Annotated in this window: 99 protein-coding genes (1 of these 99 only partly in view); 56 read left to right on the top strand and 43 right to left on the bottom strand. The window is 69.3% G+C overall.

The window, feature by feature from the left end; all coding sequences use genetic code 11:
- The 4 genes in view from ACI3KS_RS01545 to ACI3KS_RS01530 are tightly spaced (at most 13 nt apart) and all read left to right on the top strand, a layout consistent with a single transcriptional unit that may run on beyond the window.
- A protein-coding gene (locus tag ACI3KS_RS01545) for an ABC transporter ATP-binding protein (RefSeq protein WP_404914488.1) crosses the window boundary here: on the top strand, nt 1–1405 show its 3' portion. The gene continues 269 nt to the left of window position 1, outside the view; 1405 of the gene's 1674 nt are visible here — the last part of the coding sequence; the start codon falls outside the window, past its left edge; it ends in the stop codon at nt 1403–1405.
- Nucleotides 1402–2217 carry an energy-coupling factor transporter transmembrane component T gene (locus ACI3KS_RS01540; protein ID WP_404914486.1) on the top strand — a complete coding sequence of 272 codons (816 nt, stop codon included), beginning with the start codon at nt 1402–1404 and terminating at the stop codon, nt 2215–2217. The genes ACI3KS_RS01545 and ACI3KS_RS01540 overlap by 4 nt, the downstream gene beginning before the upstream one ends.
- Nucleotides 2218–2230: 13 nt before the next feature.
- Nucleotides 2231–3106, top strand: coding sequence for a siderophore-interacting protein (locus ACI3KS_RS01535; RefSeq protein WP_404914484.1), 876 nt, complete (start codon nt 2231–2233; stop codon nt 3104–3106).
- Nucleotides 3103–3735: an ECF transporter S component gene (locus ACI3KS_RS01530; RefSeq protein WP_404914482.1), complete on the top strand. Its 633-nt coding sequence runs from the start codon at nt 3103–3105 to the stop codon at nt 3733–3735. Before ACI3KS_RS01535 ends, ACI3KS_RS01530 begins: the two co-directional genes overlap by 4 nt.
- Before the next feature lie 169 nt (nt 3736–3904).
- Here ACI3KS_RS01530 and ACI3KS_RS01525 read toward each other — a convergent pair whose 3' ends face one another.
- Both ACI3KS_RS01525 and ACI3KS_RS01520 read right to left on the bottom strand, forming a co-directional pair.
- The gene (locus tag ACI3KS_RS01525) at nt 3905–5068 is read right to left on the bottom strand and encodes an acyl-CoA dehydrogenase family protein (protein ID WP_404914480.1); all 1164 of its coding nucleotides are present in this window, start codon (nt 5066–5068) and stop codon (nt 3905–3907) included.
- Nucleotides 5069–5289: 221 nt separating this feature from the next.
- On the bottom strand, nt 5290–6222 hold the full coding sequence (locus ACI3KS_RS01520; RefSeq protein WP_404914478.1) for a M15 family metallopeptidase: 933 nt from the start codon (nt 6220–6222) through the stop codon (nt 5290–5292).
- Nucleotides 6223–6301: 79 nt separating this feature from the next.
- Between ACI3KS_RS01520 and ACI3KS_RS01515 the strand changes: the two genes are divergently transcribed.
- Together ACI3KS_RS01515 and ACI3KS_RS01510 are read left to right on the top strand one after the other, a co-directional pair.
- A complete protein-coding gene (locus ACI3KS_RS01515; protein ID WP_404914476.1) occupies nt 6302–8407 on the top strand; it encodes an intein-containing Rv2578c family radical SAM protein in 2106 nt (701 codons plus the stop codon).
- Between the two features lie 41 nt (nt 8408–8448).
- Nucleotides 8449–8988, top strand: coding sequence for a YaeQ family protein (locus tag ACI3KS_RS01510; protein WP_404914474.1), 540 nt, complete (start codon nt 8449–8451; stop codon nt 8986–8988).
- A gap of 191 nt (nt 8989–9179) precedes the next feature.
- On the opposite strand, the gene ACI3KS_RS01505 is transcribed toward ACI3KS_RS01510, so the two are convergent.
- Entirely contained in the window at nt 9180–11507 is a 2328-nt protein-coding gene (locus tag ACI3KS_RS01505) for a DEAD/DEAH box helicase (RefSeq protein WP_404914472.1), read from the bottom strand.
- 262 nt (nt 11508–11769) lie between these two features.
- On the opposite strand from ACI3KS_RS01505, the gene ACI3KS_RS01500 reads away from it, so the two are divergent.
- Nucleotides 11770–12669: an aldose 1-epimerase family protein gene (locus ACI3KS_RS01500; protein WP_404914470.1), complete on the top strand. Its 900-nt coding sequence runs from the start codon at nt 11770–11772 to the stop codon at nt 12667–12669.
- A gap of 190 nt (nt 12670–12859) precedes the next feature.
- Here ACI3KS_RS01500 and ACI3KS_RS01495 read toward each other — a convergent pair whose 3' ends face one another.
- Together ACI3KS_RS01495 and ACI3KS_RS01490 are read right to left on the bottom strand one after the other, a co-directional pair.
- Nucleotides 12860–16096, bottom strand: coding sequence for an efflux RND transporter permease subunit (locus ACI3KS_RS01495; RefSeq protein WP_404914468.1), 3237 nt, complete (start codon nt 16094–16096; stop codon nt 12860–12862).
- A 23-nt stretch (nt 16097–16119) separates the two neighbouring features.
- Nucleotides 16120–16725 carry a TetR/AcrR family transcriptional regulator gene (locus ACI3KS_RS01490; RefSeq protein WP_404914466.1) on the bottom strand — a complete coding sequence of 202 codons (606 nt, stop codon included), beginning with the start codon at nt 16723–16725 and terminating at the stop codon, nt 16120–16122.
- A 151-nt stretch (nt 16726–16876) separates the two neighbouring features.
- Here ACI3KS_RS01490 and ACI3KS_RS01485 point away from each other — a divergent pair, with 151 nt between their 5' ends.
- A complete protein-coding gene (locus tag ACI3KS_RS01485; RefSeq protein WP_404914465.1) occupies nt 16877–17974 on the top strand; it encodes a hypothetical protein in 1098 nt (365 codons plus the stop codon).
- A gap of 234 nt (nt 17975–18208) precedes the next feature.
- On the opposite strand, the gene ACI3KS_RS01480 is transcribed toward ACI3KS_RS01485, so the two are convergent.
- Both ACI3KS_RS01480 and ACI3KS_RS01475 read right to left on the bottom strand, forming a co-directional pair.
- On the bottom strand, nt 18209–18571 hold the full coding sequence (locus tag ACI3KS_RS01480; protein ID WP_404914463.1) for a fluoride efflux transporter FluC: 363 nt from the start codon (nt 18569–18571) through the stop codon (nt 18209–18211).
- Nucleotides 18568–18963: a fluoride efflux transporter FluC gene (locus tag ACI3KS_RS01475; protein WP_404914461.1), complete on the bottom strand. Its 396-nt coding sequence runs from the start codon at nt 18961–18963 to the stop codon at nt 18568–18570. The genes ACI3KS_RS01480 and ACI3KS_RS01475 overlap by 4 nt, the downstream gene beginning before the upstream one ends.
- An 87-nt stretch (nt 18964–19050) precedes the next feature.
- Here ACI3KS_RS01475 and ACI3KS_RS01470 point away from each other — a divergent pair, with 87 nt between their 5' ends.
- The gene (locus tag ACI3KS_RS01470; RefSeq protein WP_404914459.1) at nt 19051–20580 is read left to right on the top strand and encodes an FAD-dependent oxidoreductase; all 1530 of its coding nucleotides are present in this window, start codon (nt 19051–19053) and stop codon (nt 20578–20580) included.
- A gap of 3 nt (nt 20581–20583) precedes the next feature.
- Here the strand turns inward: ACI3KS_RS01470 and ACI3KS_RS01465 are convergent, their stop codons facing one another.
- The 3 genes from ACI3KS_RS01465 to ACI3KS_RS01455 form a co-directional block, all read right to left on the bottom strand.
- Nucleotides 20584–21399, bottom strand: a complete 816-nt coding sequence (locus ACI3KS_RS01465; protein WP_404914458.1) for a nitroreductase family protein — start codon at nt 21397–21399, stop codon at nt 20584–20586.
- A 4-nt stretch (nt 21400–21403) separates the two neighbouring features.
- Nucleotides 21404–21772: a hypothetical protein gene (locus ACI3KS_RS01460; RefSeq protein ID WP_404914456.1), complete on the bottom strand. Its 369-nt coding sequence runs from the start codon at nt 21770–21772 to the stop codon at nt 21404–21406.
- Between the two features lie 231 nt (nt 21773–22003).
- Nucleotides 22004–22819 carry a MerR family transcriptional regulator gene (locus tag ACI3KS_RS01455; RefSeq protein WP_404914454.1) on the bottom strand — a complete coding sequence of 272 codons (816 nt, stop codon included), beginning with the start codon at nt 22817–22819 and terminating at the stop codon, nt 22004–22006.
- Between the two features lie 136 nt (nt 22820–22955).
- Here ACI3KS_RS01455 and ACI3KS_RS01450 point away from each other — a divergent pair, with 136 nt between their 5' ends.
- The 3 genes from ACI3KS_RS01450 to ACI3KS_RS01440 all read left to right on the top strand — a co-directional run bounded on the left by ACI3KS_RS01450 (nt 22956) and on the right by ACI3KS_RS01440 (nt 27098).
- Nucleotides 22956–25400 carry a glycogen/starch/alpha-glucan phosphorylase gene (locus tag ACI3KS_RS01450; protein ID WP_404914452.1) on the top strand — a complete coding sequence of 815 codons (2445 nt, stop codon included), beginning with the start codon at nt 22956–22958 and terminating at the stop codon, nt 25398–25400.
- 232 nt (nt 25401–25632) lie between these two features.
- Nucleotides 25633–26472, top strand: coding sequence for a DUF4097 family beta strand repeat-containing protein (locus tag ACI3KS_RS01445; protein WP_404914450.1), 840 nt, complete (start codon nt 25633–25635; stop codon nt 26470–26472).
- Nucleotides 26469–27098 carry a PadR family transcriptional regulator gene (locus ACI3KS_RS01440; RefSeq protein WP_404914448.1) on the top strand — a complete coding sequence of 210 codons (630 nt, stop codon included), beginning with the start codon at nt 26469–26471 and terminating at the stop codon, nt 27096–27098. The genes ACI3KS_RS01445 and ACI3KS_RS01440 overlap by 4 nt, the downstream gene beginning before the upstream one ends.
- Nucleotides 27099–27223: 125 nt before the next feature.
- Here the strand turns inward: ACI3KS_RS01440 and ACI3KS_RS01435 are convergent, their stop codons facing one another.
- Complete coding sequence (locus ACI3KS_RS01435) at nt 27224–27766, bottom strand: universal stress protein (RefSeq protein ID WP_404914446.1); 543 nt, start codon at nt 27764–27766, stop codon at nt 27224–27226.
- A gap of 150 nt (nt 27767–27916) precedes the next feature.
- On the opposite strand from ACI3KS_RS01435, the gene ACI3KS_RS01430 reads away from it, so the two are divergent.
- On the top strand, nt 27917–28108 hold the full coding sequence (locus ACI3KS_RS01430; RefSeq protein WP_404914444.1) for a DUF3073 domain-containing protein: 192 nt from the start codon (nt 27917–27919) through the stop codon (nt 28106–28108).
- A 135-nt stretch (nt 28109–28243) separates the two neighbouring features.
- Here the strand turns inward: ACI3KS_RS01430 and ACI3KS_RS01425 are convergent, their stop codons facing one another.
- From ACI3KS_RS01425 to purM, 3 genes are read right to left on the bottom strand one after another with little or no spacing between them, the layout of a single operon-like run.
- The gene (locus tag ACI3KS_RS01425; protein WP_404914442.1) at nt 28244–29548 is read right to left on the bottom strand and encodes a CynX/NimT family MFS transporter; all 1305 of its coding nucleotides are present in this window, start codon (nt 29546–29548) and stop codon (nt 28244–28246) included.
- Between the two features lie 37 nt (nt 29549–29585).
- Nucleotides 29586–31058 carry an amidophosphoribosyltransferase gene (purF, locus tag ACI3KS_RS01420; protein WP_404914440.1) on the bottom strand — a complete coding sequence of 491 codons (1473 nt, stop codon included), beginning with the start codon at nt 31056–31058 and terminating at the stop codon, nt 29586–29588.
- A gap of 36 nt (nt 31059–31094) precedes the next feature.
- A complete protein-coding gene (gene purM / locus ACI3KS_RS01415) occupies nt 31095–32204 on the bottom strand; it encodes a phosphoribosylformylglycinamidine cyclo-ligase (protein ID WP_404914438.1) in 1110 nt (369 codons plus the stop codon).
- Nucleotides 32205–32288: 84 nt separating this feature from the next.
- On the opposite strand from purM, the gene ACI3KS_RS01410 reads away from it, so the two are divergent.
- On the top strand, nt 32289–32894 hold the full coding sequence (locus ACI3KS_RS01410) for a zinc-binding alcohol dehydrogenase (RefSeq protein WP_404914436.1): 606 nt from the start codon (nt 32289–32291) through the stop codon (nt 32892–32894).
- A 37-nt stretch (nt 32895–32931) separates the two neighbouring features.
- Here ACI3KS_RS01410 and ACI3KS_RS01405 read toward each other — a convergent pair whose 3' ends face one another.
- The 3 genes from ACI3KS_RS01405 to ACI3KS_RS01395 form a co-directional block, all read right to left on the bottom strand.
- Entirely contained in the window at nt 32932–33246 is a 315-nt protein-coding gene (locus tag ACI3KS_RS01405) for a potassium transporter Trk (protein ID WP_404914434.1), read from the bottom strand.
- Between the two features lie 79 nt (nt 33247–33325).
- Nucleotides 33326–33853 carry an inner membrane protein YiaA gene (gene yiaA / locus ACI3KS_RS01400; protein ID WP_404914432.1) on the bottom strand — a complete coding sequence of 176 codons (528 nt, stop codon included), beginning with the start codon at nt 33851–33853 and terminating at the stop codon, nt 33326–33328.
- A 153-nt stretch (nt 33854–34006) separates the two neighbouring features.
- Nucleotides 34007–38932, bottom strand: a complete 4926-nt coding sequence (locus tag ACI3KS_RS01395; protein ID WP_404914430.1) for an HtaA domain-containing protein — start codon at nt 38930–38932, stop codon at nt 34007–34009.
- A gap of 161 nt (nt 38933–39093) precedes the next feature.
- Here ACI3KS_RS01395 and ACI3KS_RS01390 point away from each other — a divergent pair, with 161 nt between their 5' ends.
- The 3 genes from ACI3KS_RS01390 to ACI3KS_RS01380 are packed head-to-tail and all read left to right on the top strand — an operon-like array spanning nt 39094 to nt 42040.
- A complete protein-coding gene (locus ACI3KS_RS01390) occupies nt 39094–40200 on the top strand; it encodes a hemin ABC transporter substrate-binding protein (protein ID WP_404914428.1) in 1107 nt (368 codons plus the stop codon).
- Nucleotides 40197–41270, top strand: coding sequence for a FecCD family ABC transporter permease (locus ACI3KS_RS01385; protein WP_404914426.1), 1074 nt, complete (start codon nt 40197–40199; stop codon nt 41268–41270). Before ACI3KS_RS01390 ends, ACI3KS_RS01385 begins: the two co-directional genes overlap by 4 nt.
- Nucleotides 41267–42040, top strand: a complete 774-nt coding sequence (locus tag ACI3KS_RS01380) for a heme ABC transporter ATP-binding protein (protein ID WP_404914424.1) — start codon at nt 41267–41269, stop codon at nt 42038–42040. Before ACI3KS_RS01385 ends, ACI3KS_RS01380 begins: the two co-directional genes overlap by 4 nt.
- 9 nt (nt 42041–42049) lie before the next feature.
- On the opposite strand, the gene ACI3KS_RS01375 is transcribed toward ACI3KS_RS01380, so the two are convergent.
- The gene (locus ACI3KS_RS01375; RefSeq protein ID WP_404914422.1) at nt 42050–42415 is read right to left on the bottom strand and encodes a hypothetical protein; all 366 of its coding nucleotides are present in this window, start codon (nt 42413–42415) and stop codon (nt 42050–42052) included.
- Nucleotides 42416–42434: 19 nt separating this feature from the next.
- Entirely contained in the window at nt 42435–42806 is a 372-nt protein-coding gene (locus ACI3KS_RS01370) for a sterol carrier family protein (RefSeq protein WP_404914420.1), read from the bottom strand.
- Between the two features lie 50 nt (nt 42807–42856).
- Here ACI3KS_RS01370 and ACI3KS_RS01365 point away from each other — a divergent pair, with 50 nt between their 5' ends.
- Together ACI3KS_RS01365 and purD are read left to right on the top strand one after the other, a co-directional pair.
- Nucleotides 42857–43537, top strand: coding sequence for an NUDIX hydrolase (locus tag ACI3KS_RS01365; RefSeq protein ID WP_404914418.1), 681 nt, complete (start codon nt 42857–42859; stop codon nt 43535–43537).
- Between the two features lie 91 nt (nt 43538–43628).
- Nucleotides 43629–44906, top strand: a complete 1278-nt coding sequence (gene purD / locus ACI3KS_RS01360) for a phosphoribosylamine--glycine ligase (protein ID WP_404914416.1) — start codon at nt 43629–43631, stop codon at nt 44904–44906.
- A gap of 135 nt (nt 44907–45041) precedes the next feature.
- Here the strand turns inward: purD and ACI3KS_RS01355 are convergent, their stop codons facing one another.
- From ACI3KS_RS01355 to ACI3KS_RS01345, 3 genes are all read right to left on the bottom strand, one after another.
- Nucleotides 45042–46220 carry an ROK family transcriptional regulator gene (locus ACI3KS_RS01355; protein ID WP_404914414.1) on the bottom strand — a complete coding sequence of 393 codons (1179 nt, stop codon included), beginning with the start codon at nt 46218–46220 and terminating at the stop codon, nt 45042–45044.
- Between the two features lie 82 nt (nt 46221–46302).
- Nucleotides 46303–47376: an ABC transporter permease gene (locus ACI3KS_RS01350; RefSeq protein WP_404914412.1), complete on the bottom strand. Its 1074-nt coding sequence runs from the start codon at nt 47374–47376 to the stop codon at nt 46303–46305.
- Nucleotides 47373–48857 carry a sugar ABC transporter ATP-binding protein gene (locus ACI3KS_RS01345; protein WP_404914597.1) on the bottom strand — a complete coding sequence of 495 codons (1485 nt, stop codon included), beginning with the start codon at nt 48855–48857 and terminating at the stop codon, nt 47373–47375. Before ACI3KS_RS01345 ends, ACI3KS_RS01350 begins: the two co-directional genes overlap by 4 nt.
- Before the next feature lie 317 nt (nt 48858–49174).
- Between ACI3KS_RS01345 and ACI3KS_RS01340 the strand changes: the two genes are divergently transcribed.
- From ACI3KS_RS01340 to ACI3KS_RS01320, 5 genes are all read left to right on the top strand, one after another.
- Nucleotides 49175–50218, top strand: coding sequence for a substrate-binding domain-containing protein (locus tag ACI3KS_RS01340; RefSeq protein WP_404914595.1), 1044 nt, complete (start codon nt 49175–49177; stop codon nt 50216–50218).
- A gap of 62 nt (nt 50219–50280) precedes the next feature.
- Nucleotides 50281–51444 (top strand): Gfo/Idh/MocA family protein, encoded by a 1164-nt coding sequence (locus ACI3KS_RS01335; protein WP_404914410.1) that lies wholly within the window; start codon nt 50281–50283, stop codon nt 51442–51444.
- Nucleotides 51445–51504: 60 nt separating this feature from the next.
- Nucleotides 51505–52509 carry a sugar phosphate isomerase/epimerase family protein gene (locus ACI3KS_RS01330; RefSeq protein ID WP_404914593.1) on the top strand — a complete coding sequence of 335 codons (1005 nt, stop codon included), beginning with the start codon at nt 51505–51507 and terminating at the stop codon, nt 52507–52509.
- 66 nt (nt 52510–52575) lie between these two features.
- Nucleotides 52576–53052, top strand: a complete 477-nt coding sequence (locus tag ACI3KS_RS01325; protein WP_404914408.1) for a winged helix-turn-helix transcriptional regulator — start codon at nt 52576–52578, stop codon at nt 53050–53052.
- Nucleotides 53049–54353 (top strand): MFS transporter, encoded by a 1305-nt coding sequence (locus ACI3KS_RS01320; RefSeq protein WP_404914406.1) that lies wholly within the window; start codon nt 53049–53051, stop codon nt 54351–54353. The genes ACI3KS_RS01325 and ACI3KS_RS01320 overlap by 4 nt, the downstream gene beginning before the upstream one ends.
- Before the next feature lie 50 nt (nt 54354–54403).
- Here ACI3KS_RS01320 and ACI3KS_RS01315 read toward each other — a convergent pair whose 3' ends face one another.
- From ACI3KS_RS01315 to ACI3KS_RS01295, 5 genes are all read right to left on the bottom strand, one after another.
- Entirely contained in the window at nt 54404–54934 is a 531-nt protein-coding gene (locus ACI3KS_RS01315; protein WP_404914404.1) for a GNAT family N-acetyltransferase, read from the bottom strand.
- A 138-nt stretch (nt 54935–55072) separates the two neighbouring features.
- Entirely contained in the window at nt 55073–56620 is a 1548-nt protein-coding gene (locus ACI3KS_RS01310) for a DHA2 family efflux MFS transporter permease subunit (RefSeq protein WP_404914402.1), read from the bottom strand.
- Nucleotides 56617–57228 carry a PadR family transcriptional regulator gene (locus ACI3KS_RS01305; protein WP_404914400.1) on the bottom strand — a complete coding sequence of 204 codons (612 nt, stop codon included), beginning with the start codon at nt 57226–57228 and terminating at the stop codon, nt 56617–56619. The genes ACI3KS_RS01310 and ACI3KS_RS01305 overlap by 4 nt, the downstream gene beginning before the upstream one ends.
- Before the next feature lie 147 nt (nt 57229–57375).
- Nucleotides 57376–58059: a response regulator gene (locus ACI3KS_RS01300; protein WP_404914398.1), complete on the bottom strand. Its 684-nt coding sequence runs from the start codon at nt 58057–58059 to the stop codon at nt 57376–57378.
- Between the two features lie 29 nt (nt 58060–58088).
- A complete protein-coding gene (locus ACI3KS_RS01295) occupies nt 58089–59330 on the bottom strand; it encodes a sensor histidine kinase (RefSeq protein ID WP_404914396.1) in 1242 nt (413 codons plus the stop codon).
- 213 nt (nt 59331–59543) lie between these two features.
- Between ACI3KS_RS01295 and ACI3KS_RS01290 the strand changes: the two genes are divergently transcribed.
- The 3 genes from ACI3KS_RS01290 to ACI3KS_RS01280 all read left to right on the top strand — a co-directional run bounded on the left by ACI3KS_RS01290 (nt 59544) and on the right by ACI3KS_RS01280 (nt 63219).
- Nucleotides 59544–60416 carry a DUF4352 domain-containing protein gene (locus tag ACI3KS_RS01290; protein WP_404914394.1) on the top strand — a complete coding sequence of 291 codons (873 nt, stop codon included), beginning with the start codon at nt 59544–59546 and terminating at the stop codon, nt 60414–60416.
- A 169-nt stretch (nt 60417–60585) separates the two neighbouring features.
- Nucleotides 60586–61449, top strand: a complete 864-nt coding sequence (locus ACI3KS_RS01285; protein WP_404914392.1) for a phosphoribosylaminoimidazolesuccinocarboxamide synthase — start codon at nt 60586–60588, stop codon at nt 61447–61449.
- Nucleotides 61450–61863: 414 nt separating this feature from the next.
- Entirely contained in the window at nt 61864–63219 is a 1356-nt protein-coding gene (locus ACI3KS_RS01280) for a uracil-xanthine permease family protein (protein ID WP_404914390.1), read from the top strand.
- 211 nt (nt 63220–63430) lie between these two features.
- Here the strand turns inward: ACI3KS_RS01280 and ACI3KS_RS01275 are convergent, their stop codons facing one another.
- Nucleotides 63431–64087 (bottom strand): TetR/AcrR family transcriptional regulator, encoded by a 657-nt coding sequence (locus ACI3KS_RS01275; RefSeq protein WP_404914388.1) that lies wholly within the window; start codon nt 64085–64087, stop codon nt 63431–63433.
- Nucleotides 64088–64212: 125 nt separating this feature from the next.
- On the opposite strand from ACI3KS_RS01275, the gene ACI3KS_RS01270 reads away from it, so the two are divergent.
- The gene (locus ACI3KS_RS01270; protein WP_404914386.1) at nt 64213–65085 is read left to right on the top strand and encodes a DUF1266 domain-containing protein; all 873 of its coding nucleotides are present in this window, start codon (nt 64213–64215) and stop codon (nt 65083–65085) included.
- On the top strand, nt 65058–66125 hold the full coding sequence (locus ACI3KS_RS01265; protein ID WP_404914384.1) for a hypothetical protein: 1068 nt from the start codon (nt 65058–65060) through the stop codon (nt 66123–66125). Before ACI3KS_RS01270 ends, ACI3KS_RS01265 begins: the two co-directional genes overlap by 28 nt.
- 97 nt (nt 66126–66222) lie before the next feature.
- Here the strand turns inward: ACI3KS_RS01265 and ACI3KS_RS01260 are convergent, their stop codons facing one another.
- Nucleotides 66223–67221 carry a LacI family DNA-binding transcriptional regulator gene (locus ACI3KS_RS01260; RefSeq protein WP_404914382.1) on the bottom strand — a complete coding sequence of 333 codons (999 nt, stop codon included), beginning with the start codon at nt 67219–67221 and terminating at the stop codon, nt 66223–66225.
- 32 nt (nt 67222–67253) lie between these two features.
- A complete protein-coding gene (locus tag ACI3KS_RS01255) occupies nt 67254–68666 on the bottom strand; it encodes a GH1 family beta-glucosidase (RefSeq protein WP_404914380.1) in 1413 nt (470 codons plus the stop codon).
- 183 nt (nt 68667–68849) lie between these two features.
- Here ACI3KS_RS01255 and ACI3KS_RS01250 point away from each other — a divergent pair, with 183 nt between their 5' ends.
- From ACI3KS_RS01250 to ACI3KS_RS01235, 4 genes are all read left to right on the top strand, one after another.
- Nucleotides 68850–69383: an adenine phosphoribosyltransferase gene (locus tag ACI3KS_RS01250; RefSeq protein ID WP_404914378.1), complete on the top strand. Its 534-nt coding sequence runs from the start codon at nt 68850–68852 to the stop codon at nt 69381–69383.
- A 358-nt stretch (nt 69384–69741) separates the two neighbouring features.
- Nucleotides 69742–69990 (top strand): phosphoribosylformylglycinamidine synthase subunit PurS, encoded by a 249-nt coding sequence (purS, locus tag ACI3KS_RS01245; protein WP_217178708.1) that lies wholly within the window; start codon nt 69742–69744, stop codon nt 69988–69990.
- On the top strand, nt 69987–70694 hold the full coding sequence (gene purQ / locus ACI3KS_RS01240; RefSeq protein WP_404914376.1) for a phosphoribosylformylglycinamidine synthase subunit PurQ: 708 nt from the start codon (nt 69987–69989) through the stop codon (nt 70692–70694). The genes purS and purQ overlap by 4 nt, the downstream gene beginning before the upstream one ends.
- Before the next feature lie 148 nt (nt 70695–70842).
- Complete coding sequence (locus ACI3KS_RS01235) at nt 70843–71295, top strand: VOC family protein (RefSeq protein ID WP_404914374.1); 453 nt, start codon at nt 70843–70845, stop codon at nt 71293–71295.
- Nucleotides 71296–71379: 84 nt separating this feature from the next.
- Here ACI3KS_RS01235 and ACI3KS_RS01230 read toward each other — a convergent pair whose 3' ends face one another.
- Entirely contained in the window at nt 71380–71808 is a 429-nt protein-coding gene (locus ACI3KS_RS01230) for a DUF1761 domain-containing protein (RefSeq protein ID WP_404914372.1), read from the bottom strand.
- 247 nt (nt 71809–72055) lie between these two features.
- Between ACI3KS_RS01230 and ACI3KS_RS01225 the strand changes: the two genes are divergently transcribed.
- Both ACI3KS_RS01225 and ACI3KS_RS01220 read left to right on the top strand, forming a co-directional pair.
- Nucleotides 72056–73717, top strand: a complete 1662-nt coding sequence (locus ACI3KS_RS01225; protein WP_404914370.1) for a glycoside hydrolase family 13 protein — start codon at nt 72056–72058, stop codon at nt 73715–73717.
- Between the two features lie 140 nt (nt 73718–73857).
- Complete coding sequence (locus ACI3KS_RS01220; protein WP_404914369.1) at nt 73858–74862, top strand: LacI family DNA-binding transcriptional regulator; 1005 nt, start codon at nt 73858–73860, stop codon at nt 74860–74862.
- 263 nt (nt 74863–75125) lie between these two features.
- Here ACI3KS_RS01220 and ACI3KS_RS01215 read toward each other — a convergent pair whose 3' ends face one another.
- From ACI3KS_RS01215 to fdxA, 3 genes are read right to left on the bottom strand one after another with little or no spacing between them, the layout of a single operon-like run.
- Nucleotides 75126–75758 carry a superoxide dismutase gene (locus ACI3KS_RS01215; protein ID WP_404914367.1) on the bottom strand — a complete coding sequence of 211 codons (633 nt, stop codon included), beginning with the start codon at nt 75756–75758 and terminating at the stop codon, nt 75126–75128.
- 46 nt (nt 75759–75804) lie between these two features.
- Entirely contained in the window at nt 75805–76341 is a 537-nt protein-coding gene (locus ACI3KS_RS01210; protein ID WP_404914365.1) for a flavin reductase family protein, read from the bottom strand.
- Nucleotides 76334–76663, bottom strand: coding sequence for a ferredoxin (fdxA, locus tag ACI3KS_RS01205; RefSeq protein ID WP_404914363.1), 330 nt, complete (start codon nt 76661–76663; stop codon nt 76334–76336). Before fdxA ends, ACI3KS_RS01210 begins: the two co-directional genes overlap by 8 nt.
- Nucleotides 76664–76806: 143 nt before the next feature.
- Between fdxA and soxR the strand changes: the two genes are divergently transcribed.
- The 6 genes from soxR (at nt 76807) to ACI3KS_RS01175 (ending at nt 82074) form a co-directional block, all read left to right on the top strand.
- Nucleotides 76807–77244 (top strand): redox-sensitive transcriptional activator SoxR, encoded by a 438-nt coding sequence (gene soxR / locus ACI3KS_RS01200; protein ID WP_404914591.1) that lies wholly within the window; start codon nt 76807–76809, stop codon nt 77242–77244.
- A gap of 156 nt (nt 77245–77400) precedes the next feature.
- Entirely contained in the window at nt 77401–77745 is a 345-nt protein-coding gene (locus ACI3KS_RS01195; RefSeq protein ID WP_404914361.1) for a carboxymuconolactone decarboxylase family protein, read from the top strand.
- 14 nt (nt 77746–77759) lie between these two features.
- Complete coding sequence (locus ACI3KS_RS01190; RefSeq protein WP_404914359.1) at nt 77760–78857, top strand: nucleoside hydrolase; 1098 nt, start codon at nt 77760–77762, stop codon at nt 78855–78857.
- Nucleotides 78858–78860: 3 nt separating this feature from the next.
- Entirely contained in the window at nt 78861–80117 is a 1257-nt protein-coding gene (locus tag ACI3KS_RS01185; RefSeq protein ID WP_404914357.1) for a hypothetical protein, read from the top strand.
- Complete coding sequence (locus ACI3KS_RS01180; protein WP_404914355.1) at nt 80114–81382, top strand: LLM class flavin-dependent oxidoreductase; 1269 nt, start codon at nt 80114–80116, stop codon at nt 81380–81382. Before ACI3KS_RS01185 ends, ACI3KS_RS01180 begins: the two co-directional genes overlap by 4 nt.
- Nucleotides 81379–82074 carry a hypothetical protein gene (locus ACI3KS_RS01175; RefSeq protein WP_404914353.1) on the top strand — a complete coding sequence of 232 codons (696 nt, stop codon included), beginning with the start codon at nt 81379–81381 and terminating at the stop codon, nt 82072–82074. Before ACI3KS_RS01180 ends, ACI3KS_RS01175 begins: the two co-directional genes overlap by 4 nt.
- A gap of 189 nt (nt 82075–82263) precedes the next feature.
- Here ACI3KS_RS01175 and ACI3KS_RS01170 read toward each other — a convergent pair whose 3' ends face one another.
- Both ACI3KS_RS01170 and ACI3KS_RS01165 read right to left on the bottom strand, forming a co-directional pair.
- Nucleotides 82264–83517 carry an LLM class flavin-dependent oxidoreductase gene (locus ACI3KS_RS01170; RefSeq protein ID WP_404914351.1) on the bottom strand — a complete coding sequence of 418 codons (1254 nt, stop codon included), beginning with the start codon at nt 83515–83517 and terminating at the stop codon, nt 82264–82266.
- The gene (locus ACI3KS_RS01165) at nt 83514–85541 is read right to left on the bottom strand and encodes a hypothetical protein (protein WP_404914349.1); all 2028 of its coding nucleotides are present in this window, start codon (nt 85539–85541) and stop codon (nt 83514–83516) included. Before ACI3KS_RS01165 ends, ACI3KS_RS01170 begins: the two co-directional genes overlap by 4 nt.
- Before the next feature lie 122 nt (nt 85542–85663).
- On the opposite strand from ACI3KS_RS01165, the gene ACI3KS_RS01160 reads away from it, so the two are divergent.
- Nucleotides 85664–86101, top strand: coding sequence for a hypothetical protein (locus ACI3KS_RS01160; RefSeq protein ID WP_404914347.1), 438 nt, complete (start codon nt 85664–85666; stop codon nt 86099–86101).
- A 320-nt stretch (nt 86102–86421) separates the two neighbouring features.
- Entirely contained in the window at nt 86422–87498 is a 1077-nt protein-coding gene (gene mgrA / locus ACI3KS_RS01155) for an L-glyceraldehyde 3-phosphate reductase (RefSeq protein ID WP_404914345.1), read from the top strand.
- Between the two features lie 308 nt (nt 87499–87806).
- Here the strand turns inward: mgrA and ACI3KS_RS01150 are convergent, their stop codons facing one another.
- Complete coding sequence (locus ACI3KS_RS01150) at nt 87807–89015, bottom strand: acyl-CoA dehydrogenase family protein (RefSeq protein ID WP_404914343.1); 1209 nt, start codon at nt 89013–89015, stop codon at nt 87807–87809.
- Nucleotides 89012–90364 carry an O-acetylhomoserine aminocarboxypropyltransferase/cysteine synthase family protein gene (locus ACI3KS_RS01145; protein WP_404914341.1) on the bottom strand — a complete coding sequence of 451 codons (1353 nt, stop codon included), beginning with the start codon at nt 90362–90364 and terminating at the stop codon, nt 89012–89014. Before ACI3KS_RS01145 ends, ACI3KS_RS01150 begins: the two co-directional genes overlap by 4 nt.
- A 101-nt stretch (nt 90365–90465) precedes the next feature.
- Between ACI3KS_RS01145 and ACI3KS_RS01140 the strand changes: the two genes are divergently transcribed.
- From ACI3KS_RS01140 to ACI3KS_RS01110, 7 genes are all read left to right on the top strand, one after another.
- Nucleotides 90466–91290 carry a hypothetical protein gene (locus ACI3KS_RS01140; RefSeq protein ID WP_404914339.1) on the top strand — a complete coding sequence of 275 codons (825 nt, stop codon included), beginning with the start codon at nt 90466–90468 and terminating at the stop codon, nt 91288–91290.
- Complete coding sequence (locus ACI3KS_RS01135) at nt 91287–92576, top strand: adenosylhomocysteinase (RefSeq protein ID WP_404914337.1); 1290 nt, start codon at nt 91287–91289, stop codon at nt 92574–92576. Before ACI3KS_RS01140 ends, ACI3KS_RS01135 begins: the two co-directional genes overlap by 4 nt.
- Before the next feature lie 37 nt (nt 92577–92613).
- Nucleotides 92614–93912 carry an amidohydrolase family protein gene (locus ACI3KS_RS01130; protein WP_404914335.1) on the top strand — a complete coding sequence of 433 codons (1299 nt, stop codon included), beginning with the start codon at nt 92614–92616 and terminating at the stop codon, nt 93910–93912.
- Complete coding sequence (locus ACI3KS_RS01125; RefSeq protein WP_404914333.1) at nt 93909–95276, top strand: NtaA/DmoA family FMN-dependent monooxygenase; 1368 nt, start codon at nt 93909–93911, stop codon at nt 95274–95276. Before ACI3KS_RS01130 ends, ACI3KS_RS01125 begins: the two co-directional genes overlap by 4 nt.
- 328 nt (nt 95277–95604) lie before the next feature.
- Nucleotides 95605–96852, top strand: a complete 1248-nt coding sequence (locus tag ACI3KS_RS01120; protein ID WP_404914331.1) for an extracellular solute-binding protein — start codon at nt 95605–95607, stop codon at nt 96850–96852.
- Nucleotides 96852–97799, top strand: coding sequence for a carbohydrate ABC transporter permease (locus ACI3KS_RS01115; protein ID WP_404914329.1), 948 nt, complete (start codon nt 96852–96854; stop codon nt 97797–97799). Before ACI3KS_RS01120 ends, ACI3KS_RS01115 begins: the two co-directional genes overlap by 1 nt.
- Entirely contained in the window at nt 97796–98623 is an 828-nt protein-coding gene (locus tag ACI3KS_RS01110; protein WP_404914327.1) for a carbohydrate ABC transporter permease, read from the top strand. Before ACI3KS_RS01115 ends, ACI3KS_RS01110 begins: the two co-directional genes overlap by 4 nt.
- Before the next feature lie 234 nt (nt 98624–98857).
- On the opposite strand, the gene ACI3KS_RS01105 is transcribed toward ACI3KS_RS01110, so the two are convergent.
- On the bottom strand, nt 98858–99811 hold the full coding sequence (locus ACI3KS_RS01105; RefSeq protein ID WP_404914325.1) for a RimK family alpha-L-glutamate ligase: 954 nt from the start codon (nt 99809–99811) through the stop codon (nt 98858–98860).
- Between the two features lie 217 nt (nt 99812–100028).
- Between ACI3KS_RS01105 and ACI3KS_RS01100 the strand changes: the two genes are divergently transcribed.
- Complete coding sequence (locus ACI3KS_RS01100; protein ID WP_404914323.1) at nt 100029–101243, top strand: amidohydrolase; 1215 nt, start codon at nt 100029–100031, stop codon at nt 101241–101243.
- A 93-nt stretch (nt 101244–101336) separates the two neighbouring features.
- Here the strand turns inward: ACI3KS_RS01100 and ACI3KS_RS01095 are convergent, their stop codons facing one another.
- Entirely contained in the window at nt 101337–102029 is a 693-nt protein-coding gene (locus ACI3KS_RS01095; protein ID WP_404914321.1) for a GTP pyrophosphokinase family protein, read from the bottom strand.
- A 96-nt stretch (nt 102030–102125) separates the two neighbouring features.
- On the opposite strand from ACI3KS_RS01095, the gene ACI3KS_RS01090 reads away from it, so the two are divergent.
- Both ACI3KS_RS01090 and ACI3KS_RS01085 read left to right on the top strand, forming a co-directional pair.
- Nucleotides 102126–102494 carry a nuclear transport factor 2 family protein gene (locus tag ACI3KS_RS01090; RefSeq protein ID WP_404914319.1) on the top strand — a complete coding sequence of 123 codons (369 nt, stop codon included), beginning with the start codon at nt 102126–102128 and terminating at the stop codon, nt 102492–102494.
- 66 nt (nt 102495–102560) lie between these two features.
- The gene (locus ACI3KS_RS01085; RefSeq protein WP_404914317.1) at nt 102561–104666 is read left to right on the top strand and encodes an APC family permease; all 2106 of its coding nucleotides are present in this window, start codon (nt 102561–102563) and stop codon (nt 104664–104666) included.
- A 61-nt stretch (nt 104667–104727) separates the two neighbouring features.
- Here ACI3KS_RS01085 and ACI3KS_RS01080 read toward each other — a convergent pair whose 3' ends face one another.
- On the bottom strand, nt 104728–106134 hold the full coding sequence (locus tag ACI3KS_RS01080) for a PLP-dependent aminotransferase family protein (protein WP_404914315.1): 1407 nt from the start codon (nt 106132–106134) through the stop codon (nt 104728–104730).
- Here ACI3KS_RS01080 and ACI3KS_RS01075 point away from each other — a divergent pair.
- Nucleotides 106133–107044 carry a DMT family transporter gene (locus ACI3KS_RS01075; RefSeq protein ID WP_404914313.1) on the top strand — a complete coding sequence of 304 codons (912 nt, stop codon included), beginning with the start codon at nt 106133–106135 and terminating at the stop codon, nt 107042–107044. The genes ACI3KS_RS01080 and ACI3KS_RS01075 overlap by 2 nt on opposite strands.
- 62 nt (nt 107045–107106) lie before the next feature.
- Complete coding sequence (locus ACI3KS_RS01070) at nt 107107–107700, top strand: FMN-binding negative transcriptional regulator (RefSeq protein ID WP_404914311.1); 594 nt, start codon at nt 107107–107109, stop codon at nt 107698–107700.
- Between the two features lie 170 nt (nt 107701–107870).
- On the opposite strand, the gene ACI3KS_RS01065 is transcribed toward ACI3KS_RS01070, so the two are convergent.
- Nucleotides 107871–109409, bottom strand: coding sequence for a chitinase (locus ACI3KS_RS01065; protein WP_404914309.1), 1539 nt, complete (start codon nt 109407–109409; stop codon nt 107871–107873).
- 189 nt (nt 109410–109598) lie between these two features.
- Between ACI3KS_RS01065 and ACI3KS_RS01060 the strand changes: the two genes are divergently transcribed.
- Entirely contained in the window at nt 109599–111845 is a 2247-nt protein-coding gene (locus ACI3KS_RS01060; protein ID WP_404914589.1) for a glycosyltransferase family 2 protein, read from the top strand.
- 145 nt (nt 111846–111990) lie between these two features.
- Here ACI3KS_RS01060 and ACI3KS_RS01055 read toward each other — a convergent pair whose 3' ends face one another.
- The gene (locus tag ACI3KS_RS01055; protein ID WP_404914307.1) at nt 111991–112473 is read right to left on the bottom strand and encodes a hypothetical protein; all 483 of its coding nucleotides are present in this window, start codon (nt 112471–112473) and stop codon (nt 111991–111993) included.
- Nucleotides 112474–112875: the final 402 nt, after the last annotated feature.

The raw sequence follows: 112875 nt of genomic DNA, 5'->3' as shown, positions 1-112875 counted from the left end.
CGCGATGGTGTTCCAGGACCCGGATGCTCAGATCGTCACGGGAAGCGTCTACGACGAGGTCGCCTTCGGCCCCGAGAACCTGAGGCTGCCGCTCGACGAGGTGGCGGCACGCACCGACGACGCGCTGCGTCGCGTCGGCCTGTGGGATCGCCGCGCCGAGAACCCCGATCGACTCTCGGGCGGAGGGCGGCAGCGGCTCGCGATCGCCTGCGCACTGGCCATGGGGTCACCGCTGATCGTGCTCGACGAACCGACCGCCAACCTCGATCCGCAGGGCGTCGACGACGTGTACGCCGCGCTCGCCGATGTGGTCGCCTCGGGAGACAGGGCGATCCTGCTCGTCGAGCACAACCTCGACGCCGCGATGGGCTTCGTCACCCGCACGATCGTGCTCGATCGCGAGGGACGTCTGGCCTTCGACGGTCCTGCGGCCGACATCATCCGCGATCATGTCGATGAGCTCGTCGAGATGGGTGTGTGGCTGCCCGCGGCGACGCTCGAGGGTCTGCGGTTGCGTGCCGACGGCATCCGCCTCGATCCCCTGCCGCTCACTCCGGAGGAGCTCGCCGCGCAGCTCGACGGCATCCGTCTCGCTTCGCGGTTGACGAACGGCGCACCGACGAAGGGCGCCCCGCCGCAGGACACCCCGATCCTCCGAGCCCGTGGCCTCACCGTGCGCCGAGGACGCACCGAGATCCTGCACGGCGTCGATCTCGACCTCGCCCCCGGCAGCCTCACCGCGATCGTCGGCGCGAACGGCGCCGGCAAGACCACGCTGATCCAGGCGCTCGCGGGTGTCGTCCCGCCGCCGAAGCGCCAGGTCGAGGTCGACGGCATCGACCCCGGCTCGGCGTCGCCTCGCGACCTCGCCGCCCGGATCGGCTTCGTCTTCCAGAACCCCGAGCACCAGTTCATCGCGCACACCGTGTTCGACGAGCTCGCGCACGGTCTGCGGCTGCGCCGGCTTCCGGATGCCGAGATCACGGAGCGGGTGACCGGGATGCTCGACCGCTTCGGTCTCGCGCACAAGGCGGAGGTGCATCCGTTCCTCCTGTCGGGCGGGGAGAAGCGCCGCCTGTCGGTGGGCACCGCGCTGATCACCCGTCCACGCGTTCTCGCGCTCGACGAGCCGACGTTCGGACAGGATCGGGCTCGTGCCGCCGAGCTCCTGTCCCTGCTGCAGGGTCTGCGCGCCGAAGGCACCACGGTCGTCATCGTCACGCACGACCTGCAGCTGGTGGCCGAGCACAGCACGCACACCGTCGTGCTCGCCGATGGCCGCGTGCACGCGGCAGGTGCCACCCCCGACCTCTTCGCCGACGAGCGGATCTTCACCGCCGCGGGACTCCGTCTGCCTGCCCTGCACCGCGTGCTCGCGGCTCATCGGCGGAGGGCAGAGGCATGAGCGCGGTGATCGATCCCTACGCGCGGATGACGGTGACCTCGCGGCGCCAGTTCCTCTACGCCCTCAACCCGCTCGCGAAGGTGGTCGGCTTCGCACCGGCGATGGTCGTGCTCGTGTTCGTGCGCGACCTCGCCACCCCCACGGCTTTCCTCGTGCTGGGCTACGCGATCCTGCTCGCCGGCGCCCGCATCACCGCGCGGCTGCTCGCGCTGCTCGCCGCGCTCCCCCTCGGCATCGCGGTGATCGGCCTCAGCTTCTCGCTGTGGGTGGATACCGCGATCGTCGACGATACCGCTCCGGTGCTGCAGATCGGCGACTGGACGCTCTACAGCGGCGCGCTGATGCTCGGCGCCGCCACCGCGCTGCGACTCGGCGCGATCGTCTCGCTCGCCCTCATCGGCGGCCTCACCACGACCGGCCCCGACCTCGTGCGGGCGAGCGTGCAGCAGCTGCGCGTGCCGTACCGCATCGGCTACACGGCGCTCGCGGCGTTCCGCTTCGTGCCGCGTTTCAGTCATGAGCTGTCGGTGATCCGTGCCGCGCATCGGGTGCGCGGCTACCACGGCGGCCGTGGCCCCCTCGCCCGCATCGCGCGGGGCTGGGGGTACATCGTGCCGCTGCTGGCGGGCGCGATCCGGCATGCCGAGCGGGTCGCACTGGCGATGGACTCGCGCGCGTTCGGCGCCCATTCGACACGGACCGAGCGGCACCTCGTGCCCTTCCGCACCCGCGACACCGTATTCGTGGTGCTGAGCCTCGGCGCATCCGCCGCGATCCTCGCGGTGTTCTTCCCCTGGCAGCTCCCTCTCTGAAAGGCGCCCCCCGATGGCCTACAGCAAGCTCGTGAAGCCTCTCTCCGCCGAGCTCATCCAGCTCACCGTCCTGCGCCGTGAGCGTCTCGCGCCGCACTGGATCCGCGTCACGCTCGGCGGCGGCGAGATCGAGAGATTCCGGCCGATGGGCTACGACCAGTGGTTCCGGCTGTTCCTCCCGATCGGCGGCGACGCAGGACTCGACCGGGTGCCGGCGAAGGCCAACAGACTGTTCGGATATCTGAAGTTCCTGCGCATCCCCGACGGCGAACGTCCGGTGATGCGCAATTACAGCGTGCGGGCGTTCCGCCCCGGGACGACGGATGCCGCAGCCGAGCTCGACGTCGATTTCGTGCTGCACGGCTCGGCGGCCGAGGGCACCGCGGGGCCGGCATCCCGCTGGGCGGAGACGTGCGAACCCGGCGAGCACGTGCTCATCATCGACGAGGGGCTGACGTTCAACCCCGAGCGGGGCACCGAGCGCGTGCTGCTGGTCGGCGATGAGACGGCGCTGCCCGCGATCTCGTCGATCTGCGAATCGCTCCCCGCCCACGCGACCGGTCGCGCGATCATCGAGGTGCCCTCGGAGGCCGATGCTCTCGACTTCGCCCATCCCGCCGGCATCCAAGTCGAGTGGATCGTGCGGCCGCACACCGAGGCACCCGGCGCGCTGGCGCTCGCGGCGCTGCGCGATGTCGAGCTGCCGGCCGCACCGTTCCACAGCTATGCGGCGGGCGAGCAGGCTCTCGCGTCGGGGGCGCGGAAGCTGCTGGTGGGCGAGCGCGGCGTCGACAAGAACACCGTGAGCTTCTGCGGGTACTGGCGCATCGGCGCGGCGTCCCCGACGTCGAAGGCCGCTCGCGAGGCCGCGGCGGAGCCCCTCGCGTGAGCGCGGGAGCGAACGCCTCCGACGCCGCCGAGGCGAACCGTGACGACGCGCGCGAGGAAGTCGGAACCGTCCCCGCGGCGGACGCGCGGCCCCCGTTCCGGTTCCCGACGGCGCTGCTGCTGACGTGCGCGGCGCTCGGCGTGGCCGGGGCCGTGCTACTCGTGCCGGCCAACTGGCTGTCGACCGTGCTCACGGTCGGGCCGCTGTCGTTCATCGGCATGGCTCTGGCGGGTCTCTGGCTGCTGCCGTCGGTGGTCGCGCTGCGGCTGTTGCGGCGTCCGCTCGTCGGGCTGCTCGTGGCTCTCATCGCGGGACTCGTGATGGTGCCGTTCTCGGGCTACGGGTTCACGAGCGTGCTCACGAACCTGTGGTGGGCGGCGTTCACCGAGTTGCCGTTCCTGTTCGTGATCTGGCGCTACTGGGGCACGTGGATGCACTATCTCGGCGCGGTCGCGATCGGAGTGATCTACCCGATCTCGGCGTGGGCCTGGTTCGACCTGGGCAGCCTCGGGCTCTGGTATCAGGTGCTGTTCTTCACTGTGACGATCGCGAGCTGCGTCGGCGCCACGGCGCTCGGCATCCGCATCGCCGACCGACTGCGCACGGCGGGCGTCGGCCACCGACGCTGACCACCGCGCCTCGCGTACGAAAAGTCGGAGATCCGGGCAGACACGCCGTGCCGCGGCATCCGTCGCCGGCGTGTCGCGCCGAGAGTCCGACTTCTCGCACGCGTCGCCGGCGCGCCCGCCGAGTACACGGAGGGCCCCGGATGCTGTGATCCGGGGCCCCTCGCGACCGTCAGCGCTTGCCGGCGATCTGGCGGCCGACGATCTCGCGCATGATCTCATTCGTGCCGCCGTAGATGCGGTGCACGCGCGCGTCGAGGAAGGCCCGCGCGATCGGGTACTCCGTGATGTATCCGTAGCCGCCGTGCAGCTGCACCCCGGTGTCGAGCACCTCCCACTCGCGCTCCGTGGCCCAGAACTTGACCTTTGCTGCCTCTTCTGCGGTGAGCGCACCCCGCGAGTACGCGAGCAGTGCGCGATCGATGTAGGCCCACAGCGCGTCGACGGTCGCGGCCATGTCGGCGATCCGGAAGCGGCTGTTCTGGAAGTCGATGATCCGCTCGCCGAACGCCTCGCGGTCCTTCGTGTACGCGACGGTCCAATCGAGGGCCGCCTGCGCCGCCGCGGCGCCGGCGACACCGATCGACAGGCGCTCGAGCGGCAGGTTCATCATGAGCTGCACGAAGCCGTTGCCCTCGGCACCCCCGATGAGGTTCTCCTCGGGCACGAACACATCGCTGAACGACAGCTCGGCTGTGTCATGGCCGTGGAAACCCATCTTGTTCAGCTTCTTGCCGTGCTCGAAGCCCTCCATGCCGTTCTCGATCAGCACAAGGCTGAAGGCATCCGGTCGGTTCCCCTCGCCGGTCTTCACGAACGTGACGACGAGATCGGCGGTCGCCCCCGAGGAGATGAAGGTCTTGGCGCCGTTGACGAGGTACCCGCCGTCGACCTTCTTGGCGGTCGTCTTGATGCCGCGCAGATCGGAACCCGCGCCGGGCTCGGTCATCGCCAGGGCGCCGACGATCTCGCCGGTCGCCATGCGCGGGAGCCACTTCTCCTTCTGCGCCTGCGTACCCATGTGCACGAGGTACGGCACGGCCAGGTCGTCCTGGATGCCGAACGCACCGGCCAGGGAGCCGGCGCCCGCCGCGATGACCTCTTCGTTCACGACCGCTCGGAAGCGGTAGTCCTGCAGCATGCCCGCTCCGCCGAACTCCTCCGGGACGGAGAGCCCGATGATGCCGGCCTCACCGGCGGCGAGCATGGTGGCGCGGTCGACTTCGCCGTCGGCATCCCACTTCTCGATGGCCTCGTTCGTGACGTGGCGCTTGACGAAATCCTTGACGAGGTCGCGAAAGGCCTCGTGGTCCTCTTCGTAGATGTCGCGTTCCATGGCGTCCTCCCGAACGTGTCGTGCGTCTTTGCTCCGGCGATTCTATGCCGGGAATACGGGGCACGACAGCGATTTGTGGGAATGCATCCCACTTTTCATGGGACTGGGTACCGCGATTGTCGGATGCCGCGAACACCGGTCGGCGGATGCCGCCAACCCCGGTCGGCGGATGCCGCGACACCGACCGGCGGATGCCGCCAACCTCGATCGGCGACCGCCGGTCAACCGACGTAATCAGGAGCCGCGGGCAGCCCGAAGAACTCCTCGAGCGTGTGATACCCGCCGGCGTGATACGCAGCCGCGAGCTCCACGCCGATGTAGCGGATGTGCCACGGCTCGGGCGAGTATCCGCTGATGCCGGTGGCTCCGGATTCGTACCGCACGATGAAGCCGTACTCCCACGCATGCTCGGCGACCCAGGCCCCCTGCACCGTACCGCCGAACGCCTCGATGCTGCCGCACGGCGCGCAGGCGACGAGGTCGAGAGCGAGTCCGGTCTGGTGCTCGCTGTAACCCGCACGCGCCGAGAGCGCGTCGGCGCTCGCCTGCCCCTCGTTGCGGACGTGATTGTCATGCGTGCGCACCTGCAGGTCGTACGAGCGGTAGCCGTTGTTCGCACCGATCTGCCCGACGCCATCGGCAGCGGCCGCGGCGGCCAGCTCCCCGAGCGCCGCGGCGACATCGGGACGCAGCTCGCCGGATCGGGTCGTCACCTGGACCGGAGCCTGGACGAGCGAGGAGGGCGCGAAGTCGACGGGATTGAGCGGGCGGGTCTTGTTGACGACCACCCAGACGTGCGCGGGGTCGTCAAGGGCGATGCACGGCGCGTTGCCGGCCATGACCGCGGCGCGGAACGCGTCGGCCCCGCCGAACCCCGCGATCGTCGCCGCGTCGTCTGCGGCGCCGATCGCGTCGATGACCGCCTGGTCCGTGCAGGGATCCGCCGCCGCGACGGCATCCGTCTCGACCGAGGGCACCTGCTGCACAACCTGGGGCAGCGGCAACTGGTGGGCGGCGGGCGATGACAATGCACTCGGGGTACCGCCGAGGGAGAGCAGGATGCCGATCGCCGTCACGGCGAGCCCGAGGGGCAGCGCCGGCCCGCGGAAGGGTGAGCGCGGCGGGGCGTGCTGGGGTTGCCGCGCGGAGTCCATTGCTCCATCCTCTCGCATATTGCATGAGAGCCTCCGCAGAACAGGTTGACGCAGTTTCGCTTCTATGTTCGAATAAAGCATGCGATGGCAGGGTCAGACAGTCGGAGATGTGGATGAGGCCGCCCTGCCCGGGCTGGAGAGCCGCAGCGGCATCATCCGGTCACTGACGACCCCCGAGTTCGCCGGGATGACCTTCCATGAGGTGCTGTCGAAGTCGGCGCTCAACCATGTGCCCGGCGGCTCACGGATGCCGTTCGCCTGGACGATCAATCCCTATCGTGGCTGCAGCCATGCCTGCGTGTACTGCGTCGATCCTGCCACGCTGATCCTCTGCGCTGACGGACGTCAGCGGCCACTACGTGATCTCGAGATCGGTGACGAGGTGATCGGCACCGAGAAGGTCGGAGGTTACCGGCGCTATGTGCGTACTCCCATCCTGGCGAAGTGGCCGACTCGGAAACCCGCGTTCCGAGTCGCTCTCGCCGATGGAACGCTGCTCGTGGCGAGCGGCGATCATCGTTTCCTCACCGATCGGGGATGGAAGTACGTGTCCGACGCGCCTTCAGGGCAACGACCGCATCTGACGACCACCAACCGTCTCATGGGCTTCGGCATCGGTCGCGAGCACGAGGCCATCGATCACTCTTCGGAGTCCTACCGACGGGGGTATCTGTCAGGAATGATCCGCGGGGACGGGATGATCTTCCACGGGACGTATCCGAGCGCGACCCGGACACGGACGATCAACATGTTCCGTCTCGCGCTCGTCGACGAGGAAGCACTCGCCCGCACACGGGAGTTCCTCGACATCGAGGGTGTCACAACGTATCTGCGCCCGTTCAGTCCGGCGAGTGAGACTCGCCGCGCTTCCGAGGCGATTCACACAGCTTCCCGCTCAGGAGTCGCAACGGTGGAACGGCTCATCGTGCAACCGGACCGCCCTGATCACGAGTGGCTCGCAGGTTTCCTCGGAGGCATCTTCGACGCAGAAGGAAGTTGTTCGCGCGGCGTACTCCGCATCTCCAACAAGAACGAAACGATCCTCGAGCAGATACGGATCGCGCTGGCGCGCTTCGACATCCCCTACACAACCGAGCCTCCGCGCGAGAACGGTGTGCAGAGCATCCGCGTCACCGGCGGCCTTCCCGCCCGCCAACGAATGTTCACGGTGGCCGCACCAGCGATCTCGAGGAAGCTCGACATCCTCGGCACCGCGGTGAAGACGGCCTCCGACCTCAGAGTCGTAGAGATCACCGATCTGGGTGAGACCCGGGACATGCTCGACATCACGACCGGCACCGGAGACTTCGTCGCGAATGGCGTGATCAGTCACAACTGCTTCGCTCGCGGCACTCACGAGTACCTCGACCTCGACGGAGGGGCGGACTTCGATTCGCAGATCGTCGTCAAGACGAACGTCGTCGAGGTGCTCGAACGCGAGCTGCGCAAGGGCAGCTGGCAGCACGAGCTCGTCGCCCTGGGGACGAACACCGACCCGTATCAGCGCGCCGAGGGCCGCTACAAGCTCATGCCCGGCATCATCGAGGCCCTTGCCGCCTCGGGCACGCCGATGTCGATCCTCACCAAGGGAACGCTGATCCGCCGCGACATCCCGCTGCTCGTGAAGGCCGCGCAGCGGGTGCACGTCGACATCCAGATGTCGATCGCGATGTACGACGACGAGCTGCAGAAAGCGATCGAACCGGGAGCGCCGACGACGCAGGTGCGACTCGACACCGTGCGGGCGCTGACGGATGCCGGATTCAGGGTCACCGTGTTCCTCATGCCGATCATGCCGCACATGACCGATTCCCTCGAGGCGATCGATACCGCGCTCGCCCGGATCAAGGAAGCCGGAGCGGTGCGGGTCGTGTACGGGGCACTGCACCTGCGCCCCGGCGTGAAGCCCTGGTTCTTCCAGTGGCTCGGCGAGGCGCGGCCCGATCTGCTCTCGTCGTACCGCGGGCTCTATCCGGGCATGTCGGCCGAGGCGCCGAAGGCCTACCGACAATGGCTGTCGAAGCGGGTCAGACCGCTCATCCGTCGACATGGACTCGACGGTCGGCACGAGGACGACTACCCCGTGCGCGGCACGAGGAACGTCTCGTTCCCTTCGCCGACCGGTGTGCGTTCCACGGGGCCGACGGCGCCGGCATCCGCCCCGGCGCAGCCGATGCTCTTCTGACCTCGACGTGCCGCACCCCCGGCCACCCATAGGCTGGACGCATGGCAATCGGCTCGACCATGTACACCTTCGACGTGCAGCTCGCTGACACCGACCGGGGTGTGTACGACGACTACTCGCTGCGGGTGGCGCGGCATCCGTCCGAGACCGACGCGTACATGCTCACGCGCATCCTCGCCTACGGCCTCGAATTCGCCGAGGGCATCGCGTTCGGCGGCAGCGTGTCGTCGACCGACGAGCCCGCCGTGCTCGTGCGCGATCTGACCGGGCTCATCACCGCCTGGATCGAAGTGGGAGCGCCGGATGCCGAGCGCCTGCACCTCGCGACCCGGCAGGCCGAGCGCACCGTGGTGTACACGCACCGCGATCCCGCGAAGGTCATGGCGCCCTGGGCCGACAAGCGCATCCACCGCGCAGAGGACGTGCGCGTGTACAGCTTCGACCCCGGGTTCATCGAGTCGGCCGTCCCGCTCATCGAGCGCCGCAACACGCTGACTCTCACGGTCACCGAGCGCGTGCTCTACCTCGACCTCAACGGGACGACGCTGACCACGACCGTGCACGAGCACGAGATCACCTGACCGGAAGCACCCCGCCCGCCCGTCGAGATCACGTGCACTCGCCGAATGCACGGGATATCGACGTAGACAAGCCGTCCACTCGGCGAGTGCACGTGCATTCGACGCCGCCGCGACGCGCCGCCCATGCACCCGGTGCGGGAACCGCGGAAGCCCCGCCGCACCAGGTGCGGCGGGGCCTCGTGCGACGTGCGTCAGGCGGTGAGGTCGGCCGCGGTCGGCACGCGACCGGCGATCTCCTCGATCAGGTCGTCGTCGAGGCGCGCGTTCTCGAACGGCGCGTCGATCTCGGCCCGCTCGAGCAGCTCCGACATGCGACGCTGGCGCTGGCGCGTGATGAGCGTCACGACCCGGCCCGAGCGACCGGCACGACCGGTGCGGCCCGAACGGTGCAGGTACGTCTTGTACTCGTCCGGAGCATCGGCCTGCACGACCAGGTCGATGTCGTCGACGTGGATGCCGCGGGCGGCGACGTCCGTCGCGACGAGCACGTTGACCCGACCAGACGTCAGTCGCTCGAGGTTGCGCGTGCGCTTGGCCTGGTTGAGGTCGCCGTGCAGCGAGACGGCCGGGATGCCGGCGTCGTCGAACTGCTCGGCGAGCATGTCGGCGTAGGCACGGGTGCGCGCGAACACGAGCGTCTTGCCGTCGCGATCGACGAGCGAGGTGAGGATGTCGGCCTTGTCGCGGTGCTCGATCACGAGCACGCGGTGCTCGATCGTGCTCGACTCCTGGTCCTCGCCGGCGACCTCGTAGACGGCCGGGTCCACGAGGAACTCGTCGACGAGAGCCGCGACCTCACGATCGAGCGTAGCCGAGAACAACAGCTTCTGGCTGCCGTCGGCGGTCGCGCGCAGGATGCGCTGCACGGGCTCGACGAAGCCGAGCTCGCACATGTGGTCGGCCTCGTCGAGCACCGCGATGCGGCAGTCCGACAGGTCGAGCTTGCCCTGCTTGATGAGGTCCTCGATGCGGCCGGGTGTGCCGATCACGATGTCGACGCCCTTCTTGAGCGCACCGACCTGACGTCCCTGCGGCACGCCGCCGTAGATCTGGGTGGTGAACAGGCCGACGCTGCGCGCGATCGGCTGGATCGTCCGGTCGATCTGCAGCGCGAGCTCGCGGGTCGGAGCGAGGATGATCGCGCGCGGCGAACGTCCGAACTCGCGACGCTTGCCCGCCTGCGACTGCAGCACGCGCTCGACGAGCGGCGCGCCGAACGCGATGGTCTTGCCCGAGCCCGTACGTCCACGGGCGAGGACGTCACGTCCGCCGAGCACGGCCGGGATGCTGGCGGCCTGGATCGGGAACGGCGAGGCCGCCCCCATGTTGGCGAGGGTCTCGACGATGTTCGAGCCCAGACCGAGGTCGGCGAAGCTCACGTTCTCGACCTCGACCGCGGCGACGCTCTTGGCTTCGAGACGCTCGTGCACGACGTCATCCGTCGGCTCGAAAGCGGCCTTCGGCTTGGCGTTCCAGTCGCTGCGGCTGGGACGAGCGTCGCCACCGTCACGACGAGGACGCTCGGTGCGGTACGCGCCGCCGGTCGACGGGCGCGAGCGCTCGTCGCGTCCGCCCTCGATCGAGCGCTGTGCGCGGTCGCGGTCGAAGGCGCGGCGCGCCCGGTCGGCGTCGAAGGAACGCTCCGGACGGTCACCGTAACCGCGGTCGTCGCGCTGCGGGCGGGAGTCGCGATCGAAGCGAGGACGCTCGGAGCCGCGATCGTTGAAGCGGGGACGCTCGTCCCCACGGTTCTGGCGGTCGCCGTAGCCGCGATCGTCACGCTGGGGACGGGAGTCGCGATCGAAACGCTGGCCGCCCCGGTCATCACGGAACGACGGGCGCTGGCCGCCGCGCTCATCACGGAACGACGGGCGCTGGCCGCCGCGCTCATCACGGAACGACGGGCGCTGGCCGCCGCGCTCGTCACGGTCGAAACGAGGACGCTCCGAGCCGCGATCGAAACGAGGACGCTCACCGCCGCGAGCCGAGCGATCGCCGTAGCCGCGGTCGTCACGCTGCGGACGCGCATCCCGATCGAAACGCTGACCGCCGCGGTCGTCGCGCTGGGGACGCTCATCGCGGTCGAAACGGCGCGCACCGGTCGCACGATCGCCGCCGAAACGCGGACGCTCGGTGCGATCGAAACGCTGGCCGCCGCGCTCGTCGCGCGTGTGCGGGGCCTCGCGGCGACCCGACTCTGCGCGGTTGCGGATGCTGCGGGCCTCGTCACGGCCGGCCCGCTCCTGCGAGCTCCACCGCTGCTTGGGCGCGCCGCCCTCTTCGGCAGGACGGTATCCGCGGTGTCCCGCGCTGCGGCTGCCGGGGCGACGGTCGTAGCCGGCCGACGCGGAGCGGCGCTCACCGGCATCCGCCCGTCCGCCGCGCTCGTCGCGACCGCCGCGCTCATCGCGCGAGGGGCCGCCGTTGTGGCGGTCGTGGAACGAGGTCTTCTTCGCGCCGTAACGCGGCTCGAAGTTGGCGGAGGGGCGTCCGCCGCGGGGCTTCTTGTTCTTGGGCATGAGTGTGTCCTTCTGAGTTCTCGCACGAGAACAGCGCTGCGCACACGCGCGAGCACTCCGAGTCTGCGCTCGGAGTCCGGACGGTCAGCGGCCGGGGCCATTCATGTGATGGTTGATTAGCGTCGATCGACGCTCACCATCGGCCCCTGGACTCACACTTCACACATTGAAAAACGTCCGCGCACTGCGCGGGTGTCCGAAGCCGACCGAACGAGTCTACCGGTCGAGTCTGGGAGAGTGCCCGCCGCCGTACGATGGCGAGGTGACTTCTGCATCCCCCACCGGCACACAGGTCCAGCTCCGTACCGGCGACGTCAGCGCGCAGATCGCCCAGGTCGGCGCGTCCCTGCGCGCGCTGCGCATCGGCGATGTCGACCTCGTCTCCACCTATCCGCTCGACATCCCCACCCCGTCCTGCTCGGGCGTGGTCCTCGCACCGTGGCCGAACCGCGTGCGCGACGGCGTCTGGGATGACGACGGCACCTCGCGCCGTCTCGCCCTCAGCGAGCCGGCGCTGCACAACGCCAGCCACGGACTGCTGCGGTTCACGGCATACGAGATCACGCAGACGGATGCCGCGACCACGACGCTGCGCGCCACGATCGTGCCGCAGACCGGCTACCCGTACCAGGTGGACACGCGCGTCGAGTACGCGCTCGAGGCCGACGGCATCCGGGTCACCCACACGCTGACGAACGCCTCGGATTCCCCGGCTCCGGTGGCGCTCGGCACGCACCCCTTCGTCACGATCGGCGACGTCGATGCGCACGATCTCGTGCTGCGTGTGCCCGCCCGCACCGCGTTCGAGACCGACGAGCGGATGCTGCCGATCGGAACCTCCGCGGCCGATCCGCGCCTGCGCGAGGGAGTTCGCCTCGGCGACATCGCCCTCGACACCGGCTTCACCGACCTCGACCGCGATGACGACGGACTCGTGCGTCACTCGCTGACCGCTCCTGACGGACGCCGCGTCACCCTGTGGCAGGGCGAGGGCTTCGACTTCGTGCAGGTCTACACGGCGACGAACTATCCCGGTCACCCGCTGGTCGTGGCGATCGAGCCGATGACCGCGCCGGCGGATGGCCTGAACAGCGGTCTCGGCATCCGTCGTCTGGCGCCGGGCGGGACCTGGACCCTCACCTGGGGCATCTCGCTGGCCTGACCACGCCCCGGTCACGCGCCGGCGGCACGTCTGCGATGCGTCCGCGATGTGTCAAAAGTCGGAGTTCCGCGCCGACACGCCGCCTCAGAACCTTCGGCGACGGCGTGTCGCGTCGGAACTCCGACTTTTCGCACGCGGGCGGGGCGCCGACGGCAACGAAGCCGTCCGGCCCCCGCACCGCCCCGCGGGGCTAGCGCGACTGCTCGCGGAGCTCCCGACGGGTCAGCTGCGGCGCATGCGGAAGGTCATCGGTGGTCTGCGCGGAGTCGGTGCGCGCACCGGTCTCCTCACCCGCAGCGGCGTCCGAGCCACCGTCGTCCGTGCCACCATCACCCGAGCCACCCTCCGGCACCGCCGAACCGGCATCCGCTTCTCCCCCGCCGCGACGCGCCCGGCGCCGCTCCTTCGCACCCTCGACGAGGTTGTACAGCGTCGGCAGCACGACGAGCGTGAGCACGGTCGATGAGATGAGTCCGCCGATCACGACGATCGCGAGTGGCTGCGAGATGAACCCGCCATGCCCGGTGATGCCGAGCGCCATCGGCGTCAGCGCGAAGATCGTCGCGAGCGCGGTCATGAGGATCGGCCGCAGACGCTTCTCGCCACCGGCGAGCACGGCATCCGCCGTGGACAGTCCCTTCTCGCGATACTGGTTCACCAGGTCGATGAGCACGATCGCGTTCGTCACCACGATGCCGATGAGCATCAGCACACCGATCAGCGACGCGACACCGAGCGGCACACCCGTGGCGATCTGCAGCAGGATCGCTCCGGTCGCCGCGAACGGCACCGACACGAGCAGCAGCAGCGGCTGACGCAGCGACTTGAACGTCGCCACCATCACGACATAGACGATGAGGATGGCCGCGAGCATCGCGAGGCCGAGCTGAGAGAACGAGTCCGCCTGCTGGGTCGCGACACCACCGACCTCGGCCGACGCACCATCGGGCAGGTCGACCGCAGCGAGCGCCGCCGTCACCGAGGCCGTCGCCGTGGCGAGGTTGTCGGATGCCGGCGGCACGGTCACGGTGGCCGTGCGCTGCCCCTTCTCGGTGGTGATCGAGGTCGGTCCGTTGCGCTCCTCGACGGTCGCGATGTCCTGCAGCTGCACGATCCCGAGCGCGGTCGGGATCGTGAGCTCCTTCAGCGCCGCGACGGTCGTGGGCGGCTCGGCGGCGGCGATGTAGATCGTCAGGGCGGTGCCGTCGATCTCGATCGACCCCGCCTGCTCCGGGCGCATCGTGTTCGACACGATCGCACCGACCGCGACCTCGGAGAGGCCTCGCTCGGCGGCGGCCTGCCGGTCGACGGCCACGGCGATGTACGGGAGCGATGCGGCGAGGTTGTCGGTGACCTGTCCGATGCCGTCGCGTCCGTCGAGCTCTGCGACGACCGCCTGGGTGGCGGTGTCGAGGTCCTCGGCGGTCGGCGCCGTGACCGAGATCTCGATGTCGCTGGATCCGAGTCCGGCGGATGCCGCGACGGAGACCTCGCCGACGTCGGTGAGGCCGTCGATCGCGTCCTGCACGTCGGCGCGGAGCTTCTCCTGGTCGGCATCCGCATCCGTGAGAACCGAGTACGTCACACCGGCACCGCCGGAGAACGCATCGCGCAGAGCCGACCCGCTGGAGCCGATCGACGCCTGCACGTTCGTGATGCCGTCGATGCCGAGCAGCGCGTCTTCGACGGCAGTCGCCGCCTCGGACTTCGCCTCGAGGCTGGCCGTGGGGCCGAGGTCCTGCGTGACGGTCATGGTGTTCTGGCCGGAGTCGCTGAGGAAGTTCACCTTCATCAGCGGCGCTGCGGCCAGCGTCGCGCCCAGCACGCCGACCGCGATGAGCACGGTGACCGCGGAGTGCTTCAGCGTCCAGCCGAGGATCGGCCGATAGCCGCGCTGCAGCCACGTCGGCGGAGCGTCCGGGTGCTCCGGATCGATCGCCTGCCCCCGCTCGTCGAGGAGCACCTTGCCCGGGCGCAGGAACCAGTACGCGAGCACCGGCACGATCGTGAGCGAGACGAGCAGCGACGCCACCATCGCGATCGTCACGGTCATCGCGAACGGTCGGAACAACTCACCGACCATGTCGCCGACGAACACGATCGGCAGGAAGACGGCCACCGTGGTGATCGTGGAAGCGGTGACGGCCGCGGCGACCTCGCGCACGGCGAGGCGGATCGCATCGCCCTTGTCGGCGTCGCCGACGTAATGCCTCTTGATGTTCTCGATCACGACGATGGAGTCGTCGACCACACGGCCGATCGCGATCGTGAGCGCGCCGAGCGTGAGGATGTTCAGCGAGTAGCCGAATGCCTGCAGACCGATGAACGTGATGAGCACGCTGGTCGGGATCGAGATCGCGGTGACGAGCGTCGAGCGGATCGACAGCAGGAACACGAGGATCACGATCACCGCGAACACGAGACCGAGCAGGCCCTCTGTCGCGAGAGTCTCGATCGACTGCTCGATGAACGGCGCCTGGTCGAACACGATGGTGAAGGTCGCGTCGGGGAACGCCTTCTGCACCTCGTCGAGGGCCGCGATCACGCCGTGCGAGACCTCGACGGTGTTCGCCGACGGCAGTTTCGTGATCGAGATCGAGAGCGCATCCTCGCCGTCGACGCGGGAGATCGACGTGGTCGGGTCGGACTCCTGCACGACGGATGCGACGTCGCCGATGGTCAGCTCGGTGCCGACCAGCGGGAGAGCTGCGATCTCATCGACCGACGAGATCTTCACACCGGTCTGCACCGTGAGCGTGCGATCGCTCTCGGTGATGTCGCCGCCGGGGAACAGCGTGCCGTTCTGCTGCAGTGCGTCGCTGATCGCCTGGGTGCTCTGCCCCGCGGCCGCGAGCGCCGCGACGTCGGGGGTGATCGTGATGCGCTGACCGGCACCACCGATGAGCTGCGCGGCATTGACACCGTCCACGTCCTCGAGGTCGGGGATCGCCACGCTCTCGAGCTCGGCCTGCGCGTTCTCCGCATCGTCGAACCCGGTCACCGCGACCTGGATCACCGGGAAGTCGTCGATCGACACCGTGAGCACCTGAGGCTCGACCTCGTCAGGCAGCTGGCTCGAGATGCGGTTGATCGCCTGCTGGATCTTCTGCTCGGCGGTGGCGAGGTTGGTGCCGTACGCGAAGGTCGCCTGCACGATCGAGGCGTTCGTCGAGCTCGTCGCCGTCGTGCCCTCGAGACCGGGGACGCCCTGGATCGCCGACTCGATGGGCGTGGAGACGTCGTTCTCGACGACCTCCGGCGAGGCCCCTGGGTACGTGGTCATCACCATGAGGTTGGGCAGCTCGAGCGAGGGGATGAGCTCCTGCTTGAGGTTCGTCAGGGCGAGCCCGCCGAACACCGCGGCGACGATCGTGATCAGGGCGATCAGCGCGCGGTTCTTGAGGCTCAGGACGGCGAGTTTCGACACGGCGGGGTTCTCTCTCGGTCGGGTCAGACGGATGCTGCGGCGGAAGATGTCGTGGACGGTGGCGCAGAGCCCTGAGCGGTGCAGCCCAGGATTCCGGTGAGCGCGTCGCGAATCAGCTCTTCGTCGAGCGGTTCGTCGTGGATCTGCGCGTGCCAGAGCACGCCGTCGATGAAGACGGATGCCGCACGGGCCCTGTCCTCGCCGTGGATGGGAGCCATGAATCCGATGACCTCGTCGGACCAATGCCGGGCGAGCTCCCGCACGCGGGGATCGTGCACGGCGGCGGTGACGACCGCACGGTCGGCTTGCACGGCTCGGGCGTCCTCGAGGCTGCGATGCACGAGTCGGGCGATCGCGGCGGGGGTCACGCCCTCGGCCACGACCTCGGCACGCGTCTGTTCGACCCGTGCCTCGATCTCGTGAGCGAGCGCGCCGAGAGCGGCGTCCCGCAGATCATCGAGGGTGTCGAAGTACTGGGTGGTGGCGCCGAGCGGCACTCCGGCGCGGGCGGCGACCATGCGATGCGTGATCGCATCGACGCCGACCTCGACGATGAGCTCGGCGGCGGCGGTGATGATCTCGCGACGGCGCGCCTCTGGGTCGCGTCGTCTGCGCGATCCCTCACCCACGTGTGTCCCCCACCTGTGCGTACATGTACTTTTGTACATTCTGGTAGGCGAAGCTGGACGTTCGCCTCTAGACGGATGCTCGGGACACCGGGGAATGTGGAAGAGTACGGCCTCACTCCCCCACTCGGAGGCCGTCGTTCCGGAGGCCCCCATGGTCGCTCGACCGCGACTCGTCCCTGCACTGCTCGCGTCTGCGCTCGCGATGGGCGCGCTCGTCTCGTCGTCTGCCGCGGCGACGGCCGACACGACATCGGTGGCCGGCGGTGCCGCATCCGTCTTCGATTCGACGGAGCCGACGCTCGGCTGGGCGTCGCACGATCTGACGACCCTGGCCACCGAGGAGCAGGCCTTCGGCCGCGACAACGGGATGCTGTCGACGTACGTGGACTTCGTGCAGTCGTCGGCCTTTCCCGAGGACTTCGCCGACGCCGCCGAGGCCCGCGATTCGGCGCTGCTCATCGCGTGGGAACCCTGGGACTGGAACCGTCCGGCCGACGCGCAGCCGGAGTTCGCGCCCCGGTTGATCGCCGCGGGCGCGTATGACGCGTATCTGACCTCGTGGCTGACGGATGCCGCGGCGAGAGCCTCCGATGTCGAGATCCTCGTGCGGTTCGCGCCGGAGATGGACGACTCGAGCCGCCCGTGGTCGAGCGGCACCGCGGCGGGGGCGAATACTCCCGCGGAGTACATCGCGATGTGGCAGCACGTCTACGCCCTCAAGCAGGCCATCGCGCCCGAGGTGGTGTTCGTGTGGAACCCGCTCAACTACGGGGCGGGTCCGCATCCGTTCGAGGCGTACTACCCCGGTGCCGCCTCTGTCGATGCACTCGCGCTCGACGGCTTCAACTGGGGATACGGGACCGCGGCGTCGGCCGGATGGCAGAGCCCCGACGACGTCTTCGGATTCGCGGACCCGAACGGTCCTGTCCAGCGGCTGAAGGCGCTCGCGGGCGCCAAGCCGTGGGGCATCGCCGAGACGGCATCCGCTCCCGACGACCCCGCCGACTTCCTCGCCGGCGGCCAGGGGTACGCCGCGTGGGGATCGTGGGTGTTCGACTGGCCCGAGAATCCGCCGTACGAGGCGACCGCCGACGACTGGATCACGCAGGAGGGCTGGTCACGGATGCTCATCGAGCGCTCGCGCGACGCCGGGGCGTCGTTCGTGAACTTCTTCCACACGGTCAAGGAGACCGACTGGCGCCTGACCGACACCACGGTCGGCCGTCGCGTCTTCGACGATGCCTCCTGAGCGCCCCGGTCCTGAGCGAGCACAGCGCCCTTCGTCTCGTCGCTGCGCTCCTCGCTCAGGACCCGGCGAAGGGCGCGCCGCGCGCAGAATGTCGAGCCAAGGGCACGAACGTCGACCCAGAACACGCTTTCTCACCCCACATTCGTCAATCCACCCGGCAGAACGGCACGGGCGGACGCCGACGGATGCCGACGCCGGCGGATGCCGAGACAGGACCGGATGCCCCCGGGCAGCTCAGCCCGTGAGCGACCCCAGGGCGAGCCCACCCGCCGCGGCCAGCAGGCTGAGCAGCAGCATCCCCACGGCGTTGAACGCCGACGCCGGCCTCTTGCCGTCGCGCCACAGCGCCACCGTGTCGAGCATCGCCGTGCTGAAGGTCGTGTACCCGCCGAGCAGCCCGGCCCCGAGCAGGAAGACCTGCCCGGGCAGTGCTGTGGTGACCAGCCCGAGCGCGAACGAGCCCGAGATGTTCACGAACAGGATCCCCCACGGGAACCGTCGCCCGACGAGACCGCCGACGCCTCGATCCACGACGTACCTCAGCACCGCGCCGACACCTCCGGCGAGCGCGGCCGCAGCGAAGAGCAGCGGGCTCATGAGCGACCGCCCCGATGCCGGGCGATGCGCGGCGCGGCCACGATGCCCGCGGCCGCCGAGGCGAGCCCGACCACGATGGAGCCTGCCGCGTACAGGAGCGCCAGGGGCAGAGCATCCGCCCACAACGCGACGGTCCCCGTCGTGAACGCACTGTACGTCGTGAACCCGCCGAGCATGCCGGTGCCCAGCAGGAGCCGGAGTTCGACCGCCCCGCGGCGCTCCTCCAGCGGCCACGCCGAGAGCACACCGATGAGGAACGACCCCACGACGTTGGCGACGAACGTCGCGACCGGAAAGCCTCCGGCGTCCGGGATCACCAGGGCGAGACCCAGGCGAGCGGCGGTGCCGATCGTGCCGCCCGACAGCACGAGCAGCAAGCGGCGGAGGGTCACCCGCACACTCTACGCGCCGCTCTGACAGCCGGCCTCGGCGATGTCAACCCGCTGTGCGCGACGACCACGCAGGCGAAGACTACCCGCATGCATCCGCTCTGGAAGATCGACAGCGTCCCTCCGGCCGGCATCCCCTTCGAACCCGGCACCCGGCACGATGTCGTCATCGTCGGTGCCGGGCTCACCGGCCTCTCGACCGCCGTCATGCTCACCCGAGCGGGACGCGACGTCGCGGTGCTCGACGCGGGACCCGTGGCGCAGCTCGCGAGCGGCGGGAACACCGGCAAACTCTCCTTGCTGCAGGGCCAGCGGCTCGCCGAGATCCGCACGCACCACCCCGCATCGCTCGTGCGCGCCTACGTCGACGCCAATCGTGATGGCAGGGACTGGCTGCTGGCCTTCGCCGAGCATGCCGGGGTGCCCTACGAGAAGCGCACGGATCACACCTACGCGCAGGGACCCGCCGGCCTCGACAGCGTGCGCGCGCAGCACGCCGCGGCCCGCGAAGCCGGACTCGCCACTCGGCTGCGGATGCCGGGAGACCTGCCGTCCACGCCCTTTCCTCTCACGGGAGCCGTCGCCCTCGAGGACCAGGTGACGATCGACCCGATGCGAGTGGCATCCGCTCTCGCCGAAGAGCTGCTCGCCTCGGGAGGCACCCTGCACACCGGGATCCGCGTGGCGAGCGCGCACGCGCTGCCAGAGACGCGCGTCGAGACCGCTGAAGGCCCTCTGTTCGCCGAGCACATCGTGATCGCCACCGGGTCTCCGATCCTCGATCGCGGGCTCTACTTCATGAAGATCCGCGGATTCCGCTCATACTGCGTCTCGTTCCGTGTGACGGGCGAGGTGCCGGACGCGACGTACATCTCCGTCGACGGACCCACCCGATCGATTCGGCCGGTGTCGGCATCCGATGGACCGGCTGGCGAGGGCGAACTCATCGTCGGGGGCAACGGACACCCGGTCGGGCGCAGCGCCAGCGAGCGTGCGGGCATCGAGGAGATCGTCGCGTGGACCCGCCGTCACTTCCCGGATGCCGAGGAGACGCACCGCTGGTCGGCGCAGGACTACGAGTCGCACAACCTCATCCCCTTCGTCGGAGCGCTTCCGCGCGGGCTCGGTCGCATCCGACTCGCGACCGGCTACGCGAAGTGGGGACTCTCGAATGCCCCGGCTGCCGCGCTGCGGCTGACCTCCGAGATCCTCGGCGCTCATCGCAGCGAGCGCCCGGACTGGATGACGACACTGGGCACCCGCCTCACGGTGCCCGCCGATCTCGCCCGCGGTGCGGCGGAGGGGGCACGGGTCGCGAAGGCGGCCGCGACCGGGTGGGCGAGCGCCGAGGCGCGGCCGGTGCCGGTGCCGCGACCGGCCGAGGGGCGCGGAACCGTCGCGAACCGGGGCGGGCTCCCCGTCGGGGTCTCGACCGTCGACGGAATCACCCGTGCGGTCGACGCGGTGTGCCCGCATCTCGGCGGCGTGCTCGACTGGAACGACGCGGACTGCACGTGGGACTGCCCGCTGCACGCCTCCCGCTTCGCCCCCGACGGCACCCGCATCGAGGGCCCGGCGGTACAAGATCTGCGGATGCTGCCGCGAAAGGTCGGCGGCTGAGTCTCAGCCCTGCGCAGGAGCCGCGGGCGGAGCATCCCACCCCGCCTGCGGCTCGTCGCAGCTCTCGCGGAACACGTACTGCGACACGAGCTTGCGCTGGTGGCTCGACCAATCGATCGCCGGGCGGCGCTGGTCATGGGGCACGTACCCGAGGCGGTAGACAGCCATGAGCTCGAGGTCGTCAGGCACGCGCAGCAGCTCGACGATCTCGTCCCACTTGCCCGGCACCTCCATCGGGAACGAGATGAACTGGATGCCCATCCCGAGCTCGACCGTGGTGAGCCAGACGTTCTCCATCGCCGCCCCCATGCTGAACACCGAGTAGAACGACGACAGCTGCCCCGGTCGGTACTCGCTGCGGTCGAGCATCACGCCGAGCAGCAGTGGTGACCCGGCGACGAGCTTGTGGTTCTCCTCGCCGAGGGTCTTCGGCACGCCGAAGGTGTTCATGAGCTTCTGTCCGCGCTTGGTGAACACCTGGCTCGTGAAGGGCCGGAGCGCGGCGGGGAGCTTGTCGAACAGCATCCCGCTGCGCTTCTGCTCCATCTCGGCCTGACTGAAGCGGAAGTACGGCTTGTACCGCTCGAAGAACGTCCCGTTCGACATCGCCTCGGTCATGCTCTCGCCCGAGATGCGCGCGATCTTCTCGATCGTGTCGCGGTTCTCGATCACGACGAACCGCCAGGGCTGGCTGTTCAGCTGCGAGGGCGCGCGACCGGCGGCCTCGAGCAGGATGCGCTGGTGCTCCTCCGACACCGGATCGGGCAGGAACGGCCCGTTCGTGGTCTTGCGGCGGCGGATGGCGTCGAGCAGGTCCATGCGGTCACTTCCGGTCGGAGGGGGCGGAGGGAGTGCGGGATACGAGGAGTCCCGCCAGGAGGAACGGCGCTGCGGCGAGCGCCACGAGCGGATGCCGTCGCGTGTGCGTGCCGAGGTACGGGATGGCCGCGAGAGGCACGGCGGCCGGAAGCAGGGTGAGCGCGGCCGGACGGTGCGAGCGGACGCCGGTGATCACGGCGGCCGCGGTGGTCGCACAGGTCGCGATGTAGAGCGCGTGGTGCACCCAGCGGAAGCGACTCGTGTCGATGAGTCTTGAAGCGACGGCGGCGCCGAGGGCGCAGTTCGCGGCGTAGGCGACAGCCGCCGTCGTGAACAGCGGTGCCGCGTGCGGGGGCTCCCGACGGCGGGTCATGGCACGACACTACGCCCGGCGGCGGCATCCGTTCGCGGTCTTGCGTCGGGGTGGCGTCTTCGATATGCCGTGAGCCTCTCGGTTCCGAGCGGGCGCCCTTCGTCATTTCGACTCGCTTCGCTCGCTCAGTACGGCGCTCGTCGCTGGCGCTCCTCGCTGGCGCTCGTCGCTCAGGGACCGGATCTCCAATCACCGGTCCCTGAGCGAGCGCAGCGAGACGAAGGGCGCCTCCTACAGGTGCGCGTCCGCGTAGACGCGGAGCGCGTCGCGGACGAACTCCGCTCCGTGCGTGCCGCCGGTCGACGTCGCGTAGTTCGCGCCGAAGCGCGGATCCGCGACGTACATCTCGCCGAGACCCGTCACGTACGCCTTGACGTCGCCTCCCGGGGCCGACGCCGGAGTCCCCGGAATGCCCGTCAGCCACTCCACGTGCCGCCGGGCCAGAGCCTGCGCCTCGGCGGATGCCGGGTCGACACCGCTCTCCGCCGCGGCGATCCAGTCCTGACCCAGGTCTGCGACGCGCTGCTGCCACTCGGCACGCTCGGTATCCGTCATGCCCCGCCACCAGTGGTCGCCGTCAGCGTAGGCCTTCTCGCCCCAGCGCTGCTCGACTTCGTCCCGGTGACGGGTGTGGTCGAACCCGTCGAACATGTTCTCTGCCATGAGTTCCTCACCTCCCCTCAAACCCTCGATGGTGCTCTCGACCGACGCGATCTGCCGCGCCAGCCTGCTCTGCTCCTCGCGCAGCAGCGCGAGATGCGTCTCCAGAGCGGATGCTTCGGCACCCGGAGGCGTCGACGCACCCTGGGTCCCTGAGCCTGCCGAGGGCCCCAGCACATCCCCGATCTGCGGCAGCCCGAGTCCGAGCTCGCGCAGCAGCAGGATGCGCTGCAGGCGCACGAGCGCGGTCTCGTCGTAGTACCGATAGCCGTTGCGGCCGATCCGCGAGGGCGGCAGCAGCCCGATGTCGCCGTAGTGCCGAAGCGCTCGGCTCGTCGTCCCCGCGATCCGGGCGATCTCCTGGATGGACCAGTCGCGTCCTGTCATGACCTCTCCTCTCGGCATCCGTTCGTCTCCGATATCTCCACGCTAGAAGTTGACGCAACGTCAAGGTCAACTGCTCGACTGATATTCTTCGCACGTTCTTCACACGATCGCCGCATCGGCTCGCTACGGTCATCTGGTGACCGAAACCCGCACCGTGTCGACGACCGACTTCGCCCAGCAGTTCCTCGACCACCTGGTCCGCGACCTCGGAGTCTCCCTCGCCGAGTCCAGCGCGAACGACCGCTATCTCGCCCTCGCACACACGGTGCGCGACCACCTGATCGCGCGCTGGATCGACGACCAGGCGGCGCAGCATGAGACGCCGTCGAAGACCGTGCACTACCTCTCGGCCGAGTACCTGCTCGGCCGGCAGCTCGACAACGGACTGCTCGCCGCCGACCTCGCCGAGACGGCATCCGGGGCGCTCGACTCCCTCGGCGTCGACCTCGATGAGCTCCGCTCGCAGGAGGTCGAGCCCGGCCTCGGCAACGGCGGGCTCGGACGCCTCGCCGCCTGCTTCGTCGACTCGCTCGCGACCATCGGCGTGCCCAGCATCGGCTACGGCATCCGCTACGAGTACGGCATCTTCCGCCAGACCTTCATCGAGGGCCAGCAGGTCGAGCAGCCGGACTCGTGGCTCACGCTCGGCTCCCCCTGGGACTTCCCGCGTCCCGAGCTCGCGCAGACGATCTCGTTCGGTGGCGCCACCGAGCACTATGACGACGAGGGTGTGAGGCGCTCCCGCTGGATCCCGGCGTGGAACGTTCGTGCGGTGCCGCACGACTTCCTCGTGCCGGGGTACCGCAACGAGCGCGTGAACACCCTGCGTCTGTGGAGCGCGGTCGCGACCCAGGCATTCGACCTGCGCATCTTCAACTCCGGCGATTACGAAGAGGCCGTGCGCGCACAGACCTACGCCGAGAACATCTCGAAGGTGCTCTACCCTGAGGACTCGACGCCGCAGGGCAAGGAGCTGCGTCTGCAGCAGCAGTACTTCTTCGTCGCGGCATCCGTCCACGACGTCATCGACCGCCTGCTCGCCGACGGACGCCCGCTCAGCGACCTCCCGCACCTGGCGATCTTCCAGCTCAACGACACTCATCCGGTGATCGCAGTCCCAGAGCTGATCCGGGTGCTGACCGACGAACACGCGATGGAGTGGGATGCTGCGTGGGCGATCGCCCGGCGGTGCTTCGCCTACACGTGCCACACGCTGCTCCCCGAAGCCCTCGAGGTGTGGCCGGTCGATCTGCTCGGGCGCCTGCTGCCGCGGCACCTCGAGATCATCTATCGGATCAACGAGGAGTTCCTGGATGCCGTGCGCGAGCAGTTCGGCGACGACGAGCTGCGCATCCGGAACATGTCGATCATCGCCGAGCATCCGGTCCGGTCGGTGCGGATGGCATATCTCGCGACAGTCGCTGGTTCGCGCGTCAACGGCGTCGCGGAGCTGCACTCGCAGTTGCTGCGCGACAAGGTGCTGCACGACTTCAGCGAGCTCTTCCCCGAGAAGTTCACGAACGTGACGAACGGCGTGACTCCGCGGCGGTTCCTGCGACTGGCGAATCCCGGACTGTCCGGTCTCATCACCGAGGCGATCGGCGACGGCTGGGTGGCCGATCTCGAGCGCCTGCGCGAACTCGAGCCCTACGCCGACGACGCATCGTTCCGCGAACGCTTCGCGGCGGTCAAGGCGGCCAACAAGCGCACGCTCGATGCGGTGCTGCGCGAGCGCGACGGCGTGCACGTCGGCGACGGGCACCTGATCGACGTCATGGTCAAGCGCCTGCACGAGTACAAGCGGCAGATGCTCAAGCTGCTGCACGTGGTGACGACGTACGAAGGCGTGATCTCGGGACGGGTCGCCGTCTCGGACGTGGTTCCGCGCACCGCGCTGTTCGGCGCGAAAGCGGCGCCCGGGTATGCGATGGCGAAGAGGATCATCCACCTCATCAACGCGGTCGGCTCGGTCGTGAACACGGATCCTCGACTGGAAGGACGCCTCAAGGTCGTCTTCCCGGCGAACTACAACGTCACGCTCGCCGAGCGCGTGATCCCCGCCGCCGACCTGTCGGAGCAGATCTCGCTCGCCGGCAAAGAGGCGTCTGGCACGGGCAACATGAAGTTCGCCCTCAACGGTGCGCTCACGATCGGCACGGACGATGGCGCGAACGTCGAGATCCGCGAGCTGGTCGGCGATGACCACTTCTTCCTGTTCGGCATGGCCGAGCCCGAGGTCGCGGCTCTCGAGTCAGCGGGATACCGCCCCGGCGACTTCTATCAGGCGGACGCCGGACTGCGCCGGGCGATCGACCTCATCGCCTCGGGCGCGTTCTCGGGCGGCGACCGCTCGGTGTTCGAGCCGGTGGTGTCGAACCTGCTCTACGAGGACCGTTTCATGGTGCTGGCGGACTACGCCTCGTACATCGCCGCGCAGGAGCGGGTCGATGCCGCATACGCCGACCAGGACCGGTGGAACCGCTCGGCGATCCTCAACGTCGCCCGCACCGGGTACTTCTCCTCCGACCGGTCGATCCGCGACTACCTCGACCGGATCTGGCACGCCGAGCCGCTCGCCTGACGCTCGGCGGGCCGACTCAGCATCCGTCGCTCTCGCCGCTCTGTCGGCGCCGAATCCGTTTTGCAGGCGAGATCTCCCCGGATCGAGCCTGCAAAGCGGACACCGCGCCGACGCAATGATCAGAGCGGATGCCGCCACCAGGGGTTTTCACCCACCCCTTGACAAACTCGAGTTATATCGTGTTACGATCTTCACACGCGATATAACGCGATTCCGACCAAGGAGAACAGACATGACCGAGAAGTGGCTCATCGCCCCGGGCGAGGAACGCGTCATCGACATCGAGAACGTCACGAAGCTGAAGATCAGCCTCGTCGGCGGGCAGGTTGATGTGATCGCGCACGACGAACCCGGCATCCGCATCGAGGTGCACGGTGTCACCACCAAGGATCTGCGCATCGAATCCATCGATGGCGCGGTCGAGATCGATCACCCGCAGCTGGGCTGGGACAACTTCCTCGAGGTGTTCCGCAATTTCGGCTCCGGCGGCCCCAAGGCCGAGGTGAGCGTCGCGGTCCCCCGCGCGATCGCCCTGAACCTCGGCGTGGTGAGCGCAGGGGCCCTCATCTCCGGCATCCGCAACGATGCCCGGCTGAACACCGTCTCCGGCGACATCATCGTCGACACCCTGATCGGCGACCTCACCGTCAACACCGTCTCCGGCGACGTGCAGGTGCGCGGCCTCACCGGCTCGATCACCGCCAACAGCGTCTCGGGAGACGTCGCGGTGACGGGCACCGTGCGCAAGGCCACGATCGACATCGTCTCGGGCGCGACGCTCGTCGACGCCGCGGGCGACGTGAACACCATCAACGTCAACACCGTCTCGGGCGGCACGACCGTGCGCCTCGATGAGTCGCTCGCCGCGAACTACGTCATCCGTTCGATGAGCGGACGCATCCTCGTCGACGGCGTCGAGCGCGGATCCTCGGGTCCGAGCAACTTCACCGGTTCGACCGGCGAGCTCGCGGGCCGCTTCGTCGACCTCCGAGCGAACTCCGTCTCGGGCGGCGTCACCGTGCTGCGACGGGCACCGCAGTCGATCGCGAACGACGAGGAGTGGGACTCATGAGTCCCGCGGTGTTCTCCCACGGCGACCTGCGCCTCTATCTGCTGTCGCTGCTCGCCGAGTCGCCGCAGCACGGCTACGGCATCATCCAGGCCCTGACCGACCGCACGGGCGGCACCTACACGCCCAGCGCCGGCACGATCTACCCCCGCCTCGCGAAGCTCGAGGAGGAGGGCCTCGTCACCAAGACCGTCGACGGCCGCACCACGATCTACGCGATCACGGATGCCGGACGCGCCGAGGTCTCCTCTCGCGAATCCGATCTCGCGGGCATCGAGGCGGGGCTCACCGACTCGGTGCGCCTGATCGCCAACGAGGTGCGCCAGAGCGTCAAAGAGGCGATGAAGAGCCTCCGCGCCGACCTGGCGACCGCCGAGAAGGACGACCGGCGATCCTCGAAGGAGCGTCCGCGAACACCCCAGGACGACGACCGCCTCACCAGCCGCGAAGAGGTGCACCGAGCGGATGCCGTGATCAACGCGTTCCGCGCGAGGGTGCGCACCGACCTCCGCACTCACGTGGCCAAGGGCGGGCTGCTGCCGGCATCCATCGTCTCGGAGTTGGAGGACGGGCTGGATGCTGCGGCCAAGGCCGTGACCTCGGCACTGGCCGGACTGTCCGGGCGCTGACCGCGGCTGTCTGAGCGCTGAGCATCCCGTCCGGGCACTGACCGTTCACGGATGCCGACGCCCCCGCTGAGCATCGATAGACAGGGGCCTCGGCGACGGCCGACGGGAAGGCAGGATGCCGGGGACTACTCGACCCAGATCTCCTTCTGATCGTCGGGCACCGGCTCCTCGAGCGGAACCACGAGAACCGACCGATGCTGCCGGTGCGCGAGGCGCGCAGCGACCGAGCCGGTGAAGAACTCGCGGATCGACTCGCCGATCCCCCGCTTGCGGGTGCCGACGACGATGAGCTGAGCGTCGAGCTTGTTCGCGAGCTGCTTGATCGCCAGGGCGGGGTCCCCCACCAGCTGGCGCGCCGTCCAGGTGATTCCGGTGCCGTCGAGCGCCGCTGCTGCCTCGCGCTGCACGGCCTCGAACTCGGCGGCGCCCGCCTGGAAGTTGATGTCGATCGGCGCGGAGTGCACGTAGCCGTCCGGATCCTCGTAGGTGACGAAGCGCGTCACATCGACGTGGGCCACCACGAGGGGAACACGCAGAAGCACCGCGAACCTGGCGGCCTCATCGAGTACGCGCCTCGCCTGGCCGGGCTGCAGGCCGACGATCACCGCCTTCTGCAGCGTCGCGTTCTGGGCGGCCTCGTCGCGCGGAGCGGAGGTGCTGTCGGTCATGAGGATCACTCCCTTCACCAGCCTGGCCTCAGCCAGAGGGTCTTACCACCGTGCTATCCTGAATGCTACTCTTACCGGCCTCAAGCCGGTGTCGTGAAACGTGTCGGGCCCCATTCCAGCCCGCAGCTAACTCGTGAGGGGGTCTCGCGCATGGGCCGTGGCCGTCAAAAGGCGAAGCACACCAAAATCGCCCGCGAACTCAAGTCGTTCAGTCCGTCGGTGAACTATTCCGCGCTGGAACGTGAGCTCGGGCATCCGAGCGACGACTCCGAGCCGGAGTACGTCGACAAGTGGGCCGATCAGTACGAAGACGAAGACGAAGACGAGCTAGAGAAGGCCTGACCGCCCCTCCGCTCGGCTCCGCCCCCGCGCACACCAGCGCGGGGGTTTCGTCGTGCCCTGACTCCGGTCATCGCGGACACCCCGGTCCCTGAGCAAGCGAAGCGAGACGAAGGGCGCTCAGGACACCCCGTCGAGTCACCAGCGTCCGTGCCGGTGCTCCCACTGGTCCTCGATGGTCTGTCGACGCCCGGCGATCCAGCCCGCGGGGCAGGCGATCACCAGCGCCCCCGCGAGCAGCAGCAACGGCGCCTGCCACCCTCCGGTGACGTCGTGCAGCAGCCCCATCAGAAGGGGGAAGAGCGCGGCGATCCCGTAGCCGATGCTCTGCACGAATCCGCTCAGCGCGACGGCGCTCTCGGGTGTGCGGGCTCGGATGCTGAGCAGCACGAGGCTCAGCGGGAACAGCGCAGCTGTGAGACCGAAGATCGCGATCCATAGAACGGGCGCGAACGTCGGGGCGAGAAGAAGCCCGGCGATGCCCACCAGGCCCATGGCGATCGCGAAGAAGAACAGCACGCGCGTGGCCTGGAAGCGCACCACCAGCACTGGCACGAGCAGTGAGCACGGCATGCCCATCAGCGCGAACAGCGACAGCAGCAGCCCTGCCTCAGCGGGCGACACACCGGCCGTGTCGACCAGCAGGCTCGGCAACCAGGCGAAAGACGCATAGGCCATCGACGAGGATGCCGCGAACACGAACGCGAGGGCCCAGGGCAGTGGCAGCCGCCACAGCCGCCCGAAGATGCGGGGGTTGGCGGGTCGGGTCGAGATCGGACCGGTCGCCGTGGTGACGGCATCCGTCAGTCCGTCACCGGCAAGCTCGTCACCGCGATCATCGGACCGTGGGCTCGCAACAGCGACCGGTGCCGTCCGACCGCTCAGCAGCATCGTGATCCACGGCACGATGCCGGCGAGCGCGAAGACCGCCCACAGCCCCAGCGACACCCGCCAGCCCAGTGAGTCCGCGACGGGAACCGCGACGAGCGGCGGGATGAACGTCGACACCGCCATGGTCGTCGAGTAGACCGTCATCATCAGACCGAGCCGATCGGGGAAGTACTTCTTCACCAGCGGCGGGAGGATGACGTTGCCCGAGCCGACTCCCGCGAAGATCACCGCGGTCGCACCGAGCAGCGTGGTCGAGTCGACGGCGAGTCCGCGCAGCAGCAGCCCGGCGGCGACGAGTCCGATCGCGATGACCGCGACGCGCTCCAGGCCGAACCTGCGCTCGACCAGCGGGGTCAGCAGACCGAACACCGCGAAGCACACCGGTGGCGCGGCGCCGATGAGGCCGACCACGACGGACGAGACCGAGAAGTCTCGGGCGACGTGATCGAGCACCGGCGACAGCGAGGCGACGGCCGATCGCAGCGAGAACGCCACGAGGACGATCCCGAGCAGTGCGAGAGCGCGGCCTCGCCACAGCGGAAGGGCGTTCATGTCCGCGCCTCGCGGAACTCGCGCGCGGACACGAGCATCAGGATGTCTGCGAGCCCTCGACCCAGGCGAGGTACTCGTCCGACACCGTGCCGGTGACGTAGCGGCCGTCGAAGCAGCTCATGTCGAGGTCGTCGACCGACGACCCCTCGGTGATCGCGGCCTTGAGGTCGTCGACCTCCTGGTACACGAGGTGGTCGCAGCCGAGCTCTTCGGCGATCTCGGGGATCGTCCGGCCGTGCGCGATGAGCTCCTGACGCGACGGCATGTTGATGCCGTAGACGTGCGGATGCCGCACCGGCGGCGCCGCGGACGCGAAGGTCACCGAGACGGCTCCGGCATCCCGTGCCATCTGGATGATCTGCTTCGAGGTGGTGCCGCGCACGATCGAGTCGTCGATCAGCAGCACGTTCTTGCCCATGAACTCGGTCGACATGGCGTTGAGCTTCTGCCGCACGCTCTTCTTGCGCACCGCCTGCCCCGGCATGATGAAGGTCCGGCCGACGTAGCGGTTCTTGTAGAAGCCCTCGCGGTACTCGATGCCGAGCTTGCGGGCGACCTCCATCGCGGCGGGCCGCGCGGAGTCGGGGATCGGCATGACGACGTCGATCTTGTTCATCGGAACGTGCTTCGCGATCGTGTCGGCGAGGCGGTCGCCCATGCGCAGCCGCGACTCGTAGACCGAGATGCCGTTCATGACGGAGTCGGGGCGAGCGAGGTAGACGTATTCGAACGCGCACGGGGCGAGCGTCGGCTCCGCCGCGCACTGCTGCGTGAAAAGCTCGCCGTCGTTCGTGATGAACACGGCCTCTCCGGGCTCGACCTCGCGGACGACCTCGTAGTCCGCGTTCTCGAGCACGAGGGACTCGCTCGCGACGACCCACTCGTCCTTGCCTTCGGATCCTGCGACGGTCGACGGGCGACGCCCCAGGATCAGCGGACGGATGCCGAACGGGTCGCGGAACGCGAGCAGACCGTATCCGGCGATCACGGCGATGACGGCGTACGCGCCCTCGATGCGCTCGTGGGTGCGCGAGACAGCCTCGAAGATGCGCTCGGGGTCGAGGTCGACGGTCGAGGTCGTGTTCTGCAGTTCGCCGGCGAGGACGTTGAGCAGCAGCTCGGTGTCGCTCGAGGAGTTCAGGTGACGGCGGTCGCGCTGCGCCATCTCGGCGGTGAGTTCACGCGTGTTGGTGAGGTTGCCGTTGTGGATGAGGATGATGCCGTAGGGCGCGTTCACGTAGAACGGTTGCATCTCCTCTTCGCTGGAGGCCGTGCCCTTGGTCGCGTAGCGCACGTGACCGAGGCCGACGTTGCCGAGCAGCGAACGCATGTCGCGGGTGCGGAACGCCTCGCGCACCATGCCCTGCGCCTTCGCGTTGTGCATGACGCCGTTCGGCTCTGCGGTGGCGATGCCCGTCGCGTCCTGGCCGCGGTGCTGCAGCAGGAGGAGAGCGTCGTAGATGTCCTGGTTGACCGGAGCCGTTCCGACCATTCCGACGATGCCGCACATGGGGTGGTTACTTCATCCGTTCTTCAGCGCGTGTGTTCAGTTCGACGAGTAGGCGCCCACGAGGCGCACCGCTCCGCCGTCGACGCCCTTGGCGCCCTGCTCGAATTCACCGGCGGGACGTGCGCCGATGCCGACGGTCGCGACCTGCCATGCGGGCATGCCCTCAGCCTGAAGGGCGGCGATCGCAGCATCCTTCTTGTCGGCGGCGATGACCGCGAGGAAACCGATGCCGAGGTTCCAGGTGCCCTCCGCCGATTCGAGAGTGGAACCCGCGATGTCGCTCAGCACGCGGAAGACCGGACTCGGCGACCAGGTGCTGCGGTCGACCTCGGCCCAGCTGCCCTGCGGGAGGACGCGGGCGAGGTTCGCCGCGATGCCGCCGCCCGTCACGTGGCTGAGGGAGTGGACCCCTCCGCCGAGCGACTCGATGAGGCGCAGCAGGGGAAGCGTGTAGAGGCGGGTCGGCTCGAGGAGCGCCTCGCCCCAGGTGGCGCCGAAGTCGGCGGCCTGGTCGGCGTAGGCGATTCCGGCGTTGGTGACGATGTGGCGCACGAGGGAGAACCCGTTGGAGTGCAGACCGCTGGAAGCGACGGCAAGGACGACGTCGCCGTCCTGCACGCGGTCCGCGCCGAGGATCGCGTCGGCCTCGACCACTCCGGTGGCGGCTCCGGCGACGTCGTAGTCACGCGGGCCGAGCAGGCCGGGGTGCTCGGCGGTCTCGCCGCCGACGAGAGCGGTGCCCGTGGCGGAGCACGCCTCGGCGATGCCGCGCACGATGTCGGCGATGCGCTCGGGCACGACCTTGCCGCAGGCGATGTAGTCGGTCATGAACAGCGGCTTCGCGCCCACCACGACGATGTCGTCGACGACCATGCCGACGAGGTCCTGCCCGATCGTGTCGTGCTTGTCGATCGCCTGGGCGATCGCGACCTTCGTGCCGACGCCGTCCGTGCTGCTGGCGAGCAGCGGACGGCGGTAACCGAGCAACGCACTCGCGTCGAACAGCCCGGCGAACCCGCCGACACCGCCCAGCACTTCGGGTCCGTGCGTCGCGCGCACGGACGACTTCATCAGCTCGACGGCGAGATCACCTGCAGCGGTGTCGACGCCGGCTTCGGAATAGGGATTGCTGGGGGAGGCAGCCACTCCTCAAGAGTACCGCCCGTCGGACACTCCGATCTCCGTGAGACGGGAGAGCGGATGCCGGGCTCCTCGCCCTACGATGGGGCCATGTCCGAGAAGCCGCAGTGGCTGATCCGCGAAGACGCGAGTGTCGCGGTGCTCGTCGCGCTCGGGCTGCGCCAGGCCCTCGGCATCCGCTCTCCCAGCGATCTGCCGGGGCTGCGGGATCTGCCGCCACGTGCATCGGATGCCGGCGAGGCATCGCCCGCGCTCGAGGCGCAGTGGCAGGCGTACTGGGACATGACGGTCGAGCCGCGGGCTCATCATTCCGGGGTTCCGCTCGAGCTGATCGACGGCTTCGACACGCTCGTCGCCCTGCCCTCGACCGGAGCGGAGGAGCTCTCGGCAGCCATCCGTCCGCTGGCGGCATCCGTCATCGGCTACGCGCAGGCCGCTCACGAACGCTACGTGTCGGCGGTCAAGAGCCACACCGGCGGCGACGCCTATCGGGCCTACGCCAGCGCGATCGCGGAGTTCGAGCGCGACATCGGCCGCCGTGCGCACTCGTTCGAGCTCAACGTGCAGGTGCTGCCGTTCTCGCAGCGCGGGATCTGGTGGATCGGCGAGCTGACGGTCGCGGTCACCGACGGGTTGCGGCGCGACATCGTCGCCTTCGATGCGGCCATCGGACCGGTGATCGCGGAACTCGCCTGATCTCGGACCACCCGGTCGCTGAGCGAGCGCAGCGCTCTCAGTCGGCTTCGATGATGGTCTCGCGCTCGACCCGCACCACACGGTCACGGCGACGGGCGACGCGTTCGAGCACGATCGCGACGAGGCCGCCGAGGGCCAGACCGATCGGGGCGGTCCACAGCAGCAGGAATCCGAAGACCTGACCCGCCGGGTAGACCACGTCGAGCGCCTGCGACTCCTCGAAGCTGCCGGTGAAGGTGAGGATGATCGCGGCGATCACGCCGAGCACCACCCCGATGCCCATGAACACGCCGTACCGCGGCACGTGGCGCACGGTCGCTTCGACGGTCTGAGGGGTCTCGGAGGAGGACATGCCTCCATTCTCCCACCGTTGCCTCGCCGCGACGACCCCCTGACGCGGCGGACGGGCGCTCGGAGCGCTCGTCGGCCGCTCAGACCTCGCCCTGCGCGGTCTGACGGCGAGCTTCGACAGCCGCCGGCCCGTAGAGCTCGGGGTGGCGCGCCTTGAACGCGAGCTGGTCGCGGACGTTCTTCTGCACCACCACCGTGGCGAACACCGCCATGGCGAAGGCGATGCCGTACAGACCGTTCTCGCTGGGAAGCAGCGGACTGTTCCACAGCCCCCAGCCCAGCATCCCGATGCTGATGGCGAGCCCGATCCAGGACACCCCGAGATAGATCGTCGTGACCGGGACGCCCTCATGCCGATCACGCACCGACTTCTGCAGACCGACGGCACTGACCAGCCCGAAGAAGAACGCTCCGAGGAAGAAGCCCTTCTCGAACGGCTCCATCTCAGCGCGCCACAGACTGATCATGTAGACGAGCACCGCCAGACCGAGCGCCACCCATGCGGCCCCGATGAACGCCCCTGTCGGCCTGCCGAACTGATCCTGCTGCGTGTCCATCCCGTGTTCCCCCTGTGTCGTCGTCGATACCCCGGCTGCGGTGCGGATCATGCTATCCCCCTGCATATGCCGTCAGCGGGATGCCTGCACAGACGCTCGCGGCGTCGGCGACCCGGTGGTCGTCATCGGTGCGCGAATCGTCGGCCACGCTTGGAACGCCGAACGGCCCCTCCGCGAAGAGGGGCCGTTCGTGCAGGATGCCGGTCAGGCGTCGACGGATGCCGTCGCGTTGTCGCCGGTCGCGCGGGTGCGGCGACCGATCAGCACGCCACCGGTGCCGGCGAGCGCCACGAGCACGAGACCCGCGACGACCCAGACCCAGATCGGGACACCGTCCTGTGCCACGATCCCGGCTTCGGCGTTCACCGAGGTGGTCGCCGCCGACGCGGTGCCCTCCTCCTCGTCGTCGGCCGGCACTGCGGCCACGCCGCAGTCCGCGCCGACGGGGATGAGGGCGCTCACCGGGTCGAGCTCGTCGCCCGCGGCGTACGTTCCGAACGCCGCGGCTCCGGCATCCGTCAGCGTCGCAGGCAGCGCGTCCAGCGTGAGCACGCCGTCGACGGGTGCGGCGTCGCCGAGCTCGAACTCCGCGAAGCGGATGTCCTTCTGGTCGACGACCTCGCCGCCTTGGGTGGTGCCGGTGACGTCGACCACGATGTAGCCGGTCGTACCCGCGAGCTCGATGCGGACGTTCGACAGCGTCGTGTCGAGTGCTCCGTCGTGACCGGTGAACTCGATCGCGCCGCCGTAGGTGACGAGTCCTGCCCCGGTCTCACCGTCGTACGATCCGCTCCCTGCAGTCCAGACGAAGTCCGGGTACTCGTAGACCACGTCGGTGAGGGTCCAGCCGCCCTGCGCGATGCCTTCGATGTAGGTGCGGAACGATTCCTTGAAGCCCCAGTTCAGAGTGGCGCCGTCGATCGTGCACGCGCCGATGACGACGCTCTCGCGGGTGAGCGTGAACTCCAGACCGCGGGTGACCGACCCCTGCAGAGTCAGCGTGTGCGCCCCGTCCTCGAGAGTCGCGGGCACCGAGCCGGTCCAGGTCGCGACGCCGTTCGCGTCGGCGACGACGGTGTCGAGCTGCACGGGCGTCGAGTACACGACGACCTTGATGTCCTCCTCGTTCGGCTGGAATCCGGATGCCGTGATCGTCGCGGTCTTGCCGGACTGCAGTGCGGCCAGGTTGTCGGAGTCGATCTGGATGCCGGTGCTCGCCGGCGGAGTCGCCGGGAGCGTCGCCTTCTTCGCCACCGCCGCGACGGCGACGGTGCCCGTGGTGCCGGCAGGCGCCGACGCGACCGAACCGATCGTGAACGTCACCGGGTCGAGCGTGGTCGCGTAGCCCGACAGCACACGGTCGCGCCCTGCGGCGGTGAGCGAAGCGGTCGCCCCGGAGTACGTGACCGCGCCGCTGGCCTTGACGACCGAGGCACGCGACAGGTCCAGCGTCGCGAAGTCGACCTGCGCTCCGCCGTAGGTCACAGAGAGCGTCGCCGCGTTCGCCGAGGTGATCCGGATCTGCGGGTTCGACACCGTGACATCGAGCAGTGTGCCGTGCCCGGTGAAGCGCACGGAGCCGCGATAGACGACGCTGCCGAGGCCGGTGTCGGTGTTGTAGTCGCCGCCCGTCGTCTGACCGAACTGGAACACACCGCCCGAGCGGGTGGCGCCGTTCGAGACGTCGATCGCACCCTTCGCGATCGGTCCTGTGATGTAGCTCGAGAACGACGACGAGATCGCCCAGCGCAGCGAGCCACCCGGCACGTCGACCGGCGGAGTCGTCGGGGGGACGACGACCGGGGGCTTCGGCTCCTCGGGGTTCTTGGGGAAGAGGAGGTCCCACTGGGCCTCGGTCACCGTCACCGTGGTGCGCGCGTAGATCGTTGATGCGCTCGGCAGCGTGTGCTGCTGCCAGACGATCACCTCGTAGTCCTTCGTGCGGTCGAGTGCGGTCGCCGGGGCGACGAGATCGACCGTGAGAGCACCGTCGGTGACGCTCCGCACGTACTGCATGGCGGCGAAGCCGCCCTCGGCGGTCACCGACGAGTCGGACCCCTTCTCGATCAGGGCGACGTAGGCGCCGGGGACCGCGCCGAGGTTCTTCGCGGATGCCGAGACCGTGAGACCCGTGGCCGCACTGGCACCGGTGACCGATGCGCTGACGGCGGGCTTGTCCGGGCTCGGGAAGACGGACTCCCACTGGGCGGCGGACACGGCGACGTCGGTGCGCGCGTAGATCGTCGTGGCGGTCGGCAGCGTGTGCTGCTGCCAGACGACCACTTCATACGTCTTCGAGCGGTCGAGATCCTTCGCCGACGCAGTCAGATCCACGGTGAACGCCCCGTCGGTGACGCTGCGCACGTACTGCATGCCGAGGTAGCCGCCGCCGCTGGTGACATCCGCCTCGGTGCCCTTCTCGATCAGCGCGACATAGGCGCCCGGGATCTCACCGAGATTCTTCGCGGATGCGGTGACCTCGAGCCCGTTCGTGTCGGCGCCGGTGACGGTCGCCGACACCGACGCCGAATCCTGTTCGCCGAGGACAGCATCCCACTGGGCGTCGCTGACCACGACGTCGGTGCGGGCATAGATCGTCGCGGCGGTCGGCAGCGTGTGCTGCTGCCAGACGATGACCTCGTAGGTCTTCGAGCGGTCGAGGCCCGTCGCGGCCGCGGTCAGGTCGACGGTGAACGCACCGTCGACGACACTGCGCACATACTGCATCGCGGCGAATCCGCCGCTCGACGTGACATCCGCCTCGGTGCCCTTCTCGATCAGCGCCACGTAGGCGCCGGCGATCGCGCCGAGGTCCTTGCCGGATGCCGAGACGGTCAGCCCGTCGACGGTCGCACTCTTCACGTCGGCGGAGACGGATGCCGCGGGGGCGGGGAACACGGCGTCCCACTGCGCGCTCGTCACTGTGACGTCGGTGCGGGCGTAGATCGTCGCCGCGGTCGGCAGCGTGTGCTGCTGCCAGACGATGACCTCGTAGGTCTTCGAGCGGTCGAGGTCCTTCTTCGCCGCCGTGAGATCGACCGTGAATGCCCCGTCGGTGACGGTGCGCACGTACTGCATGCCGAGGAACCCGGTGGTTCCGGTCACCTCGGACTCGGTGCCCTTCTCGATCAGTGCGACATAAGCGCCGGCCGTGGTGCGCAGCTTCGCGGCGGATGCCGAGACGGTGAGCCCGTCGGTCGTCGCGCTCGTGACGTTCGCGGTGACCGTGGGGGCGTTGCCGTAGTCGAGCAGGACGCTGCGCTCCTGGTCGGCGTTCTTGATGCCACCCGCGGCATACGTGTAGACACCGTACGAACCAGGGGTCGCCGCCGCATCCTTCAGAGTGAGGGTCGCCTCGAAGGTTCCGGCATCCGTGATGTCGACCCACGACGAACGGATCGCCGACTGGTACTGCGACGGCACCTTGTTCAGCACATCCTCATCGAGCGCCCACACCTGAGCGCCGACCGACCGCGCCGCCGTGCCCGCACCGGTGGACGGCTGCCAGTCCGCGGCGAAGTTGCCGAACACCACGTACGTGCCCTGCGGCAGATCCGCCGGAATCGGCACACCACGACCACCGACATTCGCCTTCGGGTCATAGCCCGAGCCCTTCACCACGACCGTGTCACCGGCCTTCAACGCGACACCCTCCGCCGGCGTCACACCATCGGCCAGGAACACCGAGATCGACGGATCCGCGATCGCGGGGAACACCTGCTCCCACTGCTCGGCCGTCACGGTGACGTCGGTGCGGGCGTAGATCGTCGCGGCGGTCGGCAGCGTGTGCTGCTGCCAGACGATGACCTCGTAGGTCTTCGAGCGGTCGAGGCTCTTCGCGGCTGCGGTCAGGTCGACGGTGAACGCACCGTCGACGACACTGCGCACGTACTGCATGGCGGCGAATCCGCCGCTCGACGTGACGTCCGCCTCGGTGCCCTTCTCGATCAGCGCGACATAAGCGCCGGCCGTGGTGCGCAGCTTCGCGGCGGATGCCGAGACGGTGAGCCCGTCGGTCGTCGCGCTCGTGACGTTCGCGGTGACCGTGGGGGCGTTGCCGTAGTCGAGCAGGACGCTGCGCTCCTGGTCGGCGTTCTTGATGCCACCCGCGGCATACGTGTAGACACCGTACGAACCAGGGGTCGCCGCCGCATCCTTCAGAGTGAGGGTCGCCTCGAAGGTTCCGGCATCCGTGATGTCGACCCACGACGAACGGATCGCCGACTGGTACTGCGACGGCACCTTGTTCAGCACATCCTCATCGAGCGCCCACACCTGAGCGCCGACCGACCGCGCCGCCGTGCCCGCACCGGTGGACGGCTGCCAGTCCGCGGCGAAGTTGCCGAACACCACGTACGTGCCCTGCGGCAGATCCGCCGGAATCGGCACACCACGACCACCGACATTCGCCTTCGGGTCATAGCCCGAGCCCTTCACCACGACCGTGTCACCGGCCTTCAACGCGACACCCTCCGCCGGCGTCACACCATCGGCCAGGAACACCGAGATCGACGGGGAGGCGGGCACCTCGGGATCGACCGGAGTCTCGGGATCGACCGGGGTCTCAGGATCGACCGGCGTCTCAGGGTCAACGGGGGTTTCGGGATCAACCGGAGTCTCCGGGTCCACCGGAGTCTCCGGCTCTTCGGTCTGCGTGGGGAACACGGCTTCCCACTGTGCATCCGAGATCGCGACATCGGCGCGACCGTAGATCGTGCTCGCGTCGACGTTGGAGTGCAGCTTCCAGACCAGCACCTCGTAGTCCTGCGTGCGGTCGAGCCCCGCGGCCGCGGCCGTCAAGGTGAAGCTCGTCGCGCCACCCGACACCGAGGGGAAGGGTGTCGCGAATGCCGCATACCCGCCTCCGCCGGCGCTCAGACCGCCTTCGGAGCCCTTGACGATCAGCGCCGCGTACAGATTCGTGACGTCAGCGGGAAGCCCCGACGCACCGACCTGCACCGTGACGCCGCTGGTGTCGGCGGCCGACACGGATGCCGACACGCTCACACCGTCGGCGCGGGCGGCGGGGGCTGAGAGCACTCCCGCCGCGAGCAGGAGGAACGAGAGGAAGGCGGCGAGCGCGACACGCAGTCGCGCGCTCTTCGGGTGGTCGATTGCTGTGGTTCTCACGGTTCTCCATGCACAGGGGCGCGCGCAGGACTCGGCGCACCCGATGCCGCTCTGAGGTCGGGACTCGGAAGGGTGTTGGTAAGGCTAAGCTAAGAAGAAGCCTCGGCCCGAGCCTAGAGGCGGATGCCGAACGGCGTCAACTTTTAGGCTAGCCTTGCCTAATGCGCCGCGTTTCTGCCCTCGCCCTCGCCGTCGCGCTCATCGCGGGTCTCTCGGCCTGCGCAGGACCCGGTACGACCTCGTCCGCAGCCCCGGACGCCGACGACGCCTGCCCTCAGGCGTCCCAGCCTCTCGCCTCTCTCGAACTGGCCGACGACGTACGCACGGTCTCCGGCGGCTCCACCGCATGCCTCTCGAGTCATGCCGTCATCCCCGTCGAAGACGACACCGCACCGGTGCTCCCCGCTACGGTCACCGACAGCGAAGGACGCGAGGTCGAGGTCACCTCGGCGGACCGCATCCTGCCGATCGACATCTCCGGGACGATCGCCTCGACCGTGTTCGCGTTGGGACTCGGCGACCAGGTCGTCGGGCGGGATTCCTCCACCGACTTCGACGGTACGGAAGACCTCCCTGTCGTGACCAAGACCGGGCACACGCTCAATCCCGAGGCGATCCTCGAGCTGAAGCCGACCGTGGTGCTCACCGACACGACGATCGGGCCGAAGGAGGTCCGCCAGCAGTTGCGGGATGCCGGGATCGCCGTGGTCGTCATCTCCAGCGACCGCCGTCTCGACACCACCGGCGAGCTCGTCACCGAGATCGCCGCTGCTCTCGGCGTGCCCAGCCGGGGCGAGGCGCTGATCGCGCGGCTCGATGCCGCCGTCGCCGAGGAGCTGGCCGAGATCGCCGAGATCACGCCCGCCGCGGAGGAGGATCGCGCGCGGATGCTGTTCCTCTACGTGCGCGGCAGCGCCAATGTCTATTACATCTTCGGTGAGGACTCGGGCGCTGATTCGTTGATCGATGCGGTCGGCGGCGTCGATGTCGCCGCCGAGATCGGCTGGGAGGGCATGAAGCCGATGACCGCTGAGGCGCTCGTCGCGGCGAAGCCCGACGTGCTCGTGATGATGACCGATGGACTGGAATCGGTCGGCGGCATCGACGGTCTCATCGAACGGGTGCCCGCGGTCGCCGAGACCCCGGCTGGTCAGAACCGCCGCGTCATCGACATGGCCGACACTGAGATCCTCAGCTTCGGGCCGCGATCGGCCGACGTGATCGGTGCTCTCGCCCGCGCCCTGTACGCCCCCGAGTCCTCGAAGTGACCGGCGAGGTCGTCACCCCGACGCCGACGACGCGGCGGGGCCTGCGCTTCACCCTGGTGCTGATCGGTCTCGTCGTCGCGCTCGTGATCACCTGCATCGCCTCGATCACCAGCGGGCAGTACGACCTCTCCCCCGCCGACCTCGTCGGCGTGCTGCTGAAGGGCATCGGCATCGACACCGCGTGGGCTCCTGCGGACGCGACCGACTACGGCGTGATCTACAACCTGCGGATGCCGCGCCTCGTGCTCGGCCTGCTGGTCGGGGCGGCGCTGGCCGTCTCCGGCGTGCTCATGCAGGCGATCTTCGGCAATCCGCTGGCTGATGCCGGCGTCGTCGGCGTCTCGTCGGGCGCGGCTCTCGGCGCCGCGGCGAGCATCACGCTCGGACTCGCCGCCTTCGGCATGTGGACGACGCCGGTGTTCGCGTTCCTCGGCGGACTGGTCGCGGTGCTGGCGGTGTACTTCATCAGCAGATCGGGAGGACGCACCGAGGTCGTGACGCTGCTGTTGACCGGCATCGCGATCAACGCGATCGCCGGCGCGGGCATGGCGTTCCTCACTTTTCTCGGCACGACGTCGACCCGTGAGCAGATCGTGTTCTGGCAGCTCGGTTCGCTGAACGGCGCACTGTGGTCGAACACCGCCCTCGTCGCGCCGCTCGTCGCGATCGGCATCGTCGTCGCACTCGTCGTCGCACCGAGCCTCGACCTCTTCGCGCTGGGTGAGCGGACGGCGCGGCACCTCGGCGTCAACGTCGAAGTGCTGCGGATGACGGTGATCGTCACGGTCGCCGTGCTGGTGTGCGCGGCCGTCGCCTTCGCCGGGATCATCGGCTTCGCAGGACTCGTGGTGCCGCATCTCATGCGCATGATCATCGGTCCGGCGCATCTACCGCTGACCATCGCCTCCGCCGTCGGCGGCGCGCTGCTCATCGCCCTGGCCGATCTCGTCGCCCGCACCGCCGTGCCCCTCGCCGACCTGCCGATCGGCATGATCACTTCGCTCGTCGGCGGCCCGTTCTTCCTCTGGCTCCTCGTGCGCACCCGGCGTCGATCGGGAGGGTGGGCATGAGCGTGCGCCTGCAGGGCACGGGACTCACGGTACGCGTCGGTGCGGGTCGCGCGATCCTCGACGACGCTTCGATCTCGATCGAGGCGGGTCAGGTGCACGCGCTCGTCGGCCCCAACGGTGCCGGTAAGTCGACGCTGTTCAGCGTGCTCTCCGGCGACATCACCCCGGCCACCGGCACGGTCGATCTCGACGGAACGCCGATCACCGGCATCAGCCCTCGCCTGCTCGCTCAGCAGCGCGCCGTGCTGCTGCAGGAGAACGCCGTCTCGTTCCCGTTCACGGCCGAGCAGGTCGTGCGCATGGGCAGGGCGCCCTGGGCGCGCGCACCCGAGGCCGACGAAGACGATGCCGCCGTGCTCGAGGCGATGACGGCGACCGAGGTCGCAGCCCTCGGCGCGAGGTCGATCACCTCGCTCTCCGGCGGCGAGCGGTCGCGGGTCGCGCTGGCCCGCGTGATCGCCCAGCGCACCGGCATCCTGCTGCTCGACGAGCCGACCGCCGCACTGGACCTCAAGCACCACGAGGATGTCATGCGGCTGATCACCGAGCAGGCGGGCGCCGGCATCGCGGTGGCGATCGTGCTGCACGATCTCAACGCCGCCCTCGCCCACGCCGATCGGGTGACCCTGCTCTCCTCAGGGCGGGTCGTGGCCTCGGGTCCGCCGGCGGAGGTGCTGACCGCCGAGCGGATCGAGGCCGTCTACGGGCAGGCCGTCGACGTCTTCCCGCACCCGATCACCGGGGTGCCTCTGGTGGTCGCCCGGCGATGACCCGCCGGATCAGGACGTGGGGATCACCGGCAGACCGTCGTCGCCGAAAGCCATGCCCTCGGCGATCAGGCGATCCTTCGCCGCGTGGTGCACGACACCGCGCTTGCGCGGGTCGACCTCGAGCAGCTGCAGGAGCAGCTCGGTCGTCGCGTTCGGGTGGTGCGCGATCTCGATCCGGACGCCCCAGAACCGGTCATGCAGGAACAGCTCCAATGCCGCGGCATCCGCCCCGCCGTTGTGCACCGCAGACGCCCTGATCGCCTGGTTCGGGTCGGCCGCGAGCTCGGCGAAGTCGTCCATGGTGGCTGCCGTGCGAGCGCGCAGATAGCGCCGCTCCTCGTCTGCGAGCTGTTCCGGAGTCTTGCGCTTGGCCATGCTCCCCCCCTCGGATTCGTTACGGACGCAGCGGCAGCACGCCGTCGAGATCGGCGCGCGTTCCCGATGCCGAGACGAGGCCGGACGCCGTCGCCTCGGCCCACGTCTGCGTCCCGAGGGCGACGGCGAGCCACGTCACAGCGTCCATCTCCACCACGTTCGGCGGCGTGCCGCGCGTGTGTCGAGGCCCCTGGATCACCTGCACCGCTCCGAACGGCGGTACCCGCACCTCGACGCTGTTGCCCGGCGCCTTCTCGTCGAGCAGCTGCAGCAGGTAGCGCACCGCCGTCGCGAGCACGGGGCGCGCCGGCTTCTCGCCGGCGGCATCGGCGGCGCGCACCGCGTCGAGAGCGGCCCGGCCGTCGATGATGTCGATCTTGCGGGGAGGCATGGGATCAAGGGTAGGCCCGCGTGCGGGTGCCCGGGCTTAGGCTCGAGTCGATGACCTCGACCCCAGGATCCCTGCACGGAGCGCGCGCCGAGCTGATCGCCGCGGCGGAGCGCAGCGCGCAGTGGGCGGCGCCGCTCCCCGCGCTCACCGGAACGGCGCATGCGGCATCCGTGCTCGTGCTGTTCGGTCGACTCGACAGCGTGCCCGCGCGCACCGACGATCTCACGGTGGGCGCCGATCTCGACGTGCTGCTGCAGCGCCGAGCCGCGACCCTGTCGTCGCACCCCGGCCAGGTGTCGTTCCCCGGCGGCCGGCGGGAGGTCGGCGATGCGGATGCCGTCGCCACGGCCCTGCGCGAGGCCGAGGAGGAGACCGGCCTCGACCCGGCCGGCGTCGAGGTGCTCGCCACGCTCGCCGAGCTGCCACTCGCGGCCAGCAACCACCTCGTCACCCCGGTGCTGGCGTGGTGGCGTGAGCCGTCGCGCGTCGTCGCCGTGGATCACGCCGAGACCGTGGAGGTGTTCCGGGTTCCCGTCGCGCACCTCATCGATCCGAGCATCCGCTTCACGTCGACGATCTCGCGGATGGGACGCACCTGGAAGGGCCCGGCGTTCGATGTCGACGGCACGATCGTCTGGGGCTTCACCGCGATGGTGCTCGACGCCCTCTTCGAGGCGACCGGGTGGTCACTGCCGTGGGACCGTTCCGTCGAGCGGCCGATCGAGCTCTGACGTCTCGTCCTGTGGCTCGGCGCGGGCGGCGGCCGGTTCTCGCGGCGTTATGGACGAGGGGATGCCGCGCGCGTCTCGGTAGTCTGGACGGGTGAAGATCCTCGTCCTCGGTTCCGGTGCCCGTGAGCACGCGATCATCCTCGGCCTCAGGGCGGAGCAGACGGAGCACGAGATCTTCGTCGCCCCCGGCAACGCCGGCATCGCGCAGGATGCGACCCCGGTCACGGTGGACCCGCTCGACGGCGCCGCCGTCACGGCCTTCGCGAACGAGCACGCGGTCGACCTCGTCGTGATCGGTCCCGAGGCCCCTCTCGTCGCCGGCGTCGCCGACGTGCTGCGCGCGCACGGCATCCCGGTCTTCGGTCCCGGCAAGGCCGCGGCCCAGCTCGAGGGCTCGAAGTCCTTCGCCAAGCGCATCATGGACGAGGCGGGAGTACCGACCGGTCGCGCAGTGCGCGCCGCGACGATCGCCGAGGTCGAGACCGCGTTCGACGACCTGGGCGCCCCGTTCGTCGTGAAGGCCGACGGACTCGCCGCCGGCAAGGGCGTCATCGTGACGTCCGACCGCGCCGAGGCGCTCTCGCACGCCGAGCACTACCTGCCCGCGGGCCCGGTGCTGATCGAGGAGTTCCTCTCCGGGCCCGAGGTCTCGCTCTTCTTCCTCAGCGACGGCGACACCGTGCGCGCGCTGAGCCCCGCCCAGGACTTCAAGCGCGCACTGAACGGCGACGAAGGCCCCAACACCGGCGGCATGGGCGCGTACTCCCCGCTGCCGTGGCTCGACGAGCAGTTCGGCAGCGAGAAGGCCTTCGTCGACGAGGTCACCCGCGACGTCGCCCTCCCCGTCATCCGCCAGCTCGACGCCGAGGGCACCCCGTTCATCGGGCTGCTCTACGCGGGTCTGATCCTCACCCCCGTCGGCGTGCGTGTGATCGAGTTCAACGCGCGCTTCGGCGACCCCGAGACGCAGATCGTGCTCCCGCGCCTGATCACCCCGCTGTCGGAGCTGCTGTTCGCCGCGGCATCCGGCACGCTCGAAGACCAGCCCGAGCCCGTCTTCAGCGACGACGTCGCGATCACCGTCGTGCTCGCGAGCGAGGGCTACCCCGAGGCGCCGCAGACCGGCCGCCAGATCGAGGGCCTGGCGGATGCCGCCGCCGTCGAGGGCGTGCGCCTCGTGCACGCCGCGACCGCCGGACCCGACGCTCCCGGCGGACCTCTCATCGCGACCGGCGGGCGCGTCCTGAACGTCGTGGCCGTGGCATCCGATTTCCCCACCGCCCGCGCTCGCGCCTACGAGGCGATCGCGAAGATCTCGCTCGACGGCTCGCACTACCGCACCGACATCGCCGCCCGCGTCGCCGACTGACGAGCGGATGCCCTCGGCTCCGGCGTTCGTCATCCACACGAGGTCGCGGCGTGAGTTCGGACGGATGCATTCAGATCGGAAGATCCCGGGCTGATCGTCCGAACTCGGTCCGATCGTCCGATCCACGTGCGGTCCTCACACCGGCAGTGCGAGGCTGTGCGGAAGGATGTCGGGTGACAGCACGTGCTCCACGGCCAGGATGCTGGCCCCTCGGACGGCGGCCTGGGCGGCTGCCGCGGACTGCACGATCGCGAGATGCTCGGTCGCGAGGGGCATCGACCTCGTGTACACGACCTCGCGGACGCCCGCGATCAGATGCTCTCCGACGCGAGCCATGGCCCCGCCGATCGAGATCACCGAGGGATTCAGCAGGCTCACCGAGGCGGTGAGCACCTCGCCCAGGTCACGGCCCGCCTGACGCACGGCCTGGATGGCCTCGAGGTTGCCGTTCTTGACCAGTTCGACGACGTCATCGCCGTCCTTCGCCGGGATTCCGCGGGCGGTCAGCGTCCGCGCGATCGCGGGCCCCGAGGCCAGGGCCTCCAGGCATCCGGTGTTGCCGCAGTGGCACGGCACGTCGCCGCCGCGCGCGACGCGGACATGCCCGAGGTCGCCCGCGATCCCCTGGGCTCCGCGCAGCAGACGACCGTCGGAGATCACACCGGCGCCGATGCCGGTCGCGACCTTCACGAACAGCAGGTGATCGACCGCGGGCCAGGCGGTGGCGCGCTCTCCGAGTGCCGAGATGTTCACGTCGTTGTCGACGAGGACCGGCACCTGCAGATGCTGCTGCACCCACCCGGGGACGTCGAACGCGTCCCATCCCGGCATGATGGGCGGCTTGGCCGGCCGCCCCGTGGAGTGCTCCACAGGGCCCGGCACGCCGACGCCGACGGCCGCGACACGATCGTGGCTCAGGCCGGCCTCGGCCACGAGCTCCGTCGCCGTCTCGACCATCCACGAGAGCACGGCCTCCGGGCCGAGCGTGACCGCGATGCGGCCGCTGCGCTCGGCGAGCACGGTGCCGGCGAGATCCGTCACGGCGACGGTGGTGTGCGAGGCGCCGATGTCGGCGGCGATCACGACCTTCGCCGCCGGGTTCAGGGCGAACTGCGACGGTGGACGCCCTCCCGTCGACACCGCGTCGGAGACCGGGGTGATCAACCCGAGGCGCATGAGCTCTTCCACACGCGCGGCGACGGTCGAGCGTGCGAGGCCCGACGACTTCGCCAGTTCGGCGCGAGTGCGGGGAACGCCGTCGCGGAGCAGCTGGAAGAGCTGACCGACTGCGACGGAGTTGGGAGTGCTGGCCATTCTTCCCCTGTGCATGTCGTGTGGGCGTCGTGACGCCACGCTCTGGATGCCGCCCTCTCCGGCGGCACCCGAACCTGAGAGTCTACTCGCGCGTGTCGGGGGCCACCTTCGGCGCCGTCAGCTGCGGCAGGCGCAGCGGGCGACGCGCGCCTCCCGCGGCGAACCGCTGCTGCAGCAGCACCGCCACGACGATGATCAGGCCCTTCGCGACGGCCTGCCCCGACGAGGGCAGATTGTTCTGGACGAACACGTTCGACAGCGTCGCGAAGATGAGGACGCCGAACACCGTGCCCGTGATGGTGCCTCGACCGCCGACCAGCAGAGTTCCACCCACCACGACCGCCGCGATCACGTCGAGCTCGAGAAGCGTGCCGTGGGTCGACGTTCCCGCCGTCGTCCGGCCGAGGTACATGACGGCCGCGATTCCCGCGGTCAGACCGACGATCGCATACAGCCACATCGTGTGCCGCTGGACCTTGATGCCGGCGAGACGGGCCGCCTCGGGGTTGCCGCCGATCGCGACCGTGCGCCGGCCGAAGGTCGTGCGGTTGAGCAGGAACCAGCCGGCGATCGCCACGACGATGAAGATCCAGATCAGGATGTCCACCCCGATGAGATCGATGTTCAGTGCCTTCACGAAGTCGCGGTCCGAGATCACGAGCGTGCGGTTGTTCGCGAGGATCTCGGCGAGTCCGCGGGCGCCGACCATCATGGCCAGCGTCGCCATGAACGCGGCGACCTTGCCGTAGGCGATGACGACGCCGTTGATCAGTCCGGCGACGAGTCCGACCACCAGCGCGACGATCACGGTCACGATCCAGTGCGTGGACGAGGCGATGTCCTGGATCGCTGCCAGCGACCCGACGACGGATGCCAGTGCCAGTACTGCCCCGACCGAGAGGTCGATCCCGCCGGCGATGATGACGAACGTCATGCCGACCGCGACCACACCGGTGATCGATGCCTGGCGCAGGATCACGAGGGCGTTGTCGAAGTTGGCGAAGTTCTGGGATGTCGCCGCCCCCACGATCACGATCGCGAGGAGCGCGAGGACGAGGCCGAGATTTCGTCCCACGGAGCCGGCCATGAGTCGGCGCAGCGCCGAGTCCTCATGCTCGGTCCGCGCGGGCGGGGCGGGTGTGGTCTGCACGCTCACGCGGCGACTCCTTTCATGACGAGATCGAGCACGCCGTGCTCATCGATCTCCGTTGCGGGAACTGAGGTGAGGACGCGTCCGTCGCCGATCACGAGGACCTCGTCGGACAGGCCGAGGACTTCTTCGATCTCGCTCGACACGACGACGATGGCGTGCCCCTCGGTGGCGAGTCGCCGGATGAGGGCGTAGATCTCCGATCGTGCACCGATGTCGACACCGCGGGTCGGCTCGTCGAGCAGCAGGACTCGGCTGCCGTGCACGAGCCAGCGCGAGAGCAGGATCTTCTGCTGGTTGCCGCCCGACAGCGTCGCCGCCGGTCGCTCCGGATCGGCGGGACGAAGCTCGAGCGCTGCGATCTGCTCGGTCGCGATGCGGCGTTCACGACGTTCGTCCAGCAGGGACGCTTTGGCATAGCGCGTGAACGACGACAGGGTGATGTTCTTGTAGATCGGCTCGCCGAGGACGAGTCCCTGGGACTTGCGCTCCTCGGGGCTCAGTCCGATGCCGGCATCGACGGCCGCGGACACCGAGCCTCGGCGGAGTGGTACTCCCTCGACCGTGACCGTTCCGGCGGTGGCGCGGCGTGCGCCGTAGATCGTCTCGAGGATCTCGCTGCGCCCCGAGCCCACGAGCCCTGCGAGCCCGACGATCTCTCCGGCGCGCACCGAGAACGAGACGTCCTCGAAGACCCCGGCCAGGCCGAGCCCGTCGACGGAGAGGAGCACGGGAGCGTCATCCGCGACCGGTGCGGCCGGCGGGAACACGTTCTGCACCGTGCGCCCGGTCATGTGCCTGATCAGCTCGGCCGTGGGGGTATCGGCGACGGGCAGATCGCTCGCCACGGTCGATCCGTCCTTGAGCACCGTGATGCGATCCCCGATCTCGCGGATCTCCTCGAGACGGTGCGTGATGTAGACCACCGCGATCCCCTGCGACGTCAGTTCTCGCACCACCGCGAAGAGATTGCGCACCTCTTCGGAGTCGAGCACCGCCGACGGCTCGTCCATGATGATGAGCTGCGTGTCGTGCGAGAGCGCGCGCGTCATGCTGACGATCTGCTTCTCGGCAGCGCTCAGCGTGCCGACCTCGGCGTTCGGAGACATCGAACCGTGTCCGAGTCGCTCGAGCAGACGCCGCGTCTCCTGGATCAGCCGTCGGCGATCCGTGAATCCCCCTCGGTCGAACTCGTGCCCCAGGAAGACGTTCTCCGCCACCGTCAGCCCATCGACGACGTCGAGTTCCTGGTACATGGTCGAGATGCCGAGGGAGATGGCGGTCTGCGGGTCGCCGATCTCGACCGGCTCGCCCCGCCAACGGATCTCCCCGACGTCGGGGGTGTGCACTCCGGCGAGCGTCTTGATGAGCGTCGATTTGCCGGCACCGTTCTGTCCGAGCAGGCAGTGCACCTCACCGGGAAGGACGTTCAGGTCGACGCCGCGAAGGGCGCGCACACCGGTGAAGCTCTTCTCCACTCCGCGCATCTCCAGCAATGGCGAGGTCTGGTCATCTTTGATCACACGAGGAACATAACATGCCGGCGAAGAGCGGTCGAGGACGAATTCCGAACCCGAAATGCCAATTCCGAACCATAGTTCGCATAATGTTCTCGCTCACGAAAACCCTGATGCCATTGGCTTTTCGTGACTTTTGAGTTTTCTCCGGCAAAAGATGGTGGCTATGCATACCCTTCTGCTACTTTGACCACACAGTGCCGTGAAACGATCGACCGGAGCGACATTCGTCGGCGTCCCACCGCACGCACCTGCATCACATTTCAAGGAGGAAAGACATGCACCGCATGCGTACACGTGGGCTCCGCCCGCTGATGGCAGGAGCCGCCGCTGTGTTCGCCATCACCCTGATGGCCGGCTGCACGAGCGACGGCTCCGAGACCGAAGAGGATGCCGGAGCACAGGGCACCACCAGCGAGGAGAACACGGCGTCCGGCGACACCGTCGTGATCGGCTGGTCGGGCCCCGAGGCCGACCACGGCTGGCTCGGCGCCATCAACTCCGGCGCGATCAACGCGGCGGAGAGCTTCGACGACGTCGAACTGCGCCAGGCCGAAGGCACCAACGACGCCAGCCAGCAGATCGCCGCCGTCGAGCAGTTCATCAACGAGGGCGTCGACGCCATCGTTCTGCTCCCGACCGACGGCGCCGCGCTCACAGAGGTGGCCATGAAGGCCATGGACGCCGGCATCCCCGTCATCAACGTCGACCGCGAGTTCTCGAACCCGTTCGCCTCGAGGATCACGATCCTCGGAGACAACTACGGCATGGGAGTCAGCGCCGGCACCTATATCTGCGAGCAGCTCGACGGCCAGTCCGATGCGGTCGTGGCAGAGATCGCCGGCATCGATTCGCTGCCGCTCACGCAGGACCGTTCCGAGGGCTTCAAGGACGCTCTCGACAGCTGCGGTCTCGAGGTGTCCGCCCGCGTCGCGGCGGACTTCACGGTCGCGGGAGGCGAGAGCGCGGCATCCCAGCTGCTCTCGGCGAACCCCAAGATCGACGCGATCTGGAACCACGATGACGACCAGGGCATCGGCGTGCTCGCCGCGATCGACGCTGCGGGTCGTGACGAGTTCTTCCTCGTCGGCGGCGCAGGCAGCGTCAACATGATGGACCGCATCGAGGCCGATGACAGCGTGGTCAAGGCGACCGTCATCTACCCCTCGACCCAGGCGGCCGATGGCATCGCGATGGCACGACTGATCGCGCAGGACAAGACCATGAGCGATCTGGTCACCCCGAGCGTCCCGTACCGCATCGTGCTGGACGCGCCGGTCGTGACCAAGGACAACGTCGCCGAGTTCATCAAGCTCGCGTTCGAGTCCTGATCGATCAGAGCGGGGCGGGTGCCGAACGCGCCCGCCCCGCTCGTTCTCTTCCTGGAGATGAAATGACTACTGAGCTGAGAGTGGCCATGATCGGCCACGGTTTCATGGGGGCCGCCCACTCCGTCGGATGGCGCCAGGCACCGGCGGCCTTCGACCTGCCGCTCGCCCCTCGAATGGCCGTGCTCGCCGGGCGCGATGCGGCGAAGGCGGCGGAGTCGGCTCAGCGGTGGGGCTGGACCGAGAGCAGCGACGACTGGCGCACCGTCATCGAGCGCGACGACATCGATCTCGTCGACATCGTCACTCCCGGTGACACGCACGCCGAGATCGCGATCGCCGCGCTCGCCGCCGGCAAGCACGTGCTGTGCGAGAAGCCGCTGGCGAACTCGGTCGCCGAGGCCGAGGCGATGGCGGAGACCGCAGCGGATGCCGCGACACGGGGTGTCCGCGCGATGGTCGGCTTCACCTACCGCCGCGTGCCGGCCGTCACCCTGCTGCGCGATCTGATCGCTCAGGGGCGCATCGGCACGGTGCGCCAGGTGCGCGCGAGCTATCGACAGGACTGGCTCGCCGATCCCGAGTCGCCCATGACCTGGCGGCTCGACAAGGACCGCGCGGGTTCGGGCGCCCTCGGCGACATCGGCGCCCACGTCGTCGACATGGTGCAGTTCGTCACGGGTCAGAACGTGACCCAGGTCTCGGGCATCCTCGAGACGCTCGTCACCGAGCGTCCCCTGATGGGAACGAGCGTGGGCCTGGGCGGCATCGCGGGTGACGGACGCGGTACCGTGACCGTCGACGACCTCGCCCTGTTCACCGGCAGACTCGACTCCGGAGTCCTGGCGTCGTTCGAGGCGACCCGGTTCGCGACGGGGCGCAAGAATGCCCTGGACCTGGAGATCTCCGGCGACGCCGGAGCACTGCACTGGAGCCTCGAAGACCTGAACGTCCTGAACCACTACGACGCGACGGCGGATTCCGCCCTGCAGGGCTTCACCCGCATCCTGGTGACCGAGCCCGAGCATCCGTACGTCTCGGGCTGGTGGCCCAGCGGTCACATGCTCGGCTACGAGCACGGGTTCTCGCACCAGGTGAAGGACCTCGTCGAGGCCATCGCCAGCGGCACGGACCCGCAGCCGACCTTCACCGACGGACTGCGCGTCCAGCGCGTGCTCGACGCCGTCGAACGCAGCGGGGCGAACGGCTCCGCGTGGATGGGAGTCTGAACAGACCTCCGATTCCCATGCCGTCTGCGGCATGATGATCCTGACGAGAAGAGGACGATGATGTCACGACCGATCACCCTGTTCACCGGCCAGTGGGCCGATCTGCCCTTCGAAGAGGTGGCGCGACTCGCCGGCGAGTGGGGCTATGACGGCCTCGAGATCGCCTGCTGGGGCGACCATCTCGACCCGTCCCGCTGGGATGACGACGCGTATGTGCAGAGCCGACTCGACATCTTGGAACGCCACGGCCTGAAGGCATGGACGATCTCGAACCACCTCACCGGCCAGGCCGTGTGCGACGACCCGATCGACGAACGGCATCACAACATGCTGGCCGATCACGTCTGGGGTGACGGCGATGCCGAGGGCGTCCGGCAGCGCGCCGCTGAGGAGCTCAAGAACACCGCCCGGATCGCCGCCCGGCTGGGTGTCACGACCGTCACGGGCTTCACCGGGTCATCGATCTGGAAGTACGTCGCGATGTTCCCGCCCGCGACCGAGGAGATGGTGGAGGCCGGGTACCGGGACTTCGCCGAGAGATGGAATCCGATCCTCGATGTGTTCGAGGAGGTCGGAGTGCGCTTCGCGCACGAGGTGCATCCCTCGGAGATCGCCTACGACTACTGGACCACGAAGCGCGCCCTCGAGGCGATCGGGCATCGCGAGGTGTTCGGGCTGAACTGGGACCCGTCGCACATGGTCTGGCAGGACATCGACCCTGTCGCGTTCCTGTGGGACTTCCGGGATCGCATCTTCCACGTGCACTGCAAGGACACCAAGAAGCGCCTCGGCAACGGACGGAACGGCCGCCTCTCCTCGCACCTGCCGTGGGCGGATCCCCGCCGCGGATGGGACTTCATCTCCACCGGCCACGGCGACGTGCCCTGGGAGGACGCGTTCCGGATGCTGACTGCGATCGGCTACGAGGGCCCGCTCTCGGTCGAGTGGGAGGACGCCGGCATGGATCGTCTCGTCGGCGCACCCGAGGCTCTCGCCTTCGTGCGCACGTTGTCGTCGTATCGACCGGCGGATGCCGCATTCGACTCGGCCTTCTCCACGCGCTGAGAACGCCTGTTCGGAGGACACCCCTGAGGTCTTGACTTCGCCAGCTTTCTTCAAGAAAGTTGACGGATGCCGCTCCGCTCAGACTGGTCCTCGGCGACCTGTCCCATCGCCCGCTCCGCCGACGTGCTGGCCGACCCCTGGGTCCTGCTGATCCTCCGCGAGATGTTCTCGGGGCGCCTTCGGTTCGACGAACTGCGCGAGGCGACCGGGGCGGCGGACTCCGTGCTCGCCCGTCGCCTCACCTCGATGGCCGACGCCGGGCTCGTCGAGCGCGAGGGCATCGGCTCCCGAGCGGGGTATCGGCTGACGGATGCCGGCCGCGAGACGCTGCCGATCCTGCACGCCTACGCGCGCTTCTCACGCGTCACCGATCCCGACGGCCCGTGGGGACTGACGGTCTCGTGCGGGCGCTGCGGCGAGGTCGCGGCATCCGTCGACCGGTGCATCGCGTGCGATGCCCCGCTCGATGCCGACAGCGCACGGTGGGCTCGACGGAGCATGGGCGGGGCACCCTTCGCCCTGACCGGCGGAGCATCCGCATGACCGCCTCGGAGTCGCTCGGAGAGCAGACCCCGCAGCAGCGGCACCGGATCCATCCCGCGTGGCTCGTCGCCCTCGTCGCCCTGATCGCCCTCATCGGAGCAGCCGGCTTCCGAGCGGCGCCCGGTGTGCTCATGGTGCCGCTGCAGGAGGAGTTCGGCTGGTCGACCGCCGAGCTCTCCCTCGCGGTGACCGTCAACCTCCTGCTGTTCGGCCTCACGGCACCGTTCGCCGCCGCCCTGATGCAGCGGTTCGGCATCCGTGCGGTCACCGTCACCGCGTTGCTGATGATCGGGGCCGGGTCCGCGCTCAGCGTGTTCGTCGCCTCGCCGGCGCAACTCGTCCTGACCTGGGGCGTGCTGATCGGACTGGGCACCGGATCGATGGCCCTGGTCTTCGCGGCGACGATCACCGACACCTGGTTCGCGACCCGACGCGGCCTCGTCTCCGGGGTTCTCACCGCCGGGAGCGCGACCGGCCAGCTGATCTTCCTGCCGATCATCGCCTCGGCCGCTGAGGGCGTCGGCTGGCGCGGCGCCTCGCTGATCATCGCGGGCGGCGCTCTCGCCGTCGTTCCGCTCGTGCTGATCTTCCTGCGGAACCGACCCAGCGACCTCGGCGTGTCCCGATACGGCGAGACCGAGATCGCCGCACCCGCCCCAGAGCGACCTCGCGGATCGGCATGGGGCGCAGCGACGCTCGCCCTGACGACGCTGCGGGATGCGGCGAAGACGAGGACGTTCTGGGCCCTCGCGATCGGATTCGCGATCTGCGGCGCGACGACCAACGGCCTGATCGGCACGCATTTCATCCCCAGCGCGCACGATCACGGGATGCCGACCACCACCGCGGCCGGTCTGCTCGCGGTCGTCGGGATCTTCGACATCGTCGGCACCGTGTTCTCGGGCTGGCTGACCGACCGCGTGAACCCTCGCATTCTCCTCGCGGCATATTATGCGCTGCGCGGCGTCGGTCTGCTGTTCCTGCCGAGCTTGCTGTCGGCGGAGGTGCGGCCGAGCATCGTCGTGTTCATCGTGATCTACGGCCTCGACTGGGTCGCGACCGTGCCGCCGACCATCGCGCTGTGCCGCGAGGTCTTCGGCGATCGCGGCCCGCTCGTGTTCGGCTGGGTGTTCGCGGCCCATCAGGTCGGCGCCGGCATCGCCTCGATCGCCGCGGGCCTCGTCCGCGACCACACCGGGCACTACACGATCGCGTGGTTCGCGGCCGCGGGGCTGTGTGCAATCGCGGCCGTGATCAGCGGCATGATCCGTCGGCAGCACTCCGCCATCACGATGCGCTGAGCGGCGGCATCCGCTGTGCGCTCGGAGCCGCTCGAGAGCGGAAGCCTGCGTTACAGCGTGATCCAATACCGGCGCAGCCGGGCGTGCCCACGCTCGGTCTGATCGGTGACGTCCTGCAGCACGCCGCCGGCGCCCTCGATGGTGCGGAAGGATCCGACGTTGTCGTCGTCACAGGTGATCATGACCCGGTCGAGGCCGATCTCGCGCGCACGATCGAGGCCGAGCGCCAGGCCGGCACGCGCGTAACCCCGGCGGCGTCGCGACCCGCGGACGGCGTAGCCGATGTGCCCGCCGACCTCGCGCAGATACTCGTTGAGCGCGTGCCGGAACGACAGGAAGCCGACGACCTCGCCCTCGTCGACGATCCAGTACAGGTCATTGTGCACGGAATCCTCCGGCAGCTCCGCCGAGGTGTCGGCGAGCAGCGAGGCCTTCTCGATCAGCGCCTCCAGCGTCTGGCGATCACCCGTGACCGGCGCCGTCAGGCCCGAGCCGTCGATGTGTCCCGCGCCGAACTCCGCCACGGCGGCGGACCAGGAGTCGAAGAGGTCGAGGGTCGGGCGGACGAGCTGCACGGTCATACGCCCACCCCATCAGAAGCATCCGGCCGCCGCAAATGCGACCGCAGCAGCGCCAACTTCTGCGGCCGATGTCATGTTCTGCGGCCAGATCTCCAGAAACTGGCCGCAGAGCATGACGATCACCGCAAGAGGTGCGGCCTACTCGGCCTTCGCAGAAGCGGGAGCAGAAGCGGATGCCGCGTCACTCGGCGCTCCGCGCAGGAACAGCGCCGCGACCAGAGCCACGAGGATCGTGAATGCGGGCAGCAGGATCGACTGGGCCATGCCTGCGGAGAAGCCCTCGGCGACGGCATCCGGCAGCGCCCCGCCCCCGGTGATCGACCCGGCAGAAGCATCGCTGGCACCCGGAAGGTTCGCCTCGAGACGCGCCTGCATGAACGCCGCGATCGCGGCGGAGCCGATGACCGAGCCGATCGTGCGCGTGGTGTTGTAGATGCCCGCGCCGGCACCCGCCTGGCGCACCGGCAGGCGGCGCGTGGCGGTGGTGGCCAGCGGCCCCCACATGCCGGCGTTGCCGATGCCCATGAGCGCGGAGGGGAACAGGAACATCCAGATCTCCGTCTGCATGTTCACCAGAGAGGCGTACCAGAACAGGCCTCCGGCCACGAAGAGCAGGCCCGGGATGAGGATCAGTCGCGGGTCGACGCGATCGAGGATGCGCCCGGCCACCGGGGCGAGGCCGCCCGACAGCAGCGCGGTCGGGATCATGAGCAGCGCCGCCTGCGTGGGCGTGAGGCCGCGCGCGGTCTGCAGGAAGAACATCAACGGCAGCGACATGCTCGTCACGGTGAATCCGACGGCGGCGATGGCGATGTTCGACGCCGAGAAGTTGCGGTCGCGGAACAGCGCCAGCGGCACGAGCGGCTCGGATCTCGTGCGCCACTGCTGCACGATGAACAGGGCCATCACGACGAGGCCCGCGATGATCATGCCCCAGACCGAGAACGGACCCCAGATCACGCCCCACTCGTACTTCTCGCCCTCCTGCAGGCCGAAGACGAGGAGGAAGATCGCCACGGCGCTGAGCAGCACTCCGAGCAGGTCGAAGCGGTGCGGGCTGGTCGCGAGCTTGGGCACCAGGCGCCAGGCCAGCACGAACGCGATGACGCCGACGGGGATGTTCACGAAGAAGATCCACTCCCAGCCGAAGCCGTCGACGAGCAGACCGCCGACCAGCGGGCCGACCAGCGTGGCGACACCGGCGGTCGCGCCCCACAGACCCATCGCCGCGCCGCGGCGGTTCGGCGGGAAGGTGCGCGTGATCACGGCCATGGTCTGCGGCGTCATGAAAGCCGCGCCGAGACCCTGCACGGCTCGGGCCGCGATGAGGCCCTCGAGCGAGTTGGACAGACCGCACCACAGCGAGGCCGCGGTGAACAGGGCGAGCCCGATGAGGTAGATGTTCTTCGGGCCGAAACGGTCGCCGAGACGTCCGGTGATCAGCAGCGGCACGGCATAGGTGAGCAGGTACGCGCTGGTCACCCACACGACGTTGTCGAGGTTGTTGGTGTTCGGGTCGAGTGCGGTCTTGATCGCAGGGTTCGCGACCGAGACGATCGTGGTGTCGACGAGGATCATGAAGAAGCCGATGACGAGCGCCCAGAGGGCGGGCCAGGGGCTGGCCGGACGGTGTCCGGGGGCGAAGGTTCCCGTGTCGGGGCCCGTGCTCTGACGGGATTCGGTCATTGCTGTGCAGCCTTTCGCTGAGCGAGATAGCGATCTGAAGAGGTGAACGCGTCGGGCCCCCAGGGGATGCCGTCGGCGTCGAGGCGGGCGAGCAGGGAGTCCAGCCAGCGCAGTTCCGCGTCGAGGAGCGACTCCTGGCGCTCGATCTCGACGAGGACCTGCTCGGGCACGCCCTTGTCGCGCGCTCGGACGAGGTAGTCGCGGTGCAGAGCGTGGTCGTCGACCAGCGCTGAGCGTCGTTCGCGCAGGAGCGGGGTGACTTCCGCGCGCTCGAGATTGTGGGCTTCGGCGAGCGCGATGCGGAAGTCGGCGGGTCGATCGATGCGGGGCAGCTCACGCCGGAGCCAGGCACGGATCGCCTCGATGCCGGCATCCGTCACCGCATACGTCGTGCGCTCCGGGCGATTGCCGTCGCGGTCGATGCCGACCTCGACGAGGAGGCCGCACTTCTGCAGGCGTCCGACCGTGTGATAGAGCGTGCCGTTGGTGACCGGGAGGAGTCTGTCGTCGTGACGACCGCGCAGGAGGCGCGCCATCTCGTACGGATGCATGTCGCCCTCCTGCAGGAGAGCGAGCACCATCACACCCAGGGGCGTGAGGCGGCTCATCGCGTCTTTCATGAATATCCCACCTCGTATAGTCCAGGTGGACTATACGCCTGTTCGGGGGTGCCGAGCAAGGCGGAGCGGCGCGGGCGCGGGGCGGCGCGTGACGCGGGCGCGACGCGGCGGCGGATGCCGAGCCGCCCAGTCCGTTCAGACTTCGGCCGGCCCTAGCCCTGCCCGCTCGACGACGACGCCCACCTGTACCCGGTTGCGCACCGCGAGCTTCGCGAACACCTGCTCGAGATGCGTCTTCACGGTGCCGGCCGAGATGTGCAGCCGCGCTCCGATCTCGGAGTTCGTCGCCCCCGAGGCGACGCCGACCGCGACGTCGCGCTCGCGCTCGGTGAGGCCTGCGAGCCGCTCGACCGCCGCCTGGCGCCCGGCTCCGCCCTCTGCTCCGACAGCACGGCGCACCAACTGCGCCGTGCTCTGCGCCGAGAACACGGTGTCTCCCGCAGCTGTGCGGTGCACGGCCTCGACGATGCGCCCCGGAGCCTCGTCCTTGAGCAGGTACCCGCTCGCCCCGGCGGTGAGCATCCGCATCAGCTGTCCCTCGGAGTCGAAGCTCGTCATCGCGACCACGCGCGACGAGGTCTCCGCGACGATCTGCGCCGTGGCCTGGGGGCCATCCATGACCGGCATCCGCACATCCATCAGCACCACGTCGGGACGGTGCCGGCGCACCAGTTCGATGGCCGCCGCTCCATCGGGCGCCTCACCGACGATCTCGATGCGCGGATCCACGGCGAGCACGAACCGGAAACCGCTGCGGATGAGCGGTTCGTCATCGACGAGAAGCACGCGCACGCGCTGCTCGGGGTCGACGGTGGTCACCCGTCGAGCTTAGCGACGGGCCATCGACCTCAGCCGCGTTCCTGCCAGGGCAGCGTGACGTCGACGATGTAGGTGCCGTCGTGCGCGCCGATCCAGGCCTCGCCTCCGAGCATCGCCGCCCGCTCGCGGATGCCGAGAACGCCGTTGCCCCCGCCGGGCACCGTTCCGCCGGATGCCATGCCGAGCGTGTTCACGACCCGCACCCGGCATCCGTCGGCCGGGGTCACGGCGACGTAGACGTCGATGTGGGAGCCCGCGGCGTGCTTCATCGCGTTCGTGAGCGACTCCTGCACGATGCGGAAGACCGCACCGTCGAGCATCGCGCCGGCCCGCTCGGGCGACTCGATGAGGATGAGCGACGTCACCGACTGCCCGCGCGTGCGAGCGTCGGCGATGAGGCTGCCGATCGCGCGCATCGTGACCGGGGCGGCCGAGGCCGCAGGGTCGCTGCGCAGCTCGCCGATGAGCCCGCGCATGTCCTGCAGCGCCGCGTGGGTCTGCTCGCGCACCGTACGCGCCATCTCGCTCGCGTCTCCGGTGCCGGCGACCGTCTCGAGCGCCCCCGCGTGCAGTGACACGACCGAGAGACGGTGGGCGAGGGCGTCGTGCATGTCACGGGCGATGCGTTCGCGCTCGGCCTGGCGCACGGTCTGCTCGCGGAACGCATCGGCTTGCTGCGTCGCGATCACGACGCGCTGCTCGCTGCGGTCGACCTGCGCGCGCGACCGCGCGACCACGACGACGGCGGTCGCGATGCCCAGCGAGATCGCGGCAACGACGAAGGGTCCCCAGACCCACGCCGGGTCGTCGACGGCGATCGACGAGGAAAACATCCACGGCAGCGCCAGCCCCCAGGGCGCGAAGGCTTCGCGCGCCGCGAAGAGTATGACTCCGCAGGCGACCAGGATGCCGACCGTGCGCAGCATCCGTGGTCGCATTCGGACCACCCGCACTGCTGCCACGAGCAGGAGCAGATAGGAGATGCCGATCACAGCGAGCACGCCGCCGGCGATCAGCGGCAGGAGTGGCACGCGATCGACCCAGATCAGCGAGATCCAGGCGGCGATCGCGAGCAGGACGAGCGGGGCGACGAAGCTCGTGGCCCGGACCTCCTCGCCGCCATCGACCGGCACGAGCGTCGCGGCGCCCGGCACATTGACCACGGCGTACGTGTCGACGAACGCGCCGAAGACGATCAGCAGCGTCCGGCCGCTCACCCTGCGGGCGCGACGCAGACCACGCCGGTCGCTCGCAGGGGTCGGGGTGGTCATCCCCCGAGCGTATTGCCCGGCCCCGACATCTCTCGCCCGCCGGGTGGGGGAATCCTCCTCCCCCGATCGGCAGAGGCGTGAGTGGCCGCTGAGGGGATGCCGTACCACTCGACCGGTCGCGACGATGACTCTGCGGTCGACACACCGCTCGCCTCGGCCGGACTCGACTCTCGGTCGTCGCATCGTCCCCATCCACAGCAGAAGGAAGCTCCCATGACCGACGACAACCCCAGCCAGATCCCGCCGTCCGCTCCCGTGGCCGGCGGTGCCCCGCCCGCCTTCGCCCCCGACACGGCGCCGAAGGCCGCCCCGACGCGCAACGTCGTCGGGCTCGTCTCGATCATCCTCGCCGCGATCGGATTCGCGCTGGCGATCATCCCGCTCCTCGGCATCGTCGGCTGGCCGCTGCTCGTGGCGGCACTCGTCCTCGGCATCGTCGGTCTCACCCGCAAGGGGCAGCCGAAGACCACCTCGATCGCGGGCCTCATCCTGTCGGTGCTCGCGATGATCCTCGCACCGATCATCGCGATCGCGATCCTCGCCGGATCCGCGAGCTCCTCGGAGCCGACGAACGGCGACGAGAGCGACGCACCCGCAGCAGTCGAGGAGCAGCCTTCGGCGGAGAGCCCCGGTGATGCGCCCGAGGAACCCGCCGCCGAGGAGCCGGCACCCGAGGAACCGGCGTCCGGCTCCGCCACGCCTCTCGGCACCGCGGCAGACGTCGACGGCATGTCGATCACCGTCACCGGCGTCGAGACGGGCATCGCCAACGTCGGCAGCGACACCTTCGGCGAGGCGGCCCAGGGGCAGTTCGTCCTGGTGCACGTGTCGGTGAGCAACACCGGAATGAAGCCGGACAGCTTCAACTCCCTGGCCGTCACCGTGTTCGATGACCAGGGCAGGGAGTTCTCCGCCAGCTCCTCCGCCGCTCTCTACCTCGACGACGGCTCGGTGTTCTTCGAGGACGTCAACCCCGGCAACACCCTGAACGGGACGATCGTGTTCGACCTTCCCGCAGGTGCCGTGCCTACGACTTTCGAGTACGACCCGCTGTTCGGTTCGAAGGCCACGCTCGCACTGCGGTGAGCGCAGGGTGGGGGCGGGCGACCGCCCCCACCCTGCTCACGTCCGTGTCGCCGCTGACCGATCACCGTTCGACATGCCGCCGCCTTCCCTCTGCTCGAGCATCACCCGGATCGAGACCTCCGGCACCCGGGTTGACATCGCGGCGCGTCGGGGCCGCGATAATGAACGGGTGAGCGAAGCACTGAGCATCCCCGGCTGGCGGCACGTCTACTCCGGCAAGGTCCGCGACCTGTACGCCTCGACGGATGCCGAGGACACGCGCATCCTCGTCGTCGCCTCCGATCGGGTGAGCGCCTTCGACTTCGTGCTGTCGCCCGGCATCGCGGAGAAGGGTGCACTGCTCACGCGCCTCAGCCGCTGGTGGTTCACGCAGCTCTCCGACGTTCCGAACCACCTCGCCGAGGGCGAGATCCCGGCATCGGTGGCGGATCGGGCGATGCTCGCGCAGTCGCTCGAGATGCTGCCGATCGAGTGCGTGGTGCGCGGTTACATCACCGGATCGGGCTGGGTTGAATACCAGGAGAGCGGGACGGTCTGCGGCATCCCCCTCCCCGAGGGGCTCAAGAACGGCGACCGGCTTCCCGAGCCGCTGTTCACCCCCGCGTACAAGGCGCCGATGGGCGAGCACGACGAGAACATCACGTTCGAGAAGACCGTCGAACTCGTCGGAGCCGAGCGTGCCGCCGAACTGCGCGACGCCTCGCTCGCGATCTACTCCCGCGCCGCGGCGATCGCCGAGGAGAAGGGCCTCATCCTCGCCGACACGAAGTTCGAGTTCGGAACGGATGCCGAAGGCACGCTGCGCCTGGCCGATGAAGTGCTCACGAGCGACTCCTCGCGCTACTGGGATGCGAACGCCTGGAACACCGGGGTCACCCCCGGCCAGCGGATGGCGAGCTTCGACAAGCAGATCGTGCGCGACTGGCTCGCCGCCAACTGGGACAAGCAGGGAGAGCCGCCCGCGCTGCCCAGCCACATCGTCGAGCGCACGACCGCGCGCTACCGCGAGCTGATCGAGCGCCTCGGAGCCTGAGCGCCTCTCGCCGGGGCCTTCCCCGGCATCCGCTCGCCCCATCCCGGCATCCGCCCCCCACCCCGGCATCCGCCCGTCACTTTGTCGGGTCGATGCACGTGATGTCGGGTCAGAACACGCTTTCTCACCCGACATTCGTGATTCGGCCCGACATTCCGCATGACAGCCGGTCCCGGCCGCCGTTCGTCGGTTGCTGAGAGCCTCTTCCCGGTCGTCGAGCGCCCTTCGACGGTTCCTGAGCGTCCTTCGTCTCGCTTCGCTCGCTCAGGATCCGGAGCGCCAGCGACGAGACGAAGGGCGCTGCGCTCGCTCAGGGACCGGAGTTGCGACGGCTCGGCACCGACACTCAGCCGAAACACAGGAATCGGTAGTGTTGCTCCAGCACTCCCGCACCCCGACATCTGAGGAGCCCGCATGGCCCTGTGGAACATCCACGGCAACGGACGGACGGTCGCACCCGGCGCCGTCGTCACACCCGAAGAGCGTCTGAACTGGCCCGCCACCATCGCGATCGGCGCACAGCACGTCGTCGCCATGTTCGGTGCCACGTTCCTCGTGCCGACGCTCACCGGCTTCCCCGTGTCGACGACGCTGCTGTTCAGCGGTCTCGGCACCCTGATCTTCCTGCTGCTGACGAAGAACCGCCTGCCCAGTTACCTCGGCTCGTCGTTCGCGTTCATCGCCCCGATCACCGCCGCCACCGCCACGGGCGGCACGGGCTCGGCGCTCGCGGGCGTGGTGGCCGTCGGCATCCTGCTGGCGATCGTCGGTCTCGTCGTGCAGTTCGCCGGCCTCCGTTGGGTCGACGCCCTGATGCCCCCGGTCGTCGCCGGCGCGATCGTCGCGCTCATCGGCTTCAACCTCGCGCCCACCGCGTGGAACAACTATCAGCTCGACCCGGTCACCGCCACGATCACGCTCGCCGCGATCATCCTGTTCGCGGTGCTGTTCAAGGGCTTCCTCGGGCGCATCTCGATCTTCCTCGGTGTCGCCGTCGGCTTCATCTGGGCCGCGTTCAACGGTTCGTTCGACGTGCCGAGCGACCTGCGCGGCGGCAAGACCCCCGCAGAGCTCATCGCCGACGCTCCGTGGATCGGCCTCCCCGAGTTCCACTTCCCCGACTTCGTGCAGCCCAGCACCTGGTCGACGATCGCGATGTTCCTGCCCGTCGTGCTCGTGCTCGTCGCCGAGAACATCGGACACGTCCGCGGTGTCGCCACGATGACCGAGAACCCGGAGGTCAACAAGCAGACCGGCCGCGCGCTCATCGCCGACGGTGTCGCCACGACGATCGCCGGCGGCTTCGGCGGCTCGGGCACCACGACGTATGGCGAGAACATCGGCGTCATGGCCGCGACCCGCGTCTACTCGACCGCGGTCTACTGGGTCGCCGGTGTCATCGCGATCCTGCTCGCGTTCTCGCCCAAGGTCGGCGAGGTCTTCAACTCGATCCCCGCCGGTGTGCTTGGCGGCGCGACCACCGCGCTCTACGGACTGATCGGCATCATCGGCATCAAGATCTGGGTCGACAGCCGCGTGGACTTCTCCCGTCCGGTGAACCAGTACACGGCTGCCGTCTCGCTCGTGATCGGCATCGCCGGCTTCTCGATGAACCTCGGCGACTTCGCCTTCGGCGGCATCGTACTCGGCACGGTCGCGGCTCTCGTCATCTACCACCTCGGCAACCTCATCGCCCGGGCGCGCAAGACGGGCGCCGACGACCCCAATCCCCTCGAGGCGGTCGGACCGCTGGGCGGCGACCCCGCCTGAGTCGGACTCGAAGATCCCGGATGCTGCAGCTGCGGCATCCGGGATCTTCTGCGTTGGCCCTCCGTCGCGCCCCGCATGCTCCACCCGCGTGAAGTTCCGCGGCCATTCTCACTTTCTGCGGCCACATCCACCCGCACAGGCCGCAGAACATGACATCAGCCGCGAAAGTTGACCCCGCGGCTGCGCCCGCCACCCGCAGATCGCAGTCCCGTCAGACCGCCGCGCCACTCGCGCGCGGACGCGGCTCGCCCTCGGGCGCTGCGAGCTCCGGACGCAACGGGGCGGTCGGCTCCGGCAGCCCGTAACGGGCGTGCACCCACCGTCGTGCGGCCTCGAGCGGATAGGTGTCGCCGAACACCGAGTACTTCACGAACACGCCCTCGAGCGTGCTGCGCAGCATGATCTCCTCCAGAGCGGGATCGGATGCTCCGCGCGCGCGGAACACCGCACGCACGGCATCCTCCGCCGCGGTCGCACCCTCGGCGTGCCGCTCCTCGGACTCCGCGAACAGCCGATGCGTGGCCGGCTGCTGCTGGATCGCGATGATCACCCTCTGCAGAGGCACTGCGTACGCCGTGGCGCGGAGAGCGTCGTCGATGATGGCGGCGAGGATCTCGTCGGGAGTGCCGGTGCTGTGCGCGAAGCCCAGCACGGTCTCGAACCAGCGATCGATCACGGCGGCGACCAACTGCTCCTTGCCGCCGAAGTGATAGCTCACGAGGCCCTGCGCGACACCGGCGCGAGTGGTGATCTCGGCGACGCTCGCCCCCGCGACGCCGCGCTCGGCGAAGACCTCGATCGCCGCCTGCAGCAGGTTCTCCCGCGAGCGCGCGCTGGCCGCGCGGTTCTGCTCATCGGAGCGTGCCATGCCGCGACCTCCCTCATCGATATGCCGGTTCGTCTTTTGGGGAGACGACCGTGGCGTATAGATTACTCACTGAATACCCGTTCAGCTTACGGATCCCCGTCCGTACCTCCCGCCCTGGAGACCCCATGCGTCCGTCTGCCCGCCTCGACCTCAACGACCTCGGCTCCCTGCTCGAATGGCTTCTCAGCCAGTGGTGGGTGTGGGTTGTTGTCGGCGTGGTCGTGCTGTTCTTCCTGGTGATCTGGCTCATGCCGGCCTCGAAGGTCAAGCCGTCGGACAAGTTCTCGACGTCCGACCGCGAGGCGAATGAACTCGCCCTGGGCTTCCTGCAGATCCGCAACCTCCCTTCCGGACCGTGGAACGACCCGACGGCATCCGATCTCACCGATCGCGAGAAGAAGACCCTCGTCGACCAGTGGAGTGTGCACTCCCGCCAGGACTGGCTCGACAACATCGAGCGGCTCACGACGGTGCGTCGCCGGCGCGAGGTGTGGGTGCTCTATCTCGCTGTGCGGAACGAGGTCGCGCAGCGCCTCGGCCGCGTGCCGAAGACGAAGGAGTGGCTGTCGGCGATCGTCGACGAGGGCGGCGACAAGCGCGACGCGCGCACCTTCGTCTCCGCCATCGAGTCGATCGAGGCCCAGGTGCGCAAGCTCGTCGGCAAGGACATCGTCACCCCCGGCCTTTTCGTGCGCACGCTCGACGGCTACGCGGTCGGCCAGGCCGTCGCGATGGCCACCTGGGGTGTCGCACTCGGCCACGGAGACGTCGCCGAGGCCCGCCAGATCATCCATCGCATCAACGTCGACGCGCGTCCCGCATTCGAATCGTGGGCCGATTTCGGTCTCAGTTACGTCACGGGCCGGATCATGCACTGGACCGACGGCAACCTGGACGACAAGTCGTTCGACCGCTACGGCGACAGCTGGCCGGAGTTCAAGGCCGCCGCGACCGCCAAGCGCAACGGCCCGTGGGCGACTCTGCCGTGGCGTCTGTAAGCGTCGACCTCGACCCCCTCCGCCGCGGGGCAGGCCTCGGCGACATCCTCGCGTACGAGCGCATCTGCCGGATCCCCCTGCACCGCAGATTCCTGTTCCTGCTGATCGCCGTGCTGCTGTTCGCCGCGGCCATGCTCGTGGGGCTCTGGTTCCTCGGACGCACCGACATCCTCGCGGTGGCCCCCGTGCTCGGCGTCGTCGTCGTGGGGTACTCGGTGCTGGCGGCCGTCGGCTTCGTCTGGCATGCGGTCGGTCTGAGCCGCCGGGTGAAGATCGCGTCGTTCGCTTGGCGGAACGGATGGGCCTACGCCGACCTGCTCGAGCACACCCGCCGCCCCGGCGCGGCGTTCACCCGGGTCGTGCGCGGACAGGAACGGGCGGTCGTCGCGAGCGATGACGAGCGGATGCCGTTCGAACTCGGTCTGCATCACTCGGTGTCACGCGGCCAGAGTGCCGCCACCGTGCAGCGTCCGTTCGCTTTCGTCGAGCTGCCGCTGCCGTCGTCGGTTCCGCACATCGTGCTGGCGAACCGGCGGCGCAGCATCATCCCGACGCTCGGGCTCGGTCGAGGTGCGGCGACGCTCGAGCTCGAGGGCCACTTCGCCAAGACCTTCCGGCTGCTCGTGCCCGAGGGGTACGAGCCGGATGCGCTCTACATCTTCACGCCCGACCTCATGGCGCGGGTGCTCGACCTGGGATCCGGCGCCGAGATCGAACTCGTCTCCGACCGTCTGTACGTCTACCTTCCGGGATCGACGCGCTTCGACCGGGCATCGACGATGGCGGCGGTGCTGACCCTCGCCGAGGAGTTCCACCGCCGCTTCGCCGCGCGAACAGCGCGGTACCGCGACGATGCTGCCGGCGAGCTCGCGGCCAGTGCGGGCATTGCCGTCGGTCTCCGTGGCCAGCGGCTCGGCGGCCGTGGAGTCTCGCTGATCGCCGTGGCCGGCACCGTCGGAGTGATCCTGCTCTCGGCCGGCGTCATGGCGTTCTCGCTGTTCGGCGGCGACCTGCTCGCTCAGCTCACCGGAGCCGGCTGACACACAGGCCCACGGGCGCGGACCACCTGGAGGGGCGTCAGGTCCGCGCCCGTGACGTACCCCGCCTGACGGTGGATGACACCGGCGTCATCCACCGTCAGGCGGACTCCCGCACCACCAGCTCGGTGCGCAGGATCGTCGAATGCGGCGCGCTGCGCCCGGCGAGCACGTCGAGCAGCACGGACGCCATCACCTCGCCCTGCTCGTACATCGACTGGCGCACGGTGGTGAGGGCGGGCTCGACATTGACGGCGACCTGCGAATCGTCGAAGCCGACGACCGCGATGTCGTCGGGCACCCGCACGCCGGCGTCGCGCAGCACTCGCAACACCCCGCGCGCCATGAGATCGCTGGCGACGAAGATCCCGTCGGGACGTCCGCCGGATGCCGCGAGCAGCTGCCGCGCCGCCTCCATCGCGCCTTCCTCGGTGAAGTCACCGTCGAGCACCGCGAACGGTTCGAGACCGGCATCCGTCAGCGCGTCGCGGAATCCGCGCACGCGATCGATGCCCGCCCGCATGCTCTGCGGCCCCGAGACGGTGGCGAGGCGACGACATCCGCGATCGATGAGGTGCTGGGTGCCAAGGCGAGCGCCGCGCACGTTGTCGACGTCGACGATGTAGTCCCCGGGGCGGATGCGCGCGGGACGCCCCCCGAACACCACGGGGACCGACTCGGCGATCCTCCCCACGAAGGAGTCATTGGAGTGATGCGAGACGATGATCGCCCCGTCGACCCCGCCGTTGCGCACGAAGCCGGCCGCCTTCGCCCCGCCGTCGTCGCTCGCGATCAGCAGGTTGAGGATGTAGTCGGACCTGGTCATGCGCGCGCTGATGCCGGCGACGACCTCGGCGAAGAACGGGTCGCCGAAGAAGCGCGCGGTGTCTTCGGGGACGATCAGCGCGATCGCCTTCGTCTGCCGGGTGGCGAGGCTGCGTGCCGCGGGATTGGGCACGTAGTTGAGACGGGCGATCGCGTCGTTGACGGCGGCGAGCGCCTCGGGACTCACGGATGTCGACCCGTTCACGACCCGCGACACCGTCGAGCGGGACACGCCCGCGGCCGCCGCGACCTCCTCGATCGTCGCCCTGCTCATGCTGCTCCTGCCGTGTCGCCGCGGTGGACCTCTCAGAGGGAACGAGCCGCGATGATCCGAGAGTACTTCAGGCCGGAGTCCTTCACGACGCGCTCCTGGGTGTCGTACTCGACGCGCACGATCCCGAACCGCTTCTCGTATCCCCAGGCCCACTCGTAGTTGTCGAGCAGCGACCAGTAGAAGTAGCCCCGCACGTCGACGCCCGCGTCGATCGCGTCCTGCGTCGCACCCAGGTGCGCCTCGAGGAACTCGACGCGGTCGGCATCCGGCACCCGATCGCCCTCGCGGACGTCGTCGAAGGCGGCGCCGTTCTCGGTGACGTACAGCGGGATGCCGGCGGCGTACTCGGTGGCGACCCGCTGCAGCAGCGTGGTCAGTCCCCCGGGCTGGATCTCCCAGCCCATGCCGGTGCGCGCGAGTCCGCGCTCGACCCAGTGGATGCCGTCGTGCGAGGGGAACGGCGAGGCGGTGGGCCGATCGGTCGGCGCCTGGTCGGCGGGCGGATGCACGTCGGGCTCGGTGCCCGAGAGGAGCTCGCCGTGGTAGTAGTTCACGCCGAGGGTGTCCAGCGGCGTCGAGATGATGTCGAGGTCGCCGTGGTGCACGGCATCCTCCCACCGGGCGACGGCCGCGGAGTCGACCGAGCGGAAGTCGCGGATGATGTCGTCGGGGTAGACCCCGCGGAAGATCGGGTCGAGGAACCAGCGGTTGAACTGGCCGTCGATGCGCCGCGCGGCATCGACGTCGGAGGGGTCATCGGGGTCGGCGGGGTCGGCGACCGTGAGATTGAGGGTGATGCCGAGCTCGAGCGACGAATCCCTGGCGCGCAGCTCCTGCACGGTGCGGCCGTGGGCCAGCAGCAGGTGGTGGGCGGCGAGCATCCCGTCGCCGACGTCGATCCGGCCGGGGGCGTGCACGCCCGCCGTGTACGAGAGGAACGACGAGCACCACGGCTCGTTCAGCGTGGTCCAGTTGCGCACCCGGTCGCCGAGCGCGTCGTGCAGGCTCCCGGCGTACTCGACGAAGCGCTCGACGGTGTCGCGGCTCGTCCAGCCGCCCTTCTCCTCGAGTGCCTGCGGCATGTCCCAGTGGTGCAGCGTGAGCCACGGCACGATGTCGGCCGCCAGGAGCTCGTCGACCAGACGGCTGTAGAAGTCGATGCCCTTCTGATTCGGGGCGCCGCCGTCGGGACGGACCCGCGACCACGAGGTCGAGAACCGGTACGCCTGCAGCCCGAGGTCCTTCATGAGCGCGACGTCCTGCGGATACCGGTGATAGTGATCGCAGGCGACGTCACCGTTGTCGGCATTGATCACGGCGCCGGGGACCCGCGAGAACGCGTCCCAGATCGAGGCGGTGCGACCATCTTCGAAGGCTGCGCCCTCGATCTGGTACGCGGCGGTGGCGGCGCCGAACAGGAAGTGTTCGGGGAAGGTGCGCGTCACGGGGACTCCTCTGTCGTGTGCGTTGCCTGTCCCGCGGAGTTCGACGTTCAGGGCCGATCCTCGCGCCCGTCACACGCCGCGAAACGATGGGGTGATCATCCAGTCTATGGGAGCGCTCCCAGGTGCTCAACGGCATCCGTCCGCCCGCAGCGTCCGTCCTGCGAGGGCGGGTACCCTTGACCAGTGCCCGAAGCCGAACTGTCTCCCGCCCTCGTCCGCGCCCAGTCGCTGATCCGCTCGGTCCCCGACTATCCGGAGCCCGGGATCATCTTCCGCGACATCACTCCTCTCCTGGCGGATGCCGAGGCACTGCGCGTGACGACCGAGGCGATCATCGAGCCCTTCGCGGGTCAGTTCGATGTCGTCGCCGGCATCGAGGCGCGAGGGTTCATCCTCGCCGGCACCGCGGCGATCGCGGCCGGCGTCGGCCTGATCCCGATCCGCAAGGCCGGCAAGCTTCCGCGGCCCGCGGCATCCGTCGATTACGCGCTCGAGTACGGCACCGCGACGATCGAGATGCACGACGACCTGCCGGCAGGGTCGCGTGTTCTGCTGATCGACGACGTGCTCGCGACCGGGGGCACGCTCGCCGCCGGACGTCAGCTGGTCGAGCGGCTCGGCAGCCACGTGGTGGGCATCTCCGTGCTGTTCGAGATCGACGGCCTGGGCGGCCGCGAGGTCGTCGGCGACCTGCACACGGTCTTCCACTCCGCCTGAGGGGTGCCGCCCCCGCGTGCGGTCGCGCGTGCGGTCGCGCGTGCGGTCGCGCCCCTCGCACCTACGGCCCCTCCACCTCGCGCCGACGCCCCCGTTCAGCGCCGACAGCCTCTCGGCCCGGCGCCCACGCCCCCGTTCAGCTACGACGCCCCCTCTGATTCGCGTAAATGAGCGGGGGCGCCGTAGCTCAGCAGGGGCGTCGGCATCCCGAATGGCCTGAGCGCGACCGCGTAAGACCCCACGCGCGAGCCGGTAGAATGAGACCGCCCTCCCATCCGCGACTCTGGCGTTTCGACTCCTCGCTTCGCTCGTCGCTCTACGACCGATAGCTGCGGCCTACGGCCGCCAGGAGAAACAGATGCCCACCATCGTCGTCGACGTCATGCCCAAGCCCGAACTGCTCGACCCGCAGGGGAAGGCCGTCTCCGGCGCGTTCACCCGTCTGGGCGTCGAAGGCTTCACCGATGTCCGCATCGGCAAGCGCTTCGAACTCACGGTCGAGGGCGAGGTCACCGACGAGGTGCTCGCCGAGGCCCGCCGCATCGCCGACGAGGTGCTCTCGAACTCCGTGATCGAGGACGTCGTCGGCATCGAGGTCGCCGAATGACCACCCGCATCGGGGTCGTCACGTTCCCCGGTTCGCTCGACGACCGAGACGCGCAGCGCGCGGTGCGTCTCGCCGGCGCCGAGCCCGTCGCCCTCTGGCACGGCTCGCACGATCTCGAGGGCGTCGACGCGCTCGTCCTGCCCGGCGGATTCAGCTATGGCGACTACCTGCGCGCCGGCGCGATCGCCGCGCTGTCGCCGATCATGGCCGAGGTGAAGGATGCTGCGGCCAAGGGCATGCCCGTGCTCGGAATCTGCAACGGATTCCAGATGCTCGTCGAGGCGCACCTGCTTCCCGGTGGCCTGATCCGCAACGACCACCAGCACTTCGTGCGTCGTGACCAGAAGCTCGTGGTCGAGAACTCCGACACCGCGTGGACCAACGCATTCCGCACGGGCCAGGAGATCGTGATCCCGCTGAAGAACGCGGACGGCGGCTACATCGCCGACGAGCAGACGCTCGACCGCATCGAGGGCGAGAACCTCGTCGCGTTCCGCTACGCGGGCGTCAACCCGAACGGGTCGCTGCGCGACATCGCCGGCATCACGAACGAGGCGGGCAACGTCGTGGGGCTCATGCCGCACCCCGAGCACGCCACCGAGCCCGGCTTCGGCCCCGACACGTCCGCCGCCATGCGCAGCGGAGTCGACGGCCTCGACTTCTTCACGAGCGCGATCGCCGCGGTCGCCCGGGTCGCCGCCTGAGAACCTCTCCCGAAGACGGATGCCGCGTGCTGCGGCATCCGTCTTCGTCGTTCTCCGGGGTCCGTCCCCCATCGGCTGAGGCCCGGCGGGCCGCGGGCGACCGCGAATGACCCTGTCGGATGCCGGATCCGAGGGGTAGCATCCGGGCATGCCCATCGCACTGGAGAACGTCGGCATCGCGGTCCGCGACATCGACGAGGCGATCGCGTTCTTCGTCGATCTCGGCCTCGCACTCGTCGGTCGCGATGAGGTGAGCGGCGAGTGGGCCGATGTCGCGGTCGGCCTCAACGGGAACCACGCGAAGATCGCGGTGCTGCAGACACCCGACGGCCGCGGTCAGCTCGAGTTCTTCGAGTACCTCCATCCCGATGCGATCGAGACGACGCCCACGCTGCCGAACGAGATCGGCATGCACAGGGTCGCGTTCTCGGTCGACGACATCGACGCGTCGCTCGCGATCGCCGCGCGGCACGGATGCTTCCCGCTGCGCGGCGTCGCGAACTACCAGAACGTCTACAAGCTCACGTATCTGCGCGGCCCGAGCGGGATTCTCGTGATGCTCGCACAGGATCTGAGCGAGAACCCGGCGCCGTCGGCCTGAGGATCCGCGGGGATCTCCCTGGTTCCCTGCTTCTCTCGGTGCGCGGGCATGCCGGCCTGCAGTCCGGCGCGCGGCTGCCCCAGCTCAGCCGAGGGCAGGAGGCCAGACGCCGATCAGCACCGCCATCACGACGACCGTCACGAGTTCGTGCGCGATGTTCATGGTCGTGAGCCCACTCGGGCGCCCCTCGAACGCGTCGTGGGTGATGAACCGCGCGGCGGTGAATCCCGCCCACAGCGTCACCGCGGTGACGATCGTGCCCCAGAAGAAGGACCCGTCGTAGAAGTGCCAGGCGATGGCGGATGCTCCGGCCAGCACCCACGCGGTGATGAAGCTCACGACCACCGTGACGATGATCGGTACCGCCGCGGTCGCCGCGGGGCGATCCATGTCGACGTTCGCGAGTTTCGACCAGCGGGTGCCGAACACCTTCGGCGCGTACCAGACCGACCCGACGATCATGCTCGACAGAGTCGCCAGCAGGACCGCCCAATAGTTGATCTCGGGAACCATGACAGCCTCCACTCCTCGGATGCCGCCACACTACTCCCGGGCTGCCCTTCGTGTGAGACCGACATTCCTGCGCGAGACCGCCGTTCCTGCAGGAGACCGCAGTGCGGAGCATCCGTCTCACGCAGATACGTCGGTCTCGCCCTCACAGATACGTCGGTCTCGCCCTCACCACCCCGTCCACACGTAAGTCGAACCGATTCGATCCGCACCCTGGCGAGAATGCAAGCGCTTGCATTAGCCTGGTCGCATGGCACAGCTTGAGCAGATCGCAGCCCCCGGTTCCGAGTGGTGGCGCAGTGCGGTCATCTACCAGATCTATCCCCGTTCCTTCGCCGACGCCTCGGGCGACGGCATCGGCGACCTCCCAGGCATCACGAGCCGCCTCGACTCCCTCAAGGAGCTCGGTGTCGACGCGATCTGGCTGAGCCCGTTCATGACCAGCCCGCAGAAGGATGCCGGCTACGACGTCGCCGACTACCGCGATGTGGACCCGCTGTTCGGCACCCTCGCCGACTTCGACATCATGCTGAACGCCGCGCACGCCCGCGGCATCCGCGTCGTCGTCGACCTGGTGCCCAACCATTCCTCCGACCAGCACGTCTGGTTCCAGCAGGCGCTGAAGGCCGCTCCCGGCAGCCCCGAGCGCGCGCGCTACATCTTCCGCGACGGCAAGGGCGAGAACGGCGAGCTTCCGCCGAACAACTGGGAGTCCGTTTTCGGCGGCGGCATGTGGGAGCGGGTCATCGAAGCCGACGGCACCCCCGGCCAGTGGTACCTGCACATCTTCGACGTGAGCCAGCCGGACTTCGACTGGACCAACGAGGAGGTCCGCGAGGAGTTCCGCTCGATCCTGCGGTTCTGGCTCGACCGCGGCGTCGACGGATTCCGGGTCGACGTGGCCCACGGCATGATCAAGAAGGACGGCCTCCCCGACTACACGCCGCCGGCCGATGCCGACTCGATGGGCGGCGGCGAGGACGACGTGCCGTACTGGGGCCAGGACGGCGTGCACGACATCTACCGCGACTGGCACAGACTGCTCGCCGAGTACGATGGCGACCGTGCACTGTGCGGCGAGGCGTGGCTGCCGACCCTCAAGAAGACCGCGCTCTGGGTGCGTCCCGACGAGATGCACCAGACCTTCAACTTCGGTTATCTGATGACCCCGTGGGACGCCGCCGAGCTGCGCGACGTCATCCGCAACTCGCTCGACGAGTTCGGTGCCGTCGGCGCGCCGAGCACCTGGGTGCTCTCGAACCACGACGTGGTCCGGCACGCGACGCGGCTCGCGTTGACGATCGACAACCCGCAGGGCGACGGCATCGGCCCGAAGACCCCCGGAAAGCCCGATCCGGCGATCGGCCTGGCTCGGGCACGCGCGGCGACCACGCTGATGCTCGCCCTCCCGGGCTCCGCCTACCTGTACCAGGGCGAGGAGCTGGGCCTGCCAGAGGCCATGGAGATCCCCGACGAGTTCCGCCAGGATCCGACGTGGTTCCGCACGAACGGCGAGCGGTACGGACGTGACGGATGCCGCGTGCCGCTGCCGTGGGAGGCGGATGCTCCGGCGTTCGGCTTCAACGAGACCGGACTGTCGTGGTTGCCGCAGCCGACGGAGTGGACGACCTACGCCCGCGATGCGGAGGAGGCGGACCCGACGTCGACCCTCGCCCTGTACAAGGAACTGCTCGCCGTGCGCCGCGAGCACGGCTTCGGGTCGGGATCCCTCGTCTGGGAGGATGCCGGCGATGACACCGTGGCGTTCCAGCGGGGTGCCGTGCATGTGCTCGCCAACCTCGGCAGCACCCCCGTGGCACTGCCGGCCGATGCGACCGTGCTCGTGAGCAGCCAGCCGTTCGAGGGCGCGTCAGTGCCCGTCGACGCGGCTGTCTGGTACGTCAAGGCCTGACGCATGACCTCCTGTCCTGCGCCGGCCGCGAGTCGGCGCAGGACGGGTTCGGGTCGGCACCGGATGTGGTCGGCACCGCCCCACCATCACTCGGCATCGCCCCACCATCACACAGCCCAGCCGCGAGGAGGAGAGAACTCATGGCCAGCATCGATGACGTAGCCCGGCAGGCAGGCGTGTCCACCGCGACCGTGTCGCGCGCGCTCTCCGGCCGAGGCGTCGTCTCCCCCACGACCCGCGAGCGTGTGCGCGAGGCTGCGCACGCTCTCGGCTACGTGGTCTCCGCCCATGCGTCGAGCCTCGCGTCAGGGCGCACTCGCAACATCGGCGTGATCGTTCCCTATCTGGATCGCTGGTTCTTCAGCACCGTCCTCTCCGGGGTGTCCTCTGCCATGATGCGCGCGGGGTACGACATAACGCTCTACAACATCACCCCCGACCGCGAGGTGCGCCGCCAGGTCTTCGGTGACTTCCTCCGACGCCAAGCCGTCGACGGCGTGATCGCCGTCTCGACGAAGCTCGATGAGGATGAGACCCAGCAGCTCCTCGACCTCGACCTCCCCGTCGTCGCGATCGGCGGGCCCCACCCGCGCCTCGACACGCTCATGGTCGACGAAGCGGCCGTGGCGCGGCTCGCCGCCGAGCATCTGATCAGCCTCGGCCACCGCGACATCGCCTACATCGGTGCGGGCCCGGCGTTCGACACCGACTTCCTCGTGCCGACGCACCGCCGCCGGGGTTTCGAGTCCGCACTGGCTTCTGCAGGTATCGCATTCGATCCGCGTCTCGTGGAGCCGGCGGACTTCACGATCGAGGGCGGTCACAGGGCCGCCCTCGCCCTCCTCGATCGCCCCGACAGGCCGACCGCCCTGCTCGCGGCATCCGACGAGATGGCGATGGGTGCGCTGCTCGCCGCCCGCGATCTCGGCATCCGCGTGCCCGAACAGCTGTCGATCATCGGCATCGACGGCCACGAGCTCGGCGAGTTCTTCGGCCTGACGACGGTCGACCAGTTCCCGCATGCGCAGGGCGAGCGGGCGGCCGAAGCGGTGCTCGCGAAGCTGACGGATGCCGCGCCCGACGGCATCCGCTCGTCCCTGCCCGTCGAGCTGAAGGTGCGGAAGTCCACCGGCCCGCAGATCTGATCGGGCCTTCCGCGAGCCGCGACCTCTGCGGCCATTCCCACCTTCTGCGGCCCCATTCCCCCGACCAGGCCGCAGAACATGACATCCACCGCCGAACCGGCACCCCTCTCACCGCCCCTGACGCATCAACGCAATCGGACGACTGCACCCGAATCGGACGCACAGCACAGAATCGTCTGAAGAGCATGCGATCGTCCGAAAAGCCTCGACAACGCACGACGCCCGTCCCCGGAATCCCGGGGACGGGCGTCGAGAAGGTGCGATCAGCGCGCGGCGACGATGAGGCCGGCCGTGGCCTCCTGCGCCTTGGCGAAGCGGCGCTGCACGTCGGGCCAGTTCACGAGTTCCCAGAACGCCTTCACGTAGTCGGCGCGGACGTTGAGGTAGTCGAGGTAGTACGCGTGCTCCCAGACGTCGAGCTGCAGCAGCGGGATGACGCCGAGCGGCGCGTTGCCCTGCTGGTCGAACAGCTGGAAGATCACGGGGCGGGCACCGATCGAGTCCCAGGCCAGCACGGCCCAGCCCGAGCCCTGCACGCCGAGCGCCGTGGCGGTGAAGTGCGCACGGAACGCGTCGATCGAGCCGAACTCGTCGGCGAGCGCCGCCTCGAGCTCGCCCTCGGGGTTGCCGCCGCCGTCGGGCGACAGGTTCTCCCAGAACACGGAGTGGTTGGTGTGGCCGCCGAGGTTGAACGCGAGGTCCTTCTCGAGCTTGTTCACGGCGACGAGGTCACCGGCACCGCGCGCCGCGGCGAGCTGCTCGAGAGCGGTGTTCGCACCGGTCACGTAGGCCTGGTGGTGCTTCGAGTGGTGCAGCTCCATGATCTTGCCGGAGATGTGCGGAGCGAGTGCCGAGTAGTCGTACGGCAGCTCGGGGAGGGTGTACGGAGCGGACATGCGCTTCCTTCCTTTCGATGGTTCGGTGGTTCGGTGGTTCGAAGGTTCAGTGGTTCTGGTCGTGCGGGAGAGCGTGGAACTGACGGTCGACGTAGACCAGCGGCCGACCGGGACGGCCGAGCAGCACCTCGTCGACCTCGGCGATCACGACGGTCGAGGAGCCGACCGCGACGGTCGTCATCGGGTGGCAGCGCATCGCGACGCGCGCCTCGGCGAGGTACGGCTCGCCGGTCGGCAGCACGCCCCAGCCCTGATCATCGGTGAATCGATCGGCTCCGCTCACCGCGAAGCTCTGGGCCAGCGCGGAGTGCTCGTCGTCGATCAGGTGCACGACGAAGGTGTCGGCGGCGAGGATCGCCCCGGCGCTCCCGGTCGCGCGCGTGACGGAGAACACGATCGCGGCGGGATCGACCGCGACGGATGCCACGCTGGATGCTGTGAGCCCGACGGGCCCCTCCGGGCTGGACGCCGTGATGATCGCGACGCCGGCCGGGTGGGTGCGGAAGGCGGCTTTGAGGCCTTCGCCGACCTCGGATGCCACAGGTGCAGGCGCGGCGGCCACGGGAGTGGGGGATTCAGTCATGGGGCGCCTCCTGGGGCGGGAGTCCGGAGATCAGGGGATGGTCGTGTGCGATCACGCCCAGCTTCGCGGCTCCTCCGGGGGAGCCGATCTCGTCGAAGAACTCGACGTTGGCCTTGTAGTAGTCCTGCCATTCATCGGGCAGGTCGTCCTCGTAGTAGATCGCCTCGACGGGACACACCGGCTCGCACGCACCGCAGTCGACGCACTCGTCCGGATGTATGTACAGCGAACGCTCACCCTCATAGATGCAGTCAACGGGGCACTCGTCGATGCAGGCACGATCCTTGACATCCACGCACGGAAGAGCGATCACGTACGTCATCCGATGCTCCTCCCGAGGGGTGCTGCTGTCGAGGTCACGTGATCAACGTTAAAACCTCAAGTATGCTTGAGGTCAAATCCGGGAGGTCATAGGTGGACACACGAGCAGGTTCCGACCGCACCGTGCATGCGCCGGACGAGCCGATGACGGTCGGAGAGATGAGCAGACGAACGGGCGTCGCGGTCTCGGCACTGCACTTCTACGAGAAGCTCGGCCTGATCGCCTCGACCCGCACGGCGGGCAACCAGCGCCGCTACGCCCGCCACATGCTGCGGCGCGTCTCGCTCGTCACGGTCGCGAAGCGTCTCGGCATCCCGCTCTCCGATGTGCAGGAGGCGTTCGCCGACGTGCCGCTCACCGAGACGCCCAGCCACGAGGACTGGCAGCGCGCATCGCGTCGCTGGAAGCGGATGCTGGAGAAGCGGCGCGAGGGCATCGAACGACTCGAGCGCGAACTCACCGGATGCATCGGCTGCGGATGCCTGTCGATGAAGGCGTGCGGGCTGCTCAACCCCGACGACGCGCTGAGCAGTCAGGGTGCGGGACCCCAGCGCCTGCGCGACGACGAGGACGACGACTGACGCGGCGCGGCGGGAGACCACGCCGCTCATGACCCTGCATGACCTCGTGTTGCGTTCCGAGATGCGCCCCGCCACCGCTCGTTCTAGCGTCGCGGTAGACCCTCCTTCCCGCACGCCTGTCGGCGCGCCCCGGAACCCGACATCAGAGAGCAGAGCATGAGCGACTACTTCGACCGTGAAGCGGACAAGACCTACACGAAGGTCTACAAGGAGCAGACTCCCGACATCCTCCAGGCGTTCGCCGCGTTCGACAGCGCCGTCTTCGCCTCCGACGACAAGCGCGCGATCCCGCTGAAGTACCGCGAGCTCATCGCGCTCGCGGTCGGCATCACGACCCAGTGCGTCTACTGCATCGACGCGCACTCGCAGAAGGCCGTCGCCGCGGGCGCCGACGAAGCCGAGCTCGCCGAGGCCGCCTGGGTGGCCACCGCGATCCGCGCCGGCGGAGGCTTCGCGCACGGACGCCTGGCGTTCAAGCTCGCCGAACCCCACCAGCACTGAGCGGATCCGGTCGCATGCCTGCTCCCGAGTTCGCCCCGGAGAAGCAGTGGATCATCGTCGACACCGACACCGGGATCGATGACGCCCACTCGCTGCTGTACCTGCTCGCGCAGCCCGATGTCGAGATCGTCGGCATCACGACGATCTACGGCAACTGCTCTGTCGACGACTCGGCGCGCAACGTCGCCTACGTCCTCGACGTGGCCGACGCCACCGGCATCCCGATCTACCTCGGCGCCTCGCATCCGCTCGATGGCGACCCGTCGATCGCGTGGTTCGTGCACGGGCACGACGGACTCGGCGACCGCGGATTCGAGCGCCCGGAGCCGACTCTCGAGCAGGAGTCGGCCGCCGACTACCTCGTGCGCATCGCGAACGAGCACCCCGGCCAGATCGACCTGCACCCGCTCGGGCCGCTGACGAACATCGCGCTCGCGCTGGAGAAGGATCCGGAACTGTTCCTGAAGTTCCGCTCGGTCGTGATCATGGGCGGCGCGGGCCCCTACCCCGCCCCCGGCACCCCGACCGTCACCGACGCGAACACGAACAACGACCGCGCAGCGGCCGAGAAGGTGTTCGGCGCCGTGAACAACGGCAACGTCATCATGGTCGGCGTGAACGTCACCTCGCAGGCTCTGCTCGAGGAGGACGTGACCGCCCTGCTGCTCGGCTCCGACCTGCCTGCAGCGCACTTCGCCGGCACGATCCTCGACGCCTACAACGACTTCTACCAGTACAAGTGGGGACGCCGGATCTCGGCCGCCCACGACGGTCTCTCGTCGGTGATCCTGCACCGTCCGGAGATCATCACCGGCTGGATCGAGGGCCCGGTCGACTTCACCCCCGCGGCCGGCTCGCTGGCCACGCGGGTGGCCCTGACGAGCGACGGACTGCCGCTCGTGTGGGGCACCCCGGAGGGCGCCTCGACGCGAGCGGTGACGTCGTTCGACCTCACCGAGTTCCGCCGTCGCTTCGTGCACGCGCTCGCCTACGGCCGCACGCGCCCGGCGCTCGACCCGGCCGGACGAACAGCGCCCGCGAACTGGCCGAACTCGGGCCCGTCCGGCGTCGCCGGCTCGATTCCGTCCGGCGTCGACGGCGAGCAGGGCTGACGGATGCTGGAGGATCTGCTGGCCGTCACCTCGGTGCGCCACATCGGATACGACCTGCCGAACGCCGAGGCGATCGACGAGGTCATCGCCCGGATCGCCGCGTCCGCCCCCGCGCGCGACCACGACGGCGATGCCGAGCGCGGCCTGCGGGCCGACGTCCGCGAACTCGCCGCCCTCGGGCTGACCGCCGCACGCCTGCCCGTCGAGGCGGGTGGCGCCGGGTTCACATACGCGCAGCTCGTCGACCTGCAGATCCTCCTGGCCCGCGCCGACTCGAACGTCACCCAGAGCCTGCGCACCCACTTCACGACGAGCGATCGCGCAGCCCGGGCGATCGCCCGCGGCGAAGCCGATTCCGCCACCGCGGAGATCGCGGCAGGGCGTCTCTTCGCCGGAGCCACGACCGAGGGCGGCCAGGGGGCGATCGGCACCGTCGGCACGAGCATCCGCACCGCCTCCGACGGCACCCTGCGCGTGAACGGTCGCAAGGCCTATGCGACCGGCACCGGCTACGCCGACTGGATCTCGGTTCTCGTCTCGGACGAGGACGGCCGGCACCTCGTGGCGCGCGTGCGGGCGGATGCCGAGGGTGTCGTGCTGCACGACGACTGGGACGGCGTGGGCCAGCGACTCACGACCTCCGGTACCGCCGAGTTCACCGACGTCGTGGTCGACCCGGCCGATGTGCGCGTAGGCGAGGGCTCGCGCGCCGATCGCCTCGGCAACCTCGACGCGGTGCTGCAGCTCACGCACCTCGCGACTCTCGCGGGCATCGCGCTGCGCACCCGAGACGATGCGATCGCCTGGCTGCGCTCGCGCACCCGCAACTTCAGTCATGCCTCGACCGCCGTCCCTGCTGAGGATCCGCAGCTGCAGGAGCGCATCGGTACGCTCGACGGTCTCGCGCAGGCCGTCGTCGCTTCGGTGCGCGCGGCCGCCGCACTGCTCGGTGCCGACCTCGATCGTCCGCTCGACGAACAGACCGGGGAGGGACACCTCGCGGTGACCCGTGCCCAGATCACGGTTCCCGCACTCGTGCTGCAGGCGGCCCAGAGCGTGTTCGACCTCGGCGGCGGATCGCTCGTCGACGGCCGCCTCGCGCTCGACCGGCACTGGCGCAACGCCCGCACGCTCAGCAACCACAACCCGGTGCACCTCAAGGCCCGCGCGCTCGGCGAGCGCGCGCTGCTCGGTGCCGACCTGCCGGAGATCTGGTACGTCGGCACCGGCCGCATCGACTCACGGAAGGATGCCGGATGACCCGCCCCCTCGTGCTCGGCGCGAACGTCTACGACTACGGGACGGATGCCGGCGCCTGGCGGGCTCCGGGAGAGAGCGCGCTGCGCGTGTTCGAGGCCGAGTTCTGGCGCGACGCGGCGCGCACCGCCGAGGATGCCGGGATGCACGCGATCTTCCTCGCCGACACCCCCGGTCTCGCATCGAATCCGGCGATCCGGCCGAGCCGTCTCAACGAGCCGCTCGCCGCACTGTCGACCGTCGCCGCCGAGACCGAGCACCTCGGCATCATCTCCACGGTGTCGACGAGTACGAACGACCCCGTCGAGCTGGCCCGCCGGCTGCTGACGGTGAGCGCCTTCAGCGGCTCGCGCTTCGGCTGGAACGTCGTCACCGGCGTCACCGGACCCGCGCTCACCGATTTCGGCTACACCGAGGAGCCGGGTCGTGAGGACCGCTACGCCCGCGCCGAGGAGTTCGTCGCCGCATACAGCGCCTTCGTCGATGCGGTGCGCGACGACACCGACTACGTGCACGACGGCGACCTCTTCGGGGCGAGCATCCCGCGTTCCGAACTGGGTGTCGACCCGGCGATCCGGGCACTGCTGCCCGACGTCGCCCCTCTCATCGTGCAGGCGGGCGGCTCGCCGCGCGGCCGCCAGCTCGCGGCCGAGAGCGCGGAGGCCGTGTTCGCGGCCGAGACCGTGAAGGAGACGGCCGCCGAGAACGCGGCCGACCTGCGGCGCCGCGCAGCGGAGCTCGGACGCCCCGCTCCCCTGGTGCTGCCCGGCATCCATCTCGTCGTCGGATCGACCGAGGAAGAGGCCGAGCGCCGCTTCCAGACGATCCACGAGCGCAGCCCCGAGGGGTATGTGCTCAAGCGCTTCACAGGCATGTTCGGCATCGACGCCTCTCGGCTCGACCTCGATGCGCCCGCCGAGGGCGAGATCCAGCGATTGTCGGGCGACCCGTCCGCCGCGCCGATCGGCTTCCGCAAGGCGATCGCCGCATACGGCGCGGCCGGCAACCTCACGGTGCGCGAGCTGCTGCGGTACTTCGCCGGGTTCGGGCACCAGTTGTTCGTCGGCTCGCCGGAGCGGCTCGTCGACATCATGACGGATTGGGTGGATGCCGGGGCGGCCGACGGCTTCAACCTGCTGTTCGACACCAACCCGTGGGGGCTGCGCGAGTTCGCGGAGCACGTCACGCCGGTGCTGCGCTCGCGTGGTCTGCTCGCGGATCCCGGGGACTCGCCGTTCACCGCATTCATGAGGGAGGCCCGCCGATGACCACGATCCTGCGTGTGGACGATGCGACGCTGGCGGCCTTCGCGGTGCGCGCCGGAAGCGGACGCGAGGCGCGGGCACGACTCGGAGCCGAGCTGGATGCCGCGGCCGATGTGCTGCTGCTCGGTGCTCTCGACGGTGTCGCCCCGGACCGTACCGCTGCGGCATCCGCTCTGCTCGCGATCACCCGCCGGGTCGTCATCGTGCCGATCATCGGGTGGCGTCAGCATCCGATCAATCTCGCGCGGACGATCGCGACGCTGACGAATCTGCACGGGCGTCGCGTGGGGCTGGCGGGGTCGTCTGCGGATGAGCTCGCGCTGATCTCGCGTCTGTTCGAGACGTGGCCTCTGGATGCGATCGTCGGGGATGCCGACGCGGGAGTCTATGTCGACGACTCGCGCATCGTGCGCATCGCCGACCCGGAGTTCCCGACGATCGGCGGCCCGCTCACGGTTCCCGTCGACGTGTCCGACAAGCCCGTCACCGTGCTGCTGTCGTCGGATGCCGTGCTCTCACCGGGCGTGGACGTCGTGCTCGACACGGTCTCGGTGCCGGTGTGGGGATCGGCCGTCGCACTGTCGGATCGGGGTCCCGCTGTCGGCGCGCGCGCCGCGTTCGGTCTCGGCGCGTCCCAGCCGTTCGCCGAGGGGACTCCGGCCTTCGCCGGTGCGGGCCGGTTCGACCAGGTCTGACGCCCCGGCCCCTGAGCGACACTTCGGCTCGCTGACGCTCGCTCAGTGCGGGTCTTCGCGAGACGAAGGGCCCGCACAACGGAGGACTTCTGCACAACGGAGGTCTCCTGCTCAGCATCCGCCCTCCGCACCGCAGATCTCCTCCGCACTGCGACGCACGCAGCGGCCCGCCGAGCGGGCCGACCGTGATCACGGACGGCGGAAGCGCTCCAGGATGCCGCCCTGACCGTACTCGCGGCGGAAGATCCCGCGGCGCTGCAGCTCGGGCACGACGTGATCGACGAAGTCCTCGAGCCCCGAGGGGAACAGGTCGAGCATGATGTTGAAGCCGTCGGCAGAACCCGCGCGGAACCACTCCTCCATCGTGTCGGCGATCTGCTCGGGCGTGCCGGCGAGGAACCGCTGACCGTAGCCGCCGAAGTCGCGCAGCAGCCGCCGGATGGTCGGCCGGTCGGCACGGATGCGCTCGATCAGCACACGTCGATACGCGGCGGACCAGCCGGCATCCTGCTGCTCGGCCTCGACGAGGATGCTCTCCGGCACCTGCCCGTCGAGATCCAGCCCGGAGAAGTCCGCGCCGAGAGCCTTCGACAGCTCGTTGAGGCTGTACGTCGCCGGAGCAAGGTGCTCCCAGTGGTCGAAGCGGTCCCACGCCTCCTGCTCGGTGCTGCCGATCACCACGGCGAGACCGGGGAACACCCGCACGTCATCCGCAGAACGCCCCGCCTCAACCGCGTACCCGCGGATCTTCTGGCGATGCTCCGCCGCCGACACCGGGTCATGGTCGACCGAGTACACGCCGTCCGCGACGAGACCTGCCAGACGCCAACCCGGCTCCGATCCACCGGCTTGCACGATCGCGGGCCGATCCGCCACGAGGCGCTCCATGCCCAGACCGGCATGAACCGAGAACGAGCCGTCGTGATCGACCACGTCCGACGTGCCGGCGGTCTCCCACAAGCGCTTGATGACCGTCACGAACTCCTCGGCGCGGGCGTACCGCACCTCGCGCGCGGGCACCTCGGTGATACCGAAGTTCCGAACGGCCTCGACGTCCCAGCTGGTCACGGCGTTCCAGGCGAACCGCCCCTGCGTCGCGGTGTGCAGCGCCCACAGGCGGCGCGCGAGCTCGACGGGCTCGTTCAGCGTGGTCGACGCGGTCGCCACGAAGCCGAGGTACTCGGTCGCGGCGGCCATCGCGGGCACGAGGACGCTCGGGTCGAGATACTGCACCGGACGGCTGCGCGGGTCGGTGATCGCGGGTCGGTCGGCGAGGAAGATGCCGTCGACGAGCCCGCGCTCGGCGATGCGGGCGACGTTCTGCCAGTGGGCGAGGTCGACGATCGCGTCGGTCCGGTTTTCGGGATCGCGCCAGGCGGCCGGACGCTGGCCGACGCCGAGGACGTTGATGTTGACCGTGAGCAGGCGGTTGTCGTCGGTCATGATGCCTCCGTGTCGCTGCCGCGCTCGAAGCGGGCGGATGCTCCGGGGAGCTCGTACAGTGCCGGTGCAGGCAGCCGCAGCCGCTCGCGGAGTGTCTGCGGCGTGCGTTCCGGCGCCGAGGGCAGCGACGCGGCGATCGCGAGCAGCCCCTCGACATCGGATGCCGTGCGGCTCGACGCGAGCGCGTGGCCTGCGGCATCCGCAAACGGCAGCACCCACGAGTCGCCGCGGACGAGCAGGTCGACATAGCGGTGCACGTCGTGGAAGCTGCGCGATGACACGAAGACGGGCAGGTGCTGCGGGCTGCTCGGCACGTTCAGCGGACCGGCCGTCGGGTATGCGCCCTCGGCGTTGATCCGGCGGATCTGCTCGGTCTGCGCGAAGTGCGGGGCGTCGTGGCGCGCCGCGATGCTCTCCTGCGGCCAGGTGCGCAGCAGCTGCTGGGCGACGCGGATGCGGTCGCGCTCGGCATCCGTCTCGACATCGCCGTCTGCCAGCACCCAGGCCGTGCGCCCGCCCGAGAGCTGCTCGAGCGAGGCGATGCGCCGGGCCAGGTTGTAGGGGTGTCCGGTGTCGCCGAGATCGCGCGTGCCGATCGCGAACCACGCCGTCGGCAGCCGGTGCAGCAGGGTGGCGATCGCGACGGCGGCGTCGAAGTACGAACCCTTTTCGTCGTCGAACTGGATGAGCACCTGCTCCCGGCCGTGGAAGGCGGCGGCCACCTCGTCGAGCACCCGAGGATCGGCGGTGAGACGACCGGCGAGCGCCGCATCGATGCGCACGACGGTGAGCGGACGGATGCCGTCGGCGATCGCCTGTGCGACAGCGGCCTCCCTCTCGGCGGGTTCGGCGATGCGGTCGATCGCGTACATCTCACGGTCAGCGATCGCGCGCAGACGATGCAGCACCGGGTTGTGCGTCGACACGGTCTGGGCGTTCCTCCAGAAGCGGTCGAGCCGCAGTCCGAGTCGCAGGTTCTGCGTCTCGGCGGGGTCGTCGAGCAGCGCGGGCAGCGCCATCAGCCGGTCGGCGGCCTCGATGACCTGCTCGACGATGACGGCCTGCGCCTGGAAGACGGCGTTCACGGCGTCGTCGGCGATGTCCTCGGCATCCGCATCTCCGGCCATGATCGCCTGGTGCGCGATCTCGGTGAGCCGGCCGATCTCGCCCAGCGACGAACGTGCGGATGCTGCGAGCGCGCTGATGCGCCCGTATCCCTCGAGCACGAGGATCGGCGAACCGCCGTGCGCGCGGTCGATGAGGTCGATGAGGTCGGCGGCGGTCGCACGGGTCGCTTCGCCGATGCCGACGAGCACACCCAGCAGCATGAGCTGCTGCCAACCGGGGGTGCCGAGGTGCTGCGTGCCCCAGGGGGCGACGTCGCCGGGGTCGACCTCGGCGCCGTCGAGCACGGTGGTGCCGCTCGCGGTGGCGCGCTGGCCGAAGCCGGTCCAGTCGTCGAGCAGCGTGACGCCGGCGGCATCCGTCTTCAACGCCGCGATCACGAGCTCGCCCGCGTCGTCGACCGCGCTGTACTCGAGCCAGTCGGCGTAGCGGCTGCCGGTGGAGTAGAACTTGCGACCGGTGAGCCTCGGCACGCCCGTCTCGGTCGACAGGCGGGTGGTGAAGACGCTGGGGCCCGAGCCGTCGGCCTCGGTCCAGCCGCCGCCGATGATCGCGCCGGCCGCGACGCGGGAGATCCAGCGGTCGCGGAGCGGTCCGGCCGGACTCTTCACGTGGCGCTCGGTCGCGAGCACGTGCGTGCGCCAGCTCTGCGCGAGGTTCGAGTCGGCCGCGGCGATCGCGACGAAGGCGTCGAGCAGGTCGAGCACGTCACCGCCAAGGCCACCTTCGGCGACGGGCACGCGGATGCGGCCGAAGCCGGCGGCGGCGAGGCGGGTGAAGAAGCTCTTCGGGAGCTCGGGGGCATCGGCGATGCTCGCCTGGCGGATCTCGTCGAGGAGCTCCGGAACACCGGGGGTTCTCCGCGCCCAATCCAGGGAGCCGAACGGACGGGAGGTCATGCAGCCAGCGTAGCCAGCGCGGCGCGGACGAGCGGCCGAGTGTTAACGCGCATGACGCCGTTGCAGGAACCTGTTCGATACAGTCGGAGCTTCGCCTATGATCCGCCCGTGTCTGGAGATTCATGACCGTCGACACCTCCGCCGTCCGCGATCGGCTCACCACGCTCGGCAGCCCCTGGACGGACGGACCGTTCGGGACGGCGGTGGCGCACGCCGAACTGATCGCCGAGGTCACCGCGACCGGCGCCGCGCAGACCGCCGCGCGCACGCGTCGCCAGCAGCACGGCAACACCGAGCGGGCGGCCGACGATCCGCAGTTCCTGCGAGTGCTGGCGGATGCCGACGCACGCAGCGCCGTCGCCACGGCCGCAGTCGACTCGCTCGTGCGCGGAGCCGAGGAGGGCACGGCATCCGATGCCGATGCGGTACTCGTCGCCGCCGGGCTCTCGGCACTGTCACGCGAGGCGGTGCGAGCACTCTTCGAGACGCTCGGCGCATCCAGCACGCTCACCGAGCACGGCCTGCAGCACTTCTGGACCAGGCTGCACGAGCTCGGCTGAGCCTCGTCCGCCCACCGACCGGAGCCCGGTCGCTGGGCGAGAAGCGCAGCGACGAGAGCCCGGTCGTTGAGCGAGAAGCGCAGCGACGAGACGAAACGCCCGTCACAGATCTCAACATCCCGGCGCCGACGGTTCCCGGAACACCTGACGATTCTCGGATGCTCTGCGCGAAAGCATCCGCGATCCGTCACTCCGTCCGCGATCCGTCGCGCGACCGACCAGCGAACGCCCGTCACAGATCTCAACATCCCGGCGCGCTCATCGCCCTGACGACTACCGTGAACACGGGCCGTGCAGCCCGCTGAATCAGGAGGTCCTCCGTGTCCGAGTTCGAGATCCGCTTCGACAAGCCCGTTCCCGACATCCACCGTCCGTATGCGGCGGATGCCGACCGCTACCAGCACCTCTCGTACCGCCGTGTCGGCAACTCGGGTCTGCTGCTGCCGCCGATCTCACTCGGGCTGTGGTGGAACTTCGGCGACGACCGTCCGTTCCAGACGCAGCGCGAGATCATCCGGCACGCGTTCGACAAGGGCATCACGCACTTCGACCTGGCGAACAACTACGGCCCGCCCAACGGCTCGGCCGAGGAGAACTTCGGGCGCCTGCTGCACCGCGACCTCAAGCCGTACCGCAGCGAGCTCGTCGTCTCGACCAAGGCCGGCTGGTCGCACTGGCCCGGTCCCTACGGCGACTACGGCTCGCGCAAGTACCTGTTCAACAGCCTCGACGAGTCGCTCGAGCGCCTGCGCACCGACTACGTCGACATCTTCTACTCGCACCGGGTCGACCCGCACACCCCGCTCGAGGAGACCATCGGCGCGCTCGACGCGATCGTCCGCTCGGGCCGTGCGCTGTATGTGGGCCTGTCGTCGTACTCGGCAGAGCGCACGCGCAAGGCACAGGAGATCGCCCGCGACCTCGGCACGCCGCTGATCATCCACCAGCCCTCGTACAACCTGCTCAACCGCTGGGTCGAGCAGGAGTTGTTCGAGACGCTCGACGAGCAGGGCCTCGGTCTCATCGCGTTCACGCCGCTCGCTCAGGGCCTGCTCACGAGCAAGTTCCTCGACGACCCGAAGGCCGGCCACGCGTCGAACCGGTACTCGTTCAACGAGAACCACCTGTCGGAGGCGAACCTGTCGCGCGTACGCGCGCTCAACGAGATCGCCCAGCGCCGCGGTCAGTCGCTCGCGCAGTTCGCGATCGCGTGGCTGCTGCGCGACCGCAACGTGACCTCGGTGCTGATCGGCGCCTCGTCGATCGCGCAGCTCGACGAGAACCTCGCGGCGCTCGGCAACACCTCGTTCACGGCCGAGGAGCTCGCCGAGATCGACGAGATCACCGCCGAGAAGGGCGACGCCATCGACCTGTGGGAGAACTCGACCGAGATCTGACCCTTCGGCGGGCTCAGCGACCCACCCGGGTTCCTGAGCCTGCCGGCGGGCTTGCGGGAACCCGTCAGAGCTGACGCTCAACTTCTGCGGCCACGCCTGTAGCGCCGTTCACTTCGGGGGCCGACACGCCACATTCAGGCCCGAAAGCGCCCCAACGGCCAGCTTCTGGCGTGTCGGCCCCCGAAGTGGCACGAGACACCGCGCCGGAACCACACGAGAAGCCGGAGCGGCACAAGACACCGCGCCGGAGCCACACGAGAAGCCGGAGTCGCGCCGGCCCCTGCAGTGGCACGCCCCGCGGGCGGCTCTCAGGTGTACAGCGAAAGCGGCTGACGGATGCCGAGCAGGAAGTCAGCCCCGACCTCGAGCTTCTTGTAGTCGACCGGGTCGTGCAGCGAGTGCGTGCGCACGTTGCGCCAGTGCGCATCCAGCCCCACCTTCGATGCGGTCGAGCTCGACCCCGTGGCCTCGAATACCCGGTGGCTGACATCGGTGGCGACGTCGCTGGAGACGACCTTGAGCTGGGCGACCCTGATGGCGATGTCGCCGCGCGCCCGCTCATCGACCTCGGTGCCACGCGCCACGACGGCGTCGTACTCCTCGTTGACCCGGTCGGCCAGCGCCTCGACGGCAGCGGTCCGCGCGACGAGCTCGCCGTACAGTCGCTGCACGAACGGATCCTCGCGGTACCGGTCGGCCGCGCTGAGGAACCACGCGTTCGGACGCGCGTTCGTCAGCGAGCGGGCCTGCTCGAGCGCGCCCTGCGCGATCCCGAGATAGAGGTTGCCGAACATGAGCTGCACGGCCGGTGTCAACAGGGCCTGGAACCACTCGTCGGTCCCGAAGCCCAGCAGATGCTCCGGCCCGACCCGCACATCCGCGAACCGCACCGTGTTACTGGCCGACAGCCGCTGTCCGAGGAAGTCCCAGTCGTCCTGCACCTCGACGCCCGGATGCCCGGCCTCGAGCACGAGGAACGCGAAGCGCCCCTCATCTGCACCCGACGAGACGACCGCGTTCACGAGGATCACATCGCCCACCGACGATCCCGTCGAGAAGCGCTTCGTGCCCGAGAGCACGTACCCGTCGCCATCGGGGCTCAGCGTGAGCGACGGATCGACCGGATTCACCGAGTCGCCCCACAGCCATGAGTTCTCGATGCTGCGGCGGTACCAGGCGTCCCGGGCCTCCCCCGAGGCGACGAACGCCACATTGGCGGAGTTCGCGTAGTGATAGCCGAGGAGCTGGGCGATGCCGGCATCCGTCCGCGCGATCTCCCGTACGGCGATCAACGCCGACGACCAGTGTCCTCCGCCCCCGCCGAGCTCCGCCGGATCGAGCAGTGTCGTGAGACCCGAACGCTTCAGCAGTGCCGCCTCTGCGCGCGGCACGGTGCCCGCGCGCTCACGCTCGAGCACGTCGACCGCGAGCTCCTCGGCGACGGCGCGAGCCACGGACCGCCAGTGCGAGTTCTCCTCGCGGGTGGCGACGCCCCTCCACTGGGTACGCGAGCTCATCGTGTCCCCTCGAGGTGAGCGCTCACCGCGGCGAGCGCGCTGTCGAGGTCGGCGATCAGGTCGGCGACGGTCTCGATGCCGACCGACAGCCGCACGAGGCCTTCGTCGATGCCGAGCTCGGCGCGCAGCTCGGGGGTGAACGACAGATGCGTCGTCGTCGCCGGATGCAGCACCATCGAGCGCACGTCGCCGATGTTGGTCATGCGGCTGAACACCCGCAGGCTGTCGATGAAGATCTCGGCTCCGGCGCGGCCGCCCTTGACGGTCACGGCGAACACCGATCCCGAACGTCCGTCGAGCGTGCGCTGCGCGATCTCGTGCTGCGGGTGGCCGGGGAGTCCGGCATAGTCGACGTACTCGACGGCCGGATGCGTCGACAGGAACTCGGCGATCGCCCGCGAGTTCGACACGTGGCGCTCCATGCGCAGCGACAGCGTCTCGATGCCCTGCTGCAGCAGGAACGCGTGCAGCGGCGAGAGCGCGGGACCGAGGTCGTTCACGATCCCGCCGCGGAGGAACTGCTCGTAGGCGCGGCGTCCCCACGTCTCGAGCACGCTCTTCGCGCCCGGCGCGGGCGGCTCAGTGATGCCGGCGTAGGAGCGCGGCGACCCCGCCCAGTCGAACGTGCCGCCGTCGACGACGATGCCCGAGATCGCGGCACCGTGACCGGTGAGGAACTTGGTGCCGGAGTGCACGACGATGTGCGCGCCCTGCTCGAGAGGACGAACGAGGTAGGGCGTGCCGATCGTGTTGTCGACGATGAGCGGGATGCCGTGGCGCTCGGCGACCCGCGCGACCGTGGCGATGTCGACGACGTCGTTCTTCGGGTTCGGGATCGTCTCGGTGAAGATCGCCTTGGTGTCGGGGCCGATCGCCGCCTCCCACTGCGCCTCGTCGGTCGGGTCCTGCACGTAGTCGACTCCGACGCCGAAGCGGGCGAACGAGCGCCCGAACAGGATGCGCGTGCCGCTGTAGATGCTGGAGGTCGAGACGAAGCGGTCGCCGTTCCCGACGATCGACAGGATGGCCGCGCTGATCGCAGCCTGTCCCGAGGAGACGACGATCGCGCCGACGCCGCCCTCGAGCGCGGCGATGCGACGCTCGGCGACCTCGTTGGTCGGGTTCAGATTGCGGGAGTAGATCTGCCCGTCGTCCTCGCCGCCGAAGCGTCTCGTGCTCTCCTCGAACGAGTCGAAGCGGAACGCCGCGCTCAGGTAGATCGGGGCGACGCGGGATCCGTAGGCCGGCTCCTCGAACTCGCCGGCGTGCACCTGACGCGTGTCGAATCCGAAGTCGGTCCAGTCGTAGACCGGGTCGAGGATCTCGTGCGGAACGGATTCGTGGCTCATTGTGCCGACGCTAGAACACCGCGCGCGCGTCGCGCTCGTCCGCGCGTCACGCGAGGTCACAGACCGGCACCGCGCTTCGGGAGACGGATAGCGTCACCTCCGTGACCGCAACCCGATCGAGCACCCCGGCGACGGATGCCGCACGCGCGAGCGTCTTCCCCCTGGCCACTGCCGCCGCGGCGCGGGTCGGCTCGGCGCAGGCAGGCCTGGGCATCGCCTGGCGGTTCCCCGCGCTTCCGGATGCCGTCGCCGAGGCTGTGCGCAGCGCGTTCGGTGTGACGATCGTCAGCGACGACGAGGCAGAGGATCCGCGTGACCTCCCCGCCTTCGCCGCGCTGCACGCCCACGCCAGGGCCGAGCAGATCGTGCGGGCGCTCGCCCGGCGGACGAACCTCGTGCTGCCCGCGGCGAGCGCGCTCGTGATCGGCGACGGACCGGTGGCCGAGGTGATCGCAGCGATCCTGAGCCGTGGGGGCACGCGGGTTGTGCGGGGGATCGACGATCCCGTCGCGCGGCTCCGCGCGCACCTCTCCGGCGTGCGCACGGTCGTCGCGCCCTGGCCGCATACCGATCTGGTGATCACGACCGGCGAGCAGAGCGCCCTTCATCTCGTCGCTCCGCTCCTCGCTCAGGGACCGGAGCACGCCCCGGCATCCGGGGTCTTCATCGACGCCTCGCTCGACCCCGCGCAGACGCTCGACCCCGCGCAGACAGGCGACCCTGCGAAGGCCGTGCGGCCCTTCGTCACGAAGACCGGTGAGCGCGCCTGGCACGTCGAGGCCCCGGGCGTCTACGAGGCCGGCGGCGGAGCATCCGATCGCCCCACCCGCATCGCCGATGCCCTGGTCGCCCTGTCGATCCTCCGCGCCGGCACGAAAGACGCCGATGAGGCCGACACCGTCCTCGCAGAACTGGTTCTCGCATGAGCGGCCGCATCGCCGATCCGTCGCTGTGGCGCGAGGGGGCCGATCGCATCGCCTGGGCGCGCGAGTTCATGCCCGCGACGACAGCTCTCGCGGCGGAGCTGACGAGCACCGGTCGGGTGCGCGGCATCCGCATCGCCGTGTCCGACGTGCTCGAGCCGAAGACCGCCACGGTCGCGCTGCTGCTCGCCGAGGCCGGCGCCGAGGTCTCGGTGAGCTGCGTCGGCCGCGACACCGATGACGCGGTCGCCGCCGCCCTCGTGCACGCCGGCATCCCGACCTACGCGCACCGCGGCGCCTCCGATGCCGAAGACCGAGCCAACGTGCTGTCGCTGCTCGACCACCGCCCCGAGGTCATCATCGACGACGGTGCGGCGACCATCCGCCTCGCGCACACCGAGCGGCCCGGCATCCTGGCCGGCATGGCGGGGGCCACAGAGCAGACCACCAGCGGCGTCCGTCCGCTGCGCACGATGGAGCGCGAGGGCGCCCTGCGCATCCCGATCGTCGCCGCGAACGATGCCCGCACGAAGTCGCTGTTCGACAACGCGCACGGCACCGGCCAGTCGGTCGTCCTCGCCGTCGCCGACCTGCTCGACGAGCCCTGGGCCGGCACCGACGTCGTGGTCGCCGGCTACGGCCGGGTCGGCAGCGGGGTCGCACGGCACGCGTCCGCTCTTGGCGCCCGCGTCACGGTCAGCGAAGTGGATCCCGTCGCAGCCCTGCAGGCCGCGTTCGCCGGGTACGCGGTCGAGCCGCTGTCGGATGCCGCCGCGCACGCCGACGTGCTCATCTCGACGACCGGCATCGCGCACACCGTCGCGGTCGAGCAACTCGAGCGCCTTCCCGACGGCGCAGCTGTCGCGGTCGGCGGCGGGGCGTTCCAGGAGATCTCGCTGCTCGCGGCGCTCGAGGCCGGCGCCGTCGAGACCTTCCGCGCCGGCGCACTCTCGACGCTGCGGCTGCCGAACGGCCGCAGCATCCGCGTGCTCGACGACGGCCACTGCATCAACGTGAGCGCTGCCGAAGGCAACCCCATCCAGGTCATGGATCTGTCGTTCGGGGTGCAGCTCTCGGCCGTCGATCACCTGCTCGCTGCCCGCGGCACGCTCACGCCGGCCGTCCATGTCCTGCCGCGCGAGGCCGACGATCGCGTCGCCGCCCTCGCGCTGGGCGCGTTCGGCGGCGGGACGGATGCCGTCTCCACGGCTCAACTCGCCTACCTGAGCTCATGGCGTCCGCGCGACATCGCCGCCGGCACGGCATCCGCTCCCGATTTACCCGGGTAAATCCTTCACACCGAACACTCCGACCCGAGAGAACCGCATGAGCCGCATCACCCTCCACCGTGCCCGTACGGTGCTTCCCGTCGCGTCTCCGCCGATCGCCGACGGCGCGGTCGCCGTGCAGGACGGACGCATCATCGCCGTCGGCACGCACGACGCCGTCTCGGCCGATCTCGGCGACGCCGTCGTGGAACGCCACGAGTGGGACGGCACACTCGCACCAGGGCTCGTGAACGCCCACACACATCTGCAGTACACCGACATGGCCGAGGTCGGCCGTGGTTCGTACCCCAGCTTCGAGACCTGGGCGCTCGCGTTCGAGAAGGGCTACCGCGTCGAGCACGACTGGGCGGCCTCCGCAGCAGAGGGCGTGCGGCAGTCGATCGAGTCGGGCACCACTGCGGTCGCCGAGATCGTCACGGATCCCGAGGCCGGCCATGCCGTGCACGACGCCGGCCTGCACGGCGTCGTCTTCTGGGAGGTCTTCGGATGGAAGCGCTCCGCCTGGCAGCAGGAGGGTCCGCAGCGAGTGCTCGCCCAGCTCGAGGCGCTGCCCTCGCCACCAGTGACCGGTCTCTCACCCCACGCGATCTATTCACTCGATACCGACGTCTTCCGCGAGCTGCAGCGGCTCGCCGAGCAGCACGGCCTGCGCCTGCACATCCACGCGGCGGAGTCGGCTTCCGAAGACGAGTTCGCCCGCTTCGGCACCGGACCATTGGCCGAGCGCTGGCGCGGGCTCGGCCATTCCGACATGCAGCTGCTCGCGGGCGGCGGCTCGGGTCACGGCGTGGTCCCCTATCTCGACACGGTCGGCGTGCTGACCCCGCACTCGCACCTCGCACACGGCATCTACGTCGACGCCGACGATCGCGCGCTGCTGCGCGCCCGCGGCGTCTCGGTCGCACTGTGCCCCCGCTCGAACGAGGTGATCGGACTCGATGCGCCGCCCATCGCCGCGTATCTGCGCGAACGCAACCCGATCGGCGTCGGCACCGACTCGCTGTCGTCGTCGCCGTCGCTGCGAGTGCTCGACGACGTCGCCGAACTGCACCGGCTCGCGATCGCGCAGGGATACACGGATGCCGACCTCCACGCTCGCCTGCTGCATGCGGCGACGGCCGGAGGGGCCCGCGCTCTGGGGCTGGCCGACGGCCCCACGCCCACCGGTGCCCTCACGATCGGATCCCGGGCCGACATCGCCGTGTTCGACACGGCATCCGTGGCTCCGGACGATGCGCTGGCCGAGGTGGTCGAGAGCGCACCGGCCGCGCTCACGACCATCGTCGACGGACGCGCGCTGTGGACCGCGCCGGCCGTGAACGGAGCAGCAGCATGAGCGAACGGCATCCGCTCTTCTTCGGACTCTACGAGCAGGCCTGCGTCGGCAACGGCTCGGGAGCCGTGAGCCTGTGGACGCACCCCGCCGACGAGCGGCTCGGCGCGACCTCTCTGCGGTACTGGCTCGACCTCGGGCGCCGCGCCGAGGAGGCGGGCTTCGACCTGTTCTTCTTCGGCGACGTGCTCGGCATGTACGACACCTATCGCGGCGGGGCCGCGACCGCGGTGGAGTGGGGCGTCGAGCTGCCGGCGCACGACCCGCTGCTGCACATTCCCGCGCTCGCCGCCGTGACAGAGCGCATCGCGTTCGGTGCGACCGTGTCGACGACGTACGAGCATCCGTTCGCGCACGCCCGGCGCTTCAGCACGCTCGACCATCTCACCGACGGTCGCATCGCGTGGAACATCGTCACCTCGTATCTGCCGGGCGCCGCCGCGAACTTCGGCCTCGATGTGCTCGCTCACGACAGCCGCTACGACCGAGCAGACGAGTTCCTCGAGGTCGTCTACGACCTGTGGGAGCGCAGCTGGGACGACGACGCGTTCGTCGGCAGCCGCACGCGTCCACTCTTCGCGGACCCGGCGAAGGTGCACCGGATCGACCACGAGGGCGAGCACCTCCGGGTGGCCGGCCCGCACCTGAGCATCCCGTCGCCGCAGCGCACGCCGTACTTGATCCAGGCGGGGTGGTCGCCGCGGGGTCGGGAGTTCGCCGCCCGGCACGCCGAGCTGATCTTCGTCGGCGACTCGGACCCGCAGGCGATCCGCGCGGGTCTGGCCGGCATCCGTGCCCGCGCGGCCGAGCTCGGGCGCGACCCCGAGCAGATCCGTGCGGTCGTGGGCATGAATCCGGTGCTCGCGCGTACCCGCGTCGAGGTGCAGGAGAAGCTCGACGGGTATCAGTCGCACTACAACGCGGATGCTCAGCTCGCGGCGTACGCCGGCTGGAGCGGCATCGACTTCAGCCGTTACTCCGACGACGAGCCGATCGCGAAGCAGACCACGACGCACACGCAGACGAAGGAGACGAGTGCGGATGCTCCACCGCTCACCGCCGGAGACGTGCGGCGTCGCTTCGCCTCGGTGACGGCCTTCGCCGATGACCGGTTCATCGGGACTCCTGACGAGGTCGCCGCGAACATCGAGGCCTTCGTGGACGAGTCGGGGGTCGACGGCTTCCTGCTGCACCAGTTCGTGTCGCCAGGGACGCTCGACGACTTCACCGAGCTGCTCGCGCCGAGGCTGGCCGAGCGGGGGCTGTTCGGGGGCCCGCGGCCGACGGGAACGCTGCGGTCGCGCCTGCGCACCGACGGCGCGGATCGTCTCGGTGCCGACCACCCCGCGGGGGCGCGGCGGCGCTGACTCCGCCCGAGGGCGCCCTTCGTCTCGCGCCGTGTCGCTCAGGGACCGGGCACCGTCCGCTATCAGGACATGGTGGATCAAAAGCGCCTCCAGCGACGGCATCCGCGACGCACTTCTGATCCATCATCGCTGCCGGGCACACCGGGTCCCCGGCAGGGGGACGTGACCCCGTGCGTCCGAACATTTCGCTGTGTTTCACCCCGTGTGTCGTCGTGTTTCCGCCCGTCACATGACCGACACACGCGTGCACGAGACTCGTGCCACGGCATCCCGCCGTCCCTTCTCCCGACGATCGGCACCCCCGGTCGAGCTAAGGACCCGCCCTCTCATGAGCATCACTCGCACGCGCACTGCACGCGTCGCGCTGTCGGCTGCCGCCGGACTCGCGACCGTCGTCCTCTTCACCGGCTGCGCCGGCTCCAGCACCCCGGCCAGCACCTCCGGCGACGACACCGACTTCGACGGCCTCGAGCTCACGGCGTGGAGCAGCATCGACTTCGACCCGTACCAGACGCTGCAGAAGGAGTACTTCGAGAAGTGCGCGGCCGACCTCGGCATCACGATCGACGCGCAGACCATCTCGAACGACTACAGCACCAGCCTGCTGCAGGCCGCGAGCTCGAAGTCGCTGCCCGACATCGCCCTGGTCAGCACCGACACCCAGCTGCCGACCCTGGCCGCGCAGGGCGTGCTCGCCGACGTCGAGGAGCTCGGTCTCAGCACCGACGGCCTCGCCGACTCGGTCGCCGACCTCGGCGCCTATGACGGCACGCAGTACGGTCTGCCGGTGCAGGTCGAGGACTACTCGGTCTTCTACAACAAGGCCTACTTCGAAGAAGCGGGCATCACCGAGCTGCCGACCACGTTCGACGAACTGATCGCGGCAGCCAAGGCCACCACGACCGCCGACCACTACGGCATCGCGCTCTCCGGCATCGCCGGCGACGGCTCGACCTCGTCGTACTTCCTGCCCTTCCTGCTGAGCGCGGGCGGCGACCCGGCCGACCTCACCAGCGACGGCGCCGTGGCGGCGGTCGACCTGTACAAGACCCTCGTCGCCGACGGCAGCCTCTCGAAGGAGTTCGTCAACTGGGGCTGGGACGTCACCGACCAGTGGACATCGGGCAAGGCGGCCATCGTGGTCTCGGGCCCGTGGAACCTCGTCGACTCGAGCATCGACTTCGACTACGGCACGTTCTCCGTGCCCGCAGCCACCAGCGCCGACAAGGCGAGCGTCGGCCTCCTCGGCTACGCCTACACCGTGCCGGTTCAGAGCGACAAGAAGCGCGAGCAGGCCGCTGCCGCGCTGATCGAGTGCCGCGCCTCTGAGGAGAACCAGGTCGACACCGCCGTGCAGGGCGGCTATGTGCCGGCTCTCACCTCGGCGCAGGATGCCTTCGTCGAGCAGGTCCCGGCCGCCGAGGCGTTCGTCGCCCCGGTCGAGAACGCCTTCAACCCGGCCGAGCTGGGCACCGAGTGGAACTCGCTGCAGGCGCAGTACGTCGACGCGCTGCAGAACGCGACCGTCAACGGAGTGAGCGCCGAGGAGGCGCTGTCCAAGGCCGCGCAGGGCTGATGACCGCAGTCGCGACGGCGCCGAAGCGGCCGGAGACACCCGTCTCCGGCCGCTTCGGCCTGACCCTGGTGCGACGACGGAACCTCGAGCTGTGGGCGTTCCTCGTCCCCGCCATCCTGTTCTTCGCCGTCTTCTTCCTCTTCCCGCTGGGGTACGGCGTGTTCATGAGCACGACCGACTTCACCACCGGGACCTTCATCACCGGCGAGGCCCCGTTCGTCGGCTTCCAGAACTTCGCCGACATCTTCGCCGCCGACGCCACCGGCATCGCCGTCGTCAACACCCTCGTCATCACGGTCGTCGCGGTGAGCTCCGAGCTGATCATCGGTCTCGGACTCGCGCTGCTGTTCACCCGTCGCTTCCCCGGCAGCCGCTGGCTGCCCGCGCTGATCCTCATCCCGTGGCTGCTGCCCGCCGTCGTCGTCGCCACCATCTGGAAGTCGCTGCTCGCCGGCGACGGCGCGATCAACGACATCTTCCGCACCCTCGGTCTGCCGACCAACGCCTGGCTCGCCGATCCGACGACCGCCCTCGCCTGCGTCATCATCGTCGCCGTGTGGGCGAGCCTGCCCTACTGGTCGACGATCCTCGCCGCCGCTCTCAAGCAGGTGCCGGTCGAGCACCTCGAGGCCGCCGAACTCGACGGAGCCGGTGCGGGCAAGCGTCTGTGGCACATCATCATCCCCAGCATCTGGCCGGTGATCTCGGTGCTCGTGGTCATGAGCGTGGTCTACAACCTGCTCATCGTCGACCTCGTGCTCGCCCTCACCCAGGGCGGCCCGGCGAACAGCACCATGACCCTCGGCGTGCTCTCGTACCGATCGGCGTTCCAGCTGTTCGAGTTCGGGCACGCCGGCGCCTACGGGATGTTGCTGCTCGTCATCAGCCTCGGCTTCGCGGTGGTCTACACGTGGCTGTCGGCCCGTCAGGAGCGTGCCGAGCGATGAGTCCCACCCCCGCACGCCGCTCGCGCGGCTGGTTCTGGACCGCGCTCACCGTCGCGATCCTCATCGTCTACCTCTTCCCCGTGTACTGGATGCTGTCGGCGTCCCTCCAGCCCGAGGCGAACTCGACGGACACCGCATGGATCCCGCCGGCGCCGTCGCTCGGCGGCTACGAGCAGGCCTTCGCCGACGGGGGGCTCGACGGACTCCGCGTGAGCATCATCACCGCGATCGGGTCGGTGCTGCTGACGCTCATCGTCGCCGTGCCCGCCGCGTACTCGCTGAGCCGGCTGCGCTCGCGGGCCGTGAGCCTGGGACTCATCATCCTGCTGCTCGCGCAGATGATCCCCAGCATCGTGCTGGCGAACTCGTTCTACGCGATGTTCAACACCTGGGGCGCGCTCAACAGCTACATCGGTCTGATCCTGGCGAACGCCACAGCCGGCATCCCCTTCGCCATCATCCTGCTGCGGTCGTTCATGCTCCGGCTCGACACCGAGGTGATCGAGGCCTCGACGCTCGACGGACTCGGCCCGATCGGGTCGCTCTGGCGCATCGTCGTGCCGCTGTCGCGGAACGCGATCATCACCGCGGGCGTCTTCACGTTCCTGTTCGCCTGGGGCGACCTGCTCTTCGGGCTCACGCTCGTGACCCAGCGCGACATGTACCCCGTGACCGTGCTGATCTACTCGCTGGCCAACTCCAACATGAACACCTGGGCGGCGACCATGGGAGCGTCCCTCGTGGCCAGCCTTCCCGCACTGGTACTGGTGCTCGCCGCACAGCGCTACGTCAAGGAGGGCGTGATAGCCGGGAGCGGGCGGTAGGTCACGTCTGCCGCTCGCTCCCCGATCGTCGAGCCCCCACGGTCGTTGAGCGAGCGGAGCGAGACGAAACGCACCCCCGGTCGCTGAGCGACACTTCGACTCGCTGGCGCTCGCTCAGTGCGGGTCTCCGCGAGACGAAACGCGCCCGACGTTCTCACCCTTCGCTCGCGACAGACGAAGGAGGGCCTCGGGAACCGATGTTCCCGAGGCCCTCCTTCCGTCTGACGTGCGCGGTCAGACCGCCACGGGCTCGGCTTCACGGGCAAGCAGCCCGCCGAGGTGCTGCGCGATGGTGCGGGGACCCGAGACCTCGGCTCCGGCCTCGACATCGGGGTTGTAGTTCGTGTTCGTGTTCACGTCATAGGTGACGAAGCGTCCGTCGACCGTCTCGATGAACTCGATGCCGGCGATCTCGATCCCGGCGTCCTTCAGGAACGCGCGGTACTGCTGGACCAGCGGATGCTGCGCCGTGATCTCCTCGCGGATGCGGAACAGCGGCTCGGGCTCGACGCCGTCGGCTCCGGGCAGCGCGCAGGCCTCGGCCGGGCAGAGCTCGAAGCTGCCGGCGCTCGTGTCGACGCGCACGGCGTAGACGAACTCGCCGCCGGCGAACTCGACGCGGGTGACGAACGGCGCCGCGGCGAAGAGGTTCTCCTGCAGCAGGGTGATGCCGTCGGGCGAGGGCTCGAACTCGGGGCCGTCGACCCAGGCGTCGAACTCCTCGTGGCTATCGTGGCGGCGCACGCCGAGACCCTTGCCGCCCTGGTTGTGCTTGCTGATGAACGGCGCGGTGAACTCACGAGCGCGCTCCTTGAGCGCGTCGGTGCCGAACACGGCGATCGTGCGGGCCACGTCGATCCCCGCACGCTGCAGCGCCGCATGCTGTGCAGCCTTGCTGACCTCGAGCTCGAGCACGGAGCTGCCGTTGACGACCGTGCGCCCCGCGGCCTCGAGCCAGCGCAGCACAGCACGGCCGTACTCCTTCGAGTGCGCGTGATCGCGCGTGTGCGCCGAAGCGCTGAGGCGCGACCAGAACACGCCGGCCGGCGGTTCGGCGTTGAGGTCGATCGACCCCTCGGTGAGCAGCCATTCCTGGGCGGGAACGCCCTCGGCCTCGAACGCGGCGGCGAACGGCGGGAACCATTCGGCGTTCTCGTGGATCACGTATACGCGGGGCTCTGCAGTCATATCCTCACGCTAGGACACCCGCGAGGAGAGAGGGCCGTCGGTGTAATGCGGGGTCACCTGACGTCATCCGGATGCCGTCAGTCCGGGTCCCGAGCGTGCCGAAAGGTCCCCGCTGCGAGCCCTGAACCTACCGATGTCTTGGGTCCCTGAGCTTGTCGAATGGGCCGGCCAGGACGCCTCGACAAGCTCAGCGACCCACCGGGCTAGGCTCGGGGCCATGACGATCGACCTCGAAGCGCTGTACATCGACCTGCACCAGCATCCGGAGCTGTCGTTCCAGGAGACGCGCACCGCGGCGATCGCCGCCGGCCATCTGCGCGATCTCGGACTCGAGGTGCGCGAGGGCGTCGGAGTCACCGGCGTGGTCGGCATCCTGCGCAACGGCGACGGCCCTGTCGTCTGGGTGCGCGCCGACATGGACGCGCTGCCCGTCGAGGAGCAGACCGGACTCGCCTACGCGAGCACCGCCACCGGGATCGACCCGGCGGGCACGAAGGTGCCGGTCATGCACGCCTGCGGCCACGACATGCACGTGACCGCGATGATCGGTGCGGTCGAGAAGCTCGTTTCCGAGCGTGCGGAGTGGGCGGGCACGCTCGTCGTGCTCATCCAGCCCGCCGAGGAGTACGGCGCCGGAGCCAGGGCGATGCTCGACGACGGCCTTCTCGACCTCGCGCCGAAGCCCGATGTGGTGCTCGGCCAGCACGTCACCCCGCTTCCCGCAGGGATCATCGGCGTGCGCAGCGGCACGCAGATGGCGGCATCCGACGGCCTCACCGTCACCCTGCACGGGCGGGGCGGCCACGGATCGCGCCCGCACGCGACGATCGACCCGGTCGTGATGGCCGCGGCCACCGTCATGCGCCTGCAGACCATCGCCTCGCGCGAGATCGATCCGCAGGGCGTCGCCGTCGTGACCGTCGGCTCGATCCATGCCGGACTCAAGAACAACATCATCCCCGCCGAGGCGAAGCTCGAGCTCAGCCTGCGCTACCCCGACGACGAGACCCGGGAGAAGGTGCTCGCGAGCGTGGAGCGCATCGTCCGCGCCGAGGCGACGGCATCGGGCGCCGAGCGCGAACCCGAGATCCGCACGGATCACCGGCTCCCTCCGACCGTCAACGATGCGGAGGCCACGGCGCGGGTGACCTCGGCGCTGCAGCGGGTGCTCGGGGAGACGTCGGTCATCGACCCCGGCATGTTCACCGGCAGTGAGGACGTGTCGTGGTTCGCCCGCGACGCCGGAGCGCCCCTGGTGTTCTGGTTCTTCGGCGGTGCCGACCCGGTGCGCTTCGCCGAGGCGGCTGCAGCGGGACGGCAGGCCGAGGACATCCCCACCAACCACTCGCCGTACTACGCCCCCGAGATCCACCCGACTCTCGAGGTCGGGGTCACGGCGATGTCGGCGGCCGCGCGGGAGTTCCTCGGCTGAGTCGGTCGGCCGGCGCGCGTTCCGTCTCCCGGAGACCCGCACTGAGCGAGCGCCAGCGAGTCGAAGTGTCGCTCAACGACCGGACCCCGCCGGCTAGACCACGACGGGCGGAGGCGGAGGCGCGAGCTGCCTCTTCGGCACTCCGTGCGCCTCCCGGTGCAGGCGCTCCATGCGGCTGTCGAGCTCGGCGGCGGCCTCGGCCGCATCGGTCAGGCTGTCGACCAGGTGCGAGGGCACCTGGTTCGAGAACTTGTAGTAGATCTTGTGCTCGAGGCTCGCCCAGAAGTCCATCGCTATCGTGCGGAACTGCACCTCGACCGGCACCGACAGGGCGCCGGTCGACAGGAACACCGGAACCTCGATGATCGCGTGCAGGCTCTTGTATCCGTTCGGCTTGGGGTTCTTGATGTAGTCCTTGACGATCCGCACGGTGATGTCGTCCTGCGCGGTCAGCAGATCGAACAGTCGGTAGACGTCGGCGACGAAGCTGCAGGTGACGCGAACGCCCGCGATGTCGGTGATCTCCTCGCGGATGCGGTCGAAGTCGGGCTCGTCGATGCCCTTGCGCGCGATCTTCTCGACGATGCTGTCCGGCGACTTCACCCGGCTCTTCACGTGCTCGATCGGGTTGTACGCGTGGTCGTGCGTGAACTCGTCGCGCAGGATCGAGATCTTCGTCTCGACCTCGCGCATGCCGAACTCGTATTCGCGGAGGAAGCGCTGGAACTGATCGCGGAGCTCCTTCGCCTCGCTGATCGCGCTCTCATCGACGGAAACCGTGGTCATGGCTCCGACGTTACGCGAACGTGATCGGGAATGGCTGTGCGTCATCGATGAGAGCGGGGCTTGACCGGTTCGGACACGCGGTCTAGAACGGACGCCATGACGACACCCGGCGAGAAGTGGACCCAGGCGTACATCCAGGCGTGGCGCACCAACGACCCGGCGCGCATCGGCGCGCTCTTCACCGACGACGCCATCTATCTGACCAGCCCGGATGCCGATCCGAGGGTCGGGCGCGAGGCGATCGTCGACGGCTGGCTCGAGGACCTCGACACCCCGGGGACCTGGTCGTTCGACTGGTGGATCGTCCGCGAGGATGCCGAGTTCATCGCGATCGAGGGCCGCACGACGTATCCCGCAGAGCGCGACTACCTGAATCTCTGGATCGTCCGCCTGGCCGCCGACGGCAGGGCGACCGCCTTCACCGAGTGGTACATGCCCCGCCCGCACCGCACGGATGAGACCTGACGGGACGTGAGGATTCCGTGAGGAACCCTCACCCGGCCGTAGGGATTCCGTGAGGATCTTGTGAGGATGGCGCGAGCGGGCGTAGTGTCGCGGGACGTGTCAGATGAAACCCGCGAGAACACGGACGCTCCCCCGCTCGCCAAGCGCATCCTCATCGGCGACCCGCTGACGAGCGAGCAGGTCGACGATCAGCTGCTGCCCAAGAAGATGGCGCTGCCGATCTTCGCGTCCGATGCGCTGAGCTCCGTCGCCTACGCGCCGCAAGAGCTCGTGATGATCCTGCTCATCGGCGGTCTGACCTTCCTCTCCTTCACCCCGCTCGTCGCAGCAGCGGTCGTCGTGCTGCTCATCGTGGTCGTGCTGAGCTACCGACAGCTCATCAAGGCATACCCCTCCGGAGGCGGCGACTACGAGGTCGCGTCGAAGAACCTCGGCGAGATCCCCGGCGTCGTCGTCGCGGCCGCTCTTCTGGTCGACTACGTGCTCACGGTCGCGGTGTCGGTGGCATCCGGCGTCGACAACATCATCTCGGCCGTGCCCGGTCTCGACCCGCTGCGCGTCGAGCTCGCGGTCGGCTTCGTGATCCTCATCATCATCGTGAACCTGCGCGGAGTGCGCGAGGCGTCGCTGGTGTTCGCGATCCCGACCTACCTGTTCATCGGGTCCGTGGGCTTCATGATCGTGACCGGTCTCGTGCGCACCGCACTCGGCGACGCCCCGATCGCAGAGAGCGCCGAGTTCTCGGTGCACGCCGAGAACCTGAGCCAGGCCGCCGTGATCCTGCTGATCCTGCGGGCGTTCTCGAGCGGATGCTCCGCACTGACGGGAGTCGAGGCCGTGTCGAACGGCGTGCCCGCCTTCCGCACGCCGAAGATCCGCAACGCGCAGACCACGCTGGTGCTGATGGGGTCGATCGCTGCATGCCTGTTCGCCGGCCTCACCGCGCTCGCCCTGATCTCGGGAGTCCATTACGCCGAGAACCCCTGCGACCTGGTCGGCTTCGACTGCTCGAACCCGCAGCCCAGCCTGATGGCGCAGATCGCCTCGGCGACGTTCGGAGGCGGCAGCATCCTGTTCTTCATCGTGCAGGCGGCGACGGCCTGCGTGCTGCTCCTGGCCGCGAACACGGCGTTCAACGGCTTCCCGCTGCTGGGCTCGGTGCTGGCGCGCGACGGCTACGCCCCGAAGTCGCTGAACACCCGCGGCGACCGTCTCGTGTTCTCGAACGGCATGATCGTGCTGGGCATCGCGGCGATCATCGTGCTCGTGGTGTTCCAGGCCCGGCTCACGACGCTGATCCAGCTGTACATCATCGGCGTGTTCGTGTCGTTCTCGCTCGGCCAGATCGGCATGGTACGGCACTGGCGCCGGGTGCTGCGCGGTCCGGCAGAGGAGACGGCGGGATCAGGGATCGATGGCGCCTCAGCATCCGATCGCCGATCCGCGAGGGTCGGGCTGATCATCAACTCCGCGGGCGCGACCCTCACCGTGCTGGTGCTCGTGATCGTGACCATCACCAAGTTCACGCACGGCGCCTACCTGGTGTTCTTCGCGATCCCCGTGCTCGCGTTCCTCATGATGGGGGTCAAGCGGTATTACCGCGATGTCGAGCACGAGATCGCGATCGACGACACGACGAAGTTCGGAGCGTCCGGGGACGTGGCGATCGTACTCGTGAACCGTCTGCAGAAGCCGGTGGTCAAGGCCATCGACTACGCGGTCGCCGCGAAGCACGGCAAGACGCTGGCCGTCCACGTGTCGGTGTCGCCTGAGGAGACCGCTCAGCTGCAGAAGGACTGGGCCGACCACCTCATGCCGATCCCGCTGATGATCGTCGAGTCGCCGTACCGCTCGTTCGCGCAGCCGATCACGCAGTTCATCAAGAAGTACCGCGAGAAGCACGGCTCATCGGTCGTGACGGTCTACCTGCCGCAGTACATCGTGGGGCACTGGTGGGAGACGTTCCTGCACAACCGTCGCTCGCGGCGCATCGCCAACCAGCTCATGCTCGTGCACGGCGTGACGATCACGCTGGTGCCGTGGCTGCTCGACTCGTCGGAGCTCATCTACGGTCGCCGCTCCCGTCCGCTGCCCGGTCAGGAGCGCGCCGGTCGCCCTGTCGTGGTGTCGGGTCGTCGCGCGCACCGTCCGGAGGGGCCGCCCGCGGAGTGACCCATCGGTTCGGGTCTCCCGGACTGGGTCCTTGAGCCTGCCGAAGGGCCCGGACTCAGAGTCATGACTCGCCGAGCACCCCGCCCAGGATGCCGGCGGCCTCGGTGAACCGCGACGGGTCGGCGCTCGCGTAGTTGAGCCGCACGAACGGTCCTGATGGCTCGGCGGGGAACCACTCGGTGCCGGGTGCGACGATCACTCCGCGCGACTCGCAATCACGCACGACGCGCGCGACGTCGGTGCCCTCCGGCAGCCGCGCCCAGAGGTTCAGACCACCGCGCGGGCGGCCACCGATGAACGCCTGAGGAGCATGCTCCTCGACCGCGGCGAGCAGCAGATCCCGTCGGGCACGCAGCTGTTCCCGAACCGCCCGGAGATGCGTGCGCCACCCCGGCTGGGTCACCACGTCGAGGGCGGCCGCCTGCAGCAGGCCGCTGACGTACATCGACTCGGCGGCCCGGTCGCCCAGGATGCGCTCGCGCGCCGGGCCTCGCGCCACGAGCGCTGCGACCCGCAGCGCCGGCGAGACGCTCTTGGTCAGCGAACGCAGATAGATCACATGGCCGTCGTCGTCGAACGGGGCGATCGGCTGTGAGTCCGCGTCGATCCCGAGGTCGTGCGCCCAGTCGTCCTCGATGAGGAACGCCCCGTGCCGACGCACGGTCTCGAGCACGGCCTGCGAGGTCGCCTGCGGCCACTGACCACCGGTCGGGTTCGCGAAGTTCGGCTGCGCGTAGAACGCGCGAGCCCCGCTCTCGGCGAACGCGCGCTCCACATCGTCGGGATCCGGCCCCTGCGAACCCGACGCCACCGGCACGAGCACCACTCCCGCCTGTTCGGCGGCGAGCATCGCACCCCAGTACGTCGGCGATTCGATCAGCAGCGGTCTGCCGGGACCGACCACCGCGCGGAAGATCGAGCTCAGGCCGCTCTGGCTGCCGGCGATGACCAGGGTGTCGCGTGCGGTCGCCGATGTCACCCCGGCCGGCGCCGCTGCCGCGAGCTCTGCAGCGAACCACGCCTGCAGGTCGGGCAGCCCCGCCGCCGGAGCCCTCGTGACCGCCGCATCCGTTCGCGCCGCACGCGCCAGCGCCTGCCGGATGAGGCGTTCCGGCAGCAGCTCGACCGCCGGATAGCCCGAGTGCAGCCCGATCGCGTCGGGAGACACCGCGCGCTGCGTCGACGAGAGCGCCGACGTGCGGTTCGGCGGCGCTCCCAGCGCGGACGCCTGCCAACCGTGATCGGCGGGACGGATGCTGCGCACTGCCCGCACGAAGGTGCCGACGCCCGGACGCGACTCGACCAGACCGAGGGCGCCGAGACGGCGCATCGCCTTCTGTACCGTGACCGGGCTCGCACCGTACTGTGCGCTGATCGTCCGCGTCGACGGCACCCTGGCACCCGGCGGCGCTGCGGCGATCCACGTCGTGAGCCCGGCGACGATCCGCGCAGTGCTATCCTGATTCATGAGTCAACATAGTAGCGCTACTCTCACTTTCGCGAAGCCGCTATCCACTCGCTCCGGACTCGCCTGGGGCCTGGTCGGCATCGTCGCGTTCTCGTTCACGGTGCCGTTGACCCGCATCGCGGTCGAGGGGCTGTCTCCGCTCTTCATCGGCGCCGGACGCGCGGTCGTGGCCGCCGCGCTCGCGGCCATCGCGCTGATCGCCACCCGACAGCGGCGTCCGACGCGCCGCCAGGTCGGCCGCCTCGCCGTCGTCGCGGCCGGCGTCGTCGCGGGCTTTCCTCTGCTCACCTCGTTCGCACTGACGACAGCCCCCGCCGGCCACAGCGCCGTCGTGATCGGCCTGCTCCCCGCCACCACCGCGGTGGTCGTCGTGCTGCGCACCGGCGAACGGCCGTCGCGGGCGTTCTGGATCTTCGCTGTGCTCGGCGCGGCGGCGGCCGTCGCCTTCGCTGCGATGCAGGGCGGGTCGATCGGGCTCCACTGGACGGACCTGATGTTGTTCGGCGCGGTGATCGCCGCGGCCGTCGGCTACGCCGAGGGCGGGATGCTGGCGCGCGAGTTCGGGGCCTGGCAGACGATCTCGTGGGCGCTGATCGTCGCCTTCCCCGTGATGCTCGTGCTCACGGCGGCATCCGTCGTCGTCGAACCACCGTCGGCGACCGCTGGGCAGTGGCTGGCCTTCGCCTATCTCGCCGCGGTGAGCATGTTCCTCGGATTCTTCGCCTGGTACCGCGGCCTCGCGATCGGCCCGATGGCGCAGGTGAGCCAGATCCAGCTCGTGCAGCCGGTGCTCACGATCGCCTGGGCGGCGCTTCTCCTGCACGAGCCGATCAGCTGGACCACCGCCGCCGGCGGCCTCGCGGTCATCGTGTTCGCCGGGCTCGCGGTACGCAGCCGGCTGCGTCGCTGAGCCGTCCCCGGTCCCCCATCCACCCCGACAAGCCATCCACCCATCCACCCCGAGGAGTACCGATGCGCCACACGCCCCGTTATCTGATGACCGACCCGTCCGAGGTCACTCGCCTGATCCGGCAGAACCCGTGGGCGACGTTCGTCTCCCCCGCCTCGACAGGGCTCGTCGCCTCGCACTATCCGGTGCTCCTCGACGAGGACGCCGACGGCATCGTCATCGCGAGCCACTTCGGCCGCCCCGACGAGCAGCTGCACGAGCTGGGGGCGCACGAGATCCTCGTCATCATCCAGGGCCCGCACGACTACGTCTCGCCGAGTCTGTACGCGCCGGGCGAGCTCGTGCCCACCTGGAATCACGTCACCGCGCACCTGTACGGCACGCCGGAGATCCTGAGCGAGGAGGAGAACTACGCGATGCTGTCGCGGCTCACCGACCACTTCGAGCAGCATCGCGCGCACGGTCGCAGCCTCAGCGAGGACGAGGCCGGCACCCGGCGCGCCGCCAGGGGGACGGTCGGGCTGAGGATGGGCGTCGACAGGTTCGAGGCCCGCGCGAAGCTGAGTCAGAACAAGACCGGCGAGGTGCGCGATGACATCACCCGTGCCTTCGACGCGTCGAACCCGCGGCTGGCTGCGGAGATGCGGCGGGTATGAGCGATGTTTCCGCGGGCTCAGCGACCACGCGGCTGGGTCCCTGAGCTCACCGGAGGGCCCCGGTTCCGGCATCCGTCGAGCACTTTGTCGGGGACTTTTACGAATGTCGGGCGAGAACACGCTTTCTGGACCGACATTCGTAAAATCACCCGACAAATGTGTCCCCCCGGCTACTCCCCCGCGAGCACGTCCTCGGCATCCAGCGCGAGCCAGGGCGAGGAGTCCGGCTCGGTCTCCGACGCCTGCGGGCTGTCGCCGCGCGTCCACCACTTCGCCTCGTAGGGCAGGCCGTCGAACAGCACGCGCTGCCCGCGGTCGTAGGTCTCGTCTCCCGACCAGTCGGGGTACGTGCCCGCCGGCACGGTCGGCACCGGCACGGGGGTCTCGCCCGGCAGCACCGGGCCGATCAGGCGCCACGGGGTCTCGAACTCCTGCAGCACGGGGTTGTCGGGCAGATCGCCCTTCGTCCACCACTTCGCCTCGTACACGTTGCCGTGCCAGACGACCCGGGTCTCGGCGCGGTACGACGCGTCCTCCGACCAGATGGCGTACGGGCTGGTCGCCGGGTCGTCGGTCACGAGCGGAACCGGCTCGGACGTCGTCGGCACACCCGCGCCCGACAGCGGACTGCCGTCGAGGCCGGCCCCCAGCACCTCGGCGAACCGCTCGTCACCCTGCGCGATGCCGCTGCACGAGTCCGAGACCTCGCGCACAGCGACCACGTTCGCACCGCAGGTCACATCGCGGTTGAGCGACCACATCGAGGCACGGCCCAGAGTGTGCTCCTGCACGAACGCGTTCACGACTTCGGCATCGTCGAAGCCGAAGACCTCGTCGCGCACGTCGTTCTGGCCGATCATCGGGGTGACCCCGACCTTGTTCCACAGCGTCGCTTCGGTGAGGTCGGTGCCCTGCTGTTGGTAGAGCACTCCGAGCTGACGCTGCGTGCCCTCCAGCGCCGAGACGGATGCCGCGCCCATCGAGACGCCGTCATCGAGCGATGATCCGAAGTTCATCGTCATCACGTTCACCCCGGTCAGCTCGACGCCCGTTTCGAGCATGGTCGTGATGATGTCGGTGCCCTGCTCGGTGAGCCCGGTGGGAGCCACGGGCAGGGTCAGCCAGACCGCGATCGGTCGACCGGATGCCGTGCGCTCGGCCTGCAGCGCGGCGATCGCCCGGGCACGCCGCTCGTTCGCCGCGGCATCCGACAGGGCGTCGCCCTCGATGTCGAGGTCGATCGCGTCGATGTCGTAGCGGTCGACCACCGAGCGGTAGGCGTCGAGCAGACGCTCGTCATCGGCGCAGGTCACGGCGAGCTCGTCGTTCGCCTGGCCGCCGAACGAGACCATCGCCTCGCCGCCCTGCTGCACGAGACGCGCGAGCCGACGGTCGAGATCGAGCTCCGTCTCGGCGTCCGTCAGGCTGTACGCCGCTCCCCACGACGGCGTGCAGGCCTCGTCGGGGTCGGCGACGACGAACGACAGCACGACGTTCTCGCCGCTCGCCTCCTTCGAGGCCTCGAACGCGTAGGCGGGCGTCGCGGTCACATCGACGTATCCCGCGAACCACGGCTTCGACGTGACGGACTGCGCGTTCTCGAACCATCGCCAGCCCTCGAAGCCCGCGAACACGAGTCCGCCGATGATCTCGATCAGCAATGTGAGACGCCACGGCGAGACGTGACGGTTCGCGAACCGCTTCGACATGACTCCGCTCCCCGTGCATGCCCCGGCCCGGCGTCCCGTCGACGACGGTCGGAGCATGGGGTGAACGGGCGATATTCTACCGGTGCCGGTGGACCCGTATCGGCGCCGAGAGGAGCCGTCGTGGCCGAAGTGCTCGACCAGCCGCGCACCCGCCGTCGCCAGTGGGGTGCGGAGCGTCGATCCGAGCCGATGTCGATCGTGCACCCGCGACCGAGCGTCGCCAAGATCGCGTGGGGTCGACTCGGCATCGTCGCGACGATCGTGTTCTGGGCGATCTACGTCGTCACGACGATCATCCGCGAGTTCATCGAGCAGCCGGGCGGCTTCCGCTTCACGATGGAGGCGATCGGCTACCTCGTGGTGGTCTCGTTCCTCACGTTCTCGGCCCTGATGTACCTGATCGCGCGGCAGGGCGCGCTGTACCGCTTCCGCGATCACCAGCGCGTGCCGCGCGCCGAGCTCGACCGGCACTTCCGCGAGCACGCCGGCGGCGTGACCGTGCTCGTGCCGTCGTACGCCGAGGAGCCGGCGGTCGTGCGCGGCACGCTGTGGTCGGCCGCTCTCCAGGAGTTCGCCGATCTGCGCATCGTGCTGCTCGTCGACGACAAGCCCGATCCCGCGGATGACGACGACCGGCGACGCCTCGATGCCACCCTCGCCCTCCCCACGCAGATCGAGGAGGACATGCGCGAGCCGCGCGAGCGGTTCACCGCGAGCCGCATCGATTTCGAGACGGCGACGGATGCCGGCATCCTCGACGCCGAACTCGGCGCCGCTCTGCTCACGCGTCTCGCCGACGACTACGAGGCCGCGGCCGAATGGCTCGAGCACATGGCCGAGACCGAGGCGATGGACGACCACGTCGACGAGTTCTTCATCGACCAGGTGCTGATGGGACTCGCATCCGAACTGCGCCTCAGCCTGCTCGCGCTGCGCGCAGCGCTCGATCAGGGCGCGCACCCCGATCGCGAGCGGATGCTCGAGCTGCACCTGCGTCTGGAGCGGATCTTCACCGTCTCGGCAAGCGCGTTCCAGCGCAAGCGCTACGCCTCGCTCTCGCACGAGGCGAACAAGGCCATGAACCTCAACGCCTACATCGGGCTCATGGGCAAGGCCTGGCGTCTGGAGGAGAGCGCCGCCGGTACCCTGCTGCGCCGTGCGGAATCGCGGGGCGAGGCCGATATCGTCATCCCCGACAGCCCGTATCTGCTCACCCTCGACGCCGATTCACTACTGCTGCGCGACTACTGCCTGCGGCTGGTGTACTTCCTCGAGGAGCCGGGCAACGAGCGCGTCGCAGTGACGCAGACGCCGTACTCCTCGTTCCGCGGAGCCCCCACTCGCATCGAGCGGATCGCCGGTGCGACGACCGATCTGCAGCACATCCTGCACCAGGGCATGAACTACTTCGGGGCGACGTTCTGGGTCGGCGCGAACGCCGTGATCCGCAAGCCGGCGCTCGAGGACATCGTTCAGCTCGAGACCGTCGGCGGCTTCGAGATCGCCACCTACATCCAGGACCGCACGGTCATCGAGGACACCGAATCGAGCATCGACATCGGTGCGCACGGCTGGACGCTCGTGAACTATCCCGAGCGGCTCAGCTACTCGGCGACGCCGCCCGACTTCGGGTCTCTCGTCGTGCAGCGTCGACGCTGGGCCAACGGCGGGCTGCTCATCCTGCCGAAGCTGCGCGACCAGCTGCGGCAGCGCCGGTTCCTGCGCGAGCGGGTCGCGTTCCGCGAGGTGTGGCTGCGGGTCAACTACATGGCGTCGATCGCGTGGGCGAGCTTCGGGCTGCTGTTCCTGCTGGCCTATCCGTACGACAGCAGGCTGCTCTCCCCCGTCGTGTTCCTCGCGGCGCTGCCGTACTTCCTCGCGATGGGCAGCGACCTGCGCTACTGCGGGCACCGCTTCACCGACATCTTCCGCATCTACGGCTTCAACCTCATCCTGCTGCCGGTGAACCTCGCCGGGGTGCTGAAGTCGATCCAGCAGGCGATCACGGGCGAGAAGATCCCGTTCGTGCGAACCCCGAAGGTGCGAGACCGCACGGCGGCGCCCGGGCTGTACGTGGTCGTGCCGTACCTGATCGTGGCGTTCTCGCTGTACACGCTGTGGCGCGACGTGATGGCGCAGAACTGGGGCAATGCCGCGTTCGCCGCGATCAACGCCTCGCTCGCGTTCTACGCGATCTGGAACTACATCGGCATCCGTGACTCGTTCGTCGACATGTGGCTGGGTCTGCTGAACTGGCTGTACGTGCCGGATCGCGCGCCGAGGAAGAAGCGGGCGGATGCCGGCGTCGCGGCGGCTCCGGCGGAGCCGGGTCACGTGGACTGGGCCGGCATCCTGTACCACGGCGACCGCCGCCTCAACCGTGACCTGCGGGGCGGCAACGACCGCCGCCGCCGGGTGGGCACCCGTCGACCCTGACCCTGCGGCTCCCCGTTCGGTTTGTCGGGCGGATTCCCGCTTGTCGGGTGAAAGACCGCCGTTTCCGGGGCTTCCCGGCCGAGCCACCCGACGAAGTGCACGGGCAAGCGTGCGGTGTCCGAAGACGGATGCTCCGCCGACAGGATCAGTGACCGCGAAGGTCGGCGTCGCTGAAGAACCACCCCGGGCCATCGCCCCATGCAGAGACGATGAAAGTGCCGGGCTCACCCGGTTGCCCGAGGAATCCCGGCGTTCGGTGCAGGCCATCGAGACCTCCAGAAGGATGCACGCCGATCATCGAGAGCTCTTCGCCGGCCTGCGACTCATAGAACGTCTCGAGCTCTTCGAGGGACAGGTCGCTGCGGATCAGCAACGCGCCCAGGTACTGCATCCCATTGCCGTTCCCGCTGAGCTTCGCCGCGACGGAGAGCGAATCGATGAACTCAGTGTCCTCGGGCAGCGGCAGATCTCTCAGGCTCGTCTCGACCTCGCGCGCGGAGGCATCGTTCACAGCGACCACCCACAATTGCGGAAGGATCAGCACGGCTGCGATGACGGCGATGATCGCCGGCACGAGGAGCACCCCGAGCACGACGGGCCAGCGCCGCGCCTCACCGTTTCTCGACACCGTCGCCTCACTCTCGTCACGAATCCGCACCGTCTGTCGGGAGAAAGACCGGATGTCGGGAGAATAGCCCTCGTTCGCCGGCATCTCTGCAAAACCTCCCGACAAGTGGCACGTCCGGCACGCGTCGGCACGCTCAGCGGTCCCGACATTCACGGCCCCTGCGACGCGCAGCATCCGTCGTCCGTGAGCATCCCGCATGCATCCACCGCGCACCCCGTAGGCAAAGCGTGAGGATCGCAGAAACCCCGCGTGAAGCGGAGTTGTATCGGGTCTCGTGCTCGACATCCTCTACATCGCGCTGACTCTCGCGCTCTTCGCCCTGGTCTCGCTCGCCGCGTCCGGCGCGGATCGCCTCGGCCCCCGTGTCCGCGTCGCCACCCGCCACGACTCGGCCCCCGACAC

This window comes from Microbacterium sp. ZW T5_45, from assembly GCF_044987415.1.
In the GTDB taxonomy this organism is placed as follows: Bacteria; Actinomycetota; Actinomycetes; order Actinomycetales; family Microbacteriaceae; genus Microbacterium.
This window is presented reverse-complemented; position numbering and strand designations above follow the sequence as displayed.

What these genes read in the sequence shown, in the direction of transcription:
- ACI3KS_RS01310 (WP_404914402.1), bottom strand. Translation starts at nt 56,620, where the DNA reads ATGACCGAATCCCGTCAGAGCACGGGCCCCGACACGGGAACCTTCGCC.
- ACI3KS_RS01210 (WP_404914365.1), bottom strand. Translation starts at nt 76,341, where the DNA reads ATGACTGAATCCCCCACTCCCGTGGCCGCCGCGCCTGCACCTGTGGCA.
- fdxA (WP_404914363.1), bottom strand. Translation starts at nt 76,663, where the DNA reads ATGACGTACGTGATCGCTCTTCCGTGCGTGGATGTCAAGGATCGTGCC.
- ACI3KS_RS01230 (WP_404914372.1), bottom strand. Translation starts at nt 71,808, where the DNA reads ATGGTTCCCGAGATCAACTATTGGGCGGTCCTGCTGGCGACTCTGTCG.
- ACI3KS_RS01180 (WP_404914355.1), top strand. Translation starts at nt 80,114, where the DNA reads ATGACCCGCCCCCTCGTGCTCGGCGCGAACGTCTACGACTACGGGACG.
- ACI3KS_RS01165 (WP_404914349.1), bottom strand. Translation starts at nt 85,541, where the DNA reads ATGACCTCCCGTCCGTTCGGCTCCCTGGATTGGGCGCGGAGAACCCCC.
- ACI3KS_RS01465 (WP_404914458.1), bottom strand. Translation starts at nt 21,399, where the DNA reads ATGGACCTGCTCGACGCCATCCGCCGCCGCAAGACCACGAACGGGCCG.
- ACI3KS_RS01235 (WP_404914374.1), top strand. Translation starts at nt 70,843, where the DNA reads ATGCCCATCGCACTGGAGAACGTCGGCATCGCGGTCCGCGACATCGAC.
- ACI3KS_RS01440 (WP_404914448.1), top strand. Translation starts at nt 26,469, where the DNA reads ATGAGTCCCGCGGTGTTCTCCCACGGCGACCTGCGCCTCTATCTGCTG.
- ACI3KS_RS01535 (WP_404914484.1), top strand. Translation starts at nt 2,231, where the DNA reads ATGGCCTACAGCAAGCTCGTGAAGCCTCTCTCCGCCGAGCTCATCCAG.
- ACI3KS_RS01355 (WP_404914414.1), bottom strand. Translation starts at nt 46,220, where the DNA reads ATGGCCAGCACTCCCAACTCCGTCGCAGTCGGTCAGCTCTTCCAGCTG.
- ACI3KS_RS01060 (WP_404914589.1), top strand. Translation starts at nt 109,599, where the DNA reads ATGTCGATCGTGCACCCGCGACCGAGCGTCGCCAAGATCGCGTGGGGT.
- ACI3KS_RS01175 (WP_404914353.1), top strand. Translation starts at nt 81,379, where the DNA reads ATGACCACGATCCTGCGTGTGGACGATGCGACGCTGGCGGCCTTCGCG.
- ACI3KS_RS01295 (WP_404914396.1), bottom strand. Translation starts at nt 59,330, where the DNA reads ATGACCACCCCGACCCCTGCGAGCGACCGGCGTGGTCTGCGTCGCGCC.
- purS (WP_217178708.1), top strand. Translation starts at nt 69,742, where the DNA reads ATGCCCACCATCGTCGTCGACGTCATGCCCAAGCCCGAACTGCTCGAC.
- ACI3KS_RS01375 (WP_404914422.1), bottom strand. Translation starts at nt 42,415, where the DNA reads ATGGCCAAGCGCAAGACTCCGGAACAGCTCGCAGACGAGGAGCGGCGC.
- ACI3KS_RS01075 (WP_404914313.1), top strand. Translation starts at nt 106,133, where the DNA reads ATGAGTCAACATAGTAGCGCTACTCTCACTTTCGCGAAGCCGCTATCC.
- ACI3KS_RS01445 (WP_404914450.1), top strand. Translation starts at nt 25,633, where the DNA reads ATGACCGAGAAGTGGCTCATCGCCCCGGGCGAGGAACGCGTCATCGAC.
- ACI3KS_RS01220 (WP_404914369.1), top strand. Translation starts at nt 73,858, where the DNA reads ATGGCCAGCATCGATGACGTAGCCCGGCAGGCAGGCGTGTCCACCGCG.
- ACI3KS_RS01525 (WP_404914480.1), bottom strand. Translation starts at nt 5,068, where the DNA reads ATGGAACGCGACATCTACGAAGAGGACCACGAGGCCTTTCGCGACCTC.
- ACI3KS_RS01190 (WP_404914359.1), top strand. Translation starts at nt 77,760, where the DNA reads ATGCCTGCTCCCGAGTTCGCCCCGGAGAAGCAGTGGATCATCGTCGAC.
- ACI3KS_RS01505 (WP_404914472.1), bottom strand. Translation starts at nt 11,507, where the DNA reads ATGCCCAAGAACAAGAAGCCCCGCGGCGGACGCCCCTCCGCCAACTTC.
- ACI3KS_RS01065 (WP_404914309.1), bottom strand. Translation starts at nt 109,409, where the DNA reads ATGTCGAAGCGGTTCGCGAACCGTCACGTCTCGCCGTGGCGTCTCACA.
- ACI3KS_RS01380 (WP_404914424.1), top strand. Translation starts at nt 41,267, where the DNA reads ATGAGCGTGCGCCTGCAGGGCACGGGACTCACGGTACGCGTCGGTGCG.
- ACI3KS_RS01270 (WP_404914386.1), top strand. Translation starts at nt 64,213, where the DNA reads ATGCGTCCGTCTGCCCGCCTCGACCTCAACGACCTCGGCTCCCTGCTC.
- ACI3KS_RS01090 (WP_404914319.1), top strand. Translation starts at nt 102,126, where the DNA reads ATGACGACACCCGGCGAGAAGTGGACCCAGGCGTACATCCAGGCGTGG.
- purQ (WP_404914376.1), top strand. Translation starts at nt 69,987, where the DNA reads ATGACCACCCGCATCGGGGTCGTCACGTTCCCCGGTTCGCTCGACGAC.
- ACI3KS_RS01390 (WP_404914428.1), top strand. Translation starts at nt 39,094, where the DNA reads ATGCGCCGCGTTTCTGCCCTCGCCCTCGCCGTCGCGCTCATCGCGGGT.
- ACI3KS_RS01135 (WP_404914337.1), top strand. Translation starts at nt 91,287, where the DNA reads ATGAGCGGCCGCATCGCCGATCCGTCGCTGTGGCGCGAGGGGGCCGAT.
- ACI3KS_RS01260 (WP_404914382.1), bottom strand. Translation starts at nt 67,221, where the DNA reads ATGAGCAGGGCGACGATCGAGGAGGTCGCGGCGGCCGCGGGCGTGTCC.
- ACI3KS_RS01100 (WP_404914323.1), top strand. Translation starts at nt 100,029, where the DNA reads ATGACGATCGACCTCGAAGCGCTGTACATCGACCTGCACCAGCATCCG.
- ACI3KS_RS01330 (WP_404914593.1), top strand. Translation starts at nt 51,505, where the DNA reads ATGTCACGACCGATCACCCTGTTCACCGGCCAGTGGGCCGATCTGCCC.
- ACI3KS_RS01325 (WP_404914408.1), top strand. Translation starts at nt 52,576, where the DNA reads ATGCCGCTCCGCTCAGACTGGTCCTCGGCGACCTGTCCCATCGCCCGC.
- ACI3KS_RS01335 (WP_404914410.1), top strand. Translation starts at nt 50,281, where the DNA reads ATGACTACTGAGCTGAGAGTGGCCATGATCGGCCACGGTTTCATGGGG.
- ACI3KS_RS01195 (WP_404914361.1), top strand. Translation starts at nt 77,401, where the DNA reads ATGAGCGACTACTTCGACCGTGAAGCGGACAAGACCTACACGAAGGTC.
- ACI3KS_RS01105 (WP_404914325.1), bottom strand. Translation starts at nt 99,811, where the DNA reads ATGACTGCAGAGCCCCGCGTATACGTGATCCACGAGAACGCCGAATGG.
- ACI3KS_RS01145 (WP_404914341.1), bottom strand. Translation starts at nt 90,364, where the DNA reads ATGAGCCACGAATCCGTTCCGCACGAGATCCTCGACCCGGTCTACGAC.
- ACI3KS_RS01540 (WP_404914486.1), top strand. Translation starts at nt 1,402, where the DNA reads ATGAGCGCGGTGATCGATCCCTACGCGCGGATGACGGTGACCTCGCGG.
- ACI3KS_RS01275 (WP_404914388.1), bottom strand. Translation starts at nt 64,087, where the DNA reads ATGGCACGCTCCGATGAGCAGAACCGCGCGGCCAGCGCGCGCTCGCGG.
- ACI3KS_RS01470 (WP_404914459.1), top strand. Translation starts at nt 19,051, where the DNA reads ATGCATCCGCTCTGGAAGATCGACAGCGTCCCTCCGGCCGGCATCCCC.
- ACI3KS_RS01095 (WP_404914321.1), bottom strand. Translation starts at nt 102,029, where the DNA reads ATGACCACGGTTTCCGTCGATGAGAGCGCGATCAGCGAGGCGAAGGAG.
- ACI3KS_RS01280 (WP_404914390.1), top strand. Translation starts at nt 61,864, where the DNA reads ATGGCCCTGTGGAACATCCACGGCAACGGACGGACGGTCGCACCCGGC.
- ACI3KS_RS01485 (WP_404914465.1), top strand. Translation starts at nt 16,877, where the DNA reads ATGGTCGCTCGACCGCGACTCGTCCCTGCACTGCTCGCGTCTGCGCTC.
- ACI3KS_RS01460 (WP_404914456.1), bottom strand. Translation starts at nt 21,772, where the DNA reads ATGACCCGCCGTCGGGAGCCCCCGCACGCGGCACCGCTGTTCACGACG.
- ACI3KS_RS01425 (WP_404914442.1), bottom strand. Translation starts at nt 29,548, where the DNA reads ATGAACGCCCTTCCGCTGTGGCGAGGCCGCGCTCTCGCACTGCTCGGG.
- ACI3KS_RS01370 (WP_404914420.1), bottom strand. Translation starts at nt 42,806, where the DNA reads ATGCCTCCCCGCAAGATCGACATCATCGACGGCCGGGCCGCTCTCGAC.
- ACI3KS_RS01225 (WP_404914370.1), top strand. Translation starts at nt 72,056, where the DNA reads ATGGCACAGCTTGAGCAGATCGCAGCCCCCGGTTCCGAGTGGTGGCGC.
- ACI3KS_RS01170 (WP_404914351.1), bottom strand. Translation starts at nt 83,517, where the DNA reads ATGACCGACGACAACCGCCTGCTCACGGTCAACATCAACGTCCTCGGC.
- purF (WP_404914440.1), bottom strand. Translation starts at nt 31,058, where the DNA reads ATGTGCGGCATCGTCGGAATGGTCGGAACGGCTCCGGTCAACCAGGAC.
- ACI3KS_RS01185 (WP_404914357.1), top strand. Translation starts at nt 78,861, where the DNA reads ATGCTGGAGGATCTGCTGGCCGTCACCTCGGTGCGCCACATCGGATAC.
- ACI3KS_RS01070 (WP_404914311.1), top strand. Translation starts at nt 107,107, where the DNA reads ATGCGCCACACGCCCCGTTATCTGATGACCGACCCGTCCGAGGTCACT.
- ACI3KS_RS01520 (WP_404914478.1), bottom strand. Translation starts at nt 6,222, where the DNA reads ATGGACTCCGCGCGGCAACCCCAGCACGCCCCGCCGCGCTCACCCTTC.
- ACI3KS_RS01120 (WP_404914331.1), top strand. Translation starts at nt 95,605, where the DNA reads ATGAGCATCACTCGCACGCGCACTGCACGCGTCGCGCTGTCGGCTGCC.
- ACI3KS_RS01515 (WP_404914476.1), top strand. Translation starts at nt 6,302, where the DNA reads ATGCGATGGCAGGGTCAGACAGTCGGAGATGTGGATGAGGCCGCCCTG.
- ACI3KS_RS01320 (WP_404914406.1), top strand. Translation starts at nt 53,049, where the DNA reads ATGACCGCCTCGGAGTCGCTCGGAGAGCAGACCCCGCAGCAGCGGCAC.
- ACI3KS_RS01125 (WP_404914333.1), top strand. Translation starts at nt 93,909, where the DNA reads ATGAGCGAACGGCATCCGCTCTTCTTCGGACTCTACGAGCAGGCCTGC.
- ACI3KS_RS01085 (WP_404914317.1), top strand. Translation starts at nt 102,561, where the DNA reads ATGGCGCGAGCGGGCGTAGTGTCGCGGGACGTGTCAGATGAAACCCGC.
- ACI3KS_RS01435 (WP_404914446.1), bottom strand. Translation starts at nt 27,766, where the DNA reads ATGACCGACAGCACCTCCGCTCCGCGCGACGAGGCCGCCCAGAACGCG.
- ACI3KS_RS01110 (WP_404914327.1), top strand. Translation starts at nt 97,796, where the DNA reads ATGAGTCCCACCCCCGCACGCCGCTCGCGCGGCTGGTTCTGGACCGCG.
- ACI3KS_RS01130 (WP_404914335.1), top strand. Translation starts at nt 92,614, where the DNA reads ATGAGCCGCATCACCCTCCACCGTGCCCGTACGGTGCTTCCCGTCGCG.
- ACI3KS_RS01345 (WP_404914597.1), bottom strand. Translation starts at nt 48,857, where the DNA reads ATGCGCGGAGTGGAGAAGAGCTTCACCGGTGTGCGCGCCCTTCGCGGC.
- ACI3KS_RS01430 (WP_404914444.1), top strand. Translation starts at nt 27,917, where the DNA reads ATGGGCCGTGGCCGTCAAAAGGCGAAGCACACCAAAATCGCCCGCGAA.
- ACI3KS_RS01150 (WP_404914343.1), bottom strand. Translation starts at nt 89,015, where the DNA reads ATGAGCTCGCGTACCCAGTGGAGGGGCGTCGCCACCCGCGAGGAGAAC.
- ACI3KS_RS01405 (WP_404914434.1), bottom strand. Translation starts at nt 33,246, where the DNA reads ATGTCCTCCTCCGAGACCCCTCAGACCGTCGAAGCGACCGTGCGCCAC.
- ACI3KS_RS01160 (WP_404914347.1), top strand. Translation starts at nt 85,664, where the DNA reads ATGACCGTCGACACCTCCGCCGTCCGCGATCGGCTCACCACGCTCGGC.
- ACI3KS_RS01315 (WP_404914404.1), bottom strand. Translation starts at nt 54,934, where the DNA reads ATGACCGTGCAGCTCGTCCGCCCGACCCTCGACCTCTTCGACTCCTGG.
- ACI3KS_RS01305 (WP_404914400.1), bottom strand. Translation starts at nt 57,228, where the DNA reads ATGAGCCGCCTCACGCCCCTGGGTGTGATGGTGCTCGCTCTCCTGCAG.
- ACI3KS_RS01480 (WP_404914463.1), bottom strand. Translation starts at nt 18,571, where the DNA reads ATGAGCCCGCTGCTCTTCGCTGCGGCCGCGCTCGCCGGAGGTGTCGGC.
- ACI3KS_RS01080 (WP_404914315.1), bottom strand. Translation starts at nt 106,134, where the DNA reads ATGAATCAGGATAGCACTGCGCGGATCGTCGCCGGGCTCACGACGTGG.
- ACI3KS_RS01115 (WP_404914329.1), top strand. Translation starts at nt 96,852, where the DNA reads ATGACCGCAGTCGCGACGGCGCCGAAGCGGCCGGAGACACCCGTCTCC.
- ACI3KS_RS01290 (WP_404914394.1), top strand. Translation starts at nt 59,544, where the DNA reads ATGACCGACGACAACCCCAGCCAGATCCCGCCGTCCGCTCCCGTGGCC.
- ACI3KS_RS01365 (WP_404914418.1), top strand. Translation starts at nt 42,857, where the DNA reads ATGACCTCGACCCCAGGATCCCTGCACGGAGCGCGCGCCGAGCTGATC.
- ACI3KS_RS01410 (WP_404914436.1), top strand. Translation starts at nt 32,289, where the DNA reads ATGTCCGAGAAGCCGCAGTGGCTGATCCGCGAAGACGCGAGTGTCGCG.
- ACI3KS_RS01215 (WP_404914367.1), bottom strand. Translation starts at nt 75,758, where the DNA reads ATGTCCGCTCCGTACACCCTCCCCGAGCTGCCGTACGACTACTCGGCA.
- ACI3KS_RS01510 (WP_404914474.1), top strand. Translation starts at nt 8,449, where the DNA reads ATGGCAATCGGCTCGACCATGTACACCTTCGACGTGCAGCTCGCTGAC.
- yiaA (WP_404914432.1), bottom strand. Translation starts at nt 33,853, where the DNA reads ATGATCCGCACCGCAGCCGGGGTATCGACGACGACACAGGGGGAACAC.
- ACI3KS_RS01455 (WP_404914454.1), bottom strand. Translation starts at nt 22,819, where the DNA reads ATGACAGGACGCGACTGGTCCATCCAGGAGATCGCCCGGATCGCGGGG.
- ACI3KS_RS01340 (WP_404914595.1), top strand. Translation starts at nt 49,175, where the DNA reads ATGCGTACACGTGGGCTCCGCCCGCTGATGGCAGGAGCCGCCGCTGTG.
- soxR (WP_404914591.1), top strand. Translation starts at nt 76,807, where the DNA reads ATGACGGTCGGAGAGATGAGCAGACGAACGGGCGTCGCGGTCTCGGCA.